Annotated in this window: 99 protein-coding genes, 1 tRNA gene and 1 riboswitch (2 of these 101 only partly in view); of the genes, 47 read left to right on the top strand and 53 right to left on the bottom strand. The window is 70.1% G+C overall.

From position 1 onward, the window contains the following. The 5 genes from T336_RS0103035 to T336_RS0103015 form a co-directional block, all read right to left on the bottom strand. Positions 1-597 carry the 5' portion of an HPP family protein gene (locus tag T336_RS0103035; protein ID WP_026431441.1) on the bottom strand. It extends 555 nt beyond the left edge of the window, so 597 of the gene's 1152 nt are visible here — the first part of the coding sequence; the start codon lies at positions 595-597; its stop codon lies beyond the left edge, outside the window. Positions 598-637: 40 nt separating this feature from the next. Further along, the gene (locus T336_RS0103030) at positions 638-1231 is read right to left on the bottom strand and encodes a DUF4276 family protein (RefSeq protein ID WP_019699910.1); all 594 of its coding nucleotides are present in this window, start codon (positions 1229-1231) and stop codon (positions 638-640) included. Beyond that, positions 1228-2433: an AAA family ATPase gene (locus T336_RS0103025; RefSeq protein WP_026431440.1), complete on the bottom strand. Its 1206-nt coding sequence runs from the start codon at positions 2431-2433 to the stop codon at positions 1228-1230. Before T336_RS0103025 ends, T336_RS0103030 begins: the two co-directional genes overlap by 4 nt. A 19-nt stretch (positions 2434-2452) precedes the next feature. Beyond that, positions 2453-3547, bottom strand: a complete 1095-nt coding sequence (gene ychF, locus T336_RS0103020) for a redox-regulated ATPase YchF (RefSeq protein WP_026431439.1) — start codon at positions 3545-3547, stop codon at positions 2453-2455. Between the two features lie 81 nt (positions 3548-3628). Continuing rightward, entirely contained in the window at positions 3629-4498 is an 870-nt protein-coding gene (locus tag T336_RS0103015; protein WP_026431438.1) for an MOSC domain-containing protein, read from the bottom strand. Positions 4499-4589: 91 nt separating this feature from the next. Here T336_RS0103015 and T336_RS0103010 point away from each other — a divergent pair, with 91 nt between their 5' ends. The 4 genes from T336_RS0103010 (at position 4590) to T336_RS0102995 (ending at position 9242) form a co-directional block, all read left to right on the top strand. Next, positions 4590-5747 carry an FAD-dependent monooxygenase gene (locus T336_RS0103010; protein WP_026431437.1) on the top strand — a complete coding sequence of 386 codons (1158 nt, stop codon included), beginning with the start codon at positions 4590-4592 and terminating at the stop codon, positions 5745-5747. Between the two features lie 79 nt (positions 5748-5826). After that, positions 5827-6567, top strand: a complete 741-nt coding sequence (locus T336_RS0103005; protein ID WP_019699905.1) for a DsbC family protein — start codon at positions 5827-5829, stop codon at positions 6565-6567. A 28-nt stretch (positions 6568-6595) separates the two neighbouring features. Beyond that, the gene (locus tag T336_RS0103000) at positions 6596-8389 is read left to right on the top strand and encodes a M61 family metallopeptidase (RefSeq protein ID WP_026431436.1); all 1794 of its coding nucleotides are present in this window, start codon (positions 6596-6598) and stop codon (positions 8387-8389) included. A 73-nt stretch (positions 8390-8462) separates the two neighbouring features. Then, complete coding sequence (locus T336_RS0102995; RefSeq protein WP_013593304.1) at positions 8463-9242, top strand: enoyl-CoA hydratase; 780 nt, start codon at positions 8463-8465, stop codon at positions 9240-9242. 125 nt (positions 9243-9367) lie between these two features. Here T336_RS0102995 and T336_RS0102990 read toward each other — a convergent pair whose 3' ends face one another. After that, positions 9368-10489: a sigma-54 interaction domain-containing protein gene (locus T336_RS0102990; RefSeq protein ID WP_019699902.1), complete on the bottom strand. Its 1122-nt coding sequence runs from the start codon at positions 10487-10489 to the stop codon at positions 9368-9370. 5 nt (positions 10490-10494) lie between these two features. Continuing rightward, entirely contained in the window at positions 10495-11718 is a 1224-nt protein-coding gene (locus T336_RS0102985; RefSeq protein ID WP_026431435.1) for an acyl-CoA dehydrogenase family protein, read from the bottom strand. A 425-nt stretch (positions 11719-12143) separates the two neighbouring features. On the opposite strand from T336_RS0102985, the gene T336_RS0102980 reads away from it, so the two are divergent. The 16 genes from T336_RS0102980 to T336_RS27575 all read left to right on the top strand — a co-directional run bounded on the left by T336_RS0102980 (position 12144) and on the right by T336_RS27575 (position 29329). Further along, a complete protein-coding gene (locus T336_RS0102980) occupies positions 12144-13328 on the top strand; it encodes an acyl-CoA dehydrogenase family protein (protein WP_026431434.1) in 1185 nt (394 codons plus the stop codon). 221 nt (positions 13329-13549) lie between these two features. Continuing rightward, positions 13550-14134 carry an FMN reductase gene (gene msuE / locus T336_RS0102975; RefSeq protein ID WP_026431433.1) on the top strand — a complete coding sequence of 195 codons (585 nt, stop codon included), beginning with the start codon at positions 13550-13552 and terminating at the stop codon, positions 14132-14134. A 50-nt stretch (positions 14135-14184) separates the two neighbouring features. After that, positions 14185-15315 (top strand): dimethylsulfone monooxygenase SfnG, encoded by a 1131-nt coding sequence (gene sfnG / locus T336_RS0102970; RefSeq protein ID WP_026431432.1) that lies wholly within the window; start codon positions 14185-14187, stop codon positions 15313-15315. 43 nt (positions 15316-15358) lie between these two features. After that, on the top strand, positions 15359-16177 hold the full coding sequence (locus T336_RS0102965) for an ABC transporter ATP-binding protein (RefSeq protein WP_026431431.1): 819 nt from the start codon (positions 15359-15361) through the stop codon (positions 16175-16177). After that, a complete protein-coding gene (locus T336_RS0102960; protein WP_035225211.1) occupies positions 16177-17070 on the top strand; it encodes a branched-chain amino acid ABC transporter permease in 894 nt (297 codons plus the stop codon). Before T336_RS0102965 ends, T336_RS0102960 begins: the two co-directional genes overlap by 1 nt. Before the next feature lie 2 nt (positions 17071-17072). Then, positions 17073-18185, top strand: coding sequence for a branched-chain amino acid ABC transporter permease (locus T336_RS0102955; RefSeq protein WP_404821576.1), 1113 nt, complete (start codon positions 17073-17075; stop codon positions 18183-18185). 49 nt (positions 18186-18234) lie between these two features. Beyond that, a complete protein-coding gene (locus tag T336_RS0102950) occupies positions 18235-19554 on the top strand; it encodes an ABC transporter substrate-binding protein (RefSeq protein WP_026431428.1) in 1320 nt (439 codons plus the stop codon). A gap of 40 nt (positions 19555-19594) precedes the next feature. Further along, positions 19595-20884 carry an SfnB family sulfur acquisition oxidoreductase gene (locus T336_RS0102945; protein WP_084151356.1) on the top strand — a complete coding sequence of 430 codons (1290 nt, stop codon included), beginning with the start codon at positions 19595-19597 and terminating at the stop codon, positions 20882-20884. 5 nt (positions 20885-20889) lie between these two features. Continuing rightward, a complete protein-coding gene (locus tag T336_RS0102940; RefSeq protein ID WP_026431426.1) occupies positions 20890-21678 on the top strand; it encodes an ABC transporter ATP-binding protein in 789 nt (262 codons plus the stop codon). Between the two features lie 43 nt (positions 21679-21721). Further along, a complete protein-coding gene (locus T336_RS0102935) occupies positions 21722-22933 on the top strand; it encodes a DUF2252 domain-containing protein (protein WP_026431425.1) in 1212 nt (403 codons plus the stop codon). 71 nt (positions 22934-23004) lie between these two features. Next, a complete protein-coding gene (locus tag T336_RS0102930; protein ID WP_026431424.1) occupies positions 23005-23520 on the top strand; it encodes a sigma-70 family RNA polymerase sigma factor in 516 nt (171 codons plus the stop codon). Then, positions 23517-24551, top strand: coding sequence for a FecR family protein (locus T336_RS0102925; protein ID WP_026431423.1), 1035 nt, complete (start codon positions 23517-23519; stop codon positions 24549-24551). The genes T336_RS0102930 and T336_RS0102925 overlap by 4 nt, the downstream gene beginning before the upstream one ends. Before the next feature lie 89 nt (positions 24552-24640). After that, positions 24641-27160: a TonB-dependent receptor gene (locus tag T336_RS0102920; RefSeq protein WP_026431422.1), complete on the top strand. Its 2520-nt coding sequence runs from the start codon at positions 24641-24643 to the stop codon at positions 27158-27160. Beyond that, the gene (locus T336_RS24715; protein WP_035225207.1) at positions 27160-27459 is read left to right on the top strand and encodes a hypothetical protein; all 300 of its coding nucleotides are present in this window, start codon (positions 27160-27162) and stop codon (positions 27457-27459) included. The genes T336_RS0102920 and T336_RS24715 overlap by 1 nt, the downstream gene beginning before the upstream one ends. Next, positions 27456-28997, top strand: coding sequence for a PepSY-associated TM helix domain-containing protein (locus T336_RS0102910; protein ID WP_026431421.1), 1542 nt, complete (start codon positions 27456-27458; stop codon positions 28995-28997). Before T336_RS24715 ends, T336_RS0102910 begins: the two co-directional genes overlap by 4 nt. Next, positions 28886-29329 (top strand): DUF3325 family protein, encoded by a 444-nt coding sequence (locus T336_RS27575; protein WP_084151355.1) that lies wholly within the window; start codon positions 28886-28888, stop codon positions 29327-29329. The genes T336_RS0102910 and T336_RS27575 overlap by 112 nt, the downstream gene beginning before the upstream one ends. Here T336_RS27575 and T336_RS0102900 read toward each other — a convergent pair. Both T336_RS0102900 and T336_RS0102895 read right to left on the bottom strand, forming a co-directional pair. After that, positions 29326-29751, bottom strand: a complete 426-nt coding sequence (locus tag T336_RS0102900) for a GNAT family N-acetyltransferase (RefSeq protein WP_019702686.1) — start codon at positions 29749-29751, stop codon at positions 29326-29328. The genes T336_RS27575 and T336_RS0102900 overlap by 4 nt on opposite strands. A gap of 56 nt (positions 29752-29807) precedes the next feature. Further along, a tRNA-Met gene (locus T336_RS0102895) sits at positions 29808-29884 on the bottom strand. Between the two features lie 125 nt (positions 29885-30009). Between T336_RS0102895 and T336_RS0102890 the strand changes: the two genes are divergently transcribed. The 6 genes from T336_RS0102890 (at position 30010) to mdoH (ending at position 37972) form a co-directional block, all read left to right on the top strand. After that, a complete protein-coding gene (locus T336_RS0102890; RefSeq protein ID WP_051647041.1) occupies positions 30010-30450 on the top strand; it encodes a hypothetical protein in 441 nt (146 codons plus the stop codon). A 132-nt stretch (positions 30451-30582) separates the two neighbouring features. Beyond that, positions 30583-31932, top strand: coding sequence for a tRNA (N6-isopentenyl adenosine(37)-C2)-methylthiotransferase MiaB (miaB, locus tag T336_RS0102885; RefSeq protein WP_026431418.1), 1350 nt, complete (start codon positions 30583-30585; stop codon positions 31930-31932). A 13-nt stretch (positions 31933-31945) separates the two neighbouring features. Then, complete coding sequence (locus T336_RS0102880) at positions 31946-33406, top strand: sensor histidine kinase (protein ID WP_026431417.1); 1461 nt, start codon at positions 31946-31948, stop codon at positions 33404-33406. Beyond that, complete coding sequence (locus T336_RS0102875) at positions 33396-34166, top strand: hypothetical protein (protein WP_026431416.1); 771 nt, start codon at positions 33396-33398, stop codon at positions 34164-34166. Before T336_RS0102880 ends, T336_RS0102875 begins: the two co-directional genes overlap by 11 nt. 13 nt (positions 34167-34179) lie before the next feature. After that, a complete protein-coding gene (locus tag T336_RS0102870) occupies positions 34180-35595 on the top strand; it encodes a sigma 54-interacting transcriptional regulator (RefSeq protein WP_019702691.1) in 1416 nt (471 codons plus the stop codon). 292 nt (positions 35596-35887) lie between these two features. Continuing rightward, complete coding sequence (gene mdoH / locus T336_RS0102865; RefSeq protein WP_026431415.1) at positions 35888-37972, top strand: glucans biosynthesis glucosyltransferase MdoH; 2085 nt, start codon at positions 35888-35890, stop codon at positions 37970-37972. Positions 37973-38131: 159 nt separating this feature from the next. Here mdoH and ffh read toward each other — a convergent pair whose 3' ends face one another. Next, entirely contained in the window at positions 38132-39511 is a 1380-nt protein-coding gene (gene ffh, locus T336_RS0102860) for a signal recognition particle protein (protein WP_019702693.1), read from the bottom strand. Positions 39512-39591: 80 nt separating this feature from the next. Here ffh and T336_RS0102855 point away from each other — a divergent pair, with 80 nt between their 5' ends. The 8 genes from T336_RS0102855 to T336_RS0102820 all read left to right on the top strand — a co-directional run bounded on the left by T336_RS0102855 (position 39592) and on the right by T336_RS0102820 (position 49805). Then, a complete protein-coding gene (locus tag T336_RS0102855) occupies positions 39592-40389 on the top strand; it encodes a cytochrome C assembly family protein (protein WP_019702694.1) in 798 nt (265 codons plus the stop codon). Next, positions 40386-40613 (top strand): PP0621 family protein, encoded by a 228-nt coding sequence (locus tag T336_RS0102850; RefSeq protein WP_019702695.1) that lies wholly within the window; start codon positions 40386-40388, stop codon positions 40611-40613. The genes T336_RS0102855 and T336_RS0102850 overlap by 4 nt, the downstream gene beginning before the upstream one ends. A 9-nt stretch (positions 40614-40622) precedes the next feature. Next, a complete protein-coding gene (locus T336_RS0102845; protein WP_035225204.1) occupies positions 40623-42332 on the top strand; it encodes a sensor histidine kinase in 1710 nt (569 codons plus the stop codon). A gap of 20 nt (positions 42333-42352) precedes the next feature. Next, positions 42353-43816 carry a sigma-54-dependent transcriptional regulator gene (locus T336_RS0102840; protein WP_019702697.1) on the top strand — a complete coding sequence of 488 codons (1464 nt, stop codon included), beginning with the start codon at positions 42353-42355 and terminating at the stop codon, positions 43814-43816. Then, complete coding sequence (gene ampD, locus T336_RS0102835) at positions 43803-44438, top strand: 1,6-anhydro-N-acetylmuramyl-L-alanine amidase AmpD (RefSeq protein ID WP_019702698.1); 636 nt, start codon at positions 43803-43805, stop codon at positions 44436-44438. The genes T336_RS0102840 and ampD overlap by 14 nt, the downstream gene beginning before the upstream one ends. Before the next feature lie 368 nt (positions 44439-44806). Further along, positions 44807-47758, top strand: a complete 2952-nt coding sequence (locus tag T336_RS0102830; protein WP_026431413.1) for a ribonucleoside-diphosphate reductase subunit alpha — start codon at positions 44807-44809, stop codon at positions 47756-47758. Positions 47759-47895: 137 nt separating this feature from the next. Beyond that, positions 47896-49095 carry a ribonucleotide-diphosphate reductase subunit beta gene (locus T336_RS0102825; protein WP_026431412.1) on the top strand — a complete coding sequence of 400 codons (1200 nt, stop codon included), beginning with the start codon at positions 47896-47898 and terminating at the stop codon, positions 49093-49095. Between the two features lie 188 nt (positions 49096-49283). After that, a complete protein-coding gene (locus T336_RS0102820; protein ID WP_026431411.1) occupies positions 49284-49805 on the top strand; it encodes a hypothetical protein in 522 nt (173 codons plus the stop codon). 81 nt (positions 49806-49886) lie between these two features. Here the strand turns inward: T336_RS0102820 and T336_RS0102815 are convergent, their stop codons facing one another. From T336_RS0102815 to T336_RS0102785, 7 genes are all read right to left on the bottom strand, one after another. Further along, positions 49887-50783 carry a carbohydrate kinase family protein gene (locus T336_RS0102815; RefSeq protein ID WP_013593266.1) on the bottom strand — a complete coding sequence of 299 codons (897 nt, stop codon included), beginning with the start codon at positions 50781-50783 and terminating at the stop codon, positions 49887-49889. 96 nt (positions 50784-50879) lie between these two features. Beyond that, complete coding sequence (locus T336_RS0102810) at positions 50880-52394, bottom strand: DUF3426 domain-containing protein (RefSeq protein WP_026431410.1); 1515 nt, start codon at positions 52392-52394, stop codon at positions 50880-50882. Between the two features lie 52 nt (positions 52395-52446). After that, positions 52447-53328, bottom strand: coding sequence for a 50S ribosomal protein L11 methyltransferase (prmA, locus tag T336_RS0102805; protein WP_019702703.1), 882 nt, complete (start codon positions 53326-53328; stop codon positions 52447-52449). An 87-nt stretch (positions 53329-53415) separates the two neighbouring features. After that, entirely contained in the window at positions 53416-54765 is a 1350-nt protein-coding gene (accC, locus tag T336_RS0102800) for an acetyl-CoA carboxylase biotin carboxylase subunit (protein ID WP_019702704.1), read from the bottom strand. Between the two features lie 151 nt (positions 54766-54916). Next, a complete protein-coding gene (accB, locus tag T336_RS0102795; RefSeq protein ID WP_026431409.1) occupies positions 54917-55372 on the bottom strand; it encodes an acetyl-CoA carboxylase biotin carboxyl carrier protein in 456 nt (151 codons plus the stop codon). A gap of 109 nt (positions 55373-55481) precedes the next feature. Next, a complete protein-coding gene (locus T336_RS0102790) occupies positions 55482-56066 on the bottom strand; it encodes a TlpA family protein disulfide reductase (protein ID WP_026431408.1) in 585 nt (194 codons plus the stop codon). After that, the gene (locus T336_RS0102785; RefSeq protein WP_026431407.1) at positions 56063-56665 is read right to left on the bottom strand and encodes a hypothetical protein; all 603 of its coding nucleotides are present in this window, start codon (positions 56663-56665) and stop codon (positions 56063-56065) included. The genes T336_RS0102790 and T336_RS0102785 overlap by 4 nt, the downstream gene beginning before the upstream one ends. A 188-nt stretch (positions 56666-56853) precedes the next feature. Between T336_RS0102785 and mpl the strand changes: the two genes are divergently transcribed. Continuing rightward, positions 56854-58275, top strand: coding sequence for a UDP-N-acetylmuramate:L-alanyl-gamma-D-glutamyl-meso-diaminopimelate ligase (gene mpl / locus T336_RS0102780; protein WP_026431406.1), 1422 nt, complete (start codon positions 56854-56856; stop codon positions 58273-58275). Here the strand turns inward: mpl and T336_RS0102775 are convergent. The 3 genes from T336_RS0102775 to T336_RS0102765 all read right to left on the bottom strand — a co-directional run bounded on the left by T336_RS0102775 (position 58269) and on the right by T336_RS0102765 (position 60686). Further along, positions 58269-58577, bottom strand: coding sequence for a hypothetical protein (locus T336_RS0102775; protein WP_013593258.1), 309 nt, complete (start codon positions 58575-58577; stop codon positions 58269-58271). The two genes, mpl and T336_RS0102775, sit on opposite strands and share 7 nt — an antisense overlap. A 121-nt stretch (positions 58578-58698) precedes the next feature. Further along, the gene (locus T336_RS0102770; protein WP_019702709.1) at positions 58699-59844 is read right to left on the bottom strand and encodes a 3-deoxy-7-phosphoheptulonate synthase; all 1146 of its coding nucleotides are present in this window, start codon (positions 59842-59844) and stop codon (positions 58699-58701) included. A 275-nt stretch (positions 59845-60119) separates the two neighbouring features. Beyond that, the gene (locus T336_RS0102765; RefSeq protein WP_026431405.1) at positions 60120-60686 is read right to left on the bottom strand and encodes a hypothetical protein; all 567 of its coding nucleotides are present in this window, start codon (positions 60684-60686) and stop codon (positions 60120-60122) included. Between the two features lie 400 nt (positions 60687-61086). Between T336_RS0102765 and T336_RS0102760 the strand changes: the two genes are divergently transcribed. Continuing rightward, the gene (locus T336_RS0102760; RefSeq protein ID WP_019702711.1) at positions 61087-62094 is read left to right on the top strand and encodes a hypothetical protein; all 1008 of its coding nucleotides are present in this window, start codon (positions 61087-61089) and stop codon (positions 62092-62094) included. A 137-nt stretch (positions 62095-62231) separates the two neighbouring features. Here T336_RS0102760 and tldD read toward each other — a convergent pair whose 3' ends face one another. Further along, complete coding sequence (gene tldD / locus T336_RS0102755) at positions 62232-63692, bottom strand: metalloprotease TldD (RefSeq protein WP_026431403.1); 1461 nt, start codon at positions 63690-63692, stop codon at positions 62232-62234. 163 nt (positions 63693-63855) lie between these two features. Here tldD and T336_RS0102750 point away from each other — a divergent pair, with 163 nt between their 5' ends. Beyond that, on the top strand, positions 63856-65229 hold the full coding sequence (locus T336_RS0102750; protein ID WP_026431402.1) for an amidase: 1374 nt from the start codon (positions 63856-63858) through the stop codon (positions 65227-65229). A gap of 23 nt (positions 65230-65252) precedes the next feature. Here the strand turns inward: T336_RS0102750 and rodA are convergent, their stop codons facing one another. Continuing rightward, the gene (rodA, locus tag T336_RS0102745) at positions 65253-66413 is read right to left on the bottom strand and encodes a rod shape-determining protein RodA (RefSeq protein ID WP_019700027.1); all 1161 of its coding nucleotides are present in this window, start codon (positions 66411-66413) and stop codon (positions 65253-65255) included. Between the two features lie 116 nt (positions 66414-66529). On the opposite strand from rodA, the gene T336_RS0102740 reads away from it, so the two are divergent. Continuing rightward, positions 66530-67126: a YqiA/YcfP family alpha/beta fold hydrolase gene (locus tag T336_RS0102740; protein WP_026431401.1), complete on the top strand. Its 597-nt coding sequence runs from the start codon at positions 66530-66532 to the stop codon at positions 67124-67126. Here the strand turns inward: T336_RS0102740 and T336_RS0102735 are convergent. Then, on the bottom strand, positions 67123-68769 hold the full coding sequence (locus T336_RS0102735) for a Wzy polymerase domain-containing protein (protein WP_026431400.1): 1647 nt from the start codon (positions 68767-68769) through the stop codon (positions 67123-67125). The two genes, T336_RS0102740 and T336_RS0102735, sit on opposite strands and share 4 nt — an antisense overlap. Positions 68770-68913: 144 nt before the next feature. Here T336_RS0102735 and T336_RS0102730 point away from each other — a divergent pair, with 144 nt between their 5' ends. Genes T336_RS0102730 through mtgA form a run of 4 tightly spaced genes read left to right on the top strand, consistent with a single transcriptional unit; the run spans position 68914 to position 73519 of the window. Continuing rightward, positions 68914-70995, top strand: a complete 2082-nt coding sequence (locus T336_RS0102730; protein ID WP_019700024.1) for a ribonuclease catalytic domain-containing protein — start codon at positions 68914-68916, stop codon at positions 70993-70995. Between the two features lie 42 nt (positions 70996-71037). Continuing rightward, entirely contained in the window at positions 71038-71898 is an 861-nt protein-coding gene (locus T336_RS0102725; RefSeq protein WP_019700023.1) for an energy transducer TonB, read from the top strand. 44 nt (positions 71899-71942) lie between these two features. Then, positions 71943-72788: a shikimate dehydrogenase gene (aroE, locus tag T336_RS0102720; protein ID WP_019700022.1), complete on the top strand. Its 846-nt coding sequence runs from the start codon at positions 71943-71945 to the stop codon at positions 72786-72788. Next, complete coding sequence (gene mtgA, locus T336_RS0102715) at positions 72785-73519, top strand: monofunctional biosynthetic peptidoglycan transglycosylase (RefSeq protein ID WP_019700021.1); 735 nt, start codon at positions 72785-72787, stop codon at positions 73517-73519. Before aroE ends, mtgA begins: the two co-directional genes overlap by 4 nt. A gap of 9 nt (positions 73520-73528) precedes the next feature. Here the strand turns inward: mtgA and T336_RS0102710 are convergent, their stop codons facing one another. The 4 genes from T336_RS0102710 to T336_RS0102695 all read right to left on the bottom strand — a co-directional run bounded on the left by T336_RS0102710 (position 73529) and on the right by T336_RS0102695 (position 76723). Further along, the gene (locus T336_RS0102710) at positions 73529-74395 is read right to left on the bottom strand and encodes an IclR family transcriptional regulator domain-containing protein (protein ID WP_019700890.1); all 867 of its coding nucleotides are present in this window, start codon (positions 74393-74395) and stop codon (positions 73529-73531) included. 137 nt (positions 74396-74532) lie between these two features. Next, positions 74533-75342, bottom strand: coding sequence for an HpcH/HpaI aldolase family protein (locus T336_RS0102705; RefSeq protein WP_019700889.1), 810 nt, complete (start codon positions 75340-75342; stop codon positions 74533-74535). Beyond that, positions 75339-75716, bottom strand: a complete 378-nt coding sequence (locus T336_RS0102700; protein WP_026431399.1) for a cupin domain-containing protein — start codon at positions 75714-75716, stop codon at positions 75339-75341. The genes T336_RS0102705 and T336_RS0102700 overlap by 4 nt, the downstream gene beginning before the upstream one ends. Then, positions 75713-76723: a Bug family tripartite tricarboxylate transporter substrate binding protein gene (locus T336_RS0102695; protein WP_026431398.1), complete on the bottom strand. Its 1011-nt coding sequence runs from the start codon at positions 76721-76723 to the stop codon at positions 75713-75715. The genes T336_RS0102700 and T336_RS0102695 overlap by 4 nt, the downstream gene beginning before the upstream one ends. A gap of 244 nt (positions 76724-76967) precedes the next feature. On the opposite strand from T336_RS0102695, the gene T336_RS0102690 reads away from it, so the two are divergent. Genes T336_RS0102690 through ruvC form a run of 3 tightly spaced genes read left to right on the top strand, consistent with a single transcriptional unit; the run spans position 76968 to position 79423 of the window. Beyond that, a complete protein-coding gene (locus T336_RS0102690) occupies positions 76968-77855 on the top strand; it encodes a lysophospholipid acyltransferase family protein (protein ID WP_026431397.1) in 888 nt (295 codons plus the stop codon). Between the two features lie 3 nt (positions 77856-77858). Continuing rightward, entirely contained in the window at positions 77859-78863 is a 1005-nt protein-coding gene (locus T336_RS0102685; protein ID WP_019700886.1) for a phosphatidate cytidylyltransferase, read from the top strand. A gap of 11 nt (positions 78864-78874) precedes the next feature. Beyond that, entirely contained in the window at positions 78875-79423 is a 549-nt protein-coding gene (gene ruvC / locus T336_RS0102680) for a crossover junction endodeoxyribonuclease RuvC (protein ID WP_013593238.1), read from the top strand. Between the two features lie 10 nt (positions 79424-79433). Here the strand turns inward: ruvC and T336_RS0102675 are convergent, their stop codons facing one another. Together T336_RS0102675 and T336_RS0102670 are read right to left on the bottom strand one after the other, a co-directional pair. Next, positions 79434-79943 carry an RcnB family protein gene (locus T336_RS0102675; protein WP_026431396.1) on the bottom strand — a complete coding sequence of 170 codons (510 nt, stop codon included), beginning with the start codon at positions 79941-79943 and terminating at the stop codon, positions 79434-79436. A gap of 113 nt (positions 79944-80056) precedes the next feature. Beyond that, positions 80057-81757, bottom strand: coding sequence for a methyl-accepting chemotaxis protein (locus tag T336_RS0102670; protein ID WP_026431395.1), 1701 nt, complete (start codon positions 81755-81757; stop codon positions 80057-80059). A gap of 348 nt (positions 81758-82105) precedes the next feature. Between T336_RS0102670 and T336_RS24710 the strand changes: the two genes are divergently transcribed. Continuing rightward, positions 82106-83701, top strand: a complete 1596-nt coding sequence (locus tag T336_RS24710; RefSeq protein WP_051647040.1) for a methyl-accepting chemotaxis protein — start codon at positions 82106-82108, stop codon at positions 83699-83701. Between the two features lie 29 nt (positions 83702-83730). On the opposite strand, the gene thiC is transcribed toward T336_RS24710, so the two are convergent. From thiC to T336_RS0102545, 23 genes are all read right to left on the bottom strand, one after another. After that, positions 83731-85584 carry a phosphomethylpyrimidine synthase ThiC gene (gene thiC, locus T336_RS0102660; RefSeq protein ID WP_026431394.1) on the bottom strand — a complete coding sequence of 618 codons (1854 nt, stop codon included), beginning with the start codon at positions 85582-85584 and terminating at the stop codon, positions 83731-83733. A gap of 165 nt (positions 85585-85749) precedes the next feature. Then, positions 85750-85876, bottom strand: a riboswitch (TPP riboswitch). 55 nt (positions 85877-85931) lie between these two features. Beyond that, positions 85932-86108: a hypothetical protein gene (locus T336_RS27095; protein ID WP_167333633.1), complete on the bottom strand. Its 177-nt coding sequence runs from the start codon at positions 86106-86108 to the stop codon at positions 85932-85934. A gap of 12 nt (positions 86109-86120) precedes the next feature. Continuing rightward, a complete protein-coding gene (lpxC, locus tag T336_RS0102650; protein ID WP_019700881.1) occupies positions 86121-87044 on the bottom strand; it encodes a UDP-3-O-acyl-N-acetylglucosamine deacetylase in 924 nt (307 codons plus the stop codon). A gap of 150 nt (positions 87045-87194) precedes the next feature. Continuing rightward, on the bottom strand, positions 87195-88427 hold the full coding sequence (gene ftsZ, locus T336_RS0102645) for a cell division protein FtsZ (RefSeq protein ID WP_019700880.1): 1233 nt from the start codon (positions 88425-88427) through the stop codon (positions 87195-87197). A 191-nt stretch (positions 88428-88618) separates the two neighbouring features. After that, positions 88619-89848 carry a cell division protein FtsA gene (ftsA, locus tag T336_RS0102640; RefSeq protein ID WP_019700879.1) on the bottom strand — a complete coding sequence of 410 codons (1230 nt, stop codon included), beginning with the start codon at positions 89846-89848 and terminating at the stop codon, positions 88619-88621. Between the two features lie 24 nt (positions 89849-89872). Further along, positions 89873-90700, bottom strand: coding sequence for a cell division protein FtsQ/DivIB (locus T336_RS0102635; protein ID WP_026431393.1), 828 nt, complete (start codon positions 90698-90700; stop codon positions 89873-89875). Next, positions 90697-91704 carry a D-alanine--D-alanine ligase gene (locus T336_RS0102630; protein ID WP_026431392.1) on the bottom strand — a complete coding sequence of 336 codons (1008 nt, stop codon included), beginning with the start codon at positions 91702-91704 and terminating at the stop codon, positions 90697-90699. Before T336_RS0102630 ends, T336_RS0102635 begins: the two co-directional genes overlap by 4 nt. Beyond that, the gene (gene murC, locus T336_RS0102625; protein ID WP_026431391.1) at positions 91701-93128 is read right to left on the bottom strand and encodes a UDP-N-acetylmuramate--L-alanine ligase; all 1428 of its coding nucleotides are present in this window, start codon (positions 93126-93128) and stop codon (positions 91701-91703) included. Before murC ends, T336_RS0102630 begins: the two co-directional genes overlap by 4 nt. Beyond that, a complete protein-coding gene (gene murG / locus T336_RS0102620) occupies positions 93125-94195 on the bottom strand; it encodes an undecaprenyldiphospho-muramoylpentapeptide beta-N-acetylglucosaminyltransferase (RefSeq protein WP_026431390.1) in 1071 nt (356 codons plus the stop codon). The genes murC and murG overlap by 4 nt, the downstream gene beginning before the upstream one ends. 79 nt (positions 94196-94274) lie before the next feature. Further along, entirely contained in the window at positions 94275-95558 is a 1284-nt protein-coding gene (gene ftsW / locus T336_RS0102615) for a putative lipid II flippase FtsW (protein ID WP_019700874.1), read from the bottom strand. Then, a complete protein-coding gene (gene murD, locus T336_RS0102610) occupies positions 95555-97507 on the bottom strand; it encodes a UDP-N-acetylmuramoyl-L-alanine--D-glutamate ligase (protein WP_026431389.1) in 1953 nt (650 codons plus the stop codon). The genes ftsW and murD overlap by 4 nt, the downstream gene beginning before the upstream one ends. Further along, on the bottom strand, positions 97504-98682 hold the full coding sequence (gene mraY / locus T336_RS0102605; protein ID WP_019700872.1) for a phospho-N-acetylmuramoyl-pentapeptide-transferase: 1179 nt from the start codon (positions 98680-98682) through the stop codon (positions 97504-97506). Before mraY ends, murD begins: the two co-directional genes overlap by 4 nt. Continuing rightward, on the bottom strand, positions 98673-100184 hold the full coding sequence (locus T336_RS0102600) for a UDP-N-acetylmuramoyl-tripeptide--D-alanyl-D-alanine ligase (RefSeq protein WP_026431388.1): 1512 nt from the start codon (positions 100182-100184) through the stop codon (positions 98673-98675). Before T336_RS0102600 ends, mraY begins: the two co-directional genes overlap by 10 nt. After that, positions 100181-101740 carry a UDP-N-acetylmuramoyl-L-alanyl-D-glutamate--2,6-diaminopimelate ligase gene (locus tag T336_RS0102595; RefSeq protein WP_019700870.1) on the bottom strand — a complete coding sequence of 520 codons (1560 nt, stop codon included), beginning with the start codon at positions 101738-101740 and terminating at the stop codon, positions 100181-100183. The genes T336_RS0102600 and T336_RS0102595 overlap by 4 nt, the downstream gene beginning before the upstream one ends. Continuing rightward, the gene (locus tag T336_RS0102590; protein ID WP_026431386.1) at positions 101737-103482 is read right to left on the bottom strand and encodes a peptidoglycan D,D-transpeptidase FtsI family protein; all 1746 of its coding nucleotides are present in this window, start codon (positions 103480-103482) and stop codon (positions 101737-101739) included. The genes T336_RS0102595 and T336_RS0102590 overlap by 4 nt, the downstream gene beginning before the upstream one ends. Further along, entirely contained in the window at positions 103479-103814 is a 336-nt protein-coding gene (gene ftsL / locus T336_RS0102585) for a cell division protein FtsL (RefSeq protein ID WP_026431385.1), read from the bottom strand. The genes T336_RS0102590 and ftsL overlap by 4 nt, the downstream gene beginning before the upstream one ends. After that, positions 103811-104746, bottom strand: a complete 936-nt coding sequence (gene rsmH / locus T336_RS0102580) for a 16S rRNA (cytosine(1402)-N(4))-methyltransferase RsmH (protein ID WP_026431384.1) — start codon at positions 104744-104746, stop codon at positions 103811-103813. Before rsmH ends, ftsL begins: the two co-directional genes overlap by 4 nt. A 5-nt stretch (positions 104747-104751) precedes the next feature. Continuing rightward, complete coding sequence (gene mraZ / locus T336_RS0102575) at positions 104752-105180, bottom strand: division/cell wall cluster transcriptional repressor MraZ (protein ID WP_013593218.1); 429 nt, start codon at positions 105178-105180, stop codon at positions 104752-104754. A gap of 407 nt (positions 105181-105587) precedes the next feature. Then, positions 105588-106904, bottom strand: coding sequence for an ATP-dependent protease ATPase subunit HslU (hslU, locus tag T336_RS0102565; RefSeq protein ID WP_020424793.1), 1317 nt, complete (start codon positions 106902-106904; stop codon positions 105588-105590). 103 nt (positions 106905-107007) lie between these two features. Further along, complete coding sequence (hslV, locus tag T336_RS0102560; RefSeq protein WP_019700865.1) at positions 107008-107556, bottom strand: ATP-dependent protease subunit HslV; 549 nt, start codon at positions 107554-107556, stop codon at positions 107008-107010. 79 nt (positions 107557-107635) lie between these two features. Continuing rightward, the gene (locus T336_RS0102555; protein WP_026431383.1) at positions 107636-109438 is read right to left on the bottom strand and encodes a type IV pilus assembly protein FimV; all 1803 of its coding nucleotides are present in this window, start codon (positions 109436-109438) and stop codon (positions 107636-107638) included. Positions 109439-109547: 109 nt separating this feature from the next. Further along, positions 109548-110045: an RNA polymerase-binding protein DksA gene (gene dksA / locus T336_RS0102550; RefSeq protein ID WP_019700863.1), complete on the bottom strand. Its 498-nt coding sequence runs from the start codon at positions 110043-110045 to the stop codon at positions 109548-109550. A gap of 309 nt (positions 110046-110354) precedes the next feature. Next, a complete protein-coding gene (locus tag T336_RS0102545) occupies positions 110355-111434 on the bottom strand; it encodes a CobW family GTP-binding protein (RefSeq protein ID WP_026431382.1) in 1080 nt (359 codons plus the stop codon). Positions 111435-111638: 204 nt separating this feature from the next. Between T336_RS0102545 and T336_RS0102540 the strand changes: the two genes are divergently transcribed. Continuing rightward, a complete protein-coding gene (locus T336_RS0102540; protein ID WP_026431381.1) occupies positions 111639-113030 on the top strand; it encodes a diguanylate cyclase domain-containing protein in 1392 nt (463 codons plus the stop codon). On the opposite strand, the gene T336_RS0102535 is transcribed toward T336_RS0102540, so the two are convergent. Then, a protein-coding gene (locus T336_RS0102535) for a class I SAM-dependent rRNA methyltransferase (RefSeq protein WP_026431380.1) crosses the window boundary here: on the bottom strand, positions 112996-114175 show its 3' portion. 8 nt of this gene lie beyond the right edge of the window; 1180 of the gene's 1188 nt are visible here — the last part of the coding sequence; its start codon lies off the right edge, out of view; the stop codon is at positions 112996-112998. The genes T336_RS0102540 and T336_RS0102535 overlap by 35 nt on opposite strands.

Below are 114175 nucleotides of genomic sequence, written 5' to 3'. Positions count from 1 at the left end.
CTCGGGGGTGAAGCGCCCCGCGGCGCGCGCCTCCGTGGCACCCGCGGAGGCAGGACGCGCCTGCTGCGCGTGCGGGTAGCGCTTGCCGGTGGCCGCATGCCACGCCATGCCCGCCGCCACCAGCAGCAGGGAATTGGTCATCACGGGAAAGAATGCGAACTGCGGCGATGCGCCGTGTGCCATCACCACGAACAGCGCCGCCGCCCCGCCGGGCGGATGCAGGCAGCGCAGCGGCACCATGAGCGCGATCGCCAGCGCCACGGCCAGCGCCCCCGCCACGGCCGGGTCCGGCACCAGCGCCGCGCAGGCCACGCCCACCAGGGCGGACAGGGTGTTGCCGCCCACCACCGGCCAGGGCTGCGCCAGCGGGCTCGCCGGCACGCCGAACACCAGCACCGCGCTCGCGCCGATCGGCGCGACCAGCCAGGGCGAAATGCCCCAGTGGCCGCCCACCCAGCGGCTGAGCAGGCCGGCCAGCAACACGCCGAGCAGCGCGCCCAGGACCATCCGCAGGCGCTCACGGCCGTCCACCCGCATGGGCGCGGGCCGGAGGGCGAGCGCCGCGCGGCGCAGGCGCGCGGTCAGGGGGAGGGGCATGGGGTGACGGGACTTTTCAAAAACCCATCCGCAATGTTGTTTACTGGCGCATCTGTATGTGGATTTGCCATTCCTTGCACAGCTTGCGGAAAGACCGGCTGTTGTCCTTGGCTTGCTGTAGATCGATACGTGCAGTGAACGCTGGCTGATCCAGCATTTCGCGATAGACACCGCTTTGCATGTGCCGCCTCATCCATCCTTTTGCATCTCGCGGTGTTTCCGCATCTATCGGTTCATCGGCTGCGATCGAAAAACCACGGGCGCCCTGCAACGAACGCGCTGCAGCCAGAAACCACGCTTCAAATTCCCGGTTGGCCAAAACGACGGAGACCCGACAATGCGGCACGCACTGCTGCGCCCGGGCAAGCAATTGCGGCCCCAAATGTGCAGGGCAATCGTCATCGGCATCCAGGATGACCAGTATCCAGCCCTGCGTTCCACTCTTCGCAGCCGCCAGGAGCAATTGCTTGCGGAACTCCTCCTCGCGCTGGATGAACCGGTCTCTCCGCACGCGGATCGGCGGCAAAGGCTGCACTGCGACCGAAGGCGACAACTCACCGGCCAGCCTCCGCAGCAGTATGGGCAGGGCGTTGACCTCACTGTCGCCTTCGACGATGGAGGCGATAGGGATCATGCCCGCGCCTCACCAAACAAATCAACCTGCTGTGTTTCTTGACGTTCGATGATTTCGCGATCAGGCGCCAGTTGATTGATGCGAAGCAATTCGCCAGGAGAAAAGAGATGCTCCTTCAACATACTTCGAGCCGCTTCATCCACTGGAGCAATTTTTGTCTCCCCCCCTTCGGAGATCACGGCCAGGATCGTATTTGCATCAATCCCGCGATGATCGAGCAGATCGGGACTATGGCTGGTGACTAGCACCTGGGTAGTTTGTGCGGCATGCACAAGGACTTCGCGCAACGCAGCGCTGGCAGCGGGATGCAATGCCGTTTCAGGCTCCTCAATGCCAATGAGCGTCGGCGAATAGTCGGAATTGCTTTGCAACAGAGCGGTGAGAACGCCCAATGCACGCAAGGTGCCATCGGACATATTCTGTGCAAGAAATTTCCTGGGCTGCTTGGACCCAGCCATATCCTGGCGGAACTCCAGGGTTTCCATGGGTCCGACGGAGGTGCGCTCCATGCCATGCACCATGGGTACGACCGACTGCAGGTACTCGCGAATCATGTTCGCTTGATCTGGTGCTACCCGGTCCAAATGGCCAATGACGCTGGCGATGTTTTCTCCTAACGGCTTGAGCAAGCGCCCGTCCTGGGGCTTCTGCAATTCCCGCATGATCTTGGGATTCAAGTTATAGAACCCCATGCAGGTGAGCGCATCGAACACAGAGCGGAATGCCGTGAATCCGGATGCAGCCACAAGTGCAAGACGGTCTGCCGTCACAGCAGGGAAAGCGGGTTCACTGCTATCGCGCAAACGTCCCCTCTCGATCCGAAAGAACGGCCCTTTGCCAATTCCTAAAACGACACATTCTTCGTTCTGAACTTCGTAACCGCCGCTGGCCATCGCCCCGATCTTGAATGCGTACCATCCACTGCGGCCATCGGGCAGGACAAACTCGAGCCGGATACCAAAATGCGTGGGATGCCCGCTGGAACGGCGCCGAACTTCGTTCAAACCGCCACGCTCGTTGATGGCATTGTCCAGGGAGCCAGCCAGCGCATCGCGCACGAAGTGCAGCGCATCAAGGAAATTGCTTTTCCCCGCGCCGTTCTGGCCAACCAAGTACGTCAGAGGCTGCAAGCGCACATCACAGTTGCCAATGCTCTTGTAGTTCCGCAGAACTACACGCTGAATGAAAACGGTCTGTGGCATTGCTGCTCCGAGGATTGCGCTAAACGTTGAACAGGAAGTTCATCACGTCCCCATCCTTGACGACGTATTCCTTGCCTTCCGCCCGCATCTTGCCCGCGTCCTTCGCGCCCTGCTCGCCCTTGAAGGCAATGAAGTCGTCGAAGGCGATGGTCTGGGCGCGGATGAAGCCGCGCTCGAAGTCGCCATGGATCACGCCGGCGGCCTGGGGCGCGGTGGCGCCCACGGGCACGGTCCAGGCGCGCACTTCCTTCACGCCGGCGGTGAAGTAGGTCTGCAGGCCCAGCAGCTTGAAGCCGGCGCGGATGAGGCGGTTCAGGCCGGGCTCGTCCTGGCCCATCTCGGCCAGGAACATGTCGCGGTCCTCGTCGCTCATCTCGCTCATCTCGGATTCGATCTTGGCGCAGATGGCCACGACGGGCGCGTTCTGGGCGGCGGCGTATTCCTTCAGGCGGTCGAGCAGCGGGTTGTTCTCAAAGCCGTCCTCGGCCACGTTGCCCACGAACATCGCCGGCTTGGCGGTGATGAGGCAGAACTGCTTGAGCAGGGGCGCGTCCTCCTTGCTGACGGGCACCGTGCGCGCGGGCTTGCCCTGGTCGAGCGCGGCCTGTATGGGCGTGAGCAGCGAGACCAGCTTGGCGGCTTCCTTGTCGTTGCCGCTCTTGGCGGCCTTGCTGTAGCGGTTGAGGGCCTTCTCCACCGTGGCGAGGTCGGCCAGGCACAGCTCGGTCTGGATGACCTCGATGTCGGCGATCGGGTCCACGCGGCCGGCCACGTGGATCACGTTCGGGTCTTCGAAGCAGCGCACCACGTTGACGATGGCGTCGGTCTCGCGGATGTGGGCCAGGAACTGGTTGCCCAGGCCTTCGCCCTTGGAGGCACCCGCCACCAGCCCGGCGATGTCCACGAACTCGACGATGGCCGGCACGATGCGCTCGGGGGTGATGATGCCGGCCAGCTGCTGCAGGCGGGGATCGGGCACTTCCACCACGCCGGTATTGGGCTCGATGGTGCAGAAAGGGTAGTTCTCGGCCGCGATGCCGGCCTTGGTCAGGGCGTTGAAGAGGGTGGACTTGCCGACGTTGGGCAGGCCCACGATGCCGCATTTCAGGCTCATGGCGGGGCTTTCAGGGTTCGGGGGAAAACCGGCGATTTTACCGGGCGGCCATGTCCCTGCCGGCCCGCCCGGCCCGGAGGGTCAGTCGAAGCGCCAGTCGGCCGCGATGCGCTGGCCCACGCGCAGCACACGGCCGGCCCCTTCGAGCACGATGGCGTTCATGCCGAAGGTGATGGCGCCGTTCACGCGGCGGTCCTGCCGGTAGGCGCGCAGGGCATCGCCCACGTCCGGGGTGCTCTCGGCCGTGGCCGGGTCGATGTCGGGGATCGGGCAGCGCGTGCAGGGCTTGACCGGCCGCAGGCAGGCGGCACCGCCCTCCGCGTCGATGTGCAGGCCGTCGATGCGGTCCTCGTCGTGCGCCTCCACGCCGTCGATGACGATGTTGGGCCGGAACCGCTCCATCGCGGCGGCCGGCGCGCCCGCCGTCTGCAGCCGCACGTTGAGCTCCCGCAGCGAAGCCTCGCTGGCCAGCAGCACGGGGTAGGCATCGGCGAACTGGTTAGGCGCTTCCACGCCGTCCGTCCAGCGCAGGCTGGAGAGCCGGCGGTGGGCCGGATCGAAGCGCACCAGGCGGCAGGGCCGGCCCAGACATTCCGAGAACCACCGTGCGGCTTCGTCGCCCGCGTCCCGCGCGGGCACGGCGTCGTCCCAGACGCGCACCTGCGCCACCGGCCCGCCGGCCTGCAGGGCCACGCGCAGCACCGGCATGCCGGGCGCGTGCAGCGACAGCGCATGCGCGTCCAGCTGCGGCCGCACCAGGGCCATGCGCGGCACGGTGCGCTGGGTGAGGAACTCGCCCGCCGGATCGACCACCATCCAGGTCCGGTCCCATTCCAGCCCGGTGGGCGTGAGCAGGGCCTCGGGCACTGCGATGGCCGCGCAGGACTTGACAGGATGGATGAACAGGCGGGAGAGGGTGCCGCCCAGGTCGCGGTCGGTGCGGAAGGTCACGCGGAGGTCTCCGGTCAGCGCGGTGGGGAAAGGGGAAGCGGCGATTGTGCCTTCGCACGGCAGAGCACGGGCCGGCTCCTACAATGGCCGCATGGCGCAAACCTTCGATGTCTGTATTCGCGGCGCTGGCGTGGTAGGCCGCGCGCTGTCCCTGCTTCTCGCGCGTGAGCGCCTGCGCGTTGCCCTGGTCCCGGGGCCGGCCCCTGCGGCCGAGGGCACCGACGTGCGGGCCTACGCGCTCAACACTGCCTCGCGCGCGCTGCTGGAGTCCGTGCGCAGCTGGCCCGGTGCGGAACACGCCACGCCAGTGCTGCGCATGGACGTGCACGGCGACATGGGCGGCGAGGTCACCTTCGACGCCGGGCGCCATCCCGCCACCGAGGCGCTGGCCTGGATCGTCGACGTGCCCGCGCTGGAATCCCGGCTGGCCGACGCCGTGCGCTTCCAGCCGCAGGTGGAGGTGGTCGATGCACCCGTGCAGGCCGCGCTCACCGTGGTCTGCGAAGGCCGCGCGAGCCGCACGCGCGAGGAATTCGGCGTGCACTACGCCGAGGTGCCGTACGGCCAGCATGCGGTGGCCACGCGGCTGCGCTGCGAGCGGCCCCACGGCCAGGTGGCGCGCCAGTGGTTCCTGCCCGACGGCATCCTGGCCTTCCTGCCCCTGGGGGGGCCGGAAGGGAACTCCGTGGCCGTGGTGTGGTCCGTAAGGCAGGACGAGGCGCAGCGCCTCCTGGCCATGGAACCCTCCGATTTCGAACAACGCATCCGCTCCGCCAGCCTGGACACGCTGGGCACCCTCGCGCTGGACGCCCCCCGGGCCGCATGGCCGCTGCAGCAGGCCCGGGCCGACCGCTGGTGCGGCCCGATGCCGGCGGCCGCGGGCAGCGCCCCCGCGTCCGGGAAGGCGCCGGCCCGCAGCTGGGCGCTGGCGGGCGATGCCGCGCACACCGTGCATCCGCTGGCCGGCCAGGGGCTGAACCTGGGCCTGGCCGATGCCCAGGCCCTGGCCCGCGTGCTGCGCGAGCGCGATTACTGGCGCGGCGTGGCGGACCAGCGCCTGCTGCGCCGCTACGAGCGCGAGCGCAAGGCCGCGCTGCTGCCGATGGGCTGGGCCATGGACAGCCTGCAGCAGCTCTTTTCGCGCCACGAGGGGCCCGTGCCCTGGCTGCGCAACTGGGGCATGCGCGGATTCGAGCGCAGCGGCCCCCTGAAGGATTGGGTGACGCGCCAGGCCATGGGCCTGGGCTGACGGCCCGCCCCCCAATGACGGGATGGGGAGGCCGCCGTGTCGCCCATGCCCAGAGATTCACGCATCACGAAGGAGCACCATGAAACTGATCCCCGCCCTGCTCGCCGGCGCCGCCGCGCTCACCATCGGCTTCGGCGCCCACGCCCAGGAATCGGCGATCCGCAAGACCCTGGGCAGCCGCATCCCGCAGCTGCAGAACATCGACGAGGTGCGCGCCACGCCCATGCAGGGCCTGTACGAGGTGCGCATCGGCACCGATGTGTTCTACACGGACGCCAAGGGCAACTACCTCATCCAGGGCGAACTGATCGACACCAAGGCGCGCCGCAACCTCACCGAGGACCGCATCAACAAGCTCACGGCGGTGGATTTCGCCTCCCTGCCGCTCCAGGATGCATTCACCATCGTGCGCGGCAACGGCCAGCGCAAGCTCGCGGTGTTCGAGGATCCGAACTGCGGCTACTGCAAGCGCTTCGAGAAGGACCTGCAGAACGTGGACAACGTGACGGTCTATCTCTTCCTCTATCCCATCCTGAGCCCCGATTCGGCCGAGAAGTCGCGCAACATCTGGTGCTCCAAGGACCGCGCGGCCGCATGGCAGGACCACATGGTGCGCGACAAGACCACGCCGGCCGCGAGCTGCGACACCGCCGCCGTGCAGCGCAACCTGGCATTCGGCAAGAAGCACAAGATCACCGGCACGCCCACGCTGATCTTCACCGACGGCTCCCGCGTGCCGGGCGCGATCGACGCGCGCGAGGTGGAAAAGCGCCTCGCGGATGCAGGATCGGGCGCCGGTCCGGCCCCCGCCACGAACTGAACTCTCCCCGCCCCTCCACGGATCCCGCATGGCCGCCCACCGATCCCACGCCCCCGCCGTCCACTACCGCGTGGAAGCCGCGCAGCTGCACGCGCGCATCTACCACGTCACCCTCACGGTGGAGAGCCCCGCCGCGCAGCAGGAGCTGTCGCTGCCCGTGTGGATCCCCGGCAGCTACCTGGTGCGCGAGTTCGCGAAGAACCTGCAGAACCTGCGCGCCCGCCAGGACGGGCAGGAAGTGGCGCTCGCGCAGCGCAGCAAGAGCCTCTGGCAGGCCGCCTGCCGCGAGGGTGCGCCGCTGGTGCTGACCTACGAGGTCGGGGCCTACGACAGCTCGGTGCGCACGGCGTGGCTGGACTCATCGCGCGGCTTCTTCAACGGCACGAGCCTGTGCCTGCGCGTGCATGGCCAGGAGGATGCCCGCCACGACCTGGAGATCGTCGCCACGCCGGAGGTGTCGCACTGGTCGGTGGCCACGGGCCTCGCGGCGGAGAAGACCACGCGCGCGGGCTTCGGCACCTACCGCGCGGCCTCGTACGACGAGCTGGTGGACTGCCCGGTGGAGATGGGCCCCTTCTGGAGCGCCCGCTTCACTGCCTGCGGCGTGCCGCACCGCCTGGTCGTGGCCGGCGCGGCGCCCTCGTTCGACGGCGAGCGCCTGGTGGCCGACACGCGCCGCATCTGCGAGACGGGCATCCGTTTCTGGCACGGGGCCGGCAAGCCGCCCTACACGCAGTACCTGTTCATGCTCAACGTGATGGACGACAGCTACGGCGGGCTGGAGCACCGCAACTCGACGGCCCTGGCCTGCAGCCGCCGCGACCTGCCCCGCCTGGGCGAGGCCAGGACGCCCGAGGGCTACACCACGCTGCTCGGGCTCATCAGCCACGAGCATTTCCACACCTGGAACGTCAAGCGCCTGCGCCCGGCCGAACTGGCGCGCTACGACTACACCCAGGAGAACTACACCCGCCTGCTGTGGTTCTTCGAGGGTTTCACCAGCTACTACGACGACCTGCTGCTGCGCCGCGCCGGGCTGATCGACGACGCCACCTACCTGCGCCTGCTCGCCAAGAACATCAACCAGGTGCTGCAGACGCCGGGGCGCCGGGTGCAGAGCGTGGCCGATGCCAGCTTCGACGCCTGGGTGAAGTACTACCGCCAGGACGAGAACACGCCGAACGCCACGGTGAGCTACTACACCAAGGGCGCGCTCGTCGGCCTGTGCCTGGACCTGGCGCTGCGCCGCGAGGGCCGCACCACGCTCGACGACGTGATGCGCGCGCTCTGGGACCGCTGCGACGCCGGCCCCATGTCGGAAGACGACCTGCTGGCGGTGCTCGAAGCCCTCTCGGGCCGCTCCTTCGCGCGCGAGATCGCCGAGTGGGTGCACGGCACCGGCGACCTGCCCCTGGCCGAGATGCTGGCCGCGCACGGCGTGGCCCTGCGCGCGGAAGCGGCACAGCCCGCGCAGCGGCTGGGCCTGCGGGTGTCCGAGGGCCAGGGCCTGCAGGTGAAGGTGGTGCTGCGCGGCGGCCTGGCCGAGGAAGCCGGCTTCTCCGCGGGCGACGAATGGCTGGCCGTGGAGGTGCATGGAGAGACCTGGCGCATGCAGCGGCTGGACGACGTCGCGCTGTATGCCGGCCGCGAGAAGCGCGTCACGGCCCTGGTGTCCCGCGACCGCCGCGTGCTGCGGCTGCCGCTGGCGCTGGAGCGCGAGGGCGGCGCGCCGGACGATACCGTCGCACTGTCGCTGGCGGACGCGCCCCTGGCACGGCGCTGGCTGGACGGCCAGCCGGACACGGGCATGGCCGCCGGGTAGCGTGCGGGACGGGGGCGAAAGACGGCCCTTGGGTATAGTCATCCGCACCACAACGACATCCAGGAGATACCCCTTGGCCTACGAAGTCATCGAGGTCCGCACCGAGGCGGACAAGGTCGGCGTCATCACGCTGAACCGCCCCAAGCAGCTCAACGCGCTCAACGACCAGCTCATGGACGAGCTGGGCGACGCACTGGCCGCCTTCGATGCCGACGAGCGCATCGGCTGCATCATCCTCACCGGCAGCGAGAAGGCCTTCGCGGCGGGCGCGGACATCGGGGCCATGGCGAAGTACGGCTTCGCCGACGCCTACAAGGGCGACTACATCACGCGCAACTGGGAGCGCATCCGCTCCATCCGCAAGCCCGTGATCGCGGCCGTGAGCGGCTTCGCGCTGGGCGGCGGCTGCGAGCTGGCGATGATGTGCGACTTCATCATCGCGGCCGACAACGCGAAGTTCGGGCAGCCCGAGATCAAGCTCGGCGTGATTCCGGGCGCGGGCGGCACCCAGCGCCTGCCGCGCGCCGTGGGCAAGTCCAAGGCCATGGACATGGCCCTCACCGCCCGCATGATGGATGCCCAGGAGGCCGAGCGCGCCGGCCTGGTGAGCCGTGTCGTGCCCTACGACAAGCTCATGGACGAAGCCCTGGGCGCCGCCCTGGTGATCGCCGGCTTCTCGCAGGTGGCCGTCATGGCAGCCAAGGAAACCGTCAACCGCGCTTTCGAAGGCTCGCTCTCCGACGGCCTCATGTACGAACGCCGCCTGTTCCACGCGCTGTTCGCCACGCAGGACCAGAAGGAGGGCATGGCCGCCTTCCTGGAGAAGCGCCCGGCGGCCTTCACGCACCGCTGAGCGCTACGCGGCGAGAGCGGGGGCTGAGTGCCGCGGCTCCGAGCCTGCCTGCGCAGGCTTGGACGTGCACGAAGGGCAGCCGCCTTTGGCGGCAGCACGGAGCGGCGCAGCCGCTCAGGGGGGTGTCATCTCACCGCCGCGATGTCGCCATTCTTGATGAGCCGCGCACGCAGGATGTTGCGGCTGATGCCCAGCAGGCGCGCGGCCTGCACCTGGTTGCGGTGGCAGAACTCGAAGGCGGCGCGCACCACGGTTTCCTCGATGCGCTCGTACAGCTGGTCTCCCTGCTGCTGGAACAGGCCCGACAGCGCCGTTTCCAGCGCCTGCAGCGGCGTCGCTTCCGACTGCGCTTCGCCCGCGGTGCGGCGCTGCAGGCCCAGCGACGACAGCTGCAGGTCCTCCGCCAGGAGCACGCCGCGGCGGCATATCAGCAGGCCGTGGTGGATCACGTTCTCCAGCTCGCGGATGTTGCCGGGCCAGTCGTGGGCCAGGAGCTTGCGCTCCGCGCCCGCGTCGAGCCGCACCGGGCCGTAGCCCAGGCGGTGCCGGTATTCGTCGATGAAGTGGCGCGCCAGCGGCAGGATGTCGCCCGGCCGCTCGCGCAGCGTGGGCAGCGCCAGGCTCACCACGTGCAGCCGGTAGAACAGGTCCTCGCGGAAATTCCCCGCGGCCACTGCGTCCTGCAGGCGCACGTTGGTGGCGGCCACCACGCGCACGTCCACCGGCAGGCTCCTGCGCGCGCCCAGGCGCACCACCTCGCGCTCCTGCAGCACCCGCAGCAGCTTGACCTGGATGGACAGCGGCAGGTCGCCCACCTCGTCGAGGAACAGCGTGCCGCCGTTGGCGGCCTCGAACCATCCGGCCTTGGCGGTGAAGGCGCCGGTGAAGGCCCCCTTCTCGTGGCCGAACAGTTCGCTCTCCACCAGTGTCTCGGACAGCGCACCGCAGTTCACGGCCACGAACGGCCCTTCGCGCCGCGCGCTCAGCGCATGCACGTGGCGCGCGATCAGCTCCTTGCCCGTGCCCGTCTCGCCCAGGATGAGCACGTTGGCCTCGCTGGGCGCGACGAGGCGGATGCGCTCGAGCAACGCCAGGGAGCGCGGGTCCTCGAACACCTGCGCGGTGGCGCGGATCGACGTGGGCATGGCCCGGGCACCGGGCAGCGTGAGCAGCGGCGCAGCCTCCCGGTGCCGGGCCGGTGCGTCGCCGTCTTCGGGAAAGGCGGTATGGAAGTGCAGGGAGGACATGGCGTTCAGGAGTAGAAACTGGGATCGGGATGGCGCTGCTGCAGGGCCCACTCCCCGAGTTCGCGCAGCTTGTAGGCCAGCGGGTCGTGCAGCGTGTGGGTGCGCAGATTGCGCCAGTGGCGGTCCAGGCGCAGCCCGCCGTGCGTGGCGCGTGCGCCGGCCACGTCGAACATGCGGGTGCAGAGGTCCAGGCCGGTGCGCGTGGCGGCCACCTTGGCGGTCGCCACGGCCACGGCCACGTCGCCGCGCTCGGCGGCCGTGAGTTCCGCCCCCCGCCCCCAGGCGTCGTCGAAGCGGCCGGCGGCGCGGTCCAGCAGCACGCGCACGCTCTCCAGGCCGACCCAGAAATCGCCGTAGTGGCCCAGCACGTAGGGATCGTCCATCGCCCGCGCCACGCCCGAGCTGCGCCAGGGCCGCGCCTCATGGACCGTGTAGTGGCGCGCGTCCTGGAAGGCGCCCTCGGCGATGCCCAGGTAGATGCTGGCGAGCACGAGCTGCGCCAGCAGGGGCCGCAGGCATGCGAAGGGCGTCGCCAGCGGCCCCGGGTCGGCCAGGATCTCGTGCGGCTCCACCCGCACGCGCTCGAAGGTGACGCTGCCGCTGTCCGTCTGGCGCTGGCCGATGCTGTTCCAGTCCGGCGCCACGGAGATGCCCGTGCGCCCCGTGGGCAGCGCCGCCACGATCAGTTCGCCGGACTCCGCATCGCGCGCGGAAGCGATGAGCATCTCGGAATCGAGCGCACCCGAGCAGAAGCTCTTGCGGCCCGAGAACTCGCTCCAGCCGCCCTGGCGCGTGCGCTGCGTGCGGTCGTCCAGCGGGTTCAGGGCATTGCCCCAGAACCACCGCAGGCGCGCCGTCTGCGTGAACCAGGGCTCCCACTGGCGCGGCTGGGAAAAGAGGCGCGCGGTGGCCAGCATCAGATGGTGAAAGCCCAGCAGATGGGCCAGCGAGGAATCGGCGCGCGCCAGGATGCGGATCACCTCCAGCGTCTCGCGCCAGCCGGCCCCGCCGCCGCCCTGCGCGGCCGGAATGCTCATCGCCAGCAGGCCGCTGTCGCGCAGCGCGTCCCGTTCCGCCTTGGGGGTGCCGCCGCGCTCGTCGCGCTCAGCCGCCGTCCGGGCGAACTGCTCCGCCAGCCGCCGCGCGACCGCCTCGGGCGCCGGGGGGGCGATGGCCGCGTCCCCGCCGTCGGCGGCGGGATCGTGCGCTGGCATCGTCGCAAGGCTCATGTCGGGCTCTCTCCTCGATAAGGGTACCGCCGCCGCACGGGAAAGGCTGCGGCGCGGGCGGAAGGACGGAACTGCTGCCTGAACAGCAATTCTGGGAATCCGCATGCCCCGCGGCAAATAAGGATTCCAAGCATCGATAGACGTTTTGCGGCTGCAGCAGCAACTGCGCCCTGGCAGACACTGCCGCAGCAGCCCGGCGCCGCGGTTGCTGATCCCGCAGCAGGCCCCCACGCCGTTTCCCATGGCGGCCCATGGCACAGACCCTGCGACACCGGCTGCTCCTCTCCACCACGCACCCACTCCTCCATGCACAAAACATCTTCTGCCGCGCCCGGCGGCCCTCCTCCGTACTGCACCTGGCACCGCGGCACCGTGCGAATCCGGTCGCCGCACCTCTCCGCCTCCAGTGCGCAAGGAGTGCGACCATGAAACACTTCGCCGCCGAAGCGCACCGGGACTGGCACGGTGCCCGCGACCGGATGGTCGAATCCCTTGCCGCCACGGCCATCGCGCGCGACCAGGCCGGCGGCGTGCCCCTGCACGAGCGCCGCCTGCTGCGCGAAAGCGGCCTGCTGGCCCTGCCCGTTCCCGCATCCCTGGGCGGGCTGGGGGCCTCCTGGAGCGAGGTGCTGGGCGTGGTGCGACACTTCGCGCGCGTGGACAGCGCGGTCGCCCACGTGTTCGGCTTCCACCACCTGCTGCTGGCCACGGCGCAGCTCTTCGGCCGGCCGGCGCAGTGGCAGCCCTGGCTCGAGGCCACCGTGGCGCGGCAATGGTTCTGGGGCAACGCGCTCAACCCGCTGGACCGGGGCACAGCGGCCACGCAGCAGCCGGACGGCTCGTGGTCGTTCCACGGCCGCAAGAGTTTCTGCTCGGGCGCGGGCGATTCCGACAGGCTGCTCGCCTCCGCATTCGACCCCACGGGCCGGCTGCTGATCGCCGTGGTGCCGACCACCCGGGAAGGGATCCAGGTGCAGGGCGACTGGGACAACATCGGCCAGCGCCAGACGGACAGCGGCAGCGTGGTCTTCGATCAGGTGCGCGTGCAGGCGCATGAGCTGCTCACCGATCCGGGCCCCCTGTCCTCCCCGTTCGCGGCGCTGCGCCCGCTGCTGGCGCAGCTGGTGCTGGCGCACGTGTACCTGGGGCTGGGCGAAGGCGCACTGGCCGAAGCACGCGGCTTCACGCTGCAGCATGCGCGCCCATGGCATGCCTCCGGCGTGGACCAGGCGGGCGAAGACCCGTACCTGCTGGGCCATTACGGCGACTTCTGGCTGGCCCTCGAAGGGGCGCGCCTGCTGGCGGACCGTGCGGCGGCGCTGTTCGACGCGGCATGGTCCGAAGGGCTCGCGCTATCGCCCGGGGCGCGCGGCGACGTGGCCGTGGCCGTGGCGGCCGCCAAGGTGGCCGCGGGCCGCGCCGCGCTCGACGTGGCGCACCGGCTCTTCGAGGTGACCGGCCCGCGCGCCACCACGGCCGCACTGCGCCTGGACCGCTTCTGGCGCAACCTGCGGGTGCACACCCTGCACGATCCGGAGGACTACAAGCGCCGCGAACTGGGCCGGTGGGCGCTGCACGGGCAGCGGCCCGAGCCGTCCTTCTATTCCTGATCCGCTGCTGCGGGAAACGCATATGCATGCACGTTTCCCGGTGGTCTGCTGATCCTGCAGCAACGCGACAGCAGCGTGCTGTGCAGCACACACCCGTTGCGTGACAGCGAATGTGCAAGCCATTGATTTCAAAGGGAAAAATCTCTGGCACGCAAGCTGCTGAAGGCAGGACGGACACCGCGCCGCGGTGCCGCCCCCTTCACCGCAACGAATGGATCACCATGGCCCGCACCCTGAATCTCGTCGCCGTCTCCGGCAGTCTCCAGCGCCCGTCGCGCACCCTCGCGCTCGTCGAGCACCTCGTCGAAAGGATCGGTGACGCCGTTCCCATCCGCGTGCGCACCATCGAACTCGGCACGGTCGGCCCGCGCCTGGCGGGCGCCCTCTACCGCAACCAGCTGCCGCCGGAGGTGGAGGCCGACATCGCCGCCGTCGAACAGGCGGACGTGCTCGTGGTGGGCAGCCCGGTGTACCGGGCCACGTACTCGGGCCTGTTCAAGCATTTCTTCGATTTCGTGCACCACGAGGCCCTGGTGGACGTGCCCGTGCTGCTGGCCGCCACGGGTGGCAGCGAGCGCCACGCGCTGGTGATCGACCACCAGCTGCGCCCGCTCTTCAGCTTCTTCCAGGCCCGCACCCTGCCCCTGGGCGTGTACGGCACCGACAAGGATTTCACCGACTACCGCATCACCGACCCGGCCCTGCTGGCCCGCGCCGCCCTGGCCGTTGAGCGTGCCCTGCCGCTGCTGCGCGCGGGCCGCGAGGCCGCTGCGCCCGCGCGCCCCGTGCTGGCCGCCGTGGCCTGAGCAACCGTGTTCGCACGCCTGTCCTCCATCCCATCCAAGGAGCCTTCACCATGAGCACATCCCGCAACGAACCCGTCAAATTCGCCTACTGGGTGCCGAACGTCAGCGGCGGCCTGGTCGTGAGCACCATCGAGCAGCGCACCGACTGGAGCCTGGAATACAACCAGCGGCTGGCGGTGGCAGCGGAGAAAGCCGGCTTCGAATACGCCCTGAGCCAGATCCGCTTCACGGCGGGCTACGGGGCGGAGCACCAGCACGAGTCCGTCTCGTTCAGCCAGGCCCTGCTGCACGCCACCACGCGGCTGAAGGTGCTGGCCGCCATCCTGCCGGGCCCGTGGAACCCGGCCGTGGTGGCCAAGCAGATCGCCACCATCGACCACATCTCGGGCGGCCGCATCGGCATCAACGTGGTGAGCGGGTGGTTCAAGGGCGAGTTCCACGCCATCGGCGAGCCCTGGCTGGAGCATGACGAGCGCTACCGCCGTTCCAAGGAATTCATCCAGGCGCTCAAGGGCATCTGGACGCAGGACCACTTCACCTTCAGGGGCGACTTCTACCGCTTCAACGACTACACGCTCAGCCCCAAGCCGCTGCAGAAGCCCCATCCGGAGATCTTCCAGGGCGGCAGCTCGCGCGCCGCGCGCGACAACGCGGCCAGCGTGTCCGACTGGTACTTCACCAACGGCAACACGCCCGAGGGCCTCAAGGCCCAGATCGACGACATCCAGGCCAAGGCCCGGGCCAACGGCCACACGGTGCGCATCGGCGTGAACGCCTTCGTGATCGCCCGCGATACCGAGGAGGAGGCGCAGGCCGTCCTGCAGGACATCATCCGCCACGCGCACGTGGAAGCGGTGCAGGCCTTCGGCGACGCCGCGAAACAGGCCGGCCGCTCCTCGCCGGAAGGAGAAGGCAACTGGGCGACCTCCACCTTCGAGGACCTCGTGCAATACAACGACGGTTTCCGCACCAACCTGATCGGCACGCCGCAGCAGGTCGCCGAGCGCATCGTCGCGCTCAAGGCCATCGGCGTGGACCTGGTGCTGACCGGCTTCCTGCACTTCATCGAAGAGGTGGAGTACTTCGGCCGCAAGGTGCTGCCGCTGGTACGCGAGCTGGAGGCGCGCCAGGCCGCCGCGCAGCCGCGGACGCAGCCCGCCCTGGAGGCCGCGGAAGCCTGACGCCACGGCACATTCCCGCCCCCCAGCACATCGCCCCACCGCCATGGCCATGCCCCCGCCCACCCCGGCTACCGTGCTGCAGCTGCGGCACGTCGCCCTATCCTTCGGCGGCGTGCAGGCGCTGTCGGACATCGACCTCGACATCGCCCCCGCCGAGATCCGCGCCGTCATCGGCCCCAACGGGGCCGGAAAGAGCTCGCTGGTCAACGTGGTGTGCGGCCTGTACCGCCCGGACAGCGGCCGCGTGCGGCTGGGCGCGGAGGAGTTCGCGCACGTGCCCACGCAGCGCCTGGCGCGGCTGGGGGTGGCGCGCACCTTCCAGAACCTCGCGCTGTTCCGGGGCCTCTCGGTGCGCGACAACGTGGCGCTGGGCTGCGCCGGACCGCAGGGCAGCTGGCTCGAACAGTGGGCGAATGCGCCCCGTGCCCGCGCGGCCCGCGCGGCCCGCCGCGACACGGCCGCGCAGGCGGATGCGGTGATCGATTTTCTGGGGCTGCAGGCCGTGCGCGACCGGCCCGCCTCCACCCTGCCCTACGGGCTGCAGAAGCGCGTCGAGCTGGCCCGCGCGCTGGCCGCCGCGCCGCGCCTGCTGCTGCTGGACGAACCCATGGCGGGCATGACGCTTTCGGAAAAGCGCGACATGGCCGCACTGGTGCGTGCGGCGCGCGACCGGTTCGGCACCGCCATCCTGCTCATCGAGCACGACATCGGCGTGGTGCTGGGCCTCTCCGACCGGGTGGCGGTGCTGGACCACGGCCGCAAGATCGCCGACGGCACGCCCGCCGAGGTGCGGAGCGACCCCGCCGTGATCGATGCCTACCTGGGCGTGGAGCACGCCGGCGCCGAAGCGGAGGGCGCGTGATGGATGCGGATTTCACCTTCTTCGCCGAAGTGCTCGTGGGCGGCCTGCTCTCGGGCGTGATGTACGCGCTCGTGGCCATCGGCTTCGTGCTCATCTACAAGACCTCGGGCGTGCTCAACTTCGCGCAGGGCGCGCAGCTGCTGCTGGCGGCGCTGACCTTCGTGAGCCTCCTGGAGCGCGGCGTGCCCTTCGCCCTGGCGCTCGCGGCCACCCTCGTGCTGATGGTGCTGCTCGGGCTGGCCATCGAGCGCACCGTGCTGCGGCCGCTGGCCGGCCGCTCCCCGATGGCGCTGTTCGTGGCGACGCTGGGCCTGTCCTACGTGATCGAGGGCGTGGCACAGCTCGCGTGGGGCACGCAGGTCCACGCGCTGGACCTGGGCATCGAAGACACGCCGCTCGACGTCGCCGGCATGCTGGTCTCGCGCTTCGACCTCGTGGCGGCCGCGTGCGCGGGCACCCTGGTGGTCCTGCTGTCGGCCTTCTTCCGCTTCACCCGCACGGGCCTCGCCTTCCGCGCCGTGGCGGACGACACCTTCGCCGCGCTCGCCGTGGGCCTGCGCCTGCCCCGGGTGTGGTCCGCCGTGTGGGCCGCGGCCGGCGTGATCGCGCTGGCCGCCGGGCTGCTGTGGGGCGCGCGCCTGGGAGTGCAGTTCTCGCTGTCGCTCGTGGTGCTCAAGGCCCTGCCCGTGCTGGTGCTGGGCGGCTTCGATTCGGTGGCAGGCGCCATCGTGGGCGGGCTGCTGGTGGGCGCGTTCGAGAAGCTGGCCGAGGTGTACCTGGGCCCGATCGTCGGCAGCGGCATCGAGGGCTGGTTCGCCTATGCCGTCGCACTCGTCTTCCTGCTGGTGCGCCCACAGGGGCTGTTCGGCCAGCGCCTCGTGGAAAGGGCATGACCATGAGCGCCATCCTGCCTCCCGCCGCTGCAGCCCATCAGGCTGCGGCCGCAGCCTCCCTGGCGGACGCACGGTCGGCCCCCGCCAGCCGCACGGCGCCGCGCTGGCTGCCCGCCGCCGCGCTGCTGGTGCTGGCCTACGGGTTCGTGCCCGCACTGGCCACGCCGTACTGGTTCGATGCCATCCTGCTGCCCTTCCTGGTGCTGTCGCTCGCCGGGGTGGGCCTGAACCTGCTCACCGGCTATGCAGGCCAGCTCTCGCTGGGCACGGCGGCCTTCATGGCGGTGGGGGCGTTCGCTGCGCTGAACCTGCAGTTGCGGGTGCCCGGGCTGCCGCTGCCCGCCGGCATGCTGCTGGGCGGCCTGTGCGCCACGGCGGTGGGGCTCGTCTTCGGCCTGCCCAGCCTGCGGCTGCGGGGCTTCTACCTCGCCGTCGCCACCCTGGCAGCGCAGTTCTTCGTGCAGTGGGCACTCACCCGCTTCGGCTGGTTCACTCTCGATAGCCGCTCCGGCGTGGTGGACGCGCCCGAGCTGCGCGTGGGGCCCTGGGTCTTCGATACACCCGCCGCGCGCTACCTGTTCGCGCTCACCGTGGTGGCGCTGCTCACGGCGGCCGCATGGCGGCTGGTGTCCACGCGCACCGGCCAGCACTTCATCGCCGTGCGCGACAACGAACTGGCCGCCCGCGTGATCGGCATCCCGGTGCTGCGCACCAAGCTGCTGGCCTTCGCCGTCTCGTCCTTCATCGTCGGCGTGGCCGGGGTGCTCTGGGCCTTCGTGTACCTGCGCACCGTGGAGCCCGCAGGCTTCAACCTCGACCGCTCCTTCCAGATCCTCTTCATCGTCATCCTGGGCGGGCTCGGCACCCTCCGCGGCGCCTTCCTCGGCGCAGCGCTCATGGTCGCCTTGCCCCTGCTGCTCTCGCGCCTGGGCGGCTGGGCGCTCGGCGGGGTGCTCGATTCCGGCGTGCTGGAGATGGTCCAGCGCATCGTACTGGGCGTGCTGATCATCGGCTTCCTCATCGCCGAGCCCGAAGGCCTGGCGGCACTCTGCACCCGCCTGCGGCAGGCCTGCACGCGCCGCATCGCCGCGCTCTTCCCGCATTCCCCGCACTGACCGCCCCCCTTTCCATCGTTTCACCACCGTCCTCCAGGAGTTGTCTTCCATGCGCCTTCTTCCGCACCTGCGCGCCGCTGTCCTCGCGCTGGCCGCCACCGCCACCCTTGCCGTGCAGCCCGCCCGGGCCGACGAGCAGTTCTTCCCGCTGCAGAGCTACCGCGTCGGCCCGTACGCCGCCGGGGGCACGGGCTTCTTCGGCGGATTCATCGACTACCTGAACCTGGTGAACCTGCGCGACGGCGGCGTGGGCGGCGTGAAGCTGACCTGGGCCGAAGGAGAGACGCAGTACGAGGTGGAGCGCGGTGTGGAGGTGTACGAGCGCTTCAAGACCCGCCCCGGCATCGCCGCCTGGAACCCGCTCTCGGTGGGCATCGCCTACGCCATGCTGGACCGCGTCACCGCCGACAAGGTGCCGCTCATCACCATCAACCATGGCCGCACCGACACCACCGACGGCCGCGTGTTCAAGTACGCCTTCCCGCTGCTGCTCAACCCCTACAGCGAGACCTCGGGCATCGTGAACTACATCGCCGGCAAGGAAGGCGGCGCGGAAAAGCTCAAGGGCAGGAAGATCGTGGTGCTCTACCACGGCTCGCCCTACGGCAAGGAGACGATCCCCATCTACGAACTGCTGGCGAAGCAGTACGGCTTCACCCTGCAGCAGATCGAGGTGCCGCACCCCGGCAACGAGCAGCAGTCGCAGTGGCTGGCCATCCGCCGCGCCAAGCCCGACTACGTGGTGCTGCGCGGCTGGGGCGTGATGAACCCCGTGGCGCTCCGCACGGCGCAGAAGACGGGCTTCCCCGCCACGCGCATCATCGGCAACGTCTGGTCCAACTCCGAGGAAGACGTGCTGCCCGCGGGCGACGCCGCCAAGGGCTACACCGCCATCACCACGGTGGCGGCGGGCGACCAGTACCCCGTGCTGCAGGAGATCCGCAAGACCGTGTACGCCACCGGCAAGGGCAACCTCGAGGACCAGCGCCGCATCGGCAGCGTCTATCACAACCTCGGGGTGCTCAACGGCATCCTCAACGTCGAGGCCGTGCGCATCGCCCAGGCGAAATTCGGCCGGCGCACCCTCACCGGCGACGAAGTGCGCTGGGGCTTCGAGAACCTGCGCATCGACGAAGCGCGCGCCGCGGCCCTCGGCGCCAAGGGCCTCTTCCATTCCATCCACGTGACCTGGGACAACCACGAAGGCGATGGCCGCGTGGCCTTCCAGCAATGGGACGGCAAGCAGTGGAAGGTGGTCTCCGACTGGATCGCGCCGGACTGGAAGCTGCTGCGGCCGCTGATCGAAGCATCGTCCGAAGCCTATGCCCGCGACCGGAAGATCCCGCTGCGCCGCAGCATCGACGACTGATTTCACCCCCGTCCAACCCACGCCACCAGGAGGAACCACCATGTCCGCCGTGCTCCAGAGCCCCGCCACCGAACAGCCCGTCCGCCCGCACGCCCTGCAGGCAGCCCTGCAGCCCGGCCAGCCCGTGCCGGGGCTGCCGCGCCCCAAGGCCCCGGCCCACGTGATCCGCGACGACGCCGAGGCCATCGCCATCGCCCACGGCCTGGCCGAGCGCTTCCGCGAAGGCGCCGCGCTGCGCGACCGCGACCGGCTCTGGCCGGTGGAGGAGATCGATGCCTATTCCCAGAGCGGGCTCTGGGCCATCAACGTGCCCCGTGCCCATGGCGGCGCGGAGGTGTCCTATGCCACGCTGGCGGAGGTCATCGCGATCATCTCCGCGGCCGACCCGTCCATCGGCCAGATCACCCAGAACCACCTGGGCATCGTGGCCGCCATCCGCACCGTGTCGGACGAGGCGCAGCAGCGCCTGCTGTTCGGCGAGATCCTCGCAGGCGCGCGCTTCGGCAACGCATTCTCCGAATCGGGCTCGCGCCGCGCCGCGGACTTCGAAACCCGCTTCGTCGAAGACGGTGACCACGTGGTGGTGAGCGGGCGCAAGTTCTACTCCAGCGGCGCGCTGCTGGCGCACTACGTGCCCATCGTGGCCAACGATCCGCAGGGCCGCGCCTGGTATGCCATCGCCGGGCGCGACGCCCCCGGCCTGTCGGTCATCGACGACTGGAGCAGCTTCGGGCAGCGCACCACGCTGAGCGGCACCGTGCTCATCGACCGCGTGCGCGTGCCCCGCACCCACCTCGTGCCGGCCTGGAAGGGCTACGACCGGCCTTCCGCGGACGGCGCGATCTTCCAGATCATCCAGGCCGCGGTGGACGTGGGCATCGCCCGCAACGCGATCGAGGACACCCAGGACTTCGTGCGCACCAAGACCCGCCCCTGGGTGGACAGCCAGCGCGACACCGCCGCCGAAGACCCCTACACCATCCACGCGGTGGGCGACCTGCAGATCCGCCTGCACGCGAGCGAGGCGCTGCTGGAGCGCGCGGGCCGCGCCATCGACCGCGCGCTGGCCACGCCCGATGCGGACACCGTGGCCGCCGCGCAGATCGCGGTGGCCGAGGCCAAGGTGCTCTCCACCGAGATCGCCCTGCAGGCCGCCAACAAGCTCTTCGAGCTCGCCGGCACGCGCTCCACGCTGGGCCAATACCACCTGGACCGCCACTGGCGCAATGCGCGCACCCACACGCTGCACGACCCGGTGCGGTGGAAGTACGCCATCGTGGGCAACTACCACCTGAACGGCGTGAAGCCGCCCTTCCACGCCTGGAGCTGAACGCCATGGCACCCCAGGACGACGGCGCACCGCTGCTGCGCCTGCAGAACGTGCATGTGCACTACCGGGGCGCCATCGCCGCGCTGCAGGGCGTGAGCCTGGACGTGCGGGCCGGTGAGATCCACGCACTGCTGGGCGCCAACGGCGCCGGCAAATCCACGGTGCTGCGTGCCGTCTCCCAACTGCTGCCGGCTCTGCGCGGCCAGGTCGCGCGCGGAAGCATCGCCTTCGCGGGCGCCGACGTGCTGCGCGCCACGCCGGATATGCTGGTGCGCAGCGGCCTCGTGCCCGTGCTGGAGGGCCGGCACTGCTTCCCGTCGCTCACGATCGAGGAAAACCTCGTCGCCGGCGGCCTGGGCGGCGGCGCGCCGCGCTCGCGGCTCGCGCAGGACCTGGAACGCGTCTATGCCGCCTTTCCACGCCTGCGGGTCCTGCGCCGCACGCCCGCCGGGCTCGCCTCCGGCGGCGAGCAGCAGATGGCCGCCATCGGCCGCGCGCTGATGGCCCGGCCCCGCCTGCTGGTGCTGGACGAACCCAGCATGGGGCTCGCGCCCCGCACCGTGGAGGACATCTTCCGCGAACTGGCGCGCCTCAACCGCGAGGAGGGCCTGACGCTGCTCATCGCCGAGCAGAACTCCACCGTGGCGCTGCGCCACGCCCACCGCGCCACCGTGCTCGAGACCGGCCGCAGCGCCCTGTGCGGCAGCGCCGCGGACCTGCGCGGGCGCGCCGACATCCGGGCGCTGTACTTCGGCGAAGGCGTGCCGGCGCAGGAGTGGGCGCAGGCGGCCTGATGCCACAGGCGCACAATGGAGCCTCCCACTGCCGAGTTATTCCATGGACGCCGTACAGGAAATCCTCCACTACAACGCGGGCCGCGACCCCGAGCGGCTGGCGCTCAAGTACGAGCGCATGCGCAGCGACCCCTTCGTCTTCCTGCGCGGCACCTGCCACCTGTTCTACGCCCGCCTGCCGCGGGGAGGCATCTTCAAGTCGGCGCCGCCCGTCTGGTGCTGCGGCGACCTGCACCTGGAGAACTTCGGCAGCTACAAGGGGCAGCACCGGATCGCGTATTTCGACCTGAACGACTTCGACGAGGCCGCGCTCGCCCCCGCCACCTGGGACCTGGTGCGGCTGCTGGCCAGCCTGCGGGTGGGCGCCGGCAGCCTGCAACTCGAACCGCTCGCGGTGGAGGAGCTCTGCACGGCCTTCCTGTCCGCCTATGTGCATGCCCTGGGCGACGGCAAGGCCTACTGGGTGGAGCCGCAGACCGCGCAGGGGCTGGTGCGCACCCTGCTGGACGGGCTGCGGGACCGCCAGCGCGCGGCCTTCCTCGACAGCCGCACGGTCACCAAAGGCCGCAAGCGCAAGCTGCGCACCGACGGCCGCAAGGCACTGCCCGCCTCGGACGCCCAGCGCGCCGAGGTGCTGGGCTTCATGGAAGACTTCGCCAAGGCGCAACAGCACGATGCGGACCATCCGCACTTCTTCCGCGTGCTCGACGTGGCCCGCCGCATCGCCGGCACCGGCAGCCTGGGCGTGGACCGCTACGCCATCCTCGTGGAAGGCAAGGGCTCGCCCGACGGCAACTACCTGCTGGACCTCAAGCAGGCCCTGCCCTCATCGCTGGTACCGCACCTGAAGACGAAGCAGCCCCGCTGGGGCACGCAGGCCGAACGGGTGGTGGCCGTGCAGCGGCGCGTGCAGGCCGTCTCGATGGCGTTCCTGCAGCCGGTGGAGATGGACGGACGGCCCTACGTGCTGCGCGGCCTGCAGCCCCTGGAGGACCGCGTGACGATCGCCGGTGCCAGCCAGAAGCTCGCCGACATCCGCGGCGTCGTCGCCACCATGGGCCGGCTGGTCGCCTGGGGCCAGCTGCGCAGCGCCGGCCGCCAGGGCTCGGCCATCGCGGACGAGCTGATCGACTACGCGCGCCGCGGCAAGTGGCAGGCCAAGCTGCAGGCCGCCGCGGCGGAAATGGCCGAGAAGACCCTGCACGACGCGGCCGAATACAACGCCGCCTACGACGACGGAGTGTTCCGGCTCTGACCTCGACTCAGTTAGACTGAGAACCGTTCTCACTTACTCGGCACCCTGCCGAGGTTATGAAGGGTCGGGGTATGGCAGCCGTGGAAACGGCGCTGCAGCAGCACGTCAGTGCGCTGTATTGCGAACATCATGGATGGTTGCTGGCGTGGCTGCGCCGCAAGCTCGGCTGCGGACACCAGGCGGCCGATGTGGCCCATGACACGTTTCTGCGCATCCTGGGCACGCCCACGGTGCTGCCGACGCTGCGCGAGCCCCGCGCCTACCTGGTCACCACCGCCAGGCGCCTGCTGATCGACGACGCGCGGCGCCGCGTGATCGAGCAGGCCTACCTGGACGCACTGGCCGTGGTGGCGGCCACCGATGGCGGGCCTTCGACCGAGCAGGTGGTGGAGACGGTACAGAGCCTGGTACGCATCGAGGCCGCGTTGCAGGACCTGTCGGCCAAGGCACAGCAGGCCTTTCTGCTGCATTACCTGGAAGGGCTGCCGCACGCGGAGGTGGCGGCCGCGCTGGGTGTCTCCACCCGCATGGTGCAGAAATACCTGGTCCAGGCGCTGGTGTGCTGCCACCAGGCGGTGGACGGGTGAGCACCTTGCCGCACGAGGGTACTGACGTTGCGCAACAGGCCGCCGACTGGATCGTGCGCCTGGGCAGCGACGACGCGGAAGAACGCGCCCGGGCCCAGGCCGGCTTTGCGGCCTGGAAGGCGCAGGATCGGCGACACGCGCAGGCGGCAGCGCGCATGGAAGCCTTCATCGACCAGGTGCAGGCGGTACGCGGGCAGGCCCCCGGGGGCGGCCAGGCCGCGCACGCGGCGATGCGGGCGGCATTGCAGCTGCGCCGTCGCCAGCGCGCCGCACGGTGGGGCAGTGCGCTGGCGCTGGCCGCAGTGCTGGCCATGCCTGCGTGGTGGCTGGTGCGCGACCACCCCGCCAGCCCCTGGGCACAGGAGCTGGCCGACCTGCGCAGCACCGAAGGACAGTGGCGCCACCAGGTGCTCGAGGATGGCTCGCAACTCACGCTGAGCGGTGCCGGCGCGGTGCGCTGGCACCTCGATGCGCATCAGCGCGTGGTGGAACTGCTGCGCGGCAGCGTTCTGGTGGAGGTGGCACACGACGCGTCGCGGCCCTTCTACGTGCAGACGCCCCTGGGCCGGGTGCGTGCGCTGGGCACCCGTTTCACCGTGACCTACGACGCGGCCGGCGTACGGGTGGAAATGCTCGAATCGCGCGTGGCGGTCCAGACGCCGCACCAGTGGCAGTCCGGCAGCCGGGAGGCCGTGGAAGTCAGCGCGGGCCAGCGCGTGACCCTGGGCACTGCCGGCGTGGGCCGCGTCGAGCGGCTGGACCCGCAAGGCGTGGAACAGGGCTGGCGCCGCCATCAACTGGTGGTGGATGACCGGCCGCTGTCCGAGGTACTGGACGAACTGGCCCGCCACCACACGGGCAGCCTGCACTTCGACCGGGCTGCACTGTCAACGGTGCGCATGACGGGCGTGCTGCCGCTCGATGACACCGGGCAGGCGTTGCAATTGCTGCAGCAGACCTTCCCGCAGTTGCGGGTACGGTCGCTCGCTTCACGCTGGGTATGGGTAAGCCTGGCAGCAGCACCACCCTGAGCAGCGCATTTTTTTGCGTGAAGAGGTTCCGGTTTGGCGTTCTGGCCCGTCAAGGGCTATGAACCCAATGACCAAAAGGATCTCCCAACATGCGCGACTCCATGCGTTCCGGCCCGCGCGGCGGCCTCCCGCCCCTGGCACTGTCGCTGTCCATGGCACTGGCAGCGCTGTCCCCTGCGGTGCAGGCCCAGTCCGGCGCCGCTGCCGTGGTGCAGGCTTACGATATCCCGCCCGGCGCCCTGGGCCCGGCGCTCAACCGCTTCGCGCAAGAGGCGGGCGTGTCGCTGGCGGTGGATGCCAGCCGGGTGGCCGGAGCCACCACCGCCGGCCTGCAGGGCCGCTACGGCGTGGAAGAAGGCTTTGCGCAACTGCTCAAGGGCAGTGGCTACACCATACGCAAGACCGGCGCCGGCTATGGGCTCGCGCCTGCGCTGCCGGCCTCTGCACCTGCGGCACCCGCGGCCGGTGAGCAGGGCCGCACGGGCGCCCGGCCGGCCCCGGCGGAGGCCGTGGCCGCCGATGCGACCGCCCCCGGCGGCGACGCAGCGCAGGACGCCCCGGCAGCCCGCACGCCGGCGGGACGCGACACGCTGGAAACGGTGACCGTGTCGGCCTCACGCTCCAACATGGAGGCCGAGAAGGCGCCGCAGACGGTGCAAGTCATCACCCGCGCGCAGATCGAGCAGCAACTGGCGCTGTCCACCAATTCGTCGGATGTGCTGAGCAACCTGATCCCGTCGTACACGCCCAGCCGCGGCAAGATGAACGGCAGCGGCGAGACGCTGCGGGGCCGCACGCCGCTGATCCTGGTGGACGGCGTGCCGCAGTCCAATCCCATCCGGCCCACCGGGCGCGAGGCGCATACCATCGACTTCGCGATGATCGACCGGGTGGAGGTGGTCCAGGGCGCCAACGCCATCAATGGCCTGGGCGCCACGGGCGGCACCATCAACCTCATCACCAAGCGACCCGAGAACGGCGCGCTCAACCAGCGCGTGGACGTGCAGGCCACCATGCCCGCCGGGCACGGCGGCAGCGACAGCCTGTCCACCAGGATGGCCTACAGCGCCAACGGCCGGCAGGACAAGCTGGACTACCTGTTCTCCATCGCCGCCGAGGACCAGGGCCTGTGGCGCGACGCGCAGGGCCGCGGCATCGGCGCGGACAACACCCAGGGCGACCTGATGGACGCGCGCAGCTACGACGTGCTGGGCAAGCTGGGTTACTGGCTGGACGACGACCAACGGCTGCAAATGTCCGTCAACCGCTACCGCATCAAGTCGCAGGCCCACTACATCGGCGTGGCGGGCGACCGCACGCGCGGCATTCCGACCACCTCCATGGAAGGCACGCCAGCGGGCGCGCCGCCCTTCAACGAGGTCCAGACCTCGGCCATCACCTACGACCACTACAACCTGGCGGGCATGGAACTGTCGGCCCTGGCGTTCAGCCAGGAGTTCGAGGCGCTGTTCGGCGGTGACCGCTCGGCCACCTTCCAGGACCCGCTGATCGCGCCGCGCGGCACGCTGGTGGACCAGTCGCGGGCCAAATCGTCCAAGCTGGGCACCAAGGTCACACTGACGAAGGCCGATCTGCTGAACGACCGGCTCAAGCTCACCGGCGGCTTCGACACGCTGGTGGACAAGGGCAAGCAGGACCTGTTCGGTACCGGCCGGACCTACGTGCCCGAATCGGAATACCGCAACCTGTCGCTCTTCCTGCAGGGTGAATACAAGCTGCTCGACAAGGTCACGCTGCACGGCGGCGTGCGCAGGGAATCCGCGGACCTGAAGATCGACAGCTACCGCACGCTGGCGGCCTACAACCGCGTGGCGGTGCAGGGCGGCACGCTCGACTTCGACGAGACGCTCTACAACGCCGGCATCGTCTTCGAGCCGGCCCGGGACTGGAATGTCTATGCCAGCTATTCCGAAGGCTTCGGCATGCCGGACGTGGGCCGCGTGCTGCGGTCCATCAACACGCCGGGCCAGAACGTGGACGACATGAAGAGCCTGAGCCCCATCGTCACGAAGAGCGTGGAGCTGGGCACGCGCGTGAAACGCGGTGACTGGGAGGCCGAGGCCAGCTGGTTCCGGTCGTCCTCCGACTACGGCACGCGGGTGCTGCGGGTGAACGAGGCCTTCATGCTCGCACGAGAGAAGAACCGCATCGACGGGCTGGAGGCCAGCCTGGGCTGGCAGGTCGACCGCGCCCACAAGGCCAGGCTGGCCTATTCGCGCACCAAGGGCCGCTACGACAGCAACGGCGATGGCCGCCTGGACGCGCGGCTCGACGGCCTGAACATCGCGCCCGACCGGCTGGTGGCCAGCTGGACGGCGCAGTGGAATGAACAGCTCTCGTCCTTCGTGCAGGTGCAGCGCGCCTTCAGCCGCACCTTCGACAACCCGGCCATGAACTTCGGCGGCTACACGCTGGTGGACGCCAGCCTGCAGTACCAGCTGCCCAAGGGCCGGGTGCGGCTGGCCGTGGCCAACCTGTTCAACCGCGACTACATCACCTACTACTCGCAAAGCGCGCTGGTGGAGCCGATGCGTTACTTCGCGGGCCGGGGCCGCACGCTGACGCTGGGCTATTCGGTGGACTTCTGATGGCTTACAGCGCAGCGACGGTGGCGTGCACCGCGGCACGCACAGTGGTGGCCGTGGCCGGCGGCTATGGCGTGGTGCAGTTGGCGGTAACGGCCACCGCCAGCGCGCTGGCCCGCGGCGGCCTGGCGCCGTCCGATGCCGTCGTGGCGGCCGCCATGCTGGGCTTTCCGGCCTACCTGGGCGTGTTGCTCTGGGCGCTGGCATGCCCCCGGCTGCTGCACCTGGCCGGCGTGCTGGGCCTGGCCGCCGCGGGCTGCGCTGCGGCAGGCTGGTGGCTGCAGCCGGGCATGCCCGCATGAACGCGGCACCGGTCCCCACTGCCCGCTGGCGCACGCGCATGGCAGGTGTGCACACCTGGTGCGGCATCGTGCTGGGAGTGCTGCTGCTGGCCGTCTTCTGGATGGGCACGCTCAGCGTGTTCGACCGGGAACTGGACCGCTGGATGATGCCCGCCACCCGCTTGCCGGCACCGCCCCACCCGCCGCGGCTGGACGCGCTGCAGCCCGTCGTCCAGGCGCTGGTGCCGGCCGGCGCACGCCAATGGCGCATCGACTGGGCCACGCCACGCACGCCCGTGCTGCGCCTGTCCTGGCAGGGCCCGGACGGCGCGCGTGGCCAGCGCTACCTCGATGCGGCCACACTGGCGGTGTTGCCCGCATCGGAGACCTGGGGTGCCAGCGGCTTCATCTTCCCGTTCCACTATGGCCTGCATTGGGACTGGAAGGACCTGGGCAAGTGGCTGGTGGGCCTGGCCGGCATGGGCATGCTGGTGCTGCTCGTGGGGGGCGTGGTGATCCACCGCCGCCTGCTGGCGGACTTCTTCACCTTCCGGCCGCGCAGCCGGTTGCCGCGCAGCAGCCTGGACCTGCACAACGTCACCGGCGTGATGGGCCTGCCCTTCCACGTGGCGATCACGGTGTCGGGGCTGGTGATCTTCTGGTCGCTGTACTTTCCGCAGGCGCACGTGGGCGTCTACGGCGATGGCCCCCAGGCCCGCGCCGCCGTGCAGGCCGACGGCTATGGCCGCTACCAGCGCCCGCGCGCAGGGCCGGCGACAGCCCCCATGGCATCGCTGGACGCCATGGCCGACGCGGCACGCCGCACCTGGGGCGCGGGGGCGGAGCCGTACTTCCTGCGCGTGTGGAACCCGGGCGACCGGCACGCCACGGTGGAGCTGCGCCGCTCCTATGCGCGCGAGGTGCCGATGAACCTGGACCAGCTTTTCTTCGACGCCGCCACCGGCCATCCGCTGCACCGCTTCGAGGCCGCGCCGGCCATGGGCGTGCAGCGCTTCATCTCGGGCCTGCATTTCATCCAGTTCGAGCATCCGCTGCTGCGCTGGCTGTACTTCGGGCTGGGACTTTCGGGCTGCGTGCTCATCGCGAGCGGCCTGGTGCATTGGCTGGCCGCCCGGCGCGCACGCACGCCGCCGGGCCTGCGCTGGCGCCTGGTCGAGTCGCTGTGCACCGCAGGCATCCCAGGCACCGTGGTGGCCACGCTGGCCTTCCTGGCGGCCAATCGCCTGCTCCCCGATGCAGCGCATGCCATGGGCTGGACCCGTGCGGAACTGGAGGCCGCCGCGTTCTACGGCACCTGGCTGGCCTGCCTGGCGCTTGCGGTAGTGCGTGGTCCCCAGGCCTGGCGCGACCAGGCTACGGCCATTTCCGGCCTGGCGCTGGTGTGCGTGGTGCTGAATGCGCTGACGACGGGCGCCTACGGCGCGGCATGGTCGCGCACGCCGGCAGCCGTGGTCGGGGTGGACATCATGTTGCTGCTGCTGGCCACCGTGGCAGCATGGTCCGCGCAGCGCATCGCACGCGGAAGTGCCGCAGCATGAGTGCGGGCGCGTTGACGGCCTGCGCAGCGGCTTGCATGGGCGCCGCATGGTGGCTGCTGTACCTGGCGACCCGGCGGGTGCAGGACACCTTGCCCACACCCATCTCCAGCAAATCGGTTGCGGGCCTGCGAATCGTTTCGGCAGGACTGGGAGCGCTGGCATGGCTTGCGTGCGCCGCTGCCGACGGCATCGCCATGGGAACATTGCTCTGGGCCGCTTTGTGGAGTTCCTGCGGCTTCGGCCTCATGGCCTTGCTGGTCTGGGCGCCTCGACGGATGGGGCGCCTGGCACTGGCAACCTTCGGCCATCTGCGTTGCCAGGGCTCTCCCTAGCGCCGGAGATGCAGCAGCGGATACGGACGGCCCTGCCCGTCCAGCGGCGAGCGGCCCACGACCTGAAAGCCCCGGCGCCGGTAGAAGTCCAGGGCCTGGGTGTTCTGCTCGTTCACGTCCACCTCCGGCGCGTCGGTGCGCGCCATCAGCGCGGAGCCGATCCCGGAGCCCCGCGCGGCCGGGGCGATGAACAGCATTTCGATCTTTCCGGCCGCCGTGCCGATGAACCCGGCAATCCCGCCATCGGCGCCGACCGCGACCTGCAGATCGACCGCCGGCAGGTATTGCTCGCGCAGCACGGGGCGCAGCGCCTCGATCTCGGACACGGGCAGGAAATCGTGCGTGGCCCGGACGGAGGCTTCCCACACTTCGGCGATGGCATCGAAGTCGGAAGCGGTGGCAGGCCGGATGGCGATGGTCATTCTGGCTCCAAGCAAAAAAGCCTTGCAGGCTTTGGACCTGCAAGGCTTTTCACATCTGGTGGCGCTTCACGGATTCGAACCGCGGACCTGTGGATTATGATTCCATCGCTCTAACCGACTGAGCTAAAGCGCCTGAGCCCTCAAGTATAGCGCTTTTTTCCGGCCGCACAACAACTTCCTGCATCCCGCTTGCGCGCCCGGAATGCCCGCCAGGGGCCCGGCCGTAGAATTCCGCCCTTCAGCCCCTGGATGAACACCATGACCCGCTGCAAGCCCCCCACGTCCCGTCCCCACTCCACCGCCCGCGCAGCCGCCCTGCTCCTGGCCCTCGGCGCGGCCGCCCCGGCTTTCATGGCCCTTCCGGCCGCCGCGCAGCAGGTGCAGCCCGGCATGGGCGGCGTGCGCAACTTCCCCGAGGCCGCCCAGCGCGGCACCCTGGTGGTCCTCAGCACGGCCGAGGCCCAGCTCAATGGCAGCACCGTGCGCATGGCGCCCGGCCTGCGCATCTTCAGCCCGCAGAACACGCTGGTGATGGCCCACTCGGTGATCGGCCAATCGTTCACCGTCAACTACACGATCGAACCCGCCACCGGCCTGCTGCACACCGTGTGGATCCTGACCAAGGCAGAGGCCGCGGTGCCCCGCAAGGGCAGCGGCGGCGGCTCTTTCTTCGATTCGCTGTTCGGCTCCGGCAGTTGAGGGCGCGGGCCGCCTGCTGCGCCCGCCACCGCTCCTCCCACGCCTTCCCTGGTTTCCCCCGGCAGTTCCCCGCGCGGCCCGCACCCGGCGCCCGCACGGCGCTGCCACTCCCTTTTTCCGGAATTTCCCGCCATGGCCAAAAAAGTCTTCGTCAAAACCTTCGGCTGCCAGATGAACGAGTACGACTCGGACAAGATGGTGGACGTGCTGCATGCGGCCCAGGGCTACGAGCCCACGCAGAACGCCGAAGAGGCCGACCTGATCCTGTTCAATACCTGCTCCGTGCGCGAGAAGGCGCAGGAAAAGGTCTTCAGCGACCTGGGCCGCTTCAAGCACCTGAAGGCGCGCGGCGTGAAGATCGGCGTGGGCGGCTGCGTGGCCAGCCAGGAGGGCGACGAGATCATCAAGCGCGCACCCTACGTCGATGTGGTCTTCGGTCCCCAGACCCTGCACCGCCTGCCCGAACTGCTGGCGCAGCGCGAGGCCCTGGCCCGCCCGCAGGTGGACATCAGCTTCCCGGAGATCGAGAAGTTCGACCACCTGCCGCCCGCGCGCGTCGAGGGCGCGAGCGCCTTCGTCTCCATCATGGAAGGCTGCAGCAAGTACTGCAGCTACTGCGTGGTGCCCTACACGCGCGGCGAGGAAGTCAGCCGCCCCTTCGACGACGTGCTGGTGGAGGTCGCGGGCCTGGCCGACCAGGGCGTGAAAGAGGTCACCCTGCTCGGCCAGAACGTGAACGCCTACCTGGGCAAAATGGGCGGCACGGCCGAGGTGGCGGATTTCGCCCTGCTGCTGGAATACGTGGCCGACATCCCCGGCATCGAGCGCATCCGCTTCACCACCAGCCACCCCAACGAATTCACGCAGCGCCTGATCGACGCCTACGCGCGCATCCCCAAGCTGGTCAGCCACCTGCACCTGCCCGTGCAGCACGGGTCGGACCGCATCCTGATGGCCATGAAGCGCGGCTACACGGCCATGGAATACAAGAGCACCATCCGCAAGCTGCGCGCCATCCGGCCCGACCTGGCGATGAGCAGCGACTTCATCGTGGGCTTCCCCGGCGAGACCGAGGACGACTTCGGCAAGATGATGAAGCTGATCGACGACATCCACTTCGACAACAGCTTCAGCTTCATCTTCAGCCCCCGCCCCGGCACGCCCGCCGCCAGCCTGCACGACGACACGCCGCACGAGGTCAAGCTGCGCCGCCTGCAGGAGCTGCAGGCTGTCATCAACGCCAACATCAAGTCGATCAGCGAAAGCCGCGTGGGCACCGTGCAGCGCATCCTGGTGGAAGGCGCGTCCAAACGCGACGGCAGCGAACTCATGGGCCGCACCGAATGCAACCGCGTGGTCAACTTCGCGGGCCACCCGCGGCTCGTCGGGCAGATGGTCGATGTCACCATCACCGAGGCCAAGGCCTACACGCTGCGCGGCGAGGTGGTCACGGCGGACCACGGCGCGCTGGCCGCGCACTGAGGCAGAGGGCCGCATGGGCTTCGCCGCGCGCCTCTTCCGCCGCCAGCAGGGCGTCGCCGCCCTCGGGGGGCTGTCGTTCCAGCAGATGCTGCTGCTGGCCTTCCTGCTCATCGCCGGGCTGCAGGGCGCCAGTTCGCTGCGCGCCATCTTCACGCTGGAGCAGCTCATGGTCCAGAGCCGCAATGGCGCGGCCGAGGCCATCCAGCTCAACGCTGCGGCCCAGAGCCTGAACGCCCGCGGCCAGACGCTGGAGCGCGCGGCCCGGCAATCGCTGGTGCTGGCCGACCGCTCGCTGCGCCGCCGGTTCGACGACATCTCGCGCGAGGCGCACGAGATCCTGCAGCGCCTGGAAATCAAGGGCCTGCCGCACGAACTCGCCGCGCAATGGCGCGCCCACCTCGCCCAGGTCACCGCGCTGCTCGACGGCCCTCCGGCCCTCTCGCTGGACAACGAGCGCGCCGTGGCCGGGCTCTTCCTGGAACTCGACGGCGTGAACGGTGCCATTGCCCAGTCGGTGCAGGACATCAACACCCGCCGCAGCACCGAACTGCAGGAAAAGATCGAAGCCAGCCGCCGCGAGGTGACCCACCAGGTGGTCGGGGTGATCGTGCTGGCCCTCGTGCTCGCGCTGGCCCTGGGCATCTGGCTGGCCCGGCCCTTCAAGCGCCTGGAGCACGCCATCCGCCTGCTGGGGGAGAATGAACTCGCCAAGTCCGTGGAGATCCCCGGTCCGGTGGACATCCGCCGCGTGGGCCAGCAGCTCGAATGGCTGCGCGTGCGGCTGCTGGAGCTGGACGCCGACAAGGCCCGTTTCCTGCGGCACATCTCGCACGAACTCAAGACCCCCCTGGCCTCCATGCGCGAGGGCGTCGCCCTGCTGCAGGACGGCGTGACCGGCGAACTGGGCGCGGGCCAGCGCGAGGTGGTGGACATCCTGCACCAGAACACCCTGGTGCTGCAGGGCGAGATCGAGGCCCTGCTGCGCTTCAACGCCGCGGCCTTCGAGGCCCGCCAGCTGCACCGAGCGCCCACCGACCTGCTGGCGCTGATCGAGGCCCAGGTCGAGACCCAGCGCCTGCAGTGGCAGGCCCGCAAGCTCGACGTGGTGGTCGAGGGCAGGCCCGTCACGCTGCCGGTGGACGCCGAGAAGATCGCCTCGGCCGTGGGCAACCTGCTCTCCAACGCCATCCGTTTCTCGCCCCAGGGCGGCAGGATTCTGATTCAACTCATACGTTTCGAAGACCGCATCCGCATCGATGTGACCGACGAAGGCCCCGGCGTGCATGAAAATGACCGGGCCCGCATCTTCGAGCCTTTCTACCGGGGGGTGCGGCAGCCGGAAGACGCCGCGCGCGGCACCGGCATCGGCCTGTCCATCGTCCAGGAGTACGTCGCCGCCCATGGCGGGCGCGTGAGCCTCGTCGAGGCCGGCGAACGTACACCCTTCCGCATCGAACTGCCCCATGCCTCCTGATCATCTGCTGCCGCGCCATGGCGCACGCCCCTGTTCCGGCGCCGCGCGCCCTGCAGGGGCGCACCTGACGCACCTGGCACACCTGGCAATCGCGACCGCATTGGCACTGCTGGCCGGCTGCGCCGCCGCGCCCGAGCCCGCGCCGGCCGAACCGGTGCCCGCGGTTCCCGCTGCCGTGCCGGAACCCTCTCCCGCGCTCGCGGAAGAGCCGGACAAGCCGGAAACGGACGCTGCCGGCATGCCCTCCATGGACGGCAGCGCCCCGGCAGCCACCGCCGAGTCCGCACGCCCCGCCACCTCGCTGCCGCGACAGATGCTGCTGTACGCCGACCGTGTCCGCAGCCTGCCGCCGCCCGAACTCATGGCCGAGATCGCCCGCCTGTCGGACGCCCAGGCCAACGCCGGCAGCCCGCCGGAAAGGTCGTTCCAGCTGGCCCTGGTGCTGCTGCAGACGCGGCAGCCGGCCGACACCGCGCGCTCGCTGGGCCTGGTGCAGAAGCTGCTGTCCGACAGCCGGCCGGCCGCAACGTCGCTGCAGCCGCTGGCACGGCTGCTCGAGAACCGACTGCTCCAGCAGCGCCGGCTGGAAGACCAGCTGGACCGCCAGTCGCAGCAGCTCAAGGACGGGCAGCGCCGCATCGACCAGCTGAACGAGCGACTGGAGGCCATGCGCGCCATCGAGCGCAGCCTCAATGCGCGCCCGGGCGCCCCCGGCAACGGCCGGGCCGCGCACCCCGCACCGACCGAATCCCCCCGCTGAACCGGCCCCGAGCATGCCCGCCACGCCCCCGACGAAACCCTCCGCGCCCCGCCCACGCATCCTCGTTGTGGACGACGATGCCGACATGCTGCGGCTGCTGTCGCTGCGCCTGAACGCGGCCGGCTATGAAATCACCGCGGTCCCGTCCGCCGAAGCCGCGCTCGCCCAGCTGGAGACCAGCCGCCCGCAGCTCGTGCTGAGCGACGTGCGCCTGCCCGGCCGCGACGGCCTGGCCCTGTTCGACGAGGTGCGTTCGCGCCACCCTTCGCTGCCCGTGATCCTGCTCACCGCGCACGGCACCATCCCCGACGCCGTCGAGGCCACGGCGCGCGGCGTGTTCACCTACCTCACCAAGCCCTACGACGCCAAGGACCTGCTCGACAAGATCGCGCAGGCCCTGGCGCTGAGCGCGCCCGCCACCCGCACGCCCCAGGCCGACAGCACCTGGCGCGCCGAGATCGTGAGCCGCTCCAACCGCATGGCCGACCTGCTCGCCGAGGCCCGCATGGTGGCGCAGTCGGACGCCAGCGTGCTGCTGCTGGGCGACAGCGGCACCGGCAAGGAACTGCTGGCACGCGCCATCCACCGGGCCAGTCCGCGCGCGGCGCGGCCCTTCGTGGCCGTCAATTGCGGCGCCATCCCCGAAGCCCTGCTGGAGTCCGAGCTGTTCGGCCACATGAAGGGCGCCTTCACCGACGCGCACAGCAACCACAAGGGCCTGTTCCAGGCGGCCGACGGCGGCACGCTGCTGCTCGACGAAATCGGCGACATGCCGCCCGCGCTGCAGGTCAAGCTGCTGCGGGTGCTGCAGGAGCGGGCCGTGCGCCCCGTCGGCGCGAGCCAGGCCACGCCGGTGAACGTGCGCATCGTCTCCGCCACGCACCGCGACCTGGAGGCCGCCATGGCCACCGGCCAGTTCCGCGAAGACCTCTACTACCGGCTCAACGTGGTCACGCTGACGCTGCCCACGCTGGCCGACCGCCGCGAGGACATCCCGCTGCTGGCCAACCACTTCCTCGACCAGCTGGCGCGCAAGTACGACAAGCGCCTGTCGGGCTTTTCGCCGGAAGCGCTCAAGGCCCTCACGGCGGCGCCCTGGCCCGGCAACGTGCGGCAGCTCTACAACGTGGTGGAGCAGGCCTGCGCGCTCTCCACCACGCCCCTGGTGCCGCTGGGCCTCGTGCAGCGCGCGCTGCGCACACCCACCGCGCAGGTGCTGAGCTTCACCGAGGCGCGCCAGCGTTTCGAGCGCGAATACCTGGTGGACCTGCTGAAGATGACCGACGGCAACGTGGCCGACGCCGCGCGGCTGGCGCAGCGCAACCGGACCGAGTTCTACCGCCTGCTGCAAAAGCACGCGCTGACGCCGGGCCAGTTCAAGAGCGACGGGGCCCCGCCAGACGATGTCGCCGAAGAGCGACAAGAATAAGCCGTTGATTCATAAAGGATTTCCATTTCCATCGGCCTTGATGGTCGCTGGTTTGCGACAAAAAGCGGGGTTTTGGGGCCCTCCCGGCCCTCCGCACAACTACTTACATGGTTTCTCGGTCATAAGTCCTTGATTCACAAGGATTTTTCCAAGCTGGCACAGGGTTTGCCCTATTGTTCGCATGCAACAGGCCTACTCCCCCTCCAGCGCTGCGCCGACACCGGCCGCAACGCGTTCGCGAGAGGGTTACGCACCTGTCGTCCTGGAACACCACAACCGAGTGAGCACAACCATGGAATCCCTATCCTCCCGACCGGAAGCCGCCCCCCGCAAGATCGCGGGCACGCCCGCTCCCGCCGTGGTGGCGCGCCGTGGCGCACGCTACCCCCGACCGGTGGAGTCGTCGCGCAGCACCCTGCGCGAAGACCGCCATCCCAATTCGCTCACCGCACCGCCCGTGCACCGCGGCTCCATGGCGCCGCTGCCCTGGCGCGGCTTCTGGAACAGCATCGGCACCGCCGTGCTGATGCGCCTCAACGGCCGCAAGGCCTCCCCCGGCACGGCACCCGCCGCGCCGCAGGAGCCCTGGGAGCGCGCCGCCCGCCAGCGCCGCAACATCTTCCTGCTGCTGGCCCTCGCCACCAGCGCCCTGGCCACCACGCTCTTCGCCGGCGTGCAGCCCAGCTATGACAGCGCCTGGCTAGAATACGGCCAGCTTGCCCTGTTCGCCCTGCTCTCCACCTGGGTGGTGACCGGCTTCCTCACGGCCATGATGGGCTTCTGGGTGATGCTGCGCGGCGACCGCCACGCCCTGTCGGCGAAAAGCGTCCGCAACGACGTGCTGAGCCCCGACGCCCGCACCGCGATCATCATGCCCATCTGCAATGAAGACGTGGCCACGGTGTTCGCCGGCCTGCGCGCCACCTGCGAATCGGTGGCCGCCACGGGCCATGCGAAGACCTTCGACGTCTTCGTGCTCTCCGACAGCTACGACCCCGAGATCGCCGCCGCCGAGCGCGCCGCCTGGGAAGAACTGCGTGCCGTGCTGGCGGCCAACGCCAACCAGCCGCATGTCGAGGTGTATTACCGCCTGCGCACCCGCCGCAGCCACCGCAAGGCCGGCAACGTGGCCGATTTCTGCCGCCGCTGGGGCAAGGACTACAAGTACATGGTGGTCCTCGACGCCGACAGCGTGATGAGCGGCGACTGCATCGTCTCCATGGCCAAGCTCATGGAAGCCCATCCGCGCGCCGGCATCATCCAGACCGCCACGCAGGCCATCGGCCACGTCACGCTGCACGCCCGTGCCCAGCAGTTCGCCTCGCGCGTCACCGGCCGGCTGTTCACGCTGGGCATGCAGTTCTGGCAGCTCGGCGAATCCCACTACTGGGGCCACAACGCCATCATCCGCGTGAAGCCCTTCATGGACCACTGCGCCCTGGCCCCCATCAAGGGCACGGGCGGCATGAGCGGCGGCATCATGAGCCACGACTTCGTCGAGGCCGCGCTGATGCGCCGCGCCGGCTACCACGTGTGGCTGGTGTCCGACCTGGTGGGCAGCTATGAGCAGCAGCCGCCGGACCTGCTGTCCGAACTGCAGCGCGACCGCCGCTGGTGCCAGGGCAACCTGCAGAACGCCCGCCTGATGGCCGAGCCCGGCATCCACCCCGTGCACCGCGCCATGTTCGTGACCGGCGCCATGGCCTATCTCTCGGCCCCCCTGTGGCTGGCCTTCATCACCTTCGGCACCGTGCTGTGGCTGTCCGGCGCCCGCCTCGTGGCCGACTGGAACGTGCTGCCCGGCGAACTGATGGCCCTGTGGGCGTGGACGCTGTGCATGCTGTTCCTGCCCCGCGTGCTGGGCGTGGCCGCCATCCTCATGAAGGGCGAGCAGAAGCAATACGGCGGCACGGCCAGCGTGTTCAAGAGCGCCGCCCTGGAAAGCGCCATGGCCATCCTGCAGGCGCCCATCCGCATGCTCGGCCACTCGCTCTTCGTGATCGTCGCCCTGACCGGCATCAAGCTCGACTGGAAGTCGCCTCCCCGCGAAGCCAATGCCGTGCCCTGGAAGGACGCCCTGCGCCAGCTGGCCCCGATGAGCCTCGTGATCGCCCTGCTGGGCGTGGGTGTTGCGCTGATCGACCCCACCGCGCTGGTCTGGCTGATGCCCGTGGGCCTGCCGCTGGTGATGGCCATTCCCCTGGTCGTGCTGTCCAGCCAGATCGCCCTCGGCCGCACCCTGCGCGCCCAGCGCCTGCTGCTGATCCCCGAAGAGGCCTGGTCGCCGCCCGTGCTGCGCCGCGCCTGGATGCACGCCACCCAGCTGAAGAACGGCGGCCCGTTCCGCCAGCCCGCGCCGCTGCTCAAGGCGGCCTGAGGCACCGATTGCCCCTCGTGCGCGCACGGCGCGCACTTTCAAGCCGGCCCTCTGGGCCGGCTTTTTTCATGGGCGGCCGGCAGGGCTGCGCCCAAGAAAAAGGCCCTGCTGTGCAGGGCCTGGGTCGAGAGTGCCGGCGGAAGGCGGCAGGGGGAAGGATCAGAACGGCAGCTTGGGCATGCCGCCCCCGCCGAAGCCCTTCATGCCGCCCATCTTCTTCATCATCTTCATGAGGCCGCCGCCCTTCATCTTCTTCATCATGCCCTGCATCTGGTCGAACTCGTTGAGCAGCCGGTTCACCTCCTGCACCTGCACGCCCGCGCCGGCCGCGATGCGCTTCTTGCGCGTGGCCTTGATGATCTCGGGCTTGCGGCGCTCCTGGGGCGTCATGCTCTGGATGATGCCTTCCTTGCGGCGGATGTCCTTCTCGGCCTTGTTCATGTCCACCTGGCCGGCCTTGGCCATCAGCTCGGAGGGCAGCTTGTCCATGAGGCTGGAGATGCCGCCCATCTGCTTCATCTGCTGCAGCTGGCCGAGGAAGTCGTTCAGGTCGAAGCCGTCGCCACTCTTGACCTTGGCGGCCAGCTTCTGCGCGGCTTCCAGATCGACGCCCGCGCTCACCTGCTCGACCAGGGCCACGATGTCGCCCATGCCCAGCACGCGACCGGCATGGCGTTCGGCGTCGAACACTTCCAGGCCGTCGATCTTCTCGGACACGCCCGCGAACTTGATGGGCGCGCCCGTCACCTGGCGCACCGACAGGGCCGCGCCGCCGCGGGAGTCGCCGTCGAGCTTGGTCAGCACGATGCCCGTGAGCGGCAGGGCCTCCTTGAACGCCTTGGCCGTGTTGACCGCATCCTGGCCCTGCATGGCATCGACCACGAACAGCGTCTCGACGGGGTTCAGGGCCGCGTGCAGCTCCTTGATCTCGTTCATGAGCGCCTCGTCGATCGCGAGGCGGCCGGCCGTATCGACCAGCAGCACGTCGAAATAGTGGCGTCGGGCGTGGTCGATCGCGGCACGCGCGATGTCCAGGGGCTTCTGGTCGGGCGTGCTGGGGAACCATTCGGCGCCCGCCTGCTTCGTCACCGTCTTGAGCTGCTCGATGGCGGCCGGGCGGTACACGTCGCCGGAGACGGTGAGCACCTTCTTCTTGCGCTTCTCGATCAGGTGCTTGGCCAGCTTGGCCGTGGTGGTCGTCTTGCCGGCGCCCTGCAGGCCCGCCATCAGGATCACGGCCGGGGGCTGGGCGGCGAGATTGATGTCCGACACGCCCTCGCCCATGGTCGCGGCCAGTTCGCGGTTCACGATGGAGACCAGCGTCTGCCCGGGCTTGAGCGAGCCCAGCACTTCCTGGCCGAGGGCCTTTTCCTTCACGCGCGCGATGAAGTCGCGCACCACCGGCAGGGCCACGTCGGCCTCCAGCAGCGCCATGCGCACCTCGCGCAGCATGTCCTGCACGTTGGATTCGGTGATGCGGGCCTGGCCGCGCATCTCCTTGACGAGCCGGGAGAGTTTTTCGGTGAGGGCGGATGCCATGGGACGTATTCCGGTTGGGCGGGCCGGACGCTGCATCCGGGCCGGTCCGCCTGGGCAGCGGCGGGCTAAACTGTGGGCCCATGATTTTACCCAGCGTCTCCCCCGCCCACTGGCTGCTCTCCCTGGGCGCGGCGCTGGCCTACGCGGTACCGGCCCTGGCGGCCGCCCGCATCGGCGCGGAACGCGGCCGCGCCGCGCTGTGGGTGGCCTGGGTGCTGCACGCCGCGGTGCTGGCCTGGAGCCTGCTGGGCGACACGCCCCGCTTCGGCTTCGCGCCCGCGCTCTCGATGACGGCCTGGCTGGTGCTCACCGTCTATGCGATCGAGCACCAGGTGTTCCCGCAGATGCGCACGCGCTGGATGCTCGCCGCCCTGGGTGCCGCGGCGGTGCTGCTGGCCCTGGTGTTCCCCGGGCAGCCGCTGCACGTGAACGCCTCGGCCTGGCTGCCGCTGCACCTCGCACTGGGCATCGCCTCCTATGGCCTCTTCGCCGCGGCCGTCGTGCACGCCTGGCTCATGACCCGCGCCGAGCGCCGCATCCGCCAGGCGGCGGATCCGCGCAGCGGGGTGCCGTTGCTCACGCTGGAGCGGCTCACGTTCCGCTTCGTCGTGGCCGGCTTCGTGCTGCTCACCGCCACGCTCGCGGCGGGCCTGCTGTTCGGCGAAACGCTCTACGGCCGCGCCTGGAACTGGGACCACAAGGCCGTGTTCTCCGTGCTCTCGTGGCTCACCTTCGCCGTGCTGCTCATCGGGCGCTCGCGGTTCGGCTGGCGCGGCCGCATCGCCGTGCGCGTGCTCTACGCCGGGGCCGGCCTGCTGCTGCTGGCCTACGTGGGATCGCGCTTCGTGCTCGAAGTGGTGCTGGGGCGCTCGCTGTGAAATACCTCGTGCTGCTGCTCGTGCTGGCCGTCGCCTTCTGGCTGTGGCGCGGCGGCGCGCGGCGCGGCCAGGTGGCCGGCACCGAGGCCCGCGCCCGCCTGGCGAAACCGCAGGACATGGTGCCCTGTGCCCACTGCGGGGTGCACGTGCCGGCCTCTCAGGCGCTCGCGCACGGCGGGCACACCTACTGCGGCCCGGAGCACCAGCGCCTGGGCCCCCGCTAGGGCCGCAGCGTGTCCCAGTGGTCCCACTCCACCCTGCAGGTGCCCGTGGCGGATCCGCCGTTCGCGCGCCTGTGGACCAGCTTCCTCGCCGGCCGCGTCGTGGTGGCCGTGGCCCTGCTGCTGCTGCAGGCCCTGGGTTTCGCCTTCAACCAGGGCGCCGGCCCGGCCCTGACGGGGCTGTGCACGCTCTACCTGCTGGCGGCGGTCATGACGCTGGCCATCTCGGGCGAGAAGCCGCCCCCGCCGCAGGCCGGCATCCGCTGGCTGCCCACCATCGGGGTGGACCTGGCGCTGATCGCCAGCCTGCAGATGCTGCAGTCGGGCACGATGAACTACACGCCCCTGTTCGGCCTGCCCATCCTGATGGCGGGCGTGCTGGGCACCCTCACCCTGGCCCTGGGCACGACCGCGGCCGCCACCCTGCTGCTGCTGGCCTGGACCTGGTGGCTGGGCGGCGCGGGCACGGCCGAATCGACGCAGCGCTACTTCCAGGCGGCGCTGACAGGCACCGGCTACTTCATCGTCGCCTACCTCGTGCACCAATTGGCCACGCGCCTGCACCGCGAGCAGCAGCTGGCGCTGGAAGGCCAGCTCGCGGCGAAGCTGCAGGAGCAGGTGAGCGCACTGGTGATCGACCACCTCTCCGACGGCGTGATCGTGGTGGACGGCCGCGACACCGTCCGCCTCGCCAACCCGGCCGCGCTGCTGCTGCTCGGCGAATCGCCCCAGCCCGCCCCGCCCTTCCCGCTCACGAGTTCGCCGTCGTGGGCCCCCCTGCTCGACATGGCCCGGCAGACCTTCCTCCTGGCGCAGCCGCAGGGCGCCGACGTGGACATCCTGCAGCCGGGCCAGAGCCCGCTCGCGCTGCACGTGCGGACCTGGCTCACGGCCTCGCCCCTGATCGCGCTCGACACCGGTGGTGCGCAGATGTGCGTCATGTTCCTGCACGACCTGCGCGAGATGGAGGCGCGCCTGCGCACCGAGAAGCTGGCCGCCATGGGCCGCATGTCCGCCGCCGTGGCCCACGAGATCCGCAATCCGCTGGCCGCCATCGTGCAGGCCAACGCGCTGCTGGAGGAAGACCTGTCCGACCCGGCGCACCGGCGGCTCGCCCACATGGTGCAGCAGAACGCCGACCGGCTCGCCCGCATCGCGGAGGAGGTGCTGGACATCGCGCGCGTGCAGCACCAGATCGACCATGCCCCCGCCGGCACGCTGCCGCTGGACGACTCGGTGGCCCAGGTATGCCGGGACTGGCAGTCGCACAACCCGCACAGCCGCCGCGCCCAGCTGTCGCTGCATGCGGCGGGCACGCAGGTGGAATTCGACGCCGACCACCTGCGGCGCGTGCTGGTGAACCTGCTGGACAATGCCCTGCGCTACATGGGCGCCGAGCCGGACTCGCTGTGCATTTCCACCTATACCAATGCCGGAGGCCAGGCCCACCTGCAGGTCTGGAGCGACGGCGCGCCACTGGACAAGACCGTGGAGCGCCACCTGTTCGAGCCGTTCTTCTCGTCCGAGAGCCGCTCCAGCGGCCTGGGCCTCTACATCTGCCGCGAACTCTGCCAGCGCCATGGCGCCTCCGTCGGCTACCAGCGGCTCACGCGGGTGCTGGAGCGCGGGGCCATCGGCGGCAACGCATTCACGGTGGCCTTCCGCCGCGCCGCCAGGCCGGGCGGGCCATCGTCCACGCTGTTTGACACAATCGTCGTCTGACACTGCCTGCCCGCTCCGCCATGAATGCCCCCGCCGCCACCATCCTGGTCGTCGATGACGAGCCCGACCTGCGCACGCTCTACGAGCTCACGCTGCTGCGCGAGGGCTACCGCGTGGAAACGGCGGCGACCGTCGAGGAGGCGCGCCGGCAGCTGCAGTCCCGGCGGTTCGACGCAGTCATCACCGACATGCGCCTGCCGGACGGCTTCGGCATGGAGTTGCTGCAGGAGATCCGCCAGCAGAAGCGGCGCGAGCGCTGCGTGGTGATGACCGCCTACGGCTCCGCGGAGAACGCCGTCGAGGCGCTGCGCTCGGGCGCGTTCGACTACCTCACCAAGCCGGTGGATCTCAAGCAGTTCCGCTCCGTGGTCGCATCGGCCGTGCAGGGCACGGGCGGCGTGCCGCCGCCCCGCTCAGCGCGGCCCGGCCCGCCGGGGGCCGCCAGCCTGTCCGGTCTCGATCCGCTCGTGGGCGACTCGGAGGCCATGCGCAACGTCAAGCAGCGCATCGCCAAGGTCGCGCGCAGCATGGCCCCCGTGTTGATCCGCGGCGAATCGGGCACCGGCAAGGAGCTCGTCGCCCGCGCCCTGCACGGCTGCAGCCAGCGCGCCGACGGCCCGCTGGTGGCCGTGAACTGCGGCGCCATCCCCGAGAACCTGCTGGAGGCGGAATTCTTCGGCGCGCGCAAGGGCTCCTACACCGGCGCCAGCCAGGACCGCGACGGCTACTTCCAGGCCGCCCGCGGAGGCACGCTGTTCCTCGACGAGATCGGCGACCTGCCCCTGTCCATGCAGGCCAAGCTGCTGCGCGCCATCCAGGAGCGCAGCGTGCGCCCGCTGGGGTCCACCCAGGAAGACACCGTGGACGTGCGGATCGTCAGCGCCACCCACCGCGACCTCGCCGCCGACGTGCAGGCGGGGCGCTTCCGGCAGGATCTCTACTACCGCCTGAACGTGATCGAAGTCGTGATCCCGCCGCTGCGCGAGCGCCGCGAGGATCTTCCCGCCCTGTGCGCCGCGCTGCTCGACCGCATCGCCGCGGAGACCGGCCTGCCCGCGCCTCCGCTGACCGGCGAGGCCCTGGCGGACATCGCCCGGCACCCGCTCACCGGCAACGTGCGCGAACTGGAGAACCTGCTGCACCGCGCCGTGGCGCTGAGCGACGGCGGCGAACTGCACATCGAATGCCCGGCGGATGCCGCTGGCGGCACACCGCACGCACCGGTGGCCGCAGCCCCGGCGCCGCCCGAGGCCTCCGGCGCGCCTGCCGGCACCGCGGACCCGCTGCCCAGCGACCTGCAGGGCTGGCTCGACCAGCAGGAGCGCGAGATCCTGGTGCGCGCCCTGCGCGAGCACGGCTTCAACCGCACGGCCACCGCCGCCCGCCTGGGCATCAGCCTGCGGCAGATTCGCTACCGCATCGACCGCCTGGCCATCGCCACGCCGCAGGACGACGACGCGCCGGACGACCATGCAGCCTCGTGACCTGGTGAACGATGTGCCGGGGCCCGGCAGCGGCCCGGGCGAGGCCGGCCCGCGCTGGAACGGCGGCTGGTACCTGCCCGCCACGGCCCTGCCCTCGCCGAACTTCGGGCCCCGCCCCGCCCAGGCCGCCATCGACCTCATCGTGGTGCATTCCATCAGCCTGCCCCCGGGCGAATACGGCACTGGCGAAGTCCAGCGCCTGTTCACCAATGCGCTGGACTGGGAGGCCCACCCCTACTACGCCGGCATCCGCGGCCTGGAGGTATCGGCCCACTTCTTCATCGAGCGCGGCGGACGGCTGTGGCAGTTCGTGGACTGCGGCGACCGCGCATGGCATGCGGGCCCGTCCGCCTACCGGGGCCGGGACAACTGCAACGATGACTCGATCGGCATCGAACTGGAAGGCCTGGAAGGCGACACCTTCGAGCCCGCCCAGTACGAGGCGCTCGGAGCGCTGTGCCGGGCCATCGCGCAACGCTACCCCGTGGCCCACGTCGCGGGCCACGAGCACGTCGCCCCCGGACGCAAGCAGGACCCCGGGCCGGGGTTCGACTGGCACGAACTGCAGTCCCGACTCGGCAGCGCGCGCATCGCCTTTCCGCCGCAAGTCAAGCCCTTCTGACCGGCGAGCAAGGGTTTTCCCGAAGCGCTGGCGCGGACGAGGGCAAATCGCGACACTCGCTCCCCTTGCGCCCCACCAGCACTGGCGCCGGCCCGCACCGCGCTCCGGTCCCGCAACACGCGCCAGGCCTTGCGCCGCACGCCGGAACCACCAACCGGCGCGGCTTGCAGGACCGCTTCGCCACCCGCGTGCCAACGCATGGAAACATCGCTCGGCTACACGCATCGAATTTCAAGAGATACACTACATGTAGTGCCCAGGTAGTCATGTGACCACTACCTATAGCGTTTCGCATTACGCAATCAACAGGCGGTGTGCGCCTACACCACCGTCCTTTTTCTGCCACCCCATCCACCGAGGTTTCCTGTATGCAGCCTGCGCTGAGCCCTTCATCCGCCACGACCGCACCCGACCAGACGCCCACGGCGCAGGGCACCGAGCCCGCGGCCGGCGGCCACCCGCTCTCGCACTACCAGATCATCCGCCGCAACGGCGCGGTCGTGCCGTTCGAGCCGCAGAAGATCGCCGTGGCCATGATGAAGGCCTTCCTCGCGGTGCACGGCACCCAGGGCGCTGCCTCTGCCAGCGTGCGCGAGACGGTGGACACCCTGACCCAGTCCGTGGTGCGTGCGCTCATGCGCTCGCGTCCGGGCGGCGGCACGTTCCACATCGAGGACGTGCAGGACAACGTGGAGCTGAGCCTCATGCGCGGCGGCCACCATGAAGTCGCCCGCGCCTACGTGCTCTACCGCGAGCGCCGCACCCAGGAGCGCGCGCACCAGCAGCACGACCGCCAGCCCGCGCCCTCCACGCCGGTGCTGCACGTGATCGACAACGGCCAGCGCGTGCCGCTCGACGAAGCCCGCCTGCGCGGCCTGATCGATTCCGCCTGCGCCAACCTGGGCGCAGACGTGCATGCAGCGCCCATCGTGGCCGAGACGCTGCGCAACCTGTATGACGGCGTCCCGATGGACGAGGTGTACAAGGCCTCCATCCTGGCCGCGCGCACGCTGATTGAGAAGGACCCCGACTACACCTACGCCACCGCCCGCCTGCTGCTGCACACCATCGTGCGCGAGGTGCTGGGCCAGGACGTGGTGCCCGCCGACATGGGCCCGGCCTATGCCGCCTACTTCCCGCAGTTCATCCAGAAGGGCGTGGACAACGAGTTGCTCGACCCCCGCCTGCTGCAGTACGACCTGGTGCGCCTGGGCGCCGCGCTCGATGCCGGCCGCGACCAGCAGTTCGACTACCTGGGCCTGCAGACCCTGTACGACCGCTACTTCCTGCACGTGCGCAAGACCCGCATCGAGCTGCCCCAGTGCTTCTTCATGCGCGTGGCCATGGGCCTGGCGCTGAACGAGCCCGACCGCGAGGCCCGTGCCATCGAGTTCTACGAAGTGCTGTCGTCGTTCGACTTCATGTCGAGCACGCCCACGCTCTTCAACAGCGGCACGCTGCGCTCGCAGCTCTCGTCCTGCTACCTGACCACGGTGCCCGACGACCTCGACGGCATCTACGAATCCATCAAGGAAAACGCCCTGCTCTCCAAGTTCGCGGGCGGCCTGGGCAACGACTGGACCCGCGTGCGTGCGCTCGGCTCGCACATCAAGGGCACGAACGGCGAATCGCAGGGCGTGGTGCCGTTCCTCAAGGTGGTGAACGACACGGCCGTGGCCGTGAACCAGGGCGGCAAGCGCAAGGGCGCCGTCTGCACCTACCTGGAGACCTGGCACCTCGACATCGAGGAGTTCCTGGAGCTGCGCAAGAACACCGGCGACGACCGCCGCCGCACGCACGACATGAACACGGCCAACTGGATCCCCGACCTGTTCATGCGCCGCGTGATGGAAAAGGGCACCTGGACGCTGTTCTCGCCCTCTTCCGTGCCGGACCTGCACGACCTGTTCGGCGCCGACTTCGAAAAGGCGTACGTCGCCTACGAAGAGAAGGCCGCGCGCGGCGAGATCAAGCCCTCGCGCACCCTGCAGGCCACCGACCTGTGGCGCAAGATCCTCACGATGCTGTTCGAGACCGGCCACCCCTGGATCACGTTCAAGGACGCCTGCAACGTGCGCTCGCCCCAGCAGCATGCCGGCGTGGTGCATTCGTCCAACCTCTGCACCGAGATCACGCTCAACACCAGCGATGCCGAAACCGCCGTGTGCAACCTCGGCTCGGTGAACCTCGTGCGCCACCTCAAGGACGGCCCGAACGGCAAGGAGCTCGACCACGCCAAGCTGCGCAAGACCATCTCCACGGCCATGCGCATGCTCGACAACGTGATCGACATCAACTACTACGCGGTCGAGAAGGCACGCAACTCCAACATGCGCCACCGCCCGGTGGGCCTGGGCCTGATGGCCTTCCAGGACAGCCTGTACGAGCTGCGCATTCCCTACGCCTCGCAGGCCGCGGTGGAATTCGCCGACCGCTCGATGGAAGCGATCTGCTACTACGCCTACTGGGCCTCCACCGAGCTCGCGCAGGAGCGTGGCAAGTACTCCAGCTACCCCGGCTCGCTGTGGGACCGCGGCATCCTGCCGATCGACACGCTCGACCTGCTGGAGAAGGCCCGCGGCGGCTACGTGGAAGTGGACCGCGCCGCCACCCTCGACTGGGACGCGCTGCGCCAGAAGATCGCCCGCGACGGCATGCGCAACTCCAACTGCGTGGCCATCGCGCCCACGGCCACCATATCCAACATCGTCGGCGTGGACGCCTCGATCGAGCCGTCCTTCGGCAACCTGTCGGTCAAGTCGAACCTGTCGGGCGAGTTCACCGTCATCAACGGCTACCTCGTGCGCGACCTCAAGCGCCTGGGCCTGTGGGACGACGTGATGGTCATGGACCTCAAGCACTTCAAGGGCTCGCTGCACCCGATCGACCGCGTGCCGCAGGACGTGAAGGCGCTCTATTCCACGGCCTTCGAAGTGGCGCCCACGTGGCTGGTCGAAGCCGCATCGCGCCGCCAGAAGTGGATCGACCAGGCGCAGAGCCTGAACATCTACATGGCCGGCGCTTCCGGCAAGAAGCTCGACGAGACCTACAAGCTCGCCTGGGTGCGCGGCCTCAAGACCACGTATTACCTGCGCACGCAGAGCGCGACGCACGTCGAGATGAGCACCGTGAACACGCGCCAGCTCAACGCCGTTTCGTCGGGCAGCGATGGCGCGATGCAGGCCGCCGGCAACGGCGCCGCACGCCCCGGCGCGCTCGATGCGGCGGCCGCCGCAGCGCAATCGCAGGCCGCCGCGCTGCCCGCGACCGACGTGAAGTTCTGCGCCATCGACGACCCGACCTGCGAAGCGTGCCAGTGATGTGATGCGACGCGAGGAAGGTCCCCATGCGGGACCTTCCTCGCATGTGCTCTGAAGCAACAAAAACATCGCTGCGCCACGCTGCGGCGCTTTTATTTTTGCAGCGCTGCTTTCATAATCCGACCATTGGAAGACCTATGCTGAACTGGGACGAAGAAGTCAAGCCCTCATCGCAGAAAACTCCGGACGGCGGTCTGCAAAGCCACCGTCCCGACATGGCGCCTCCCGCGTCTTTCCAGAGCACGGCACTGCAGCCCGTGGCCGCCTTCGCGCCGCTCGCCGCGGCCGCGCCTTCCGCTGCCGCGACGCCCGTCCAGCACCGCCGCGTGAATGCCGCCGACAAGCGCATCATCAACGGCCAGACCGACGTCAACCAGCTCGTTCCCTTCAAGTACAAGTGGGCCTGGGAAAAGTACCTGGCCACCTGCGCGAACCACTGGATGCCGCAGGAGGTCAACATGACCCGCGACATCGCGCTGTGGAAGGACCCGAACGGCCTGACCGAGGACGAGCGCCGCATCGTCAAGCGCAACCTCGGCTTCTTCGTGACCGCCGATTCGCTGGCCGCCAACAACATCGTGCTGGGCACGTACCGCCACATCACCGCACCCGAGTGCCGCCAGTTCCTGCTGCGCCAGGCCTTCGAGGAAGCCATCCACACGCACGCCTACCAGTACATCGTCGAGTCGCTCGGCCTGGACGAGAGCGAGATCTTCAACGCCTACAACGAGGTCGATTCGATCCGCAACAAGGACGAGTTCCTGATCCCCTTCATCGAGGCGATCATGGACCCCGACTTCAAGACCGGCACGCCCGAGACCGACCAGACCCTGCTGAAGTCGCTCATCGTGTTCGCCTGCCTGATGGAAGGCCTGTTCTTCTACGTCGGCTTCACGCAGATCCTCGCGCTGGGCCGCCAGAACAAGATGACCGGCGCCGCCGAGCAGTACCAGTACATCCTGCGCGACGAGTCCATGCACTGCAACTTCGGCATCGACCTGATCAACCAGCTCAAGCTGGAGAACCCGCACCTCTGGACCGCGGAGTTCAAGGAAGAGATCAAGGGCCTGTTCATGAAGGCCGTCGAGCTGGAGTACCAGTACGCGGAAGACACCATGCCCCGCGGCGTGCTGGGCATGAACGCCTCGATGTTCAAGGGCTACCTGCGCTACATCGCCAACCGGCGCGCCACGCAGATCGGCCTGGAGGCGCTCTTCCCCAACGAAGAGAACCCCTTCCCCTGGATGAGCGAGATGATCGACCTGAAGAAGGAACGCAACTTCTTCGAGACGCGCGTCATCGAGTACCAGTCCGGCGGCGCACTGTCCTGGGATTAGTCGATCCCGTCATTCCAGGCCATGTATTTTCATTCCACGCCCCGCACCGGCAGCCCGCAAGGGCCCTGCCGCGCGGGGCGTTCCCGCGTTCATGGCGGTGGGTGCCCGAGAGCCTCCATCGCCATGGATCGCTCCCTGTCCAATGCAGGCATGGAGCGCTCTTTGCAAATCGACCCAAGGAGAAAATGATGGCAACTGCGAAGAAGACGACCGCCGCCAAGAAGGCAGCACCCACCGCGAAGAAAGCGGCTTCCACCAAGGCAGCGACGACCGTGAAGAAGGCCGCCGCCGCACCGGCATCGGCCAAGAAGGCCGCCGCCACGACGAAGAAGGCCGCTCCGGCGAAGAAGGCCGCAGCTCCCGCCAAGAAGGCAGCTGCACCGGCAAAGAAGGCCGCAGCCCCCGCCAAGAAGGCAGCCGCACCGGCAAAGAAGGCCGCAGCCCCCGCCAAGAAGGCAGCTGCACCGGCAAAGAAGGCCGCAGCCCCCGCCAAGAAGGCAGCTGCACCGGCAAAGAAGGCCGCAGCCTCCACCAAGAAGACAGCTGCACCCGCCAAGAAGGCCACCGGCACGACCAAGGCCGCCGCACCGAAGAAGGCTGCTCCGAAAAAGGCGGCCTCCAAGGCCTCTGCCCCTGCGCCTGCACCCGCAGCACAGACCACGCTGAACCCGCAGGCCGCATGGCCCTTCCCGACGGGCACCAAGCCCTGAGCGACGACAGCAGCCAGCCGCCCCGCCCGCGGGGCTGGATCCACCCGGTGCATGCACCGGGTTTTTTTTGCCCGCGCGGCCTCAGGCGGGCACGAAATCGAGCTGGTAATTCTGCGGGCCACGCTGCGCGATCTTCAGCGCCCCCAGGCGGTTGCCCAGCGCCGCGCAGCGTGCAAGCGGCCAGCCCTGCTCCAGGCCGAAGAGCAGCGCGCCACGCCATGCGTCGCCGCAGCCCGTGGGGTCCACCACGCTGGCCGGCTGCACCGGCGGCACGCGCGTGGCCACCCCGTCTTCCCAGACGTCGCAGCCGTCCGCGCCCAGGGTGACCACGAGGCCGCGCACCTTGCGCGAAATCTCCGCGAAGCTCCAGCCCGTGCGCTCGCACAGCATGCGACCTTCGTAGTCGTTCACGGTCACCCAGCTCGCCTGGCCGATGAAGCGCGCGAGTTCCTCGCCGCCGAACATCGGCAGGCCCTGGCCCGGGTCGAACACGAACGGGATGCCCGCGGCCTCGAACTGCGCGGCATGCTCGATCATGGCATCGCGGCCGTCCGGGGCGATGATGCCCAGGCGCAGGTCGGGCTCGGCGGTGATGCGCGAGCGGTGCGCGAGCATCATCGCGCCCGGGTGGAAGGCCGTGATCTGGTTGTTGTCGCGGTCGGTCATGATGAGCGCCTGCGCGGTATAGGTCTCGTCCACCCGGCCCACATGGCGCGTATCGATGCCGAGGTCCTGCAGGCGCTGCAGGTAGTCGCCGCCGTCGCTGCCCAGCATCGCCATGGGCACGGGGCGGCCGCCCAGCAGCTGGAGGCTGTAGGCGATGTTGCCCGCGCAGCCGCCGAAATCCCGCCTCAGCGACGGCACGAGGAACGACACGTTGAGGATGTGCAGCTGGTCGGGCAGGATCTGCTCGGCGAAGCGACCCTCGAAGGTCATGATGGTGTCAAAGGCCAGGGAACCGCAAATCAGGGCAGCCATGGAAATCCTGTCGATAGGGAGGGAAGGTCAAAGAAACGGAAACGCAAGGAAGCGCGAACACCGCGCAGCCATGCGGACGGACGCAGGGTGCAGGCCTCATGGATAGAAGGCCAGCAGCCGGTAACCCGCCACGCGAGCATTGCCGGCCGCGCCCACGTTCACCGGCCATGCGCCGCCCCACTCGCCGTGGGCGGGCAGTTCCGCGGGGGCCGAGAGATCCTGCGGCAGCAGCACGCGCCGCAGGACGGGCTGCTCCTGCGCGTCGGTGAGCGTCAGCTCCAGCGCAGGCATGGCCACGGGGAAATCCGCGCGGCTGCGGATGGTGAGCGCGAGCAGGAAACCGTCCCCGCGCGCCTTGTTGAAGGAGGAGCTGTCGATGACCACGTCGGCGATGCGCCGGGGCGGGGCGATGCGGCACTGCAGCGGAGCGCACAGCACCTGCAGCAGGGGACGCAGCGCGGGATGCTGCGCAGCCAGCCGGTCCCGCTCCTGCAGGCCGACCTGCAGCAGCAGCACCCCCAGCAGCAGCACGCCGGCCAGGCCCAGCGCGATGCGCACCGCCGGCCTGCGCCACCACGCCCTGCGCCGCGCCGCGCGCATGAATCCCGGCTCGCCGGAAGCCTGCGCGCCCTCCTCGTCCGGATCGTCATCGTCGCCGCCCTCCGCGCCCCGGCCGGGCACCGGCGCACGCGCGGAGCGCCATACCGAGGGCGGGGACCGTGGCGCCACGGCCGGCACCGCGGGCTCGGGCAGCGGCATCGCCTGGGTGGCGATGTCCACCGGGTCGGTGTCCGTATCGATGCCCTCGTGCGCCAGCTCCCGGGCGACGGCCTGCTCCGCTGCATCGTCCAGCAGTGGTTCATCCTCGTCCTGTGCAACGGGGGCGGGCTCGGAGTCGGCCTCCATGCGCCCGGGCAGGGGCATGCCACCATGCGGCGACAGCGAGTCTTGCGCGTCCAGTGCCTCATCGTCGGGCCATCCGGACTCGCGCAGCTCCGCGAAAGGCAGTTCGTAGCCGCCCGAGTCGGAATCCTGCGGCGCGGGCGAGGCGCCCGGAGGACGGGGGGGAATGGCATCGGCAGGACCGGCTTTCCCGGCGGCCTCCTCGCCAGCGGCGCTCGGCGCAGAAGGTGGCGGCACCTGGGCCGGCGCGGGATCCGGCCGCGGTGCTGCGGCAGGTGCGCGCACGCGCCATGCCATGGGCGACAGCGGCTCGAGGCTCCAGCCGGGATCCACGCCATGCGCCTCCGGAGAGGCAGCCCGTGCCGACAGGAAGGCCGGCACGGCGGCCGGCGCCGATCCGGGCACGGCATCCTGCCCCGCAGGATGCGGGGCCGGGGCCTGCTGCACCTGGGCCACCGGAACGGCCGGGACGGACACCGGAGCAGTCGCCGGCACGGCAGGCGCCGGAACAGGCGCGGGCGCGCTCCCCGGCAACGCCATGGGCGGCAACAGCTCCGCAGGCCGCGCCGGCACCGGCAGCAGATTCGCGGAGGCGTCGAACACCTCCTTGCACTGCCCGCACCGGACCCAGCCTTCGGAAATGCGCAACTGGTCCGCGACGACCTTGAAGGTCGTGCCACAGGCGGGGCAGCGGGTGATCTGGCTCATCGACTCGGAATTGTAGGGGGCGCCCTGCGCCGCCCTGCCGGGGGCCGTCGCCTCAGCGTGCAGCGGTCATCAGGATCCAGCCGTCCTCGGCATCGCTCACCTGCAGCGGGAGCCAGGGGGCATAGGCCTCGCGCAGTTCCTCGGCCTGGCGCTCCAGGATGCCAGCGAGCACCAGGTGCCCTCCCGCATCGACGTGGGCGCACAGCAGCGGCGCCAGCACCTTGAGCGGCGTCGCGAGGATGTTCGCCAGCACCGTGCCGTAGCGGCCCTGCGCGGCCTCGGGCAGGCCGGCCTTCAGGACCACGCCGTTGGCTTCGGCATTGAGCCGCGTCGATTCCACGGCGGCGGGATCGATGTCCACGGCGTCGATGTCGGTGGCGCCGAACTTGGCGGCCCCGATCGCGAGGATGCCCGAGCCGCAGCCGTAGTCCAGCACCCGGCCGAAGCCACCGCCGTGCCGGGCGATCCAGCGCAGGCACATGCGCGTGGTCGGGTGCGTTCCGGTGCCGAAGGCCAGGCCCGGATCCAGCCGGATGTGGCGCGTCGCCTGCGCGGGCAGCTCGTGCCAGGTGGGCACGATCCAGAACTCGGGCGTGATCTCCACCGGGGCGAACTGCGACTGGGTCAGGCGCACCCAGTCCTGGTCGGGCACCTCGGCCAGGCCCAGGACGCGGCAGCCGTCGAAGAAGTCCTGCACCTCCAGCAGCGCGCGTGCCTCGCCGGCCGCCTCCTGCGTGGGAAACAGCGCCACCACCCGGCTGCGCTGCCAGCCGTCGCGGGGCGGCGGCATCCCGGGCTCGCCGAAGAGCGCCTGCTCCGCCTCGGTCTGCGCATCGGCGTCCTCGACCGACACGCTCAGGGCATCCAGGGCTTCGAGGGCTTCGCCCACGGCTTCGATCCGCCCTTCGGGGCACAACAGGCTCAGCTCAAACATGGATGTCAATCTCCTGCAGAAACGACAATGCTGGCCCCCGTTTCCGGGCGGCCAGCATGCCAGTGACCGGCGTCGGGCCGGTGCCGGTCAGCGCTTGTGCGCGCCCAGCCACTCTTCGAGGTAATGGATGTTCGTGCCCCCGGCGACGAACTTGGCATCCACCATCAGCTCGCGGTGCAGCGGGATGTTGGTGTGGATACCCTCGATCACCGTCTCGGACAGGGCCGTGCGCATGCGGGCCAGGGCCTGCTCGCGCGTGTCGCCGTGCACGATGATCTTGCCGATCATGGAGTCGTAGTTGGGCGGCACGTAGTAGTTGGTGTAGGCGTGCGAATCCACGCGCACCCCCGGGCCGCCCGGCGCGTGCCACATGGTGATGCGGCCGGGCGACGGGGTGAACTTGTAGGCGTCTTCGGCGTTCACGCGGCATTCGATGGCGTGGCCGCGGATCTCGACCTGGCGCTGGGTGAAGGGCAGCTTCTCGCCCGCGGCGACCATGATCTGCGTCTTCACGATATCCACGCCCGTGATCCACTCGGTCACCGGGTGCTCGACCTGCACGCGCGTGTTCATCTCGATGAAGTAGAACTCGCCGTTCTCGTAGAGGAACTCGAACGTGCCCGCGCCGCGGTAGCCGATCTTCTTGCACGCGGCCACGCAGCGCTCGCCGATCTTCTCGATGAGCTTGCGCGGAATGCCGGGGGCCGGCGCTTCCTCGATCACCTTCTGGTGGCGGCGCTGCATGGAGCAGTCGCGCTCGCCCAGGTAGACCGCATTGCGGTGCTTGTCCGCCAGGATCTGGATCTCGATGTGGCGCGGGTTCTGGAGGAACTTCTCCATGTACACGGCCGGGTTGCCGAACGCGGCCTGCGCCTCGGCCTTGGTCATCTGCACGGCATTCACCAGGGCGGCCTCGGTGTGCACCACGCGCATGCCGCGACCGCCACCGCCGCCCGCCGCCTTGATGATGACGGGGTAGCCGACGGTGCGGGCGATGCGGCGGATCTGCACCGGATCGTCGGGCAGTTCGCCGTCCGAGCCCGGCACGCAGGGCACGCCCGCGCGGATCATGGCCTGCTTGGCAGACACCTTGTCGCCCATCGTGCGGATGGACTCGGGCGTGGGGCCGATGAACTGGAAGCCGCTCTTTTCCACGCGCTCGGCGAAGTCGGCGTTCTCGGACAGGAAACCATAGCCCGGGTGGATCGCCTCGGCGTCGGTCACCTCGGCGGCCGAGATGATCGCCGGCATGTTGAGATAGGACAGCGGCGAGGGCGCGGGGCCGATGCACACGGCCTCTTCGGCCAGCTTGACGTACTTGGCGTCGCGATCGGCCTCGGAATACACCATGACGGCCTTCACGCCCAGCTCATGGCAGGCGCGCTGGATGCGCAGGGCGATTTCGCCGCGATTGGCGACAAGGATCTTTTTAAACATAGGCTCTCTCGCGGCTCATCGCCGCACGCTGGCGCGTGCCAGGGCGCTTTGCTTCGCCTTGCCTGCGGCAAGTACGCCGCGATTGGCGACAAGGATCTTTTTGAACACGAATTTCCTGGTTCGCTGCAGGACTACGGTGGCGCAGCGAGGCTTACTCGATGACGAACAGCGGCTGCCCGTACTCCACCGCCTGGCCGTTCTCGCCGAGGATGCGCGTGACCGTGCCGGACTTGTCGGCCTCGATCTCGTTGAGGATCTTCATCGCCTCGATGATGCAGATGGTGTCGCCTTCCTTGACCTGGCTGCCCACTTCGACGAATGCCTTGGCACCGGGGCTGGAAGCGCGGTAGAACGTACCCACCATGGGCGACTTGACGATGTGGCCGGCGGGGGCGGACGGTGCCGGCAGTTCGGCGACGGGCGCCGGTGCGGCAGCGGCCGGAGCGGGCGCCACGGGGGCCGGAGCCGGTGCCGCCACGAATTGCTGGACGACCGCGCCGCCGCTCTTGACGATGCGGACCTTGCCTTCCGCCTCGGTAATCTCGAGCTCCGAAACGTTCGACTCGGACACGAGGTCAATCAAGGTCTTGAGTTTTCGCAAATCCATGGGGACTCCAACGCCTAAAACGAAATAGGGCGCGAATTTACCCCAATTTGACCCTTTCGACCCCTATCCGAGCGCAAATTCCATCATCTACGAATGGGTTGCACTGAAATCACCCCAACGCGGACCACTGGCGGAGGTCATCGGCCGTGATCTGGCCCATTTTACGGTGCATGATGGTCCCATCTGCGCCCAACAGGACGGTGAACGGAAGTCCGCCGGCCAGGTTGCCGAGGCTGCGGCCCAGGTCCGTGCCCTGCAGCCCCGCCAGCCCGATGGGAAAGTCCACCGGCACGCGGGCCAGGAACTGCCGCACCGACGAGGGCTGGTCGATCGCGAGGCCCACCACCTGCCAGCCCCTGCCCTGCTGCGTGCGGTAGAAGGTATTGAGCATGGGCAGCTCTTCCACGCAGGGCGGGCACCACGTTGCCCAGAAGTTCACCAGCAGCGGCCGGCCGCGGAAGGCCTGCATGTCCAGGGCCGGACTTCCGGGCTGGGGCGCGTCGAAGCGCATGCCCCAGAGCGCGGCCTCGGCCCCAGAGACGGTGGCATGCGGCTGGAAGCGCCACCACGCCAGGCCTGCACCGCCCGCTGCGGCCACGGCTGCAGCAGCGGCGTACAGGGCACGGCGCCGCGGCGGGCTTGCAGGGGCGGCGTCGGAGGTGGCGGCTCCGGCCGCCGGGGTGGAATCGGTCATTCGGGGGTGTCCTCGTTGTCCAGCAGCTTGCGCACGGCCCGGGTGTCGCCCCGGGGCACTCGCCCGCGCGCATCGGGGCGCAGTGCGCCGCGCAGGTCGTCCAGATCATAGACAAGCAGGTGCACGCCGACGGTCTCGCCCAGGCCGGGGGCATGGCTGGAGAGGCTGAGCGCCTCCACCGACTCGCCGTGGAAGCCGGTGACCGTGCGGGGTTCGTAATCCACATGGTGGTCGATGAGCGCGATCTCGGCGGACTTGCAGTCGTCGCAGAAGAGCTGCAGGTAGATGTCCGAGAGCCGGGTGGCCGTGCCGTACCAGACAGCCCCGCCGAGGTGCGGGCGGAACTCCGCCATGCGCTCCATCCAGACCAGGGCCAGCTCGCGCAGCGCACGCAGCTCGGCAGGCTGGGTGTCCGCGCAGAAAAGGCCGATGTACTCGCGCACGGCGTTTTCCACCAGGTCGTTGTCGGGCAGCGCGGTGCGGGCGGGCAGGCCCAGTTGCCGGACGGCCCGGCGCTTGGCCGGACCCCACTCGAGCCCCTCCTCGACGACGAAGCGGGCTGCGGCATTGGCGATCTCGGTGGCGAGGGCGTTGGACATGGCGGCGTCTCGGTCGGGAGGGAATACCCGCATTGTGGCCCGGTGGGGCGACGCCGGGGGCCCAATGCGCCCGCCTGGCGCGGGGTCTTGCCGCGGAGTCCTCTTAGCGCCAGCCAAACGCTATCGAATACATAGCATCGATACCCCACCCGCCGGAGCATGGGGGCCGAACCTTAGAATCGGCGCCCATGCATATTCACATTCTGGGCATTTGCGGAACGTTCATGGGAGGCCTGGCCGCGCTGGCGCGGGAGGCGGGCCACAAGGTCACGGGCTGCGATGCCGGGGTGTATCCGCCGATGAGCGACCAGTTGCGCGCGCTGGGCATCGAGTTGATCGAAGGCTACGGCGCCGAGCAGCTGGACCTGGCGCCCGACATGTTCGTGGTGGGCAACGTGGTGAGCCGCGCGCGGCTTCCCGACGGCAGCCCCAAGTTCCCGCTGATGGAAGCCATCCTGGACGCGGGCGCGCCGTACACGAGCGGCCCGCAGTGGCTGGCCGAGCACGTGCTGCAGGGGCGCCACGTGCTCGCGGTGGCGGGCACGCACGGCAAGACCACGACCACGTCCATGCTCGCCTGGATCCTCGAGTGCGCGGGCCTGCAGCCCGGCTTCCTGGTGGGCGGCGTTCCGCTGGATTTCGGTGTCTCCGCCCGGCTGGGCGCGGCGCAGCGGCCGGTCGCGCAGGACGGCCCTGCCGGCGGCGCGCCGCTCTTCGTGATCGAGGCCGACGAATACGACACGGCCTTCTTCGACAAGCGCAGCAAGTTCGTCCACTACCGCCCGCGCACCGCGGTGCTGAACAACCTCGAGTTCGACCACGCGGACATCTTCGACGACCTGGCCGCGATCGAGCGGCAGTTCCACCACCTCGTGCGCACGGTGCCGCCTTCGGGCCGGGTGGTGTTCAACGGGCTGGAGGAAAGCCTGGCACGGGTGCTGCACCAGGGCTGCTGGAGCGGCGTGGCCAGCTTCGGCGCGGCGGTGAGCGATTTCACGGCGCGCGGCGAGCCGCAAGCCTTCGACGTGCTGCGCGGCGGCCAGGCCGTCGGGCGCGTGGAGTGGGAGTTGAGCGGCGTGCACAACCAGCTCAACGCGCTGGCGGCGATCGCGGCCGCGGACCATGTGGGCGTGGCGCCCGCCGAGGCCGCGGCAGCGCTGGGGAGATTCCGCAACGTCAAGCGGCGCATGGAGTTGCGCGGCACGGCCGGCGGCGTCGCGGTATATGACGATTTCGCCCACCATCCCACGGCGCTGCGCACCACGCTGGACGGGCTGCGCCGCCGTGTCGGGCCGGATGCACGCATCCTTGCGGCCTTCGAGCCCCGCAGCAACACGATGAAGCTCGGCACGATGAAGTCGCAGTTGCCCTGGGCGCTGGAAGCCGCGGACCTCGCCTTCTGCCACACGGCGGGGCTGGACTGGGATGCCGCCGAGGCGCTCGCCCCGCTGGGGAGCAGGGCCTGCACGGCGGGTGACATCGCCACGCTGGTGGAGCGGATCACCGCGGCGGCACGGCCCGGCGACCACGTGGTGTGCATGAGCAACGGCAGCTTCGGCGGCATCCACGCCCGGCTGCTCGGCGCCCTGGCGGAGCGCGCCGCTCAGTAGCTGATCGCCATCGCCGGCAGGTCGACGCGCACCACCGGCCGGGCCAGCGCCGCGGACGCCGCCGCGGCGAACCGCCGCCCCCACTCCTGCGCCAGCAGGGCCGGGCCCGCGGCCTGGGCGACGACCAGCACCTTGTCGGCCGTGAGCACCTTGCCGCTGGCGCGCAGCGGCTCGCATTCCAGGCGGACGAATTCCTCGTCGAGCCAGCGGCGCGCGATCTCGTTGGCCATGGGCGCCTCGCCTTCGAGGTCGAAGCGGAATTCCTGGCCGGGCCCGAGGAGGACGGTGACTTCGCTGCGCATGGGAAAAGCCTTTGTGCCGGTAAGGGGGATGCCGAAAAGCTTACACGGCGGCCTCCCCCGTCCGCAACCGCCGCGGCCTCCCGGTAAACCCGGGGGTCGTGCAGACCGGCCGGGGGGCAGGTCAGGCCGCCAGGGCGAGGGCGGCGCGGCGGGCTTTTACGGCGTCCGACAGCTCCTGCAGCGTGCCCAGGGAATCCTCCCATCCCAGGCAGGCGTCGGTGATGCTCTTGCCGTATTCCAGCGCGCAGGCATCGTCCTTGCCCGGCGTGAACTTCTGGGCGCCGGCCACGAGGTGGCTCTCGACCATCACGCCGAAGATGCTGTGGGAGCCGCCGGCGATCTGGCCGGCGATGTCGCGTGCCACGTCGCGCTGGCGCTCGTGCTGCTTGCTGCTGTTGGCATGGCTGCAATCGACCATGAGGGTCGGCGGCAGCTTGGCGGCTTCCAGGTCCTTGCAGGCGGCGGCCACGCTGTCGGCGTCGTAGTTGGGGGTCTTGCCGCCGCGCAGGATGACGTGGCAGTCGCGGTTGCCCTGCGTGTTGACGATGGCGACCTGCCCGTTCTTGTGCACGGACAGGAAATGGTGGCCACGGCTCGCGGACTGGATGGCGTCCGTGGCGATGCGGATGTTGCCATCCGTGCCGTTCTTGAAGCCGATGGGCGCCGACAGGCCGGATGCCAGCTCGCGGTGCACCTGGCTCTCGGTGGTGCGCGCGCCGATCGCGCCCCAGCTGATGAGGTCGCCGATGTATTGCGGGGAGATCACGTCGAGGAATTCGCTGCCGGCCGGCACGCCCAGGCGGTTGATGTCGATGAGCAGCTGGCGCGCGATGCGCAGGCCCTCGTCGATGCGGTAGCTTTCGTCGAGGTAGGGATCGTTGATGAGGCCCTTCCATCCCACCGTGGTGCGAGGCTTCTCGAAATAGACGCGCATCACGATCTCCAGCGTGTCGGCGTACTGGGCGCGCACGGACTGCAGGCGGCGCGCGTATTCGAGGGCGGCGGCAGGATCGTGGATGGAGCACGGGCCGATCACGACCAGCAGGCGGTCGTCGCGGCGGGCCATGATGTCCTGGATGCGGTGCCGCGTGCGGGAGATGAGGGTCTCGATCGCGGTACCCCGGATGGGGAAGAAGCGGATCAGGTGTTCGGGAGGGGGCAGCACGGTGATGTCCTTGATACGTTCGTCGTCGGTTTCGCTGGTTTTCTCGACGTGGCGGTACCAGGCATCGCTGGAAGAGGGTGCGGATTGGACAGGGGCCGTCATGGCTGCTTCCTCGTGAGGTGGTTCGAAAAGTGGGACGGGAAAAACAAAAAACCGCCGGGCTTTTCAGCTTCGGCGGTCTTCAGGGGTAGGTGCTTTCAGGGGTGGCTGCGCGCTAACCTCTCATCCGCCAGGGACAGAGAACCAAAAGGACCAAAAGTAAAACGCGCTGCGAATCGGCATATCTGCCAATGTAGCACTCTTTTTCCCGGCGCGGCACGGCAGCGCGCCACGTTGCGCAACGGCGACACGCATCGGCGGCAGCCGCACGGCCCCGGTCAGCGCGCCGTGCCGCGCCGGCGGCCCACCCAGGCCCCGAGGCGCGACCACCAGCCGTGGGCAGGCGGGGCCATGGGGCTGCTGGCGAGCAGCTCGTGCATGTCGCTCGGGCCCACGCCGCCCTGCTGGTACAGGTCGATCGCGAGCACGGCCTCGCCCAGCGCCCTCCAGGCATCCCCCTCGAACGCGTGGAAGCGCTGCGCCTCGTTGCGGCTGCGCCGCTGCAGGGCCTCCTGCCAGGCCGCCGTGGCCCGGATCAGCTGGCGCAGCGCGCTTTCATAGGCCCCGAACTCGTACAGGGCATGCCATGCGGACCCGAGGCCCGAGAGGAACAGCTGGTGCGCGCGCGCCTCGTCCAGCAACTGGCCTGCGCACTCCAGCACGGCCTGCGGATCGACCTGCCGGGCTCGGCGGATCTGCACGGCCGCCTCGACCCGCGCCGACAGCGCCGTCACGGCCTCCCGGAACTGCTGGGAGTCCTCGTCCGCCACGCTCTCGCGCAGCCAGCGGCTGATGTCGCCGAAGGTCTGCAGGCTGCTGGACAGCGGGGCGGGGTGCGTCGCCATACGGGACCAGGCGGTGCGTCAGCGTTGCGCGGCCCGGGCGGCCACGGCCGCGCCCTCCCCGCCGCATGCACGGGGGCCAGGGGGACGCGCCGGGCGCAGGAGGCGGGAGCCGCGGGACATGGGCCCAATGTAGCAAGACTGCGGCGCCCGGGCATGCCGGAAAACGGAACGGCACCACGCCCGCGCTGCAACCCATGTACCCGGAAGACAGCTCTTCCATACGGTGCCGTCCTACCGTTGCACGGTGTATCGGGAGACGTGAATGCTTACAGGCACTTCCTAAGCTCGACAGCATCCGGGGCAAAGGCCGCGGATCACGGTGCGACACGGTGACAGCGTGGCCGCCGAGTCACCATCACCACGGTGCCCAGCGCCGTGGATACCTACCTGAGGAGCTGCCATGTCCGTCCATACCACCGCCGTCATCCACGAGGAGCGCCTCGGGGCGTCCACCGTTTCCTGGGGCGCCATCTTCGCCGGTCTCGTCCTGTCGCTGATCGTCTATCTCGTGCTCTCCGTGCTCGGCACGGCCATCGGAGCCTCCGCGATCGACCCCCTGGGCGACCGCAATCCCTTCAGCGGCTTCGGCGTGGGCGCCGGGATCTGGGCCGGCGTGACGACGCTGCTGGCCATCGCCGTCGGCGGCTTCGTGGCGGGCTATTTCGCGCGCCGCTCCGGCGCCCTGCATGGCCTGCTGGCCTGGGGCATGACGACGCTGGTGACCGTGTACCTGGTCGTCAGCGCCACGGGCACGGCCCTCAACGCAGCGGGTGGCGCAGCGAAAACCGGACTGACCACGGTGGGCGCCGTGGCCGGCGCGGGGGTTTCCGCGGCGGCTCCGGCGCTGGGCAACGTGGTCCAGCGCCAGCTCGACCAGGCCGGCATCTCGCTGGATGCGGGCAGCCTGCAGGCTGAACTCGAAAAGCTGCTGCGCCAGAGCGGCAAGCCGGAACTGCAGCCCGAAAACCTGAAGGGCGAGGCCCAGGCCGCCGCCAGCCAGGCCCAGGCCAGCGCCAGCAGCGCGGCGCAGGCCCCGCAGACCGCCGACGTGGACGCGAAGAGCTGGCTGGCCAGCGTGATGCAGCGCGGCGAGCGGGTGCTGAACGCCGCCGACAAGGAAGCACTGGTGAACATCATCGTGGCGCGCACGGGCAAGTCCCGCGCCGAGGCCGAGCAGATCGCCAGCAACTACGAGCAGACCTACAACCAGGCCCGCGCCAAGCTGGAGGAAGCCAAGCAGCAGGCCGAGCAGAAGGCCCGGGAGGCCGGTGCGGAAGCCGCGAAGAACGTGGCGCGCGGCTCCTGGGGCACCCTGGTGCTGCTGCTGATCGGCGCCCTGGTCGCCGCCGGCGCGGGCGTGCTGGGCTTCCGTCGCCAGCGCCCCGTGGGCGTGGTGGTCGCGGCCTGACGCCGCCCGGTCACCGCCCTGCCCTGCGCATTCCGCAAGGGTAGGACAGGCCATGAAAAAGCCCGGCCGGTGATGCGCTCACCGCCGGGCTGGCTTGTCTCCGGCGTGCGGCGCACGCACCGTGCCGGAGCCGTACCTCAGGCCGTTCCGCCCACGGTCAGGCCGTCGATGCGCAGCGTGGGCTGGCCCACGCCCACGGGCACGCTCTGGCCTTCCTTGCCGCAGGTGCCGACGCCGCTGTCGAGCGCCATGTCGTTGCCGATCATGCTCACGCGCTTGAGGGATTCCGGACCGCTGCCGACGATGGTGGCACCCTTGACGGGGTAGAGGATTTTGCCGTTCTCCACCCAGTAGGCTTCGCTGGCGGAGAACACGAACTTGCCGCTCGTGATGTCCACCTGGCCGCCGCCGAAGTTGGTGGCGTAGAGGCCGCGCCGGATGCTGGCCACGATCTCGGCCGGGTCCTTGTCGCCGCCCAGCATGTAGGTGTTGGTCATGCGGGGCATGGGGATGTGGGCGTAGCTTTCGCGGCGGCCGTTGCCCGTGGGGGCCACGCCCATCAGGCGGGCATTGAGCGAATCCTGGATGTAGCCCCGGAGGATGCCGTCCTCGATGAGCACGTTGCGCTGGCTGGCATGTCCTTCGTCGTCCACGTTGAGGGAGCCGCGGCGATCGGCGATGGTGCCGTCGTCCAGCACCGTGACGCCCTTGGCAGCCACGCGCTGGCCGATGCGCCCGCTGAACGCGCTGGAGCCCTTGCGATTGAAGTCGCCCTCCAGGCCGTGGCCCACGGCCTCGTGCAGCAGGATGCCGGGCCAGCCGGGGCCGAGCACCACGGTCATCTCGCCGGCAGGCGCGGGCCGGGCGTCCAGATTGACCAGTGCTGCGTTCACTGCCTCGTCCACATAGCGGCCGATCTGCTCGTCGTCGAAGTAGGCCAGGCCGAAGCGGCCTCCGCCGCCGGCGGAGCCCATCTCGCGGCGTCCGCCCTGCTCGGCGATCACCGTCAGGGACAGGCGCACCAGGGGACGCACGTCGGCCGCGAGCGTTCCGTCGGCGCGCGCCACCAGAACCACGTCGTATTCGCTCGCCAGGCCGGCCATGACCTGGGCCACGCGCGGGTCCTTGGCACGGGCGCGCTGCTCCACCTTTTCCAGCAGCGCCACCTTGGCCGTGCTGTCGAGCGTGGCGATCGGGTCGAGGTCGGGATAGAGGGAGCGGCTGGCCGCGACCTTGCGGGCGGCGACCTTCGCGCGGCCCTGCTGCGCCGCCACGGCGATGGAGCGCACCGTATGCGCCGCGTCGCGCAGCGAGGCCTCGGAGATGTCGTCAGAATAGGCGAAAGCCGTCTTCTCGCCGCTCACGGCCCGCACGCCCACGCCCTGGTCGATGCTGAAGGAGCCGGTCTTGACGATGCCCTCTTCCAGGCTCCAGCCCTCGTTGCGGGTGTACTGGAAGTAGAGGTCGGCGTCGTCCACCCGGTGGGCCCGGATGTCCGACAGCGCGCGCGCCAGGTGGGTTTCGTCCAGCCCGAAGGGTTCCAGCAGCAACTGGCGGGCGATGGACAGGCGTTCGATGGTCGGTTCGCGGGAGATCATGCGGGGATTCTAGAAGGGCCCGCCACAGCCCGTCCGCTGCAACGCCACACCCCGCATGCCGTCGTGGCCTCTCCCAACCTGCCCGGGGTGCGGCGACAGCCTGCAAGAATGCACTCTCTGTCCCTCCCCATATCGTCCGTCACAGCCCAGGAGACCGCCGCCCATGTCCGACCGCCCCGCCCTTCCCACGATCCGCGAACTCGCCCGCTCCCTGGCCGAGGGCGCCACGACGAGCGAGGCCCTGGTGGAGGCGGCACTGGAGCGCATCGCGGCGCACCGTGCCGGCGGAGGTGCCGCCTATGTGGGAGAGGTGGACGCGCTGGCCGCGCGGCTGGCGGCCCGGGCGAGCGACCTGGCCCGTGCCGCGGGCCACGTGCCCTCCCCGCTCGCCGGGCTGCCGGTATCGGTCAAGGACCTGTTCGACGTGCGCGGGCAGGTGACGCGCGCCGGCTCCGCCGTGCTGGCGGATGCCGGGCCCGCCCCGTGCGATGCCGTCGCCGTGGCCCGGCTGCGCGCCGCGGGGGCCGTCCTGCTGGGCCGCACCAACATGAGTGAGTTCGCTTTTTCCGGGCTGGGCCTCAACCCCCACCACGGCACGCCGGCACATCCGCAGGATGCCGGGCGGGTCACGGGCGGATCCAGCTCCGGCGCGGCGGCCACGGTGGCACTGGACCTGGCCGCCGCGGCGCTGGGCACGGACACGGGCGGCTCCATCCGCATTCCGTCGGCGTTCTGCGGGCTCACGGGTTTCAAGCCGACGGCGCGGCGGGTGCCGCTCGCGGGCGCGTACCCGCTCTCGCGCAGCCTCGACTCCATCGGCCCGCTGGCGCGCAGCGTGGATTGCTGCGCGATCCTGGACGCGGTGCTGTCCGGAGAGGGCAGCGACGCCGCTCCTGCCGGCCCCTGGCCCCTGGCCGGGATGCGGCTGGGGGTGGTGCAGGATCTCGTCATGGACGGCCTGGAGCCCGAGGTGGCTGCCGCGTTCGAGAGTGCGCTGCGCCGGCTTTCCGCGGCAGGGGCGCGCATCGAACGGGTGGCCTTTGCGGAGCTGCACGCGCTGCCGCGCATCAACGCGGCGGGCGGACTGATCGCGGCGGAGGCCTGGCAGGTGCACCGCGCACGCCTCGTGGACGCCTCTGTGGCGGCCCGCTACGACCCGCGCGTGGCGCAGCGCACCCGGCGGGGGGAGGCCATCCTGGCCGCGGACTACATCGATGTGCAGGACGCCCGCGCCCGGCTGCAGGCCGCCGCGCAGGAGCGCCTGGGCCACCTGGACGCCTGGCTGATGCCCACGGTGGCCGTTCGCGCGCCGCTGCGCGAACCGCTGGAGCGGGACGACGCCCACTTCTTCGCCACCAACGCCCTGGTGCTGCGCAATACCTCGGTGATCAACTTCCTGGACGGCTGCGCGCTGTCCCTGCCCTGCGGGGCCCCGGGCGAACTGCCGGTGGGGCTGTCGGTGGCGGGGCTGCACGGCGCGGATGCGCGCATCCTGCAGGTGGGCCGCGCCGTGGAGACCTGCCTGCGCGCGGGCTGACGGATTGAGGGTGGCCGCCCGCCTCAGGCCGGGGCCAGCGGCTGCCGCTGCGCGCGGGCGATGGACATCAGCACGCCCAGCGCCAGCCCCAGCGTGACCATGGCGGTGCCGCCATAGCTCACGAAGGGCAGCGGCACGCCCACCACGGGCAGGATGCCGCTCACCATGCCCATGTTCACGAAGGCGTAGGTGAAAAAGATCATCGACACGGCGCCGGCCATCAGCCGCGAGAAGAGCGTGGTCGCGCCCAGGGCGATGGCCAGCCCGCGCCAGACGAGCAGCAGCAGGCAGAAGATCAGGAACAGGTTGCCCACCAGGCCGAACTCCTCGGAATAGGCCGCGAAGATGAAATCGGTGGTGCGCTCGGGGATGAACTCCAGGTGGGTCTGCGTGCCGGCCATGAAGCCCTTGCCCCACACGCCGCCCGAGCCGATGGCGATCATGCCCTGGATGATGTGGAAGCCCTTGCCCAGCGGATCGCGCGTGGGATCGAGCAGCGTGCAGATGCGCTGCTGCTGGTAGTCGTGCAGCACCGGCCAGCGCATGCCGTCCGCGCAGAGCTGCGGCTCGAACCACACGATGAGGGCGATGCCGATGCCGCCGAGAATCACCGGGGGCAGCACCAGCTTCCAGGGCAATCCCGCGAAGAAGATGACCGACAGCCCGGCCGCCAGCACCAGCAGCGAGGTGCCCAGGTCGGGCTGCTTCATGATGAGGCCCACGGGCACGGCGAGCAGCACGACGGCCACCGCGAAATCCAGCGGACGCAGCTGCCCCTCGCGCTTCTGGAACCACCAGGCCAGCATGAGCGGCATGGCGATCTTGAGGATCTCGCTCGGCTGGATCACGATGCCCACGTTGATCCAGCGCTGGGCGCCCTTCTTGATGATGCCGAACATCGCCACGGCCACCAGCAGGGCGACGCCCGCCGCGTAGAGCGGCACGGCCAGGGCCATGAGGCGCTGCGGGGGAATCTGTGCCACGGCGAAGAGGATGCCCGCCGCCAGGACCATGTTGCGGCCGTGGTCGTAGAAGCGGGTGCCGTGGTCGTAGCCCGAGGAATACATGGCCACCAGGCCGATCGACGACAGCAGCAGCAGCACCGCGATGAGCGGCCAGTCGAAGCCCCGGAACAGGGGCAGGATGCGCTGCGGCAGGGAAGGCTTGTCGAAAACGGCGGACATGGGGCGCCATTATCGGCGGCCGCCCCGCGGGAGCCGGCCGGCGGCACAATGCCCGGTACGCCCCGGGGCCCTCCCGCCCCCGGCGCCCGCCCGTGCACTTTCCCCTCCGCCTTCCCATGCCACACGCCACCACCCACCTGCTCTACCTGCACGGCTTCCGCTCGTCCCCCCGCTCGGCCAAGGCGCAGCAGATGGCGCAATGGATGGCAGTGCACCGGCCCGACGCGCGCTTCTGGTGCCCGCAGCTGCCCCCGTCGCCCCGGGAAGCGATGGCGCTGGTCGCTCAGGGCATCGCGGACTGGCCGGCGCATCGCATGGCCGTGGTGGGTTCGTCCCTGGGCGGGTTCTACGCGAGCTGGGTGGCCCGGCAGAAGCCCGGCTGCACGAGCGTGGTGCTGAACCCGGCGGTGGACCCGGCCCGGGACCTGGAGCGCTACATCGGCGAGCAGACGGCGTGGCACGACCCCGCGGAGCACTTCTACTTCCGGCCGGAATACATCGCCGAACTCCGGGCGCTGGACGTGCGGGGCCTTCCCCCGGCCGGCCCGAAGCTGGCCATCATCGCCAAGGGCGACGAGCTCCTGGACTGGCGGGAGATGGCGGCCCGCCATGCCGGCGCGCAGGTGCGGCTGCTCGAAGGGGGCGACCACGCGCTGAGCACGTTCCCGGACCACCTCGGCGAAGTGGTGGCGTTCTGCGGTCTGGTGGATTAGCGCAGGGGACGGCTCGGCCGCGGCCCGAGCAGGCCCGGGACCGGCCGGACGGTAGCAGCCGGCGCCGGCCGCTTGGCCAGCCAGTTGGCGTATTCCTGCGGATACACATCGCGGTAGCGCCGCGTATGGAAGTCGGCTTCGCCGTCCAGGCCGAGCCGGGTGGCGCTGTCGATGAGCGCCTCGATGACGCGGGGCTCGGGCGAGTAGTGCAGCAGCCGGCTGGCGAGGGCGTGCACGCGGGCAGCGTTGTGCCGCGTGGGCTGCAGCGTGGTGAGCACGGCGAAATCCAGGGTGTCGCGGAAGAAGACCGTGGAGTCGGCGACACGCCGCGCGGTGTCGTCCCGGAAGGCGGGATCGCGCTGGTCCACGGCGATGTAGAGCTGCGAGACGCGGTGGTAGTCGCGCACCAGCAGCGCGATGCCGGCCAGCCAGAGGCCTGCCGCCAGCCCGGCGCCGCACAGCAGCGGGACCCGCAGGGCCGCGCGCGCCGGCATCCGCCAGCAGCGCGGCCACAGCAGCGCGAGCGCGCAGGCCGCCGCCAGCTGGAACGGCCCGTACCAGAGCGGGAACTCCAGCAGGCTGTGCACGCCGATGATGGCCAGCAGCCCCCAGGCGAGCTGCCGGGCCGGGTCGGTTTCCCGCCAGGGCCGCGCGCGCCACACGAGCCAGAGCGCCAGGCCGCAGGCGGCCAGGGTGAATGGCAGGCCCAGCTCCACGGCCAGGTGCAGCGGCAGGTCGTGGGCGTTGTCCACCAGCAGGCAGAAGCGCTTGCCGGGGTACTGGGTGATGTAATGGGCATAGGACAGCTCGCCCCACCCCCATCCCGTCCAGGGCCGCTGCGCGATCAGGTGCAGCACGTTCGACCAGAGCACGCGGCGGTTGTCGCAGGCATGCTCGGGTGCCGAAAGGCGCGCGAACAGGCCGTCCATGGCGAAGCCTGTCCAGCGCTCCAGCAGGATGGGCAGCAGCCCGGAGAACAGGGCATAGAGCGCGATGCCCGCCATGCCCAGGGCCAGTGTCGGCGCGCCCAGGGAGCGGCGCCAGAGCAGCAGCAGGACCAGCATGCAGCCCCATTCCAGCGCCCCGGTGCGCGATGCCGTGGCCGCCGCGCCGGCCGCGAGCAGCGCGAGCGCCCAGAAGGCGAGCAGCGCCAGCGCCACGGAGGCGGGCCGCAGGCGCCGGCCTTCGCCCAACTGCGGCGCCTGGTGCGTGCGCGCCACCCACCAGGCGAGCGCCCAGGCGCCCATGCACAGCAGCGTGGCCTGCTGGTTGCGCTGGCGCAGGTTGCCCATGGCGATGCCGTGCGTGGAGGGATAGATCCAGGGCGCCCAGCCGGGATCGCCCCAGAAGAACTGGGCCAGCCCGATGGCGGCACCCAGCAGGCCGGCGAGCAGCATGCCGGCCGCCACCGTCCGGGCCGCCCCCTGGCGCAGGCCGTCGCCCGCCGCGCCGGCCGGCTGGCGCGACCAGGCGGCGGCCAGGGCGGCCGCCACCGCGAAGGCGCACAGTCCGGAAACGGCCAGGGGCCAGAAGTTGGACAGCGGCGGGGTCGTATGTCCGTACAGGAAGGGCAGCGCGATGGCCACGGCGGCGCTGCAGGCGAGCAGGGGCGAGAGCCAGGGGGATTGCGCGGGCGCGGTCATCGGATGGGAGGGGCGCGGAAGCGGGCGGGGTCGGTCGCGAAAAGGGAAGCGCGGCAGGCGCTGGCAAGCGCCAGATCATAGGGTGCCCGGCGGCTCCTGCCGCGCCAGGCCGGCCGGATGCACGGCCCATGGGACAATCCCGCCATGCACGCACTGTTTGAAGAAGCCGGCAAGTTCCTGGCCGGCCGCATCCTGTCCGAAGCGGAAAGCTCGGCCCAGATCGAGCTCGAATCGGGCAAGCGGGTGAAGGTGAAGGCCGCCCACATCCTGCTGAAATTCGAGAAGCCCGCCCCGGCCGACCTGATGCGCGAGGGCCAGGCCCTGGCCGCGACCATCGAGCTGCCCCTGGCCTGGGAGTTCGCGCCGGAAGAGGAATTCGGCTTCGCCGACCTCGCCCGCGACTATTTCTCCGAAAACGCCACGCTGGCACAGCAGGCGGGCGCGCTGTTCGCCCTCTACGAAGCGCCGCACTACTTCCGCCGCGCCGGCAAGGGCCGGTTCAAGAAGGCACCGGCCGAGATCCTGCAGCAGGCGCTGGCCGGCATCGAGAAGAAGCGCCTGATCCAGGAGCAGATCGCCGCCTGGGCGGAGCAACTGGGCCGCGGCGAATGCCCGCAGCCGATCCGCGAGCAGCTCTACAAGATCCTCTTCAGGCCCGACAAGAACGCGCCTGAATACAAGGCCGTGGTGGAAGCCAGCCGCGCCACCCACAAAGCTCCGCTCGATCTGCTGCAGCAGGCCGGCGCCATCGATTCGCCCTACCAGTTCCACTGGAAGCGCTTCCTGTTCGACAACTTCCCCAAGGGCACGGGCTTCCCGTCGCTCACGGCGCCCCAGCCGCCGGCAGACCTGCCGCTGGCGCCCGTGCAGGCCTATTCGATCGACGACTCGCAGACCACCGAGATCGACGACGCACTCTCGGTGCAGGGCCTGGGCACCGGCACCGTGGTGCTGGGCATCCACATCGCGGCGCCGGGCCTGGCGATCGTGCCGGGCTCCCCGCTCGACCAGCTCGGCCGGCAGCGGCTTTCCACCGTCTACATGCCGGGCTACAAGATCACCATGCTGCCGGACGAGGTGGTGCAGATCTATACGCTCGACGAAGGCCGCGCGAACCCGGCCGTCTCGCTCTACGTGTCCATCGACGAGGCCACGCTGGAGATCACGGGCACGGAAACGAAGCTCGAACGCGTGCCCGTCGCCGTGAACCTGCGCCATGACCGGCTGGACCACATCGTCACCGAGGAGTGGCTGCAGGACCCGTCCGTGGAGGTGGAAGGCACGCCCTCCGCGCTGCAGGAGCGCCGGGCCGAGCTGTCGTTCCTCCACCGCCTGGCGCGCAAGCTCAAGGCGCAGCGCGAGGTGGTGCGCGGCAAGCCCGAGACCTTCAACCGGCCCGACTACAACTTCCGCCTTGCAGGCGTGCCCGAGGGCAGCGAGCCGACCGGCGCCGAGACCGTCTCGATCACCACGCGCCGCCGCGGCGCGCCGCTGGACCTGATCGTGGCGGAGGCCGCCATCGTGGCCAACAGCACCTGGGGTGGCCTGCTGGCCGACCATGGCGTGCCCGGCATCTACCGCAGCCAGGCCAGCCTCGCGCCCGGCATGAAGGTGCGCATGGGCACCAAGGCCCTGCCCCATGCGGGCATCGGCGTGAAGAGCTACGCCTGGGCGACCTCGCCGCTGCGCCGCTACGTCGATCTGGTGAACCAGTGGCAGATCATCGCCTGCGTGCGCCACGGCAAGACGGCTGCGCTGGCCGCGCCGTTCAAGCCCAAGGACGCGGACCTGTTCTCCATCATCAGCAGCTTCGACGCGGCCTACGGCGCCTACAACGGCTACCAGGCCGGCATGGAGCGCTTCTGGACGCTGCAGTACCTGCGCCAGAACGGCATCGCCGAACTCGATGCCAGCGTGATCAAGGACGGCGGCGGCGGCAGCTACCTGGTGCGCGCGGACGAACTGCCGCTGGTGCTGCCCGTGCTGGGCGCCCAGGCGCTGCCCCGCGGCGCGCGGGTGCGCGTGAAGCTGGGCGAGATCGACGACATCACGCTGGATGTGAACGGCACCGTGGTCGAGCGCCTGGACGATCCGGCCGATCCAGGGGACGACGCCACTGCCGGCGAGCCCGAAGGCGACGACGAGGAAGCCGTGGCCGGCCCGATCGCCATCGCGGTGGACGTCAACGAGGCCGAGGGAACGAGCGCAGCGCCCGCGGCGTCCTGAACGCTGCTGGACACGCTGCTCCAGCCCGCATAATCGGCCGCCGTGAGACTCCCCGCCTTCCTCCAACGCTTCAGCACGCTGCAGATCGCGCTCGCCTTCTCGGTGGCCGTGCACGCCGTGCTGCTGTCGGCGCGCTTCATCGACCCGGAAGGCTTCAACCGCGTCTTCCAGGACACGCCGCTGGAGGTGATCCTGGTGAACGCCAGGTCCAACGAGCGCCCCGAGAAGGCCCAGGCCATCGCGCAATCGTCGCTGGCGGGCGGCGGCGACGCGGACAAGGGCCGCGCGACCAGCCCCCTGCCCTATTCCGCCATCACGCAGGTGGGCGAGGATTTCGAGGAGGCGCAGCGCAAGCTCGACGCCATGCAGGAGCAGCAGGCCCAGTTGCTGGCGCAGTTGCGCAAGCAACTGGCGACCATGCCCCCGCCCGACCCGCGCGACCAGAGCCCGAACACGGACCGCGTGCAGCAGGAGGAGCGGCGCCGCCAGCTGCTGAAGCTGCTCGCCGAGATCGAGAAGCGCATCAACGAAGAGAACTCCCGCCCGAAGAAGCGCTACATCAGCCCGGCGACCCGCGAAGAGGTCTATGCGGTCTATTACGACGCGCTGCGCCGCAAGATCGAGGACAAGGGCACGGAAAGCTTCCCCGAGCAGGCCGGCAGGAAACTCTACGGCGAGTTGACCATGATCGTGACCGTGAACCACGACGGCCGGGTGCTCGATACCGAGATCGTCCAGGGTTCGGGCAACCGCCTGCTGGACCAGCGCGCGCAGGCCATCGTGCGCGCGTCAGGTCCCTTCGGCAACTTCAGCCCCGCGATGCGCGCCAAGGCCGACCAGATCGCCGTGGTGTCGCGCTTCAAGTTCACGCGCGAGCAGACGCTGGAGACCAGCGTGCGCTGACGCCCCCGCCCGCTTTCCCGACGACTTTTCCTCCCTCTGCCGCCATGACGACGACATCCGCCCCGGACGTGTACTGCGTGATGGGCCATCCCGTGGAGCACAGCCGCTCGCCGTGGATCCATGCACGCTTCGCCGAACTCACCGGCCAGCGGATCGGCTACACGCGGCGGCTGGTGCCGCTCGATGGCTTCGCCCAGGCGCTCGCCGATTTCGCGGCGGCCGGCGGGGCGGGCTGCAACGTGACGGTGCCGTTCAAGCACGACGCGGCCCGGCTCGCGACCCACGCCAGCGACCGCGTGCGGCGCGCGGGAGCGGCCAACACCCTGAGTTTCCGCGCCGACGGCACGGTGCATGCCGAGAACACCGATGGCCTGGGCCTGGTGGCGGACATCGTGGGCAATGCGGGCGTGGCGCTCGCGGGCCGCGACGTGTTGCTCGTGGGTGCCGGAGGAGCGGCCGCGGGCGTGCTCGCCCCGCTGCTGGACCAGGCGCCCCGGCGGATCGCCGTGGTGAACCGCACCGAAGCGCGCGCACGGGCCCTGGTGCAGGCGCACGCGGACCTCGCGGCCAGCCGGCAGGTGGTGCTCGAGGCGCTGCCGGTCGGCCAGCCCGGCGCCGGCTACGACGTGGTCATCAACGCCACGGCCAGCAGCCTGGCCGGCGGCGAAGTGCCCGTGCCGGGCACGGTGCTGCGCGAGGGCACGCTGGCCTACGACATGATGTACGGCCCCGCAGCGCAGGGTTTCATGGACTGGGCTCGCGCCCGCGGCGCGGTGCCTCGCGACGGGCTGGGCATGCTGGTGGAGCAGGCCGCCGAGGCGTTCGCCGTCTGGCGCGGCGTGCGTCCCCCGGCCGCGCAGGTGCTGCAGGAACTGCGCGCGCAGCTATGAAGGGCCTGCTGCGCTGGATCGGCTGCGTGCTGCTGGCCGGCTTGGCCCTGCAGCTGTTCTTCGTGCTGCGCATCGCCGCGATGGCGGCCATCGATCCTCAGTCCACCAGCTTCCAGCGCTCCGAGGCCTGGGCCCAGGTGGCCGGCGGCAGCGGACTGCGCTGGCGCCAGCAATGGGTGCCCTATGGCCGCATCGCGGACACGCTCAAGCGCGCGGTGATCGCGTCGGAGGACGATGGCTTCGCCAGCCACGACGGGGTGGACTGGAATGCAATCGAGAAGGCCTGGGAGCGCAATGCCCGCGCCGAGGCCCAGGCCGCCCGGCTGCAGGATGCCCAGCCCGGGCGGGCGGTGCGCCCGGCGCGCATCCGGGGCGGCTCCACCATCACGCAGCAGCTCGCCAAGAACCTGCTGCTCTCCGGCGAGCGCAACCTGCTGCGCAAGGGGCAGGAGTTCGTGCTGACGCTGGCGCTGGAGCAACTGCTCTCCAAGGAGCGCATCCTGGAGATCTACCTCAACAGCGTGGAATGGGGTGAAGGCGTGTTCGGCGCCGAGGCGGCGGCACAGCGCTACTTCCGCAAGAGCGCGTCGCAGCTGAGCGCCCCGGAGGCGGCGCGCCTCGCCGTCATGCTGCCCGCCCCGAAGCGCTTCGAGAAGAACCCGGGCTCGGCGTACCTGTCGGGCCGCACGCGCGTGATCCTGGGACGGATGGGCAGCGCGGAACTGCCTTAGATCGCTCCTTCAGGCCGCCACGGGGTGGGCGTTCGACACGGCACCGGCATACGCCACCGGCTGCGGTGCGGCCAGGACGCCGGCCGTCTGCGGCGGCATCGGCATGCCGGAAGGCTGCGACGACTGCGCGGCTTCCTCGCCGATGCGCGATGCGGTGGACTGCACGAGCGACAGGAAGCGCTTGAGCATGCGGTCGTCCATCTGGCTCGCGAAGGTGGAATACACCAGCGCGCCGCGCAGCACGCCGCCGCCGAACACCGGCACCGCGAAAGCCGTGCTCTCGGAGTTGTTGCGCGCGTAGCGGATGGCATAGCCCTGGCGGCGCGTTTCCCGCACGATCCGGCGCAGCGCCCACATGTCGGTGATCTTCTGGTGCGGCTCGCCATGGGTGTTGGCGGCCTCCACGAGGATGCGTCGCTCGGCGCGGGTGCAATAGGCGAGGTAGGCACGGCCCAGCGCCGAGGGGATCAGGTCGTAGCGCCGGCCCAGGCTTGAGGGGCGGATGGCATAGGGGCTGTAGGGCATGGTGCAGAACACCACGCGCATCTGGTGCCCGTCGATCACGGCGAGCGATAGCGGCCACTTGATCTGCCGCGTGGCGGTGATCATCAGCGGCGCGGCCAGTTCGGCCAGGCGCAGCTTCTCGTTCACGCCGCTGCTGAGGTTGCTCACGGCCAGCGTCAGCTGGTACTGCCCGTAGGCATGGGGATCGCTGCGCACGTATTTCTCGTGCTCCAGCGTGCCCAGCAGGCGGTGCAGCGTGGACTTGGCGAGGCCCGTGCGCTGGTGCAGTTCCTGCAGGCTCCAGGTGGAGCGCTCGTTCATGACGCGCAGGATCAGCAGCGCACGTTGCACGGAGCGGACTTCGGTACTCATGGGTTGTTCTCTCTGTGGAAATGGAAGGCCAGCGAATGCGGGGGGCATTCGGGGAACGCGATTGCGCGCGGGCCCCCGGTCACGCGCGCTGGAGAAACGGAAATCAGGTGGTCCATGGGCAGGTTTCCCCGATGCCTTCAGGCCGTCTCGGCCTCGGTCGCCTCGGCCAGCACCTGCCGTGCCGCCCGGCACAGCAGGGCCTGGTCGGAGCCCACCACGAAAAACGACATGCCCTGCGCGGCCAGCGGAGGGATGGCGTGCACATCGGGGACGAAGCAGCCCACCGCGCGCCCCTGGGACAGCCCGGCGGCGCTCACGGCCGCGACCGCATCGGCCACGCGCGGGTCGTCCAGCCCCAGCGCCCCGAGGGACACGGCTAGGTCGGCCGGGCCGACGAACAGGCAATCCACGCCCGGCACGGCGGCGATGGCGGCCGCCTCGGCCACGGCACGGGCGCTTTCGATCTGCACGATGACCGAGGTGTGCGCATCGCTGGCACGCAGGTGCTCGGCCATGCTGCGGGTGCCGTAGCCCCCGGCGCGCGAGGACGTGCTGAACCCCCTGGCACCGCCCTGGCCGTAGCGCGCGGCGCGCACCACCTCTTCGGCGATGCGGGCATCGTCCACGTGCGGCACCATCACCCCGCCTGCGCCGAGGTCCAGCGCCTGCTGGATCGCCGAGGCGCGCGGATACGGCACGCGCACCAGCACCGGCAGTGCGCAGGCATGGGCGGCGAGCAGGCTGCGGTCCAGGCTTTCCGGGCCGAACGGTGCATGCTCGGCATCGAGCACGAGCGTATCGAGCCCCGTGGCGGCCAGCACTTCCACCGTCTGGTGCGAGGTCGTCTTGACGAAGGTCGCCATCAGGCGGTCGCGCGCCAGGATGCGGCTGCGCAGCCGTGCCGCAGGGGACGGACCGGAAGGCAGGGGGTGGGCGGTGCCGGTCATGCGAGGTATTCCGGCCGCGCGGGCGTGAAGACATCCAGGTTGAGCACGGGCTCGTCGCCCACCACCACGCCATAGTGCAGCGCATGCGGCGGGATGAGCAACAGCCCGCCGGGCCCCAGCCGGACCACCTGCCCGTCCACATGCACGTCCATCTGCCCCGCCAGGATGTACATCACCTGCTCGTTCGGGTGCATATGCGGCCGGGGCTCGTGCCCCGGCATCAGGCGGTGCAGCGCCAGGGTGACGTTGCCGCTGCCGAACGCCTTGCGTTCGATGCCGCGGCGCACGGGCACCCATTCCAGCGCGCTCCAGTCGACGCTGTGCAGGACGGCAGCCGCTTCGGGCGGCAGGGGGGCGGGGGCGGAGGAGGTCATTCGGGTGCGATGCGGAGGGATTGGATGGTGCGGGACCACAGGTCGTGGTCCGCCTGGAGCACGGCGCGCAGCTGCAGCGGCGACAGGGGGGAGCGCACCATGCCCAGGCCCCGGAATCGCTCGGCGATCTCGGGCAGCGCGGTGACGCGGTTGATCTCTTCGTTGAGCTGCGCGCGGCGCGCCGGCTCGAGGCCGCGCGGCGCGAACACGCCATACCAGTTGGTCACCTCGAAGCCCTTGAGCGTCTCGGACACGCTCGGCACGCCGGGCAGCAGGTCGGTGCGGTTCTTCTCGGTCACCGCGATGAGGCGGATCTTTCCGGACTGCGCGTGGGGCAGCAGCAGCGAGGCGCCGCCCGCGAACATCTGGCACTCTCCCTGCACCAGGGCCGCCACGGCGGGGCCGCCTCCCTTGTAGGGCACGTGCACGATATCCAGGCCCGCGGTCTTGGCCAGCAGGGCCAGGGTGAGGTGGTTGTGCGTGCCGATGCCCCCGGAGGCGTAGTTGATCTTGCCGGGGTTGGCGCGGATGTAGTCGAGCAGTTCGGGGAAGGTGTGCACCGGCATGCTGGCGGACACCGCGATCACGTTGATCGCGTAGGCCAGCATGGCGACGGTGTCGAAGTCGTTCATGGGGTCGAAAGGCAGGTGCCGGTAGAGGCTGCCGTTCATCGCATGGGTGGACATCGCGCCGATCTCGAGGGTGTAGCCGTCGGCCGGGGCGCGCGCCACCAGGGCGGCCCCCAGGTTGCCGCCCGCGCCGGCGACGTTCTCGACCACGATGGGCTGGCCGCTGTGGGGGAAAAGCTGTTTGGAAAGCAGCCGCGCGAGGATGTCCGTCGATCCTGCCGGCGCGAAGGGCACCACCAGCCGGATCGGCCGGGAAGGAAACTCGCCCCCGCTGCCCGCACCCTGCGGCCCCTGGGCATGGGCGAGCCAGGGCAGGGCCGCGCTTCCCAGGCCCAGGGCGAGAGCGTGGCGGCGTGACAGCAGGAGGTTGGACGACATGTTCAGGGTTCCCTCTTTGGTAAATTTGATCAATACGATACCAAAATCATTTTTTGGTTCGCATGGGCAGAGTCTAGAAGCCATATTCGCCGAATAGGAGGCGAACTTTCCGGATTCCGAAGAGTGGAACGATTTACCCCCGTTCCGCAATTCATGGCCCTTCCCGGCCTGCGGGATTGCCCGGAGGGCTGCACGCGGCGCGGCGCCGGGCTGGAATGGAAAGCGCCCCCGTATGATCCGGGCCATGCTGTCCAAGTTGATGAGCCTTTTCCTGCTCGGCCTGGTGCGCCTGCTGACCGGCTCGCAGGCCCGGTGGTACGGCTGCCCGCCCAAGGCCGAGCAGCGCATCTATTTCGCCAACCACCAGAGCCATGCCGACCTCGTGATGATCTGGGCCGCCCTGCCCCAGGAACTGCGCAGCATCACCCGGCCCATCGCCGCCCGCGACTACTGGACCAAGAGCCCCTTCCGGCAGTGGCTGACCACGGCCGTCTTCAACGCGGTGTACGTGGACCGGGTATCGGGCACGTCCGGCCAGCGCCCCGCGCCGGAGGCGCCACCCCAGCCCCCCGTGCAGGCGGCGGTCGGAGCGCCCCTGCCGGCCTCCGCGGAACCTGCGCCGCCCGCAGCACCCCCATTGCCCGCCCAGCCGGAGTCGCCCGTGCCCGGCCCGCTTCCCGCCCAGGGCACGCTCGAGGGCTTCCTGGCGCAGTCCGCGCCCGCGCCGGCCGAACCGCTTGCACCGGCCGCCGATCCGGGGCAACCCGTGCGGCCGGACCCGGAGGCCCTGCGCGCCGCGCTGCCCGCGGACGATCCGCTCGCGCCGCTGGTGCAGGCCCTGGAGAGCGGGGATTCCATCGTGATCTTCCCCGAAGGCACGCGCGGCCACGGGGACGAGCCCCAGCCCTTCAAGTCCGGGCTCTACCGGCTCGCGCAGATGTTCCCGCAGGTGGTGCTCGTGCCGGCCTGGATCCACAACGTCCAGCGGGTGATGCCCAAGGGCGAGGTGGTACCCGTGCCCATCCTGTGCTCGGTGACTTTCGGCGCGCCCATCGAACTGGGCGCGGGCGAAGAGCGGCGCGCCTTCCTCGACCGCGCCCGGCGCGCGGTGATCGCCCTGCGGGAGGTGTGAGCCATGCTGGACACCCTCCGCCACCTCACCACCACGCAGCAGATCGGCGCGCTGTTCGTGGCCATGTTCGGCCTGCTGTCGCTGGTCACCCTCTACGCCTTCTTCCAGACCCTGCGCGAGGCGCGCGGGCCCGGTCCGGAAGACCAGGCAGCGCACGAGGTGCACCAGCAGGAATGGCGCCGCTTCTGGAGCCTGCTGAAGACCTCCTGGATCATGGCGACGGTCTTCTGGGTGGGCTGGGCCCTGGGCGATGCCGTCGCCACGGTGCTTTTCGCCATCGTCGCCTTCCTGGCGCTGCGCGAGTTCATCACGCTCTCGCCCACCCGGCGGGGGGACCACCGCAGCCTCGCACTGGCGTTCTTCATCGTGCTGCCGCTGCAGTTCGCCATCGTGGGGATGCGCAAGTTCGACCTGCTGACGGTGTTCATCCCGGTCTATGTCTTCCTCGCGCTGCCGGTGGCGAGCGCGCTGGCCAACGATCCGGAACGCTTCCTGGAGCGCAATGCCAAGCTGCAGTGGGGCATCATGGTCTGCGTGTACGGCATGAGCCACGTGCCCGCGCTGCTGCTGCTCGATTTTCCGAACTACGAGGGGCGCGGCGCCTTCCTGGTCTTCTTCCTCGTGGCCGTGGTGCAGACCAGCGTCATCGCGCAGCACCTGCTCGGCCGGCGCTTCCCGCACCGCCCCGTCGCCCCGCTGGTGAGCCAGAGCTTCCAGTGGCTGAGCTGGACCGTCGGCGTCGCGGTGGGGGGCCTGGCGGGCGTTGCGCTGTCGTTCATCACCCCCTTCAAGGTGGGGCAGGCGCTGGGCATGGCGCTGCTGGCCTGCCTGGCCGGCACGCTCGGCCACCTCGTGATGAAGGCGCTCAAGCGCGACCGCGGCGTGACCAGCTGGGGCCTGCAGGGCCAGTCCACCACCGGGGCGGGCGGCCTGCTGGACCGGGTGGACGCGCTGTGCTTCGCGGGCCCCGTGTTCTTCCATTCGGCCCGCTGGTACTTCGGCCTGTGAACGGCACCCCCATGAGAATCCTGGGCATCGACCCCGGCCTGCAGACCACCGGCTTCGGCGTGGTGGACGTGGACGGCCACCACCTGAGCTACGTGGCCAGCGGCACCATCCGCACGACGGGCGCCGCCCTGGGCGACCTGCCGGGCCGCCTGAAGATCCTGTTCGACGGCATCACCGAAGTGGCCGCCCGCTACCAGCCCGACGCGGCCACGGTCGAGATCGTCTTCGTGAACGTGAACCCCCAGTCCACCCTGCTGCTCGGCCAGGCACGGGGCGCCTGCGTCACCGCCCTGGTGGCCAGCCAGCTGCCCGTGGCCGAGTACACCGCGCTGCAGATGAAGAAGGCCGTCGTGGGCCACGGCCGCGCGGCCAAATCCCAGGTGCAGGAGATGGTGCGCCGGCTGCTGCAGCTGCCCGGCCTGCCGGGCAGCGATGCCGCCGACGCGCTCGGCCTGGCCATCACCCATGCCCATGCCGGGGCGGCGATGGGCCGGCTGGCGGAAGCCACGACGCTCAACCGCCGCCAGCACGCCATGTACCGGAGCGGACGGACGCTCTGACGCCCTCCGGCTACTGGAAGACGATCTGCGCGACGACGCCGGAGCCGACCGAGATCAGCAGGTAGTCGGGGCCGTTCTGCACCCAGTGGTAGCCGCGCGGCGGGGGCGCCAGATGGTGCATGCGCCAGTCCTGCACCACGTAATGGTGCGAGCGGTACATCGGCGGCACGCGGCTGCCGCGGTACCAGTCGTGGTGCGGGCCTGCACCACGGCGGCCATGGGCGCGGGCATGCGGAGGCGGGCCGGGATGGTGGCGCGGGCCGGCGTGGTGCCATTGCGGCGGGGGCGGGGGCGGGGGTGCGTGGCGCGGGCCGGCATGGTGGCCGTGGGGGCCATGGCCCGGGCCGCCCCGGCGGTGTCCGGGACCGTGCTCGTACTCGCGGCCCGGGATGCCGTCGTAGGGCTGCGCCTGCGCGCCCAGGGAAGACAGGCCGAGGAACAGGGCCAGGCCGGCGGAGCGGAAGTGGTTCAGCGCGCCGGAGCCGGGTGCATCGGCGCAAGAGGAGTCTGTACGGATCATGGCTCGTTGCTGCGGGGCAAAAGCCGCAGCCTACCACCATGCCCGGCCCGCCCCGGCCGGGGAAAACCGCAACCCCGGTCCGGTCGGGCCGATCGCGGCCGGCCGGGCCCCGTTCAGGCAGCCGGCTCGTGGCGCACGAAGCCCGCCACCGGTCCGCGCACGGGTTCGGGCAGGGCGGCGGCCTGGGGCCGGGGCACCAGGGGCGCGCTGCCGGGCGGCGGCGGTGCCTGCAGGGTGGGCTCCACCACCGCGCCGTCGTCATCGAGGCGGAAGCGGCGCACGGCACCGATCAGCTGCACGGCCTGATCGCGCAGCGACTCCGATGCGGCCGTGGACTGTTCGACCAGCGCGGCGTTCTGCTGGGTCATCTGGTCGAGCTGGCTCACGGACTGGCTGATCTGGCCGATGTTGTCGCTCTGCTCGGCCGACGAGGCGGTGATCTCCGAGATCATCTCGGAGACGCGGCGCACGCTGTCCACGATCTCGGTCATGGTCGCCCCGGCCTGGCCCACGAGCCGCGAGCCGCTCTCCACGCGCTCCACCGAGGAGCCGATGAGTTCCTTGATCTCCTTGGCCGCCGAGGCGGAGCGCTGGGCCAGCGTGCGCACCTCGGCCGCGACCACCGCGAAGCCGCGGCCCTGCTCCCCCGCGCGGGCCGCCTCGACGGCGGCGTTCAGCGCCAGGATGTTGGTCTGGAAGGCGATGGAATCGATCACGCCGGTGATGTCGGCGATCTTGCGCGAGCTGTCGGTGATCTGGCCCATGGTGTCCACGACCTGCGAGACCACGCTGCCGCCCCTGGCCGCCACCTGGGCCGCGGTGGACGCGAAGTCGCTGGCCTGGCGTGCGGACTGGGTGCTCTGCTGCACCGTGCCGGCGAGCATTTCCATGGACGAGGCCGTTTCCTCCAGGTTGGCGGCGGTCTGCTCGGTGCGCTGGCTCAGGTCGTGGTTGCCCGAGGCGATCTCCGTGCTGGCCGTCGAGATGTTGCCCGACGCCTCCTGCACCTGTCGCACCAGGCCGCGCAATGCCTCCTGCATGCGGCCCATGGCCACGACGAGCTGGCCAACCTCGTCCATCTGGGCGGGCCGGACTTCATGCGACAGGTCCCCGCTGGCGATGCGCTCGGCCAGCAGCCGGGCCTGCGCCAGCGAACTGGTGATGGAGCGCACGCTGAAGAAGGTGAGCGGGATCAGTACCGCCAGCGCCAGCACCAGCCCGCCGCCGATCACCGCGGACATGGTGGCGGTGCGCGCGTCCACGCCCTGCCGCGCCTCCTCCATGTTCTCGCGTGCGCTCTGCGCGAGGCTCGCGAGGATCTGGTCGGTGGCCTCCATGTGGCTCTTCAGGCGGTCGGCATAGGCGGCGCCGCCGGCCCCGTCGAGCTGGGCCCGCTCGATCTGCTCGAAGATCGGGGAGATGCCGGCCTCGTACTGCTGGATCTCGGCCAGCGCCTTGTCGATGGAGCCCACGAAGGCCGCGTCCCCCGCCTGCACCTGGCGCACGGCCGTGAGGCTCTTGCGCAGCGCGGCCAGGGTCTTGCCCCAGGCCTCCCTCTGCGAGGCCACTTCGACCGAGTTGTTGAAGTTGAGGATGATGTCCTTCTCGGTGCGGCGCAGCGTGCCCAGCGTCGTGCGCAGGTCGGCCATGTCGGTCAGGGTCTGCACCCGCTGGGAAAAAAGCACCTGCAGCGTGTCGCGCGTGCGGTCGAGGGCGAGGTAGCCCAGCCCTCCGATCACGACAAGCAGCACCAGGGAAAAAATCGTGCCGAAGTACAGGCGCGTGCGGATCGACAAGCGTCCCAGAGTATTCATGACATCCTCTACAAAACGTTACAAAGGCGCATGCAATAACCGCGCCTGCCCATTGCTGCCTCGTGGGCTGCCGGGGCGCCCACTATAGGGCGGCCCGACGGTGGCACCGGCAGGGTAAGCACGACTGGCGCGGGCACAGGCCACGTGACCCACGCGCAACCAGCATAAACAAATTGTCACAACCTTGATGCAGAGTACCCGAATCCGGGCAAGGCCCGTCTTCTTTACCTGCCCTGCCAGGTCTCCTGCGTGACTCTCTCATCCCACTCTCCACACCACGCCCAGTCCTCCCTCTCGTGCCGCACGCGGCCGGACCGGCCTGCCCGCCGCGGCACGCTCGGGCGGCGGCTGCTGGGCGCCTTTCTCGCCGTGCTGGCGCTCAACGGCATCGGATCGGCCATCGGCGTTGTCGCGCTGCAACGCATCGGGGCTTCGGCGAGCGCCATGGTGGACCGCCGGGTCGCCACGGAACGGCTCGTGGCCGACGCGCACCGGCTCCAGGCCATCAATGCGGAGCGCTACAAGGCCGTGGCCCTCAGCTCCGAGCCCGAGGTGGGCGACATCCTGGGAGCCGACATCGCCCGCACCCAGCGGCAGTACGACCGCCTCCTGGCACAGCTCGCGGAGCGCCTGCAGGGCACCGAGGACGCGGAACGGATCGTGGCGGTGCGCTCGGCGGGCAAGGATTTCAGCCAGGCCTGCGCCGAACTGGTGGCGGCACGGGATTCCGGCCTCACGGAGCGCATCCGCAAGGTGTACGGCGAGCGCTTCGTGCCCGCGGCCACGCGCCTGCTCGCCGCGCTGGACGGCCTGTCGCAGTCGCAGCGCCAGGCCATCGACGCCGGCGCGGCCGAGGTGTCCGGGCTGGGCGCCGCGGGCCGCTGGGCGCTGCTGGCGTTCGGCGTACTGTCGCTGGCGGCCGGCACGCTGCTGGCGCTGTGGCTGGTGCGCAGCATCACCCGGCCGATCGCCCAGGCCGGCGCCACGGCGGACCGGGTGGCGGGGCTGGACCTGCGCCAGGAGATCCAGGGCCACGGGCGGGACGAGGCCGGCCACATGCTCGAATCGCTGGCCGTGATGCAGGCGGCGCTGCGCGGGCTCGTGCGCCGGATGCAGTCCCTGGGCCAGGCGATCCACTCGGCCTCGTCGGAGATCGCCGGCGGCAACGCCGAGCTGTCCAGCCGCACGGAGGAAACCGCCGCGCGGCTGCAGGAGACCGCGGCGGCGCTGGAGCACATCACCCTGCGTGTGGCCGGCGCCGCCGATTCGGCGCAACGCACCGAATCCCTGGCGACCGGGGCGGCCCAGGTGGCGCGCGAAGGCAGCGGCGTGGTGGGCCAGGTGGAACAGACCATGGAACAGATCGCGGCCAGTTCGCGCCGCATCGCGGACATCACCGGCGTGATCGATTCCATCGCCTTCCAGACCAACATCCTGGCGCTGAACGCGGCGGTGGAATCGGCGCGGGCCGGCGAGCAGGGCCGCGGCTTCGCGGTGGTGGCGGCCGAGGTGCGCAGCCTCGCCAACCGCTCGGCCGACGCCGCGCGCGAAATCAAGGGCCTCATCCAGGCTTCGGTGCAGCAGGTGCAGGACGGCGCCGGCCTGGCCCGGCAGGCCGGCCAGACCATGCGCCGCGTGGTCTCGACCGTGGAGGACACGGCCCGCACGATGGGCGAGATCCGCAGCCATGCACAGTCGCAGAACGAGGACATCGCCGCCATCCACGCCGCCATGGCGCGGCTGGACGAGATGACGCAGCAGAACGCCGCGCTGGTGGAGGAATCGGCCGCCGCCACCGAAAGCCTGCGCCTGCAGACCCACGACCTGGCCCAGCTCGTGGGCCAGTTCGTGCTGCCCGCGCAGGAGCCGCTGCCTGCCGCACCGCCGGCACGCAGCGCGCTGCCGGCTGCGCGCCCGCAGCGCCTGCTGCCCACTGCGGGCTGAACCGCCCCCGCCCGGCCGGGCGGGCGGCATCACACCGGCTGGATCGGCACGTACAGCTCCCCGCCCGTGCCGCGGAACTCCTGGGCCTTGTCCTGCATGCCCTGCGCCGCGAATTCGCGCACTTCCTGCGTGATCTTCATCGAGCAGAACTTCGGCCCGCACATCGAGCAGAAGTGCGCCACCTTGGCCGAGTCCTTGGGCAGGGTCTCGTCGTGGTACTGCTGCGCGGTTTCCGGGTCCAGGCCCAGGTTGAACTGGTCCTGCCAGCGGAAATCGAAGCGCGCCTGGCTGAGCGCGTCGTCGCGCGCGCGGGCGCCCGGATGGCCCTTGGCCACGTCGGCCGCATGCGCGGCGATCTTGTACGCGATGATGCCCTGCTTGACGTCGTCGCGGTCGGGCAGCCCCAGGTGCTCCTTGGGCGTCACGTAGCAGAGCATGGCCGTGCCCATCCAGCCGATCATGGCCGCGCCGATGGCGCTGGCGATGTGGTCGTAGCCCGGGGCGATGTCGATGGTGAGCGGGCCCAGGGTGTAGAACGGCGCCTCGTGGCAGGTCTTGAGCTGCTCGGTCATGTTGGCCTGGATCATGTGCATGGGCACGTGGCCGGGGCCCTCGATCATGGTCTGCACGTCGTGCTTCCAGGCGGTCTGCGTGAGCTCGCCCAGCGTGCGCAGCTCGGCGAACTGGGCCTCGTCGTTGGCGTCGCTCGCGCAGCCCGGCCGCAGGCCGTCGCCCAGGCTGAAGGACACATCGTACTGCTTCATGATGTCGCAGATGTCCTCGAAGTGCTCGTAGAGGAAGCTCTCCTTGTGGTGCGCCATGCACCACTTGGCCATGATGGAGCCACCGCGCGAGACGATGCCCGTGCGCCGCTGCGCGGTGAGGTGGATGAAAGCCAGGCGCACGCCGGCATGGATGGTGAAGTAGTCCACGCCCTGCTCGGCCTGCTCGACGAGCGTGTCGCGGAAGATCTCCCAGGTCAGGTCCTCGGCGATGCCGCCCACCTTCTCCAGCGCCTGGTAGATGGGCACGGTGCCGATGGGCACGGGGCTGTTGCGCACGATCCAGTCGCGCGTGGTGTGGATGTTCTTGCCGGTGGAAAGATCCATCACGTTGTCCGCGCCCCAGCGGATGGCCCAGACCAGCTTCTCGACCTCTTCCTCGATGCTGGAGGTGACGGCCGAGTTGCCGATGTTGGCGTTGATCTTGACCTTGAAGTTGCGCCCGATGGCCATGGGCTCGACCTCGGGATGGTTGATGTTGGCCGGAATGATGGCCCGGCCGCGCGCCACCTCGTCGCGCACGAACTCCGGCGTGATGATCTTCGGGATGCTCGCGCCCATCGCATTGCCGGCCAGGCGCTGCTCGCGCGCCGCGTCCTGCTGGTACGGCGCCATCCATTCGCGGCGGCCGTTCTCGCGCAGGGCCACGTATTCCATCTCGGGCGTGACGATGCCCTTCTTCGCGTAGTGCATCTGCGTGACGTTGCCGGTGTGGCCGGCGCCGGTCCGCGCACGCAAGGGCCTGCGCTGCAGCGCGGCGGACTCGGCACGCAGGGCCGCGAGGCGGGCCGCGTCTTCGGACTTGCTGCCGTCGTCCAGCGCCTGCGGCTTGCGGCCGTCGTAGCGCTCGGTGTCGCCACGGCCCTCGATCCAGCCGCCGCGCACGCTGGCGAGGCCCCGGCGCACGTCGATCTCCGCCGTGGGGTCGGTGTAGGGGCCGGAGGTGTCGTAGACGCTCACCTGCTCGCCATTGGTGAGCGCGATGTCGCGCACGGGCACGCGCAGGTCGGGGCGGCTGCCGGCCAGGTAGCTCTTGGTGGAGGCGGGAAAGGGTTCGCGGGTCAGCGCGAGCAGCTGGGCGAACTTGTCGGGGGCGTTCATGCGGGCAATCTCCTCGGGTAGGTGGAAATGTGCTCCGCATGGGGCCAGGTGCGCCGTACCGGCCTCCTCGCGGAGGCGCCCGCTGCGCGGACCTTCCCCATGCAAAGGGGGATGGCGCGTGGCGGCCAGGCGGACGCCTGGAAGGCGTCCGCTTGCAGGTGCGGGAATCCCGGCTGCAGCTCTTCTTACGCTGGTACTAACCAGATCAAGTTCGCGGTTCCGGCGGTCAGGTCCGCCGTCTCAGCACGCCCAGAAACCCTTCGAGTCTCTACGTGCACCCCGGAGCAGGCGCGAGTATAGGAGCGATGCCCGGCCGTGTCACCCCACGGCGGGCGCGCCATCGGGCCTCAGAGGAAGCGCTCGAGCGCCAGCACCGCGAAGAAGGCGAAGGCCGAGAGCACCGTCCACTTGACGATGACGATGCCGAAGCGCTTGTAGCGCGGCTGCCCGGTGGCCATGTAGAACACGAAGGACACCACCGCCAGCAGCAGCAGGAAGAAGAACAGACCGCGGAAGAGCAGCATGGCGGCGCGGCCTCACCAGGCCTGCACGGGCGCGGCGAACCCGGTGGGTGCCTGCCGTTCGCTCTCGAACGTGGCGATCTCCCAGGCGTCCTCGTGGGCCAGCAGCTCGCGCAGCAGGCGGTTGTTCATCGCGTGCCCCGAGCGGAAGGCGCTGTAGGCCGCCAGCAGCGGCCGGCCGACGATGTAGAGGTCGCCGATGGCGTCGAGGATCTTGTGCTTCACGAACTCGTCGTCGTAGCGCAGGCCGTCGGCATTGAGGACCTTGTAGTCGTCCATGACGATGGCGTTGTCGAGCCCGCCGCCCAGCGCGAGGCCGCTCGCGCGCATCATCTCCACGTCCTTCGTGAAGCCGAAGGTGCGGGCACGCGCGATGTCGCGCGTGTAATTGCCCGCGCCGAGGTCGAATTCCACGCTCTGGCCGGTGGAATCCACGGCCGGGTGGGCGAAGTCGATCTCGAAGCGCAGCTTGTAGCCGTGGTAGGGCTCGAGCCGCGCCCACTTGAGCTGCTGGCCCTGGCCCTCGCGCACCTCGACGGGACGCGTGACGCGGATGAATTTCTTGGGCGCGTTCTGCAGCACCACACCGGCGCTCTGCAGCAGGAACACGAAGGAGGCGGAGGAACCGTCGAGGATGGGCACTTCCTCGGCCGTGATGTCGATATAGAGATTGTCCAGCCCCAGGCCCGCGCAGGCCGACATGAGGTGCTCCACGGTATGCACCTTGGCGCCGCCCACGCCGATGGTGGACGCCATGCGCGTATCCACGACGGATTCCGCCCGGATCGGGATGTCCACGGGTTCGGGCAGGTCGATGCGGCGGAACACGATGCCCGTGTCCGGCGCGGCAGGACGCAACGTGAGCTCGACCCGCTGGCCACTGTGCAGGCCCACGCCGACGGCGCGGGTGAGGGTCTTGATCGTGCGTTGCTGGAGCATCCCGCAATTTTAGGTGGCGGCACCCGTCCCTGCCCGTATCGATGGCTATGCCATCCATAGCGCATGCGTCACAACGGAAACAAAAAGCCGCCCCGCCTCCTTGCGGAAGCGGGGCGGCCGGGAGACTCCGGACGACGGCGACTCAGGGGCTCAATCTGCCTGTTTACGCAGGAAGGCCGGGATTTCCAGGTCGTCCATTCCGCCCGAAGACAGTGCATCCACGCGGGCCGCGGCCTGCGTGCGGTTGGTGCGCCAGACGCTGGGCACCGACATGTTGCCGTAGTCGGCCTGCGATGCCGCGCCACCCACCAGGCCACCGGCCGCGCCCACGGCAGCGCCTGCGATGGGCATCTGGTAGGCGATGTTGTCGGTGCCGGTGCGCAGGCCGCCCTGCACCACGGAAATCGGCTGGCGGCGCGCGTTGGCGCGCGACAGGCCCGTCGCCACGACGGTGACGCGGATGTCGTCGCCCAGGCTGTCGTCGTAGGCTGCACCGTAGATGACGTGGGCATCGGGCGAGGCGTAGGCGTTGATGGTGCTCATCGCCAGGCGCGATTCGGACAGCTTGAGGCTGCCCTTGGCAGCCGTGACCAGCACCAGCACGCCCTTGGCGCCGGAGAGGTCGATGCCTTCCAGCAGCGGGCAGGCCACGGCCTGCTCGGCGGCGATGCGCGCGCGGTCGGGGCCGCTGGCGGTCGCCGTGCCCATCATGGCCTTGCCGGGCTCGCCCATCACGGTGCGCACGTCCTCGAAGTCCACGTTGACGTGGCCGTACTCGTTGATGATCTCGGCGATGCCGCCCACGGCGTTCTTCAGCACGTCGTTGGCATGCGCGAAGGCCTCGTCCTGGGTGATGTCGTCACCCAGCACTTCCAGCAGCTTCTCGTTGAGCACGACGATCAGCGAATCGACGTTGGCTTCGAGTTCGGCGAGGCCGTTGTCGGCGTTCTGCATGCGGCGGCCGCCCTCCCAGTCGAAGGGCTTGGTGACCACGCCCACGGTGAGGATGCCCATCTCCTTGGCCACGCGCGCGATCACGGGTGCGGCGCCGGTGCCGGTGCCGCCGCCCATGCCGGCGGTGATGAAGAGCATGTGCGCGCCCTGGATGGCCTGGCGGATGTCTTCCTGCGCGGCCTCGGCGGCCTCGCGGGCCTTCTCGGGCTTGCTGCCGGCGCCCAGGCCGCTGTTGCCGAGCTGGATGACGCGGTGCGCGCTGCTGCGGGTGAGCGCCTGCGCATCGGTATTGGCGCACACGAACTCCACGCCCTGCACCTGGCGCGAGATCATGTGCTCGACGGCATTGCCGCCGCCGCCGCCGACACCGATCACCTTGATCTGCGTGCCCTGGTTGAATTCTTCGGCTTCGATCATTTCGATGGTCATGCTGGTGCTCCTAGTCCTGGTCTTTCACGAGAGATTTGCGGTTGGCCGTTGCGGCCGGTGGGTCATACGAATGGGAAAACGATGCGGCGGGGGTGCCGGTGCACGCCGCGGGAGGGCCCGTGCCCCGCCATCGGAGGCGGGCACAGGCCGGGGAACTTCCGCGGGCAAGCCGTTGCAGAGGGGTACGCATGTCAGAAGTTCCCGATGATGAAGTCCTTGAACCGTCCGAAGGCCGTCTTCACCGAGCCGCTCTTCTGGGCCACCTTGAAGCCGCGCAGGCGAGCCTGCCTCGCTTCTTCGAGCAAACCCATGACGGTAGCAGCACGGGGCTGGGCCACCATGTCGGACAACGCGCTGGAATACTTCGGAATGCCGCGGCGCACGGGCTTGAGGAAGATGTCCTCGCCCAGTTCCACCATGCCCGGCATGATGGCGCTGCCGCCCGTGAGCACGATGCCCGAGGAGAGCACCTCCTCGTAGCCCGACTCGCGGATCACCTGCTGCACGAGCGAGAAGATCTCCTCCACGCGCGGCTCGATCACGCCGGCGAGCGCCTGCCTGGACAGCATGCGCGGGCTGCGGTCTCCCAGGCCCGGCACTTCCACCTGCGCCTCGGGGTCTGCCAGCAGCTGCTTGGCGTAGCCGCTCTCGACCTTGATGTCCTCGGCGTCCTTGGTGGGCGTGCGCAGCGCCATGGCGATGTCGCTGGTGATGAGGTCTCCGGCGATCGGGATCACGGCGGTGTGGCGGATGGCCCCGCCCGTGAAGATGGCCACGTCGGTCGTGCCCGCGCCCACGTCCACCACCGCCACGCCGAGTTCGCGCTCGTCGTCGGTCAGCACGGCCTGGCTGGAGGCGAGCGGGTTCAGCATGAGCTGCTCCACCTCCAGGCCGCAGCGGCGCACGCACTTGATGATGTTCTCGGCCGCGCTCTGGGCCCCGGTCACGATGTGGATCTTGGCCTCCAGGCGGATGCCGCTCATGCCGATGGGCTCGCGCACGTCCTGCCCGTCGATCACGAATTCCTGCGGCTCCACGAGCAGCAGGCGCTGGTCGGAGGAAATGTTGATGGCCTTGGCGGTCTCGACCACGCGCGCCACGTCGGCGGGGGTGACTTCCTTGTCCTTGACGGCCACCATGCCGCTCGAATTGAGGCCGCGGATGTGGCTGCCCGTGATGCCGGTGTAGACGCGCTGGATCTTGCAGTCGGCCATCAGCTCGGCCTCCTTCAGCGCCTGCTGGATGCTCTGCACCGTGGCGTCGATGTTGACGACCACGCCGCGCTTGAGCCCGTTGCTCGGGGCCACGCCCAGGCCGGCCAGCTTCAGGTCACCGCCCGGGAGCACTTCGGCCACGACGGCCATCACCTTGGCCGTCCCGATGTCCAGCCCCACCACCACGTCTTTGTATTCTCGTGCCATATCTTTGTGTGTCCTGACTAAGGGTCAGCGATTCCTTGGAGGTGTACGGCGCACGGCCGCCCGCACGGCGCGCGGTGCGTCACCCTCGACGGTGGTCACGCCGCGCAGCCGCAGGGCGTAACCGTCGGGATGGCGCAGGTCGGCGGACTCCAGCGCGTCGGGCCGGCGCCCGTACTGCGCCGCCACGCGCGCCACGGTGCGCACGAAGCGCCTCGTGCGTGCCTCGACGTCTTCCGGCGTGCCGCCGCCCAGCTCCAGCGCCGCGCCGCCCGACAGCGACGCCCGCCAGCTGCCGCGCGCGGAGAGCTCCAGCGACGCGAGGTGCGCGCCCAGGGGTTCCACCACCGGGGCGAGCCGCTGGTACATGCGCATCACCGCTTCCGACTGGCCCTGCGGGCCCTGCAGGCGGGGCAGTTCGTCGTCTTCCAGGTCGTCGGCGCTGGCCTCGAAGACCTCGCCACGGGTGCTGAGCAGGGTCGAGCCCTCGTCCGGCCCCCAGTAGGCGAAGGCGTCGTGCTCCTGCAGCTCCACGCGCAGGCCGTTGGGGAACTCGCGCCGCACCAGCGCGCGGCGCACCCACGGCACCTGCTCGAAGGCTTCGCGCACGGCGGCCAGGTCCATGGTGAAAAAGTTGCCCACCAGGTGCGGGCCGACGTTGGCGCGCAGCGTCACCGCGTTGTTGTGGACCAGCTCGCCCTGCACCACGATGCGCCCGATCGCGAACATCGGGTGGTGCCGCGCCCATGACCCGGCCGCCACCAGCACGGCCGCGGCGCAGCCCACGAACAGGACCGTCGCGGTCCAGTTCATGAGCTTCACGTCCAGCGGTGCGGGCAGCGTGTTCGTGGTCATGCGGCTCCCGGATGCCCTGCGGCGTCCTCCTGGCCCTGGCGTGCGTCGAGCGACGCCCCCGCCAGGATGCGCAGGCACAGTTCCTCGTAGCTCACGCCCATGGCGCGCGCCGACATGGGTACCAGCGAATGGCCGGTCATGCCGGGAGAGGTGTTGATCTCCAGCAGGAAGGGCTTGCGGTCGCTCGCGCGGATCATGATGTCGGCACGGGCCCAGCCGCGGCACTGCAGCGTGCGGAACGCCTCCACCACCAGGCGCTGGATCTCGCGTTCCTCCTGCGCGGGCAGGCCGCTGGGGCAGTGGTATTGCGTGACGTCGGTGAAGTACTTGTTCTGGTAGTCGTAGTTGCCCTCGGGCGCCACGATGCGGATCACGGGCAGCGCATGCGCGCCCGCGCCCTGCCCCAGCACGGGGCAGGTCGTTTCCTCGCCGTCGATGAACTGCTCGCACAGCACCTCGGGGTCGTAGCGCGAGGCCAGGCGGTAGGCCTGCTCGCACTGGCCGGGCGAGGTGACCTTGGTGAGCCCGATGGTCGAGCCCTCGCGCGAAGGCTTGACGATCATGGGCGAGCCCAGGTCCTTCAGCGCCTGCGCGGTCTCGGCAGCGCTCGACACCAGCCGCCAGTCCGGCGTGGGCAGGCCCTCGAAGCGCCAGATGCGCTTGGTCATGATCTTGTCCATGGCGATGGACGACGCCATCACGCCCGGGCCGGTATAGGGAATGCCCAGCAGTTCCAGCGCGCCCTGCACGGTGCCGTCCTCGCCATGCCGGCCGTGCAGCGCGATGAAGCAGCGCGCATAGCCATGGCTCTTGAGCTCCGACAGGTCGGACTGCGACGGATCGAAGGCGTGCGCATCCACGCCGCGCGCACGCAGCGCCTGCAGCACGCCGCCGCCGGACATGAGCGAGACCTCCCGCTCGGCGGAGTCGCCGCCCATCAGGACCGCGACCTTGCCCAGGGCGCGCACGTCGATTTCGGAATCTTTCAGGTCCACCGCCGTCACCGTCCTTCCTGCACCGCCGGCGCCTCGGCCCGCAGCATGTCCACCACCTTCGCGGGCACGGCGCCGATCGAGCCGGCGCCCATGCACAGCACCACGTCGCCGCTGCGCGCGTTGTCCGTGATGCGCCGCGGCAGCTCGCCGATGTCGTCCACGAAGACCGGCTCCACCTGCCCCGCCACGCGCACCGCCCGGGCGAGCGAACGGCCGTCGGCCGCCACGATGGGCGCCTCGCCGGCCGCATAGACCTCGGTGAGCAGCACCGCGTCGGCGCTGCCCATCACCTTCACGAAATCCTCGAAGCAGTCGCGCGTGCGGCTGTAGCGGTGCGGCTGGAAGGCCAGCACGAGGCGACGGCCCGGGAAGGCGCCGCGCGCCGCGGCCAGCGTGGCCGTCATCTCCACGGGATGGTGGCCGTAGTCCTCGATCAGGGTGAAGGTGCCGCCGCCCTGCGCGGGCAACTCGCCATAGCGCTGGAAGCGCCGGCCCACGCCCTTGAACTGCGCGAGCGCGCGCAGCAGCGCCTCGTCGGGAATGTTCAGTTCCACCGCCACGGCGATCGCCGACAGCGCGTTGAGCACGTTGTGCTCGCCCGCGAGGTTCAGCACCACGTCGAGGTCGGGCAGCGTGACACCGTTGCGGCGCTGCACGCGGAAGCGCATGCGGCCTGCATCGGCCCGCACGTCCACCGCGCGCACCTGCGCATCCTCGGAGAAGCCATAGCTGGTGACGGGGCAGGTGACGTCGGGCAGTATCTCGCGGATCGCCGGGTTGTCGGTGCAGAGGATGGCCGTGCCGTAGAACGGCATGCGGTGCAGGAAATCCACGAAGGCCGACTTCAGGCGGCCGAAGTCGTGGCCGTAGGTCTCCATGTGGTCGGCGTCGATGTTCGTCACCACCGCCATCACGGGCAGCAGGTTGAGGAACGAGGCATCGGATTCGTCGGCCTCCACCACGATGTACTCGCCCTGCCCCAGCTTGGCATTGGCGCCCGCGCTGTTCAGGCGCCCGCCGATCACGAAGGTCGGGTCCAGCCCTGCTTCCGCGAGCACGCTGGTCACGAGGCTGGTGGTGGTGGTCTTGCCGTGCGTGCCGGCGATCGCGATGCCGCGCTTGAGGCGCATCAGCTCCGCCAGCATCAGGGCGCGCGGCACCACCGGGATCTTGCGCTCGCGCGCGGCGAGCACTTCGGGGTTGTCGGCCTGCACGGCGGTGGAGGTGACCACCGCGTCGGCACCCTCGATGTGCGCGGCCGCATGGCCCACGTGGGTGGCGATGCCCAGCGCGGCCAGGCGGCGCAGCGTGGCGCTGTCGGCCAGGTCCGAGCCCGAGATCTCGTAGCCCAGGTTGAACAGCACTTCGGCGATGCCGCACATGCCGGCGCCCCCGAGTCCCACGAAATGGATGTGGCGGATGGCGTGCTTCATGCGGTCAACTCCTCGCACGCGTTCGCCACCTCGCGGGTGGCGTGGATCTTCTGCATTGTCTTGGCTTTCAGCGCGCGCTCCAACAGCGCTTCGCGCTCCGTATTTTGTAGCAATTGCGCCAGCGCTTCGGCGGACAGGTCGCGCTGCTGCACGAGCCATCCACCGCCGGCGTCGGCGAGGAAGCGGGCGTTGGCCGTCTGGTGGTCGTCCACCGCGTGCGGGAAAGGCACGAAGACGGCCGCCGCGCCCACGGCGGCGATTTCGGTCACCGTGCTCGCGCCCGCTCGGCAGACGATGAGGTCGGCCTCGGCGAACGCGGTGGCGGTGTCGTCGATGAAGGGGGTGAGCGAGGCCTCGACGCCCGCGGCGGCGTAGTTCGCGCGCAGCGCATCGATCTGGGTGGCGCCGCTCTGGTGGGTGACCACCGGGCGCCGCTCCGCGGGAATGAGGGCCAGCGCCTGCGGCACGATGTCGTTGAGCGCCTTCGCGCCCAGGCTGCCGCCCACCACCAGCAGGCGCAGCGGGCCGCTGCGGCCCGCGAAGCGCGCCTGCGGATCGGCCTGGCGCGTGAAGGCGGTGCGCAGCGGGTTGCCGACCCAGGCGCCCTTGCGCAGCGCACCGGGGAAGGCGGTGAACACCCGGTCGGCCACGCCGGCCAGCACCTTGTTCACCAGGCCGGCCACCGAATTCTGCTCATGCACCACGAGCGGCTTGCCGCAGAGCACGGCCATCATGCCGCCCGGGAAGGTGACGTAGCCGCCCAGCCCCACGACCACGTCGGGCCGGACACGCCGCACCACGGCGAGTGCCTGCCAGAACGCGCGCAGCAGCCGCAGCGGCAGCAGCGCCAGCGTGGCCAGGCCCTTGCCGCGCACGCCCGAGAAGTCGATGGGCTCGAAGGCGAAACCCTGCGGCGGCACGATGCGGGACTCCATGCTGCCGGGCGTGCCCAGCCAGTGCACGTTCCAGCCGCGCGTGCGCAGCTCTTCGGCCACGGCCAGGCCGGGGAAGATGTGGCCGCCGGTGCCGCCGGCCATCACGAGGGCGGTCCTGGGGGTGGTCGTCATACGCGGCCTCCCCTCATCGGCGCTGCGCGCCCCGCCGCGCTGGCGCGCGGCGAGTGCTTGTTTTGGCGAAACAAGCACCTCATACGCGGCCTCCGCGCATGAGGTGCTTGTTTTCATAGTCCACCCGCAGCACCACCGCGATCGCCACGAGGTTCATGAGGATGGCCGAGCCGCCGAAGCTCATGAGCGGCAGGGTGAGGCCCTTGGTGGGCAGGGCGCCGAGGTTCACGCCCATGTTGATGAAGGCCTGGAAGCCCATCCAGATCGCCACGCCCTGCGCGACGAGGCCCGCGAAAACGCGGTCCAGAGCGATGGCCTGGCGGCCGATGTGCATGATGCGGCGCGTCATCCAGAAGAACAGCGCGATCACGACCAGCACGCCGACGAGGCCGAATTCCTCGCCGATCACGGCGAGCAGGAAGTCGGTGTGGGCTTCGGGCAGCCAGTGCAGCTTTTCCACGCTGCCGCCCAGGCCGACGCCGAAGATCTCGCCGCGGCCGATGGCGATGAGCGAGTGCGACAGCTGGTAGCCCTTGCCGAGCGCGTGCGCCTCGCTGAACGGGTCGAGGTAGGCGAAGATCCGTTCGCGCCGCCAGGGGCTGCCCATGACCATGATGGCGAAGGCCAGCACCAGCACGGCGGCGATGAGGAAGAACATGCGGGCGTTGACGCCGCCCAGGAACAGGATGCCCATGGCGATGATGGCGATCACCATGAAGGCGCCCATGTCGGGCTCGGCCAGCAGCAGCACGCCCACCACCGCCACCGCCACGCCCATGGGCAGCACGGCGCGGAAGAAGCGCTCCTTCACCTCCATCTTGCGCACCATGTAGTCGGCCGCATAGATCAGCACCGCGAACTTCGCGAGCTCCGAGGGCTGGAAGTTCATGATGCCCAGGGACAGCCAGCGCCGCGCGCCATTGACCACCGTGCCCACGTGCGGCACCAGCACCGCCATCAGCAGGACGATGGAGAGCACGAACAGCCAGGGCGCGACGCGCTCCCACACGGACATGGGCACCTGGAACGCGAGCAGCGCGGCCACGAAGCCCATCCCCAGCGCGATGATGTGGCGCATGAGGAAATGGGTGGGCGCGATCTTGCCGAAGCGCGGGTTGTCCGGCATGGCGATGGAGGCCGAATAGACCATGACCAGCCCCCAGGCCAGCAGCGCCACCACCACCCAGAGCAGGGCCTGGTCGAACCCGAGCACGCGTGCCGGGGTGGTCGTGGTCTGGCGGTATTCCGTGCCGCCCACGCGCACGGGCAGCACGTCGGCCGCGGGCGCGGCGCCGCGGCCGAACCAGCCGGCCATCCGCTGGCGCAGGCCCTGTGGAGACGATGCAGCAGCGCCCGCGTTCATGCCAGCCCCCCTTCCAGCGCCTGTCCGGCCTCGTCCGCGAGCGCCTGCACGGCCTCGCGGAACACCTCGGCGCGATGTTCGTAGTTGCGGAACATGTCGAAGCTCGCGCAGGCGGGCGACATCAGCACCGCATCGCCCGCATGGGCACGCTGCGCGGCCAGGCGCACGGCCTCCGGCAGCGTGGGCGCGTCGATCAGCGGCACGCCCGCATCCCGCAGGGCGGCGCGGATCTGCGGCCCGTCGCGGCCGATGAGCACCGCGGCACGCACGTAGCGCGACACCGGCATGCCCAGCGGCGAGAAGTCCTGGCCCTTGCCATCGCCGCCCAGGATCACCACGACGCGTCGGTCGGCCCCCAGGCCGCCCAGCGCGGCCACCGTGGCGCCCACGTTGGTGCCCTTGCTGTCGTCGAAATACTCCACCTCGTTCACGCGGCCCAGGGGCTCCACGCGGTGCGGCTCGCCGCGGTACTCGCGCAAGGCGTAGAGCATGGGGGCGAACGGGCAGCCGGCCGCATGCGCGAGCGCCAGCGCGGCCAGCGCGTTCACGGCGTTGTGGCGGCCGCGGATGCGCAGCGCGTCGGCCGGCATCAGCCGCTGGATGTGCAAATCTTCCTCGGCATGGCTGCGCGTGCGCTTCGCCGTCTCGTCGGACTCCTGCGCGCGCACCAGCCAGGCCATGCCGTTGACGGTCTCGATGCCGAAATCGCCCGGCCGCTGGGGCATGTCGGCACCGAAGGTCACATGGGCGCGCAGTTGCGGCTTCTGCAGCTTCACGCGCACGGGCGGCGGCAGCATGTCCATCACGGCGGCATCCTCGCGGTTGAGCACCATGAGGCCGGACGCACCGAAGATCCGGGCCTTGGCGCGTGCATAGGCCTGCATGTCGCCGTGCCAGTCGAGGTGGTCCTGGGTGATGTTGAGCACGGTCGCCGCGGTGGGCTCGAAACCGGTCGCGCCGTCGAGCTGGAAGCTGGAGAGTTCCAGCACCCAGGCCTGCGGCAGGGTGTCGGCATCCAGGTGGCGGCCCAGGGTGTCGAGCAGGGTCGGGCCGATGTTGCCGGCCACGGCCACCGAGCGACCCGCGCATTCGACGAGCAGGCCGGTCAGCGAAGTCACCGTGGTCTTGCCGTTGGTGCCGGTGATGGCCAGCACCGCGGGTGCGTAGCCGTGGGAGTCCTTGAGCGCGGCCAGCGCCATGGAGAAAAGGCTGAGCTCGCCCCCGGTGGCGATGCCCTCCTCGGCGGCGGCCGCGGTGAACACCGGCGCCACCGTATCGGGCGCGAGGCCCGGCGAGCGGTAGATGGCATGCAGCCCGCGGCCCTGCACCAGCGACGCGTCGAACGCCCCCGAGACGAATCGCACCCCGGGCAGTTCGGATTGCAGCACGGCGCGTTGCGGCGGGGCCTCGCGGGTATCGGCCACGGTCACGTCCTCGGCGCCGCAGCGCACGCACCAGCGCGCCATGGCCAGGCCCGAAGCGCCCAGGCCCAGGATGAGGATGCGGCGGCCCGCGAGCGGGCGCAGCGTGTCCGCGGGACGGCCCAGGGGTTCCTCGGGCTCGCCTCCATCCGCCGGAGATTCCGCGCCGGCAGCGTCGCTAGCGGGCGCCTCGCCCGAATAGGCGGCAGCGGCGGCATCGGCTGCCGGGGAGGCATCGGCCTGGACGTCCGCGAAGATGCGGGCCACGAACTCCGCAGCCTCCTGCGCCGCGGAAACGCGCGGCGCGGTCATGTCGAATCCGTCCGCCAGCGCCACTGGCTGCGCGGCGGTCTCCGCCACCGGCTCAGGGGTGCCTGCGGCCTCCACGGCAGCAGGGCTGTCGGCTGCCAGGCTTTCGGCTGGCGCAGGCGCGTCCTCCGCCACGGCGGCGGGGCGGGGCCATGGCGCGGCTTCGGCGCCCAGGGGGGCGCCGGTGGCGGGATGGAGGTCGCGATCGGTCGGGTTCATCGCAGCTTGAGCGTGGTGAGGCCGATCAGGCACAGCAGCATGGTGATGATCCAGAAACGCACGACGACCTGCGTCTCCTTCCAGCCGCTCTTCTCGAAGTGGTGGTGCAGCGGCGCCATCTTGAGCAGGCGCCGGCCCTCGCCGTAGCGGCGCTTGGTGTACTTGAACCACGTGACCTGCAGCATCACCGAGAGGGCCTCGACCACGAAGATGCCGCCCATGATGGCCAGCACGATTTCCTGGCGCACGATCACGGCGATGGTGCCCAGGGCGCCGCCCAGCGCGAGTGCGCCCACGTCGCCCATGAAGACCTGTGCCGGGTGGGTGTTGAACCACAGGAAGGCCAGCCCCGCGCCGGCCATGGCCGAGCAGAAGATCAGCAGCTCTCCCGCACCGGCGATGTTGGGGAAGAGCAGGTACTTGGAATACACCGCGCTGCCCGTGACATACGCGAACACCCCCAGGGAGGCGCCCACCATGACCACCGGCATGATGGCCAGGCCGTCCAGCCCGTCTGTCAGGTTGACCGCGTTGCTGGAGCCCACGATGACGAGGTAGGTCAGGATCACGAAGCCCAGCACGCCCAGCGGGTAGCTCACTTCCTTGAAGAACGGCACGAGCAGGCCCGCCTGGGGCGGCAGGTCCATCGAGAAGCCGGACTGGATCCAGGTGATGAAGAGCTCGAACACGCGCGCGTTCGAGTTCTCGGAAATGCAGAACACCAGGTAGAGCGCGGCCACGATGCCGATGACGGACTGCCAGAAGTACTTCTCGCGCGAGCGCATGCCTTCCGGGTCCTTGCGCACGACCTTGCGCCAGTCGTCCACCCAGCCGATGGCGCCGAAGCCCAGGGTGACGGCCAGCACCACCCAGACGAAGCGGTTGGACAGGTCGAACCACAGCAGCGTGGAGATGGCGATGGCCCCCAGGATGAGCACGCCGCCCATGGTGGGCGTGCCGCTCTTGGACAGGTGCGACTCCATCGCGTAGCCGCGGATCGGCTGGCCGATCTTGAGCGCGGTGAGCATGCGGATCACCTTCGGGCCCGCCAGGAGCCCGATGAGCAGCGCCGTCATGGCCGCCATCACCGCACGGAAGGTGAGGTATTGGAAGACGCGGAAGAAGCCGAATTCGGGCGACAGGCCCTGCAGCCACTGGGACAGCATCAGGAGCATGCGGCCCCCCCTTGCGCGGCGGCGCGTGCGCCCACTGCAGCACCACGGCCGCTGCCTCCGGGGTGGATCTGCGACTCCGCATCCGGCGCCTCCAGCGCCTGCACCACCTGTTCCATCTTCATGAACCGCGATCCCTTCACCAGCACGCTGCCCGCAGAGGGCACGGCTTCCCGCACCGCCGCGAGCAGCGATGCCATGTCGTCGAAATGCCGTGCCTGCGGCCCGAAGGCCTGCACGGCGTGAATGCCGAGCGCTCCCAGCGCGAACAGCCGCTCGATGCCGCGGTCGCGCGCATGCGATCCCGCCTCCGCGTGGAACTGCGGGCCCTGGTCGCCCACCTCGCCCATGTCGCCCATCACCAGCAGCCGCGGGCCGGGCAGTTCGCCCAGCACGTCGATGGCCGCGTGCATGGAGTCGGGGTTGGCGTTGTAGGTGTCGTCCACGGCCGTGATCCGGCGGGAGCCGCCGCCCGGCTGCGGCACCGCGGCCGTGAAGGCGCGCGAGCGGCCCTTCACCGGCTCGAAGGCCGAGAGGCCGCGCGCGATGGCGTCGAGCGGAACCCCGGCAGCCAGCGCGCAGGCCGTGGCGGCCAGTGCGTTGGCCACGTTGTGGCGCCCTGCGATGCGCACGGTGCCATCGAATCCGCCCAGGGGCGTGTCGATGTGTACGTTCCAGGCGCCGGCCTCCCAGTGCGCCCGGGTGCAGCGCACGTCCGCGGCGGAGCCGGGCTCCATGCCGAACGCGAGGCAGCGGCGCGCGCCGGCCAGGCCGCGCCAGAGCGGCGCATAGGCATCGTCCGCCGGGAACACCGCCACGCCGCCGGCTGGCAGCGCGGAGATCACCGAGCCGTTCTCCTCTGCCACTGCCTGCACCGTGTGCATGAATTCGAGATGCTCGCGCTGGGCGTTGTTGACCAGCGCGACCGTGGGCTGCGCGATGCCGGCCAGCACCGCGATCTCGCCCGGATGGTTCATGCCGAGCTCGATCACCGCGGCCTCGTGCACGGCGCGCAGGCGCAGCAGCATGAGCGGCACGCCGATGTCGTTGTTGAAGTTGCCTTGCGTTGCAAATGCGGCATCGCCCTTCCAGGCGCGCAGCACCGCCGCGGTCATCTGCGTGACGGTGGTCTTGCCGTTGCTGCCCGTGACGCCGATCAGGGGCAGGTCGAGGCCTGCGCGCCAGCCGGCGGCCAGCGCGCCCAGGGCAGCCAGGGTGTCGGGCACCTCGATGCCGGGCAGGCCCGCGGCCTCCAGCCGGCCCGGGTGGGCCAGGGCCGCCGCCGCGCCGCCTGCACGCGCCTGCGCGAGGAATTCATTGGCGTCGAAACGCTCGCCCCGCAGCGCCACGAACAGGTCGCCCGCCTGCAGCGTGCGCGTGTCGGTGTGCACGCGGCCGAGCGGCAGCTGCAGCGCATCCGGCCCGCCCACGAGGCGCGCCTGCGGAATGCGGGCCTGCACGAGCGCGTGCGCCTGCTGCAGCGTGAGCATGGGTGTGCCGCTCATGCCGCGCCCCCCGCATCCCCGCGGGCCGCAGACCCGCGCTGCGCCAGCGCGGCACGCGCATGGGCGGCATCCGAGAAGGGCCGGCGCACGCCCGCGGCCTCCTGGTAGTCCTCGTGGCCCTTGCCGGCGATGAGCACCACGTCGCCCCCATCCGCTGCGGCGATGGCACGCGCGATGGCGGCATCGCGCTCGGGCTCGGCCTGCACCGTGGTGCCGGCCACCGTGCCCAGCAGGATCTCGTGCAGGATGGCACCGGGCGCCTCGTTGCGCGGGTTGTCGCTGGTCACGATCACAGCGTCGGCGCGCTGCTGCGCGATGCGGCCCATGAGCGGCCGCTTGGCCCGGTCGCGGTTGCCGCCGCAGCCGAAAACGCACCACAGGCGTCCGCCGCGCTGCTCTGCCACGGGGCGCAGCGCCTGCAGGGCCTGCTCGAGCGCATCGGGCGTGTGGGCGTAGTCCACGGCCACCAGGGGCTGGTCCGGCTCGTGGATGAGTTCCATGCGGCCCGGCACGGGCGCGAGCTGCGCGCAGGCCCAGAGGGCGTGCTCCAGTGGGATGCCCAGCGCGCGCAGGCTGGCGACCACGGCGAGCAGGTTGTGGATGTTGTAGTGGCCGATCACGCGCGTCTGCAGCACGTGGGCCTGCACCCCTTCGGCCACCGTGAAGCGCAGGCCGCCCTCGCCCCACGTGATGTCGCGGGCCTGCAACCGGGCCGGGCCGGTGATCGAGGTGGTCCAGAGATCGACGGGGCGCTGCGCGAGCGTGTCCGCCAGTTCACCGCCACGCGGATCGTCGATGTTCACGACCGCCGCCTGCAGTCCGGGCCAGTCGAAGAGCGCGCTCTTGGCCTGCCAGTAGGCCGCCATGCCCGCGTGGTAGTCCAGGTGGTCCTGCGTGAAATTGGTGAAGACGGCCACGCGCAGGCGCATGCCCGCGAGGCGGTGCTCCGCGAGCCCGATGGACGAGGCCTCGATGGCGCACGCGCCCAGCCCGTTGGCGACGAAGCCGGCAAAGGCCTGCTGCAGCCGCACGGGATCGGGCGTGGTCAGGCCCGTGCCCTCCAGCGAAGGCGGCACGCCCACGCCCAGGGTACCGATCAGGCCGCAGCCGCCATGGGTGGCCAGGCCGCTGCCTGCCAGCTGGTTCAGCGCATCGGCGAGCCACCAGGTGGTGCTGGTCTTGCCGTTGGTGCCGGTCACCGCCACCACGTCCAGGCGCTGCGTGGGCATGCCGAACCAGTCGGCGGCCAGCAGGCCGGTGGCGGCCTTGAGGTCGCGCAGCGCCGCCACGCCTTCGGCGCCGAAGCGGAAGGCCTCCACGCCTTCGCGCTCCACCAGGCAGGCGGCCGCGCCGCGCGCGAGCGCCTCGCCCACGTGCATGCGGCCGTCGGTGGCCGCGCCGGGCCAGGCGATGAAGATGTCGCCGGGCTCGACCTGGCGGCTGTCCGTGCGCAGCGCGCCATGCGGGGCATGGGCGCGCAGCCACTCCAGCGCCTCCGGCACGGAGCCGAGCAGCGGGGGCGTGGGGTGCCCGGATGGGGACTGGGGCTCGGTCATAGCGACTCCTCCACGCCGTTGGAGACGATCCGGGGCTTGACGGCCATGTCCGGCGCCACGCCCATCATGCGCAGCGTCTGCTGCACGACTTCGCTGAACACCGGCGCGGCCACGGCGCCGCCGTAGAACGAACCGGCGCTGGGCTCGTCGATCATCACGGCGACGATGATGCGCGGCTTCTCGATGGGCGCCATGCCGGTGAACCAGGCGCGGTACTTGCCAGAGGCATAGCTCTTGCCGACCTGCTTGCGCGCCGTGCCGGACTTGCCGCCCACCGAGTAGCCCACGGTCTGCGCCTGCTGGCCCGTGCCCCCGGGGCCGGCGGCCATCTGCAGCATCTTGCGGATCTGCGAGGCGGTGCGCTCGGAGAACACCGGCACGCCCACGGCGGGCTCGCTCGTCTTGAGCATGGTGGCGGGAATGATCTTGCCGCCGTTGGCGAACACCGTGTAGGAGCGCGCCATCTGCAGCAGGCTGGCCGAGAGGCCGTAGCCGTAGGCCATGGTGGCCTGCTCCACCGGGCGCCAGGTCTTGTAGGGGCGCAGCCGGCCGCTCACCACGCCGGGGAAGTGGATCTGCGGCTTCTGGCCGAATCCCGCGGCGGAGAAGGTTTCCCACATCTCCTTGGCCGGCATCTGCATGGCGATCTTGGTCGTGCCCACGTTGCTGGACTTCTGGATCACGCCTTCCACCGTGAGCACCCCGTAGTTGTGGGTGTCGGAGATGGTGGAGCCCGTGATCGTGACGCGCCCGGGATTGGTGTCGACGATGGTCTCGGGCCGCACGCGGCCGGTCTCCAGCGCCAGGCCGATGGTGAACGGCTTCATCGTGGAGCCGGGTTCGAACACGTCGGTGATGGCGCGGTTGCGCAGTTGCTCGCCGGTGAGGTTCTGGCGCTTGTCGGGCACGTAGCTCGGGTAGTTGGCGAGCGCCAGCAGCTCGCCCGTGTGGGCGTCAATCACCACCACGCTGCCGGCCTTGGCCTTGTGCAGCGCCACTTGGTCGCGCAGCTTCTGGTACGCGAAGAACTGCACCTTGCTGTCGATCGACAGCTGCATGTCCTTGCCGTCCACGGGGGGCACCTCGGCGCCCACGCCTTCCACGACGCGGCCCATGCGGTCCTTGATGACGCGCCGCGACCCGGCCTTGCCGGCCAGGTCCTTGTCGAACGCGAGTTCCACGCCCTCCTGGCCGTGGTCTTCCACGTTGGTGAAGCCCACCACGTGCGCGGCCGATTCGCCCTCGGGGTACTGGCGCTTGTATTCCTTGCGCTGGTAGATGCCCTTGATGTCGAGCGCGGCGATCTTCTGGCCCACCTCCCAGTCGAGTTGGCGCTTGATCCAGACGAAGGTCTTGTCCTCGTCGGCCAGCTTCGCCTTCAGGGCCGGCAGCGGCATCTCCAGCAGCTTGGCCAACTGGGGCAGCTTGGCCTGCACCTCGGGCTTGTCCTGTTCCACGTCTTCCGGAATGGCCCAGATGCTGGCGGCGGGCACGCTGGAGGCGAGGATGAGCCCGTTGCGGTCCAGGATGCGGCCGCGGTTGGCGGGCAGCTCCAGCGTGCGCGCGAAGCGCACCTCGCCCTGGCGCTGGAAGAAGTCGTTGCCGAACACCTGCACGTACGCCGCGCGCCCGGCCAGCGCCAGGAAGCCCAGCGCCACCATGGCGACGATGAACTTGCTGCGCCAGACGGGCGTCTTGCTCGCGAGCAGCGGGCTGGAGGTGTAGAGGACGCTGCGGCTCATCGGCGCGCTCCCGCGGGCGTGGCCGCAGAGGCACCCGCTGCCGGTGCGGTGGGGGTCGGCACGGGCGTGCCGTCGTCCGTCACGTACTGGGTGATCGCAGGCGTGGCCGTGCGCATCTGCAGCCGGTCGCGCGCGAGCTTCTCCACCCGCAGCGGGGTGGCCTGGGCGCGCTTTTCGACCTGCAGCCGCTGGTGCTCCGTCTCCAGGCGGCGGGACTCGCCGATGGCGCGGTCCAGTTCGGTGAACAGCAGGCGCGACTCGTACTGCGTGCGCACGAGGTAGAGCGCGCTGGCCAGCACGCCCAGCAGCAGCACGAGGCTCAGGCGCGTCATGCTGGCACCTCCGTGCGCTCGGCCACGCGCATCACGGCGCTGCGCGCGCGCGGATTGGCATCCACCTCGGAGGCGCCCGGCTTGATGCGCTCCAGCGCCTTCAGCCGCATCGGCTGCGGGGCGGCGAACGGCGCACGGCGGTCGTACACCTCCTTGGAGTGCTGCGCGATGAACTGCTTGACGATGCGGTCTTCGAGCGAGTGAAAGCTGATGACCGCGAGCCGGCCGCCCGGCGCGAGCACCCGCAGGCTGGCCTCTAGCGCGGCCTGCAGCTCCTCAAGTTCTGCGTTGATGAAAATCCGAAGAGCCTGAAAGGTCCGGGTCGCGGGGTTCTGGCCGGCTTCGCGGGTCTTGACCGCGCCAGCCACGAGTTGGGCCAGCTCGGAAGTGGTGCGCAGCGGGCCGCGCTCCGCGCGCCGAGCAACAATCGCCTTTGCAATGGGGCCAGCAAACCGTTCTTCACCGTATTCACGAATCACCTCCGCAATCTGCCCCACGTCGGCCGTCGCCAGCCAGTCGGCCACGCTCTCCCCGCGCGTGGTGTCCATGCGCATGTCCAGGGGGCCGTCGAACCGGAAACTGAAGCCGCGCCCGGGGCTGTCGATCTGCGGCGAACTCACGCCGAGATCCATGAGGATGCCGGCCGCGCTGCGCTCGGGCAGCTCGGCCAGGTGGCGAAAACCCTCGTGCCGAATGGAAAAGCGCGCATCGGTGATGCGCGCTGCTTCCTGGATCGCCTCGGGGTCTTTGTCGAAAGCCACGAGGCGGCCCTGCGGCCCCAGCCTCTCCAATATCCTGCGCGAATGCCCTCCCCGGCCGAAGGTCGCGTCGATCCAGACGCCGGCGGGCGAGGGGCCGGCGCCCCCCAGCAGGGCATCGACCGCCTCGTCCAGCAGGACGGTGGTGTGCAGCAGTGTCGTGGTGTCCGCCATGGCCTTCAGAAAGAAAAGTCCTTGAAGGCCTCGGGCATCTCGCCCTGCATGGCCTGGGCTTCCTGGGCCTCGTAGGTGGCCTTGTCCCAGAGCTCGAAGTGGTGGCCCATGCCCAGAAGCATGGTGTCCTTGGTGATGCCCGCGGCCTGCCGCAGCTCGGGTGCCACGAGCACGCGGCCCGTGCCGTCCATCTCCACGTCCTGGGCATTGCCCAGGAAGATGCGCTTCCACCATTGGGCGGACATCGGCAGCTCGGCGATGCGCTCGCGGAATTTTTCCCATTCGGGACGGGGGAAGACCATGAGGCAGCCGTGCGGGTGCTTGGTGATGGTGAGCTGTCCGCCGGCCGTCGCGCTCAGGACGTCACGATGCCGGGTGGGCACGGAAAGCCTACCCTTCGCATCCAGACTCAGCGATGACGCCCCTTGAAACACCGTTAGACCCCGACAGGTTGTCGCCGCCACTTCCCGCCGAGAACGGGGTTGGAGGGCACTTTTCACCACTTAATTGCACTTTTTTGCACTGTAGCAGGAAAAGGCCCGGTCGCACGATCGGGTGCAACAAAGTTTTGCAATGAAATCAACGACTTAGCGCTGATTGCAAACGTATATCGGGGGTGAATTCCCTTCCCGGATAAGCACTTAGCATGTGCTGTGGAAGTGATACCTTAGGGTCTGGCGCCAACGTGGAATGGGAACAGGACTCCGGCGCCCTGCCCGGCCGCCCGGTCCACGCCGCGGCCCAAGCAAAACCGCCGCCCGGCGGCTGGCGCCCGGGCGGCGGTGCGATTTCAGGAAAGACCTGCAGAAAAATCTACAAGTCTGTAGGAAAAGATCGCTTCTTACAGGATGTAGCGCGAAAGATCCTCGTTCTGGCTCAGGCTCGCGAGGCGTCCGTCCACGTAGGCGGCATCGACGCGCACGGTCTGGCCCGACAGCTTCGCGGCGTCGAAGCTCACCTCGTCCAGCAGCCGCTCCATCACGGTGGAGAGCCGGCGTGCGCCGATGTTCTCGGTGCGCTCGTTCACCTCGAAGGCGATATGGGCCAGCCGCGTGATGCCCTCCGGAACGAATTCCAGCGTGACCCCTTCGGTGGCCAGCAGCGCCTGGTATTGCTTCACCAGGGAGGCATGGGTCTGGGTGAGGATGGCCTCGAAATCGCCCACGGAGAGCGACTCCAGTTCGACACGGATGGGAAAGCGCCCCTGCAGCTCGGGAATCAGGTCGCTCGGCTTGGCCAGGTGGAAGGCGCCGGAGGCGATGAAGAGGATGTGGTCGGTCTTCACCATGCCGTATTTGGTGCTCACCGTCGTGCCCTCCACCAGCGGCAGCAGGTCGCGCTGCACGCCCTGGCGGGAGACGTCGGAGCCGCCGGCCTCCTGGCGCGTGGCCACCTTGTCGATCTCGTCGATGAACACGATGCCGTTCTGCTCGGCGTTCTGCAGGGCGCGCGTCTTGACCTCCTCTTCATTGACCAGCTTGCCCGCCTCCTCGTCGGTGAGCAGCTTCAGCGCCTCGGCGATCCGCAGCTTGCGCGTCTTGCGGCGCTCCTGGCCCATCTGGCTGAACATGCCGCGCAGCTGCTCGGCCATTTCCTCCATGCCCTGGGGGCCCATGATCTCGAGCTGGGGCCGGGCATCGGCCAGGTCGATCTCGATCTCCTTGTCGTCCAGCAGGCCCTCGCGCAGCTTCTTGCGGAACACCTGGCGGGCGGTGCTGTCCGCGGGCTGCTCCCCGGTGCGCGCCGTGGGGATGAGCACGTCGAGGATGCGGTCCTCGGCGGCGTCCTCGGCCCGGGCACGCACCTTCTTCACGTCGGCCTCGCGGGTCTGCTTGACGGCCACCTCGACCAGGTCGCGCACGATGGAGTCCACGTCCTTGCCGACGTAGCCCACCTCGGTGAACTTGGTGGCCTCCACCTTGATGAACGGGGCATCCGCCAGCCGGGCGAGGCGGCGGGCGATTTCCGTCTTGCCCACGCCGGTGGGGCCGATCATGAGGATGTTCTTGGGGGTGATCTCCTGGCGCAGTCCGGGATCGACCTGCTGGCGGCGCCAGCGGTTGCGCAGCGCGATGGCGACGGCGCGCTTGGCGCCCGACTGGCCCACGATGTGGCGGTCGAGCTCGGAGACGATTTCCTGGGGGGTCATGGAAGACATGGTGTTCACTCGGGACGGAACGGGCCGGGAACCGGCAGGGAGGGGACACGGCGGGCGGCCCGCGGGCAGGCCCGCCGCGCGCGGCGGAAGGACGACGCGGGCGTCAGAGCGTCTCGACGGTGTGGTGCATGTTCGTGTAGATGCACAGCTCGCCCGCGATGGCGAGCGACTTGCGCACGATCTCCTCGGCGGACAGCTCGGTGTGGTTCAGCAGCGCCTTGGCGGCCGAATGCGCGTAGGCACCGCCGGAGCCGATGGCCACGATGCCCTGCTCCGGCTCCAGCACGTCGCCGTTGCCGGTGATGATGAGCGAGGCGCTGGCATCCGCCACGGCCAGCATGGCCTCCAGGCGGCGCAGCACACGGTCGGTGCGCCAGTCCTTGGTGAGTTCGATGGCGGCGCGCGTCAGGTGGCCCTGGTGCTTTTCCAGCTTGGCTTCGAATCGCTCGAAGAGGGTGAAGGCGTCGGCCGTGGCGCCCGCGAAGCCCGCGAGCACCTTGCCGTGGTGCAGCTTGCGCACCTTGCGCGCCGAGCCCTTCACGACGATGTTGCCGAGCGTGACCTGCCCGTCGCCGCCGATGGCGACCTGGATGGTGCCGTCCGCGGCCTGGCGGCGGACGCTGAGGATGGTGGTGCCGTGAAACTGTTCCATAGCGTCCGGAATTGGGGATGGACGCCCGGATTGCAACAGCCCCGCCGCCGGGGCCGCCCGCCGCCCGCCCGGGACGGGCTCAGTTCTGCCGCGGAACGATGCGCGCGTGCTCGTGGATGCCGATGACGTTGAAGAACACCGCCACCAGCCGCGGGACCTGGGTGAAGTGCACCACGTTGCCCAGGGCCTGCTGGGCGGCTGTCCAGTTCAGCACGGAGCCGGCGGCGGCGAAATCCACGCGCGCGAGCCGGTCGCAGCCGATGGCGAACGGCACGCCGGCATGCAGGTGCGCCTCCATGGGCTCGAGGATGGCCGTCGCATCGCCCTCGATGTGCCCGGACAGCACGGCGGCCGGAACGGAGGGCTCCAGCCCCCCCGGCTGGGAGGCCGGCTCGCCGAAGCCCGAGGAGAAGGCATCCGCGTCGAAGGGCACCGCGGCCGCCGCCGGATGGGCGCCATCGCCGCCCCCGTCATCGGAATAGCTGCAGTTCGGGGCCTGCCAGGACGGCGGGGAGACCTCGTAGGTGACGCAATAGTCCAGCGCGACCAGTTCGAACTCGTCGGGCCGGCCCATCAGCCGCAATGCCGCCATGCGCAGGCGCCACCAGTCCGGCGGAACGCTCCGGTCGCCGGACGGCGTGCGGGCCTCCAGCAGGCTCGCCAGGGCGTCCACGCCCTTGAAGACGATGGCCTCGGTACGGTCCGCCCACTGCCCGAACTGCTGCGCCAGGCCCGGGACGGCCCCTTCCTCGATGGTCATCAGGCGCGACCAGGAGAAAGTCCAGGGCGGAGCGGACGCCCGGGCCACGGAGGCCTGCAGGGCCGCCACCGACTGGGCCGTGAGCACCGAAGGTGCGTTCCAGAGGAATTCGCGCTGGGCCCCGCCGGCGGGATCGGCCGGGGCGGACGGAGGCTGCATCCCCAGGAGTTCGGGCATGGAGAACCACAGCGGCGCGGAGCGGCCGAACCGTGCGGCGAAATCGATGGCCAGCGACTCGAAGCGGGCATGGTCGCCCGTGGCGCGGTAGAAATCGAAGAGCGCCATCCAGAACTCGGCCTGCCGCGCCATGTCCTCGTCGCCCTCGTGCTGCGCGAGCGCCTCCAGCAGGCCCGCCTCCGCGCCGGCGTAGTCGCCGTTCGCGAAGCGGATCGCGGCCTCCTCCAGGTCGGGCTCGTGCACGTAGGGCGGCGGCTCGGGCGCCACGTAGGCCGGCGCGGGACGTGACGGCGGATCGGCCCGCTCGGTGAGCAGGGGGGGCGCCAGCGGACGCGAGCCTTCGGCGGAGCGTGCGCCGGGAAACGCCTGGGGCACCGTGGGGGCCATGAGGTCCGTGGCGGGCGGCAGGCTTTCGCCGGAGAACAGCGGCTGCACGCCGGGCTCCGACAGCCCCGCCGGCAGGCTGGCCGGGGCGGTGGGGGCGAACGCACGGGCGTGCGCCGCGTCGGCGGAATCGGAGGCGCCGAAGGGTGCCGGTTCGGTGGGCGCCATGCCGGCCGGCGAACCGGCGGCCGCAGGCTGCTTGCTCTTCCACCACTGCTGGGACATCTGCGCCTCGATCTCGTCGATCTTCTTGAGCGTGACGGCCCGGTCGTCCGGCGAAGTCATGCTGGTATGGAAGAACGAGGGCCGGGCGGTCTGATCGTCCGACCGCTGGCCGTGGAGGGCCTCGCGCTGGCGCAGCTTGCGCAGCTGGTCGAACTCGCGGCGCCGCACGAAATCGTTGCGGCGCTTGCGCTCGATCATTTCCTTGAGCATCTGCTTGCTGTACTGGCTCTCGCGCTCTTCGTCGATGGAGTCGAGCTCATTCCAGTTGACGGTGGGATTGCGCACGAAGCGCACCACCTTGGACAGCAGGCCGCGGGAGGAATCTTCCTTGCTCATGGATCGTCGTGGCTGGAGGGCACGCGCCTCGGCACGGGGGGGCGGGCGGACAGGTGCGGAAAACGGCGGGACGGGCCGGGCGCGGGCGGATGTGGCGGACGCGGTGCCGTCAGTCCCCGAACATCTTCTGCTTGAGCTCCCGGCGCTGCTGCGCCTCCAGGGACAGGGTGGCGGTGGGGCGCGCCAGGAGGCGGCCGACGCCGATCGGCTCGCCGGTCTCGTCGCAGTAGCCGTAGTCGCCCGCGTCGATGCGGGCGATGGACTGCTCGATCTTCTTGAGCAGCTTGCGCTCGCGGTCGCGGGTGCGCAGCTCCAGGGCGTGCTCTTCCTCGATGGTGGCGCGGTCGGCCGGATCGGGCACCACCACGGTGTCCTCGCGCAGGTGCTCGGTGGTCTCGCCTGCGTTGTTGTGCATGTCCTGCTTGAGCTGCACGAGCTTGTGCCGGAAGAACGCCAGCTGCTTCTCGTTCATGTACTCGCTGTCGGGCATGGAAAGCACCTCGGCGTCGGACAGCTCCTCGGCCGACTTGGTCTTCCAGTTGTTGGCCAGCTTCGGGTCTTTCTTGGCGGCCGCGACGGGCGATTGCGCTTGCAGGGTCGTAGGCATGATGTGTATTAGGCTGGCTGCGCCGGCGGGGTGGCCGGCGACGGTGCCGTGGATGGTACGGTCAATTGCTCCAAACGGGAAGGAGGCCGCCTCCTACGTACGGCGGTTTCCACCGGAATGGGACGGCGGCGCGGCAAACCCGGTCCCGCCCGTGCCGCCCGCCCTCCCGAAAGCGGTCGATGCGGCGGCGGTGTCCTCCCGTTTTTGCCGGGGCGCGATTGTATCGGCCGATTCAGCGCGCGCGCGGCCGCCCCCCGCGAAGTAGTGGTTATCCTACAAACCGGCCGCCGCACCCGGCCCGGGGCCGGCTCACGCCAGGCACTGCTCCAGGCCCTGCCGGAAGATGTCCTGGGGCAGGTCGATGCCGATGAACACCATCCTGCTCTGGCGCTGCTCGCCCTCGGCCCACTGCGGGCCCAGGTCGCTGCCCATGAGCTGGTGCACGCCCTGGAAGATGACCTTGCGCTCGGTGCCCTTCATGTGCAGCACGCCCTTGTAGCGCAGCATGCGGGGGCCGTAGATGTTGACGATGGCACCCAGGAAGTCTTCCAGCCTCGCCGGGTCGAAGGGACGGTCGGCGCGGTAGACGAAGCTCTTCACGTCGTCGTCATGGTGATGGTGGTGGCCATGGCCTGCGTGCTGGTGCGAGGGATGGCTGCAGTGCTCGCCGTGCTCGTGGTCATGGTCGTGGTGGTCGTGCCCGTGGCCATGTCCATGGCCGTGGTCGTCCTCTTCCTTCAGGAAGTCGGGGTCGATGTCGAGCTTGGCGTTCAGGTTGAAGCCGCGCAGGTCCAGCACTTCCGAGACCGGCACCTCGCCGAAATGGACCGCCTTGATCGGCGCGCGCGGGTTCATGTGCTTGAGGCGGTGGATCAGCGCGTCGGTCTCCTCGCTGGAAACGAGGTCGGTCTTGGACAGGAAGATCTGGTCCGCGAAGCCCACCTGGCGGCGTGCCTCCTGGCGGTCGTTCAGCTGCTGGGCGGCATGCTTGGCGTCCACCAGGGTGATGATGGAGTCGATGAGGTAGGTCTCGGCGATCTCTTCGTCCATGAAGAAAGTCTGGGCCACCGGTCCGGGATCGGCCAGGCCGGTGGTCTCGATCACGATGCGGTCGAAGTCCAGGAGCCCCTTGCGGCGCTTGGCGGCCAGCAGCTGGAGCGTCTCGCGCAGGTCCTCGCGGATCGTGCAGCAGATGCAGCCGTTGCTCATCTGCACGATCTGTTCCTTGGAATCCGTCACCAGGATGTCGTTGTCGATGTTCTCCTCGCCGAATTCGTTTTCGATGACGGCGATCTTCTGGCCGTGCGACTCGGTCAGCACGCGCTTGAGGAGGGTGGTCTTGCCCGAGCCCAGGAAGCCCGTGAGGATGGTGGTGGGAATGAGGGACATGGTCGGCAAACGCTTTCGGAAGGTGGAGGGTGGCGGCGCGGAACGCCTTCCCAAAAGTTTAGCGAGGCTGTCAACACCCCCGGATTTCGGGCGCCAAAGCCGGCCTTTTCCCCGGTTGGCGCAGCGGGAAATACGCTACATTGATTTCCAGATTCCGCCCCCGACAGCCCTTCTACGAGCCGTTTTCCGCTCTTTTTCCAGGCCATGGATTTCGACCTGACCGCCACGCTCCTGGATTCGCTGGGCATCGCCATGTGCGTGTTCGACGCCGAGGAGCGTACCGTCCTGTGGAATGCCTCGTTTCTCCGTTTCTTCCCGGAGCACGAAGGCCGCGTCCATGCCGGCGAGCCCTATGCCGACAATCTGCGGCGCTTCTACCAGGGGCGCCTGCCGCCCGAAGACCTCCCCCACATCGACCGCTTCATCGCCGACGGCCTGATGCGCAACCGCCTGCAGACGCGGCCCTATGTCTTCCAGCACCTCGGGCGATGGCTGCGCGTGGCCGCGGTGCCCGTGCACGGGGGGTATCGCATCCGCGTCTGGCAGCACGTGGCGCATGTGGACGAGCCCTCCGACGCCCCGGCCGCGAAGTTCCAGTCCTCGCTGCCGGCGTCCGGCACCCGTCAAATGCTGGAGGACCTGGGCGAGGCCGCGGCCGTGCTGGACGACGAAGGCCGCATCCTGTACGCCAACGACCTGTTCGTGATGATGCACGGGCTGCCCTCCAGGGAGGCACTGGCGCAGCGGACCTATGTGCAGATCGTCAGGCAGCTCTGGGATGCGTCACCCGATGCCCAGGAGCGGCTGCGGCGTGCCCAGGACGTGGCTGCGGCCCTGCACGATGCCGCCTTCTTCGCGGGCGCGCCGTTCGAAGTGCCGCTGCCGGGCGACCGCTGGATGCGCGTGACCATGAACCGCAGCGCCGGCGGGCAGAACTACGCCCTGCATACAGACATCTCCGAAGTGAAGCGCAACGAAAGCGAGCTGCGCGCAGCCGAACTGCGTGCGCGCGAAAGCGAGGAACAGTTGCGGGTGCTGGCCGAGCAGTTGCGCACGGAAACGCACCACGACGTGCTGACCGGACTGCCCAACCGCCGCAGCCTGGGCGCGCAGGTCCAGGAACTCTCCTCTCAGCCCGGCTCCCATGCGCTGCTTTTCATCGACCTGGACGGTTTCAAGGCCGTGAACGACGAAGCCGGCCATGCGGCCGGCGACCATGTGCTCTGCCAGGTGGCGGGCCGGTTGCGCTGCTGCGTGCGCGTGGACGACGTGCTCGTGCGCCTGGGAGGCGACGAGTTCGTGGTCCTCCTGCGGCATTGCACCCGGCATGGCGCCCGGAGCACCGGCCTGCAGATCGTGGAGGCACTGCGCAGCGAGCCTTTCCAGGCGGCGCAGCACGTGTTCCGGATCGGCGCGAGCATCGGCGTGCGGCTGTTCGGAAGCACGCCCGAGCCCCTGGAAAACCTCATGGCCGACGCGGACGCTGCCTGTTACGCCGCCAAGCGCGGCGGCCGCGGCCGCGTCGAGATGGCCGGTGCCGGCAGCGAGCCGCAGGCGCCCGTCACGCTCCCTTGCGCATCACCGCCAGCCCCTTGAGGTATTCCCCCTCGGGGAATTCCAGGGTCATGGGGTGGTCGGGCGCGCCGCCGAGGCGCTCCAGGATGTAGCCGTCCACCCCCGCGTCGGCGCCGGCCGAGGCCACGATCTTGTGGAACAGGTCGGCGCTGATCCCGCCGGAGCACGAGAAGGTGTAGAGCAACCCGCCGGGCGCGAGCAGCTGCAGGCCCAGGCGGTTGATGTCCTTGTAGGCCCGCGCGGCGCGCTCGGCATGGGCGACGGTGGGCGCGAACTTCGGGGGATCGAGCACGATGGCGTCGAAGCGGCGGCCTTCCTGGAGGAAGCGCCGCAGGGAGGCGTTCACGTCGGCATCGAGGAATTCCGTGCGGGCGGCCTCGAAGCCGTTGAGGGCCGCATGCGAGCGCGCGCGCTCCAGCGCCGGCCCCGACGAATCGATGGAGGTGACCTGCGCGGCTCCGCCCGCGAGCGCCGCGACGGTGAAGCCGCCGGTATAGCAGTAGCAGTTGAGCACCTGGCGCGCGCCGAGCCGGCGCACGGCCTCGGAGAAGCGGTGGCGGCTGTCGCGCTGGTCGAGGTAGAAGCCGGTCTTGTGGCCTTCGGCGATGTCCAGGGTGAGGCGCCAGCCATGTTCGCGGATGGACAGCTCCGTGGGGCCGTCGCCGCGCAGCCACCCCGTGGCGGGCTCCAGTCCCTCCAGCTGCCGCACGCTGGCGTCGGAGCGTTCGTAGAGCCTGTCGAGGCCCGTGGCCTGCAGCAGGGCATCGGCGATCACCGCTTTCCAGCGCTCGGTGCCGGCGCTGGTGAACTGTGCCACCAGGGTGTCGCCGTAGCGGTCCACGATCAGGCCGGGCAGGCCGTCGGATTCCCCATGCACCAGGCGCACGCCGTCGCTCTCGATGGCGAAGCGCTCCCGCGCCCGGACCGCGCGGTCCACGGCAGCGGCGAAGAATGCGGGGTCGATGCGCTGCGCCTCGTCGAAGCTCCAGGCACGGGCGCGGATGCGCGATGCAGGGCTGAAGGCGGCCCAGGCCAGGAAGCGGCCGTCCGCCGACTCCACCCGCACGGTCTCCCCGCTGTCGCCGCCGCCCTTGGCGATGGCCGATTCGAAGATCCAGGGATGGCGGCGCAGGAGGGAACGCTCCTTGCCAGGGCGCAGGCGGATG

Source organism: Paracidovorax oryzae ATCC 19882, assembly GCF_000687165.1.
In the GTDB taxonomy this organism is placed as follows: Bacteria; Pseudomonadota; Gammaproteobacteria; order Burkholderiales; family Burkholderiaceae_C; genus Paracidovorax; species Paracidovorax oryzae.
Note: the sequence above shows the minus strand (reverse complement) of the source record. Positions and strands in the feature narration are given on the sequence as shown.

Bases quoted from the DNA above. Each gene is read 5' to 3' on its own strand.
- T336_RS0103030 (WP_019699910.1), bottom strand. From the start codon at position 1,231: ATGATCCCTATCGCCTCCATCGTCGAAGGCGACAGTGAGGTCAACGCC.
- T336_RS0103025 (WP_026431440.1), bottom strand. From the start codon at position 2,433: ATGCCACAGACCGTTTTCATTCAGCGTGTAGTTCTGCGGAACTACAAG.
- ychF (WP_026431439.1), bottom strand. From the start codon at position 3,547: ATGAGCCTGAAATGCGGCATCGTGGGCCTGCCCAACGTCGGCAAGTCC.
- T336_RS0103010 (WP_026431437.1), top strand. From the start codon at position 4,590: ATGGCGCAAACCTTCGATGTCTGTATTCGCGGCGCTGGCGTGGTAGGC.
- T336_RS0103005 (WP_019699905.1), top strand. From the start codon at position 5,827: ATGAAACTGATCCCCGCCCTGCTCGCCGGCGCCGCCGCGCTCACCATC.
- T336_RS0103000 (WP_026431436.1), top strand. From the start codon at position 6,596: ATGGCCGCCCACCGATCCCACGCCCCCGCCGTCCACTACCGCGTGGAA.
- T336_RS0102990 (WP_019699902.1), bottom strand. From the start codon at position 10,489: ATGTCCTCCCTGCACTTCCATACCGCCTTTCCCGAAGACGGCGACGCA.
- T336_RS0102985 (WP_026431435.1), bottom strand. From the start codon at position 11,718: ATGAGCCTTGCGACGATGCCAGCGCACGATCCCGCCGCCGACGGCGGG.
- T336_RS0102980 (WP_026431434.1), top strand. From the start codon at position 12,144: ATGAAACACTTCGCCGCCGAAGCGCACCGGGACTGGCACGGTGCCCGC.
- msuE (WP_026431433.1), top strand. From the start codon at position 13,550: ATGGCCCGCACCCTGAATCTCGTCGCCGTCTCCGGCAGTCTCCAGCGC.
- sfnG (WP_026431432.1), top strand. From the start codon at position 14,185: ATGAGCACATCCCGCAACGAACCCGTCAAATTCGCCTACTGGGTGCCG.
- T336_RS0102965 (WP_026431431.1), top strand. From the start codon at position 15,359: ATGGCCATGCCCCCGCCCACCCCGGCTACCGTGCTGCAGCTGCGGCAC.
- T336_RS0102960 (WP_035225211.1), top strand. From the start codon at position 16,177: ATGGATGCGGATTTCACCTTCTTCGCCGAAGTGCTCGTGGGCGGCCTG.
- T336_RS0102955 (WP_404821576.1), top strand. From the start codon at position 17,073: ATGAGCGCCATCCTGCCTCCCGCCGCTGCAGCCCATCAGGCTGCGGCC.
- T336_RS0102950 (WP_026431428.1), top strand. From the start codon at position 18,235: ATGCGCCTTCTTCCGCACCTGCGCGCCGCTGTCCTCGCGCTGGCCGCC.
- T336_RS0102945 (WP_084151356.1), top strand. From the start codon at position 19,595: ATGTCCGCCGTGCTCCAGAGCCCCGCCACCGAACAGCCCGTCCGCCCG.
- T336_RS0102940 (WP_026431426.1), top strand. From the start codon at position 20,890: ATGGCACCCCAGGACGACGGCGCACCGCTGCTGCGCCTGCAGAACGTG.
- T336_RS0102935 (WP_026431425.1), top strand. From the start codon at position 21,722: ATGGACGCCGTACAGGAAATCCTCCACTACAACGCGGGCCGCGACCCC.
- T336_RS0102930 (WP_026431424.1), top strand. From the start codon at position 23,005: ATGGCAGCCGTGGAAACGGCGCTGCAGCAGCACGTCAGTGCGCTGTAT.
- T336_RS0102920 (WP_026431422.1), top strand. From the start codon at position 24,641: ATGCGCGACTCCATGCGTTCCGGCCCGCGCGGCGGCCTCCCGCCCCTG.
- T336_RS24715 (WP_035225207.1), top strand. From the start codon at position 27,160: ATGGCTTACAGCGCAGCGACGGTGGCGTGCACCGCGGCACGCACAGTG.
- T336_RS0102910 (WP_026431421.1), top strand. From the start codon at position 27,456: ATGAACGCGGCACCGGTCCCCACTGCCCGCTGGCGCACGCGCATGGCA.
- T336_RS27575 (WP_084151355.1), top strand. From the start codon at position 28,886: ATGGTCGCGCACGCCGGCAGCCGTGGTCGGGGTGGACATCATGTTGCT.
- T336_RS0102900 (WP_019702686.1), bottom strand. From the start codon at position 29,751: ATGACCATCGCCATCCGGCCTGCCACCGCTTCCGACTTCGATGCCATC.
- T336_RS0102890 (WP_051647041.1), top strand. From the start codon at position 30,010: ATGACCCGCTGCAAGCCCCCCACGTCCCGTCCCCACTCCACCGCCCGC.
- miaB (WP_026431418.1), top strand. From the start codon at position 30,583: ATGGCCAAAAAAGTCTTCGTCAAAACCTTCGGCTGCCAGATGAACGAG.
- T336_RS0102880 (WP_026431417.1), top strand. From the start codon at position 31,946: ATGGGCTTCGCCGCGCGCCTCTTCCGCCGCCAGCAGGGCGTCGCCGCC.
- T336_RS0102875 (WP_026431416.1), top strand. From the start codon at position 33,396: ATGCCTCCTGATCATCTGCTGCCGCGCCATGGCGCACGCCCCTGTTCC.
- T336_RS0102870 (WP_019702691.1), top strand. From the start codon at position 34,180: ATGCCCGCCACGCCCCCGACGAAACCCTCCGCGCCCCGCCCACGCATC.
- mdoH (WP_026431415.1), top strand. From the start codon at position 35,888: ATGGAATCCCTATCCTCCCGACCGGAAGCCGCCCCCCGCAAGATCGCG.
- ffh (WP_019702693.1), bottom strand. From the start codon at position 39,511: ATGGCATCCGCCCTCACCGAAAAACTCTCCCGGCTCGTCAAGGAGATG.
- T336_RS0102855 (WP_019702694.1), top strand. From the start codon at position 39,592: ATGATTTTACCCAGCGTCTCCCCCGCCCACTGGCTGCTCTCCCTGGGC.
- T336_RS0102840 (WP_019702697.1), top strand. From the start codon at position 42,353: ATGAATGCCCCCGCCGCCACCATCCTGGTCGTCGATGACGAGCCCGAC.
- ampD (WP_019702698.1), top strand. From the start codon at position 43,803: ATGCAGCCTCGTGACCTGGTGAACGATGTGCCGGGGCCCGGCAGCGGC.
- T336_RS0102830 (WP_026431413.1), top strand. From the start codon at position 44,807: ATGCAGCCTGCGCTGAGCCCTTCATCCGCCACGACCGCACCCGACCAG.
- T336_RS0102825 (WP_026431412.1), top strand. From the start codon at position 47,896: ATGCTGAACTGGGACGAAGAAGTCAAGCCCTCATCGCAGAAAACTCCG.
- T336_RS0102820 (WP_026431411.1), top strand. From the start codon at position 49,284: ATGGCAACTGCGAAGAAGACGACCGCCGCCAAGAAGGCAGCACCCACC.
- T336_RS0102815 (WP_013593266.1), bottom strand. From the start codon at position 50,783: ATGGCTGCCCTGATTTGCGGTTCCCTGGCCTTTGACACCATCATGACC.
- T336_RS0102810 (WP_026431410.1), bottom strand. From the start codon at position 52,394: ATGAGCCAGATCACCCGCTGCCCCGCCTGTGGCACGACCTTCAAGGTC.
- prmA (WP_019702703.1), bottom strand. From the start codon at position 53,328: ATGTTTGAGCTGAGCCTGTTGTGCCCCGAAGGGCGGATCGAAGCCGTG.
- accC (WP_019702704.1), bottom strand. From the start codon at position 54,765: ATGTTTAAAAAGATCCTTGTCGCCAATCGCGGCGAAATCGCCCTGCGC.
- accB (WP_026431409.1), bottom strand. From the start codon at position 55,372: ATGGATTTGCGAAAACTCAAGACCTTGATTGACCTCGTGTCCGAGTCG.
- T336_RS0102790 (WP_026431408.1), bottom strand. From the start codon at position 56,066: ATGACCGATTCCACCCCGGCGGCCGGAGCCGCCACCTCCGACGCCGCC.
- T336_RS0102785 (WP_026431407.1), bottom strand. From the start codon at position 56,665: ATGTCCAACGCCCTCGCCACCGAGATCGCCAATGCCGCAGCCCGCTTC.
- mpl (WP_026431406.1), top strand. From the start codon at position 56,854: ATGCATATTCACATTCTGGGCATTTGCGGAACGTTCATGGGAGGCCTG.
- T336_RS0102775 (WP_013593258.1), bottom strand. From the start codon at position 58,577: ATGCGCAGCGAAGTCACCGTCCTCCTCGGGCCCGGCCAGGAATTCCGC.
- T336_RS0102770 (WP_019702709.1), bottom strand. From the start codon at position 59,844: ATGACGGCCCCTGTCCAATCCGCACCCTCTTCCAGCGATGCCTGGTAC.
- T336_RS0102765 (WP_026431405.1), bottom strand. From the start codon at position 60,686: ATGGCGACGCACCCCGCCCCGCTGTCCAGCAGCCTGCAGACCTTCGGC.
- T336_RS0102760 (WP_019702711.1), top strand. From the start codon at position 61,087: ATGTCCGTCCATACCACCGCCGTCATCCACGAGGAGCGCCTCGGGGCG.
- tldD (WP_026431403.1), bottom strand. From the start codon at position 63,692: ATGATCTCCCGCGAACCGACCATCGAACGCCTGTCCATCGCCCGCCAG.
- T336_RS0102750 (WP_026431402.1), top strand. From the start codon at position 63,856: ATGTCCGACCGCCCCGCCCTTCCCACGATCCGCGAACTCGCCCGCTCC.
- rodA (WP_019700027.1), bottom strand. From the start codon at position 66,413: ATGTCCGCCGTTTTCGACAAGCCTTCCCTGCCGCAGCGCATCCTGCCC.
- T336_RS0102740 (WP_026431401.1), top strand. From the start codon at position 66,530: ATGCCACACGCCACCACCCACCTGCTCTACCTGCACGGCTTCCGCTCG.
- T336_RS0102735 (WP_026431400.1), bottom strand. From the start codon at position 68,769: ATGACCGCGCCCGCGCAATCCCCCTGGCTCTCGCCCCTGCTCGCCTGC.
- T336_RS0102730 (WP_019700024.1), top strand. From the start codon at position 68,914: ATGCACGCACTGTTTGAAGAAGCCGGCAAGTTCCTGGCCGGCCGCATC.
- aroE (WP_019700022.1), top strand. From the start codon at position 71,943: ATGACGACGACATCCGCCCCGGACGTGTACTGCGTGATGGGCCATCCC.
- mtgA (WP_019700021.1), top strand. From the start codon at position 72,785: ATGAAGGGCCTGCTGCGCTGGATCGGCTGCGTGCTGCTGGCCGGCTTG.
- T336_RS0102710 (WP_019700890.1), bottom strand. From the start codon at position 74,395: ATGAGTACCGAAGTCCGCTCCGTGCAACGTGCGCTGCTGATCCTGCGC.
- T336_RS0102705 (WP_019700889.1), bottom strand. From the start codon at position 75,342: ATGACCGGCACCGCCCACCCCCTGCCTTCCGGTCCGTCCCCTGCGGCA.
- T336_RS0102700 (WP_026431399.1), bottom strand. From the start codon at position 75,716: ATGACCTCCTCCGCCCCCGCCCCCCTGCCGCCCGAAGCGGCTGCCGTC.
- T336_RS0102695 (WP_026431398.1), bottom strand. From the start codon at position 76,723: ATGTCGTCCAACCTCCTGCTGTCACGCCGCCACGCTCTCGCCCTGGGC.
- T336_RS0102690 (WP_026431397.1), top strand. From the start codon at position 76,968: ATGCTGTCCAAGTTGATGAGCCTTTTCCTGCTCGGCCTGGTGCGCCTG.
- T336_RS0102685 (WP_019700886.1), top strand. From the start codon at position 77,859: ATGCTGGACACCCTCCGCCACCTCACCACCACGCAGCAGATCGGCGCG.
- ruvC (WP_013593238.1), top strand. From the start codon at position 78,875: ATGAGAATCCTGGGCATCGACCCCGGCCTGCAGACCACCGGCTTCGGC.
- T336_RS0102675 (WP_026431396.1), bottom strand. From the start codon at position 79,943: ATGATCCGTACAGACTCCTCTTGCGCCGATGCACCCGGCTCCGGCGCG.
- T336_RS0102670 (WP_026431395.1), bottom strand. From the start codon at position 81,757: ATGAATACTCTGGGACGCTTGTCGATCCGCACGCGCCTGTACTTCGGC.
- thiC (WP_026431394.1), bottom strand. From the start codon at position 85,584: ATGAACGCCCCCGACAAGTTCGCCCAGCTGCTCGCGCTGACCCGCGAA.
- T336_RS27095 (WP_167333633.1), bottom strand. From the start codon at position 86,108: ATGCTGCTCTTCCGCGGTCTGTTCTTCTTCCTGCTGCTGCTGGCGGTG.
- lpxC (WP_019700881.1), bottom strand. From the start codon at position 87,044: ATGCTCCAGCAACGCACGATCAAGACCCTCACCCGCGCCGTCGGCGTG.
- ftsZ (WP_019700880.1), bottom strand. From the start codon at position 88,427: ATGACCATCGAAATGATCGAAGCCGAAGAATTCAACCAGGGCACGCAG.
- ftsA (WP_019700879.1), bottom strand. From the start codon at position 89,848: ATGGCACGAGAATACAAAGACGTGGTGGTGGGGCTGGACATCGGGACG.
- T336_RS0102635 (WP_026431393.1), bottom strand. From the start codon at position 90,700: ATGACCACGAACACGCTGCCCGCACCGCTGGACGTGAAGCTCATGAAC.
- murC (WP_026431391.1), bottom strand. From the start codon at position 93,128: ATGAAGCACGCCATCCGCCACATCCATTTCGTGGGACTCGGGGGCGCC.
- murG (WP_026431390.1), bottom strand. From the start codon at position 94,195: ATGACGACCACCCCCAGGACCGCCCTCGTGATGGCCGGCGGCACCGGC.
- ftsW (WP_019700874.1), bottom strand. From the start codon at position 95,558: ATGAACGCGGGCGCTGCTGCATCGTCTCCACAGGGCCTGCGCCAGCGG.
- murD (WP_026431389.1), bottom strand. From the start codon at position 97,507: ATGAACCCGACCGATCGCGACCTCCATCCCGCCACCGGCGCCCCCCTG.
- mraY (WP_019700872.1), bottom strand. From the start codon at position 98,682: ATGCTCCTGATGCTGTCCCAGTGGCTGCAGGGCCTGTCGCCCGAATTC.
- T336_RS0102600 (WP_026431388.1), bottom strand. From the start codon at position 100,184: ATGAGCGGCACACCCATGCTCACGCTGCAGCAGGCGCACGCGCTCGTG.
- T336_RS0102595 (WP_019700870.1), bottom strand. From the start codon at position 101,740: ATGACCGAGCCCCAGTCCCCATCCGGGCACCCCACGCCCCCGCTGCTC.
- T336_RS0102590 (WP_026431386.1), bottom strand. From the start codon at position 103,482: ATGAGCCGCAGCGTCCTCTACACCTCCAGCCCGCTGCTCGCGAGCAAG.
- ftsL (WP_026431385.1), bottom strand. From the start codon at position 103,814: ATGACGCGCCTGAGCCTCGTGCTGCTGCTGGGCGTGCTGGCCAGCGCG.
- rsmH (WP_026431384.1), bottom strand. From the start codon at position 104,746: ATGGCGGACACCACGACACTGCTGCACACCACCGTCCTGCTGGACGAG.
- hslU (WP_020424793.1), bottom strand. From the start codon at position 106,904: ATGTCTTCCATGACCCCCCAGGAAATCGTCTCCGAGCTCGACCGCCAC.
- hslV (WP_019700865.1), bottom strand. From the start codon at position 107,556: ATGGAACAGTTTCACGGCACCACCATCCTCAGCGTCCGCCGCCAGGCC.
- T336_RS0102555 (WP_026431383.1), bottom strand. From the start codon at position 109,438: ATGAGCAAGGAAGATTCCTCCCGCGGCCTGCTGTCCAAGGTGGTGCGC.
- dksA (WP_019700863.1), bottom strand. From the start codon at position 110,045: ATGCCTACGACCCTGCAAGCGCAATCGCCCGTCGCGGCCGCCAAGAAA.
- T336_RS0102545 (WP_026431382.1), bottom strand. From the start codon at position 111,434: ATGTCCCTCATTCCCACCACCATCCTCACGGGCTTCCTGGGCTCGGGC.
- T336_RS0102540 (WP_026431381.1), top strand. From the start codon at position 111,639: ATGGATTTCGACCTGACCGCCACGCTCCTGGATTCGCTGGGCATCGCC.